The organism is Methylophilus sp. 13, from assembly GCF_015354335.1.
In the GTDB taxonomy this organism is placed as follows: Bacteria; Pseudomonadota; Gammaproteobacteria; order Burkholderiales; family Methylophilaceae; genus Methylophilus; species Methylophilus glucosoxydans.
Genome location: NZ_JADKYR010000003.1, coordinates 340,634 through 454,257, shown reverse-complemented (window position 1 = coordinate 454,257; position 113,624 = coordinate 340,634). Strand labels below are relative to the sequence as shown.

At 52.3% G+C, this 113,624-nt stretch carries 110 protein-coding genes and 3 riboswitches (2 of these 113 running past the window's edge); of the genes, 58 read left to right on the top strand and 52 right to left on the bottom strand.

Annotated elements, in window-relative coordinates:
* On the bottom strand, nt 1-532 hold the 5' portion of the coding sequence (locus tag INP77_RS10005) for an NAD(P)-dependent alcohol dehydrogenase (protein WP_194748874.1). The gene continues 476 nt to the left of window position 1, outside the view; only the first 532 of its 1,008 coding nucleotides appear in the window; its start codon is at nt 530-532; the stop codon falls past the left edge of the window.
* A 365-nt stretch (nt 533-897) separates the two neighbouring features.
* Here INP77_RS10005 and INP77_RS10000 point away from each other — a divergent pair, with 365 nt between their 5' ends.
* The 3 genes from INP77_RS10000 to INP77_RS09990 are packed head-to-tail and all read left to right on the top strand — an operon-like array spanning nt 898 to nt 4,516.
* Nucleotides 898-1,353, top strand: a complete 456-nt coding sequence (locus INP77_RS10000) for a (2Fe-2S)-binding protein (protein ID WP_194748873.1) — start codon at nt 898-900, stop codon at nt 1,351-1,353.
* An 11-nt stretch (nt 1,354-1,364) separates the two neighbouring features.
* Nucleotides 1,365-3,527, top strand: a complete 2,163-nt coding sequence (locus INP77_RS09995) for a xanthine dehydrogenase family protein molybdopterin-binding subunit (RefSeq protein WP_194748872.1) — start codon at nt 1,365-1,367, stop codon at nt 3,525-3,527.
* A gap of 5 nt (nt 3,528-3,532) precedes the next feature.
* Nucleotides 3,533-4,516 (top strand): XdhC family protein, encoded by a 984-nt coding sequence (locus INP77_RS09990; protein WP_194748871.1) that lies wholly within the window; start codon nt 3,533-3,535, stop codon nt 4,514-4,516.
* Here INP77_RS09990 and INP77_RS09985 read toward each other — a convergent pair whose 3' ends face one another.
* The gene (locus INP77_RS09985; protein ID WP_194748870.1) at nt 4,517-5,116 is read right to left on the bottom strand and encodes an NTP transferase domain-containing protein; all 600 of its coding nucleotides are present in this window, start codon (nt 5,114-5,116) and stop codon (nt 4,517-4,519) included.
* A 126-nt stretch (nt 5,117-5,242) separates the two neighbouring features.
* Here INP77_RS09985 and INP77_RS09980 point away from each other — a divergent pair, with 126 nt between their 5' ends.
* Entirely contained in the window at nt 5,243-6,163 is a 921-nt protein-coding gene (locus INP77_RS09980) for a PHB depolymerase family esterase (RefSeq protein WP_194748869.1), read from the top strand.
* Nucleotides 6,164-6,201: 38 nt separating this feature from the next.
* Here the strand turns inward: INP77_RS09980 and INP77_RS09975 are convergent, their stop codons facing one another.
* Complete coding sequence (locus tag INP77_RS09975) at nt 6,202-6,996, bottom strand: MipA/OmpV family protein (protein WP_194748868.1); 795 nt, start codon at nt 6,994-6,996, stop codon at nt 6,202-6,204.
* Between the two features lie 147 nt (nt 6,997-7,143).
* On the opposite strand from INP77_RS09975, the gene INP77_RS09970 reads away from it, so the two are divergent.
* Nucleotides 7,144-7,578 (top strand): DUF3429 domain-containing protein, encoded by a 435-nt coding sequence (locus tag INP77_RS09970; protein WP_194748867.1) that lies wholly within the window; start codon nt 7,144-7,146, stop codon nt 7,576-7,578.
* 29 nt (nt 7,579-7,607) lie between these two features.
* Here the strand turns inward: INP77_RS09970 and INP77_RS09965 are convergent, their stop codons facing one another.
* Nucleotides 7,608-8,624 (bottom strand): trypsin-like peptidase domain-containing protein, encoded by a 1,017-nt coding sequence (locus tag INP77_RS09965; protein ID WP_194748866.1) that lies wholly within the window; start codon nt 8,622-8,624, stop codon nt 7,608-7,610.
* 200 nt (nt 8,625-8,824) lie between these two features.
* Between INP77_RS09965 and INP77_RS09960 the strand changes: the two genes are divergently transcribed.
* Nucleotides 8,825-9,199: a hypothetical protein gene (locus INP77_RS09960; RefSeq protein ID WP_194748865.1), complete on the top strand. Its 375-nt coding sequence runs from the start codon at nt 8,825-8,827 to the stop codon at nt 9,197-9,199.
* Between the two features lie 199 nt (nt 9,200-9,398).
* A complete protein-coding gene (gene sbmA, locus INP77_RS09955) occupies nt 9,399-10,625 on the top strand; it encodes a peptide antibiotic transporter SbmA (RefSeq protein ID WP_194748864.1) in 1,227 nt (408 codons plus the stop codon).
* Between the two features lie 32 nt (nt 10,626-10,657).
* Here the strand turns inward: sbmA and INP77_RS09950 are convergent, their stop codons facing one another.
* Nucleotides 10,658-12,817 (bottom strand): bifunctional diguanylate cyclase/phosphodiesterase, encoded by a 2,160-nt coding sequence (locus tag INP77_RS09950; protein ID WP_228518846.1) that lies wholly within the window; start codon nt 12,815-12,817, stop codon nt 10,658-10,660.
* Nucleotides 12,817-15,399 carry a chemotaxis protein CheW gene (locus tag INP77_RS09945; RefSeq protein ID WP_194748863.1) on the bottom strand — a complete coding sequence of 861 codons (2,583 nt, stop codon included), beginning with the start codon at nt 15,397-15,399 and terminating at the stop codon, nt 12,817-12,819. The genes INP77_RS09950 and INP77_RS09945 overlap by 1 nt, the downstream gene beginning before the upstream one ends.
* 280 nt (nt 15,400-15,679) lie before the next feature.
* Here INP77_RS09945 and INP77_RS09940 point away from each other — a divergent pair, with 280 nt between their 5' ends.
* Nucleotides 15,680-16,150, top strand: coding sequence for a DUF2721 domain-containing protein (locus INP77_RS09940; protein WP_194748862.1), 471 nt, complete (start codon nt 15,680-15,682; stop codon nt 16,148-16,150).
* On the opposite strand, the gene INP77_RS09935 is transcribed toward INP77_RS09940, so the two are convergent.
* Entirely contained in the window at nt 16,147-17,256 is a 1,110-nt protein-coding gene (locus INP77_RS09935; protein WP_228518845.1) for an HPP family protein, read from the bottom strand. The genes INP77_RS09940 and INP77_RS09935 overlap by 4 nt on opposite strands.
* 247 nt (nt 17,257-17,503) lie before the next feature.
* On the opposite strand from INP77_RS09935, the gene INP77_RS09930 reads away from it, so the two are divergent.
* The 5 genes from INP77_RS09930 to INP77_RS09910 all read left to right on the top strand — a co-directional run bounded on the left by INP77_RS09930 (nt 17,504) and on the right by INP77_RS09910 (nt 21,960).
* Entirely contained in the window at nt 17,504-18,964 is a 1,461-nt protein-coding gene (locus INP77_RS09930; protein WP_194748860.1) for a DegQ family serine endoprotease, read from the top strand.
* Between the two features lie 126 nt (nt 18,965-19,090).
* Complete coding sequence (gene cobT, locus INP77_RS09925; protein ID WP_194748859.1) at nt 19,091-20,137, top strand: nicotinate-nucleotide--dimethylbenzimidazole phosphoribosyltransferase; 1,047 nt, start codon at nt 19,091-19,093, stop codon at nt 20,135-20,137.
* Complete coding sequence (locus tag INP77_RS09920) at nt 20,134-20,925, top strand: adenosylcobinamide-GDP ribazoletransferase (RefSeq protein ID WP_194748858.1); 792 nt, start codon at nt 20,134-20,136, stop codon at nt 20,923-20,925. Before cobT ends, INP77_RS09920 begins: the two co-directional genes overlap by 4 nt.
* Nucleotides 20,922-21,503 (top strand): alpha-ribazole phosphatase, encoded by a 582-nt coding sequence (cobC, locus tag INP77_RS09915; RefSeq protein ID WP_194748857.1) that lies wholly within the window; start codon nt 20,922-20,924, stop codon nt 21,501-21,503. The genes INP77_RS09920 and cobC overlap by 4 nt, the downstream gene beginning before the upstream one ends.
* A gap of 211 nt (nt 21,504-21,714) precedes the next feature.
* Nucleotides 21,715-21,960 carry a DUF2171 domain-containing protein gene (locus INP77_RS09910; RefSeq protein WP_194748856.1) on the top strand — a complete coding sequence of 82 codons (246 nt, stop codon included), beginning with the start codon at nt 21,715-21,717 and terminating at the stop codon, nt 21,958-21,960.
* 105 nt (nt 21,961-22,065) lie between these two features.
* On the opposite strand, the gene INP77_RS09905 is transcribed toward INP77_RS09910, so the two are convergent.
* Nucleotides 22,066-22,290, bottom strand: coding sequence for a glycine zipper 2TM domain-containing protein (locus tag INP77_RS09905; protein ID WP_194748855.1), 225 nt, complete (start codon nt 22,288-22,290; stop codon nt 22,066-22,068).
* 261 nt (nt 22,291-22,551) lie between these two features.
* Here INP77_RS09905 and INP77_RS09900 point away from each other — a divergent pair, with 261 nt between their 5' ends.
* The 3 genes from INP77_RS09900 to INP77_RS09890 all read left to right on the top strand — a co-directional run bounded on the left by INP77_RS09900 (nt 22,552) and on the right by INP77_RS09890 (nt 24,511).
* Nucleotides 22,552-22,950 carry a BON domain-containing protein gene (locus tag INP77_RS09900; protein ID WP_194748854.1) on the top strand — a complete coding sequence of 133 codons (399 nt, stop codon included), beginning with the start codon at nt 22,552-22,554 and terminating at the stop codon, nt 22,948-22,950.
* Between the two features lie 171 nt (nt 22,951-23,121).
* On the top strand, nt 23,122-23,280 hold the full coding sequence (locus INP77_RS09895; protein WP_194748853.1) for a DUF3309 family protein: 159 nt from the start codon (nt 23,122-23,124) through the stop codon (nt 23,278-23,280).
* 91 nt (nt 23,281-23,371) lie between these two features.
* Nucleotides 23,372-24,511, top strand: coding sequence for an OmpA family protein (locus INP77_RS09890; protein WP_194748852.1), 1,140 nt, complete (start codon nt 23,372-23,374; stop codon nt 24,509-24,511).
* Nucleotides 24,512-24,634: 123 nt separating this feature from the next.
* Here INP77_RS09890 and INP77_RS09885 read toward each other — a convergent pair whose 3' ends face one another.
* Nucleotides 24,635-26,044, bottom strand: coding sequence for a PLP-dependent aminotransferase family protein (locus INP77_RS09885; protein ID WP_228518844.1), 1,410 nt, complete (start codon nt 26,042-26,044; stop codon nt 24,635-24,637).
* Nucleotides 26,045-26,149: 105 nt separating this feature from the next.
* On the opposite strand from INP77_RS09885, the gene INP77_RS09880 reads away from it, so the two are divergent.
* Together INP77_RS09880 and INP77_RS09875 are read left to right on the top strand one after the other, a co-directional pair.
* Nucleotides 26,150-26,398, top strand: coding sequence for a hypothetical protein (locus INP77_RS09880; RefSeq protein WP_194748851.1), 249 nt, complete (start codon nt 26,150-26,152; stop codon nt 26,396-26,398).
* Nucleotides 26,385-27,026, top strand: coding sequence for an FMN-binding negative transcriptional regulator (locus INP77_RS09875; RefSeq protein WP_194748850.1), 642 nt, complete (start codon nt 26,385-26,387; stop codon nt 27,024-27,026). The genes INP77_RS09880 and INP77_RS09875 overlap by 14 nt, the downstream gene beginning before the upstream one ends.
* On the opposite strand, the gene cobD is transcribed toward INP77_RS09875, so the two are convergent.
* Together cobD and cbiB are read right to left on the bottom strand one after the other, a co-directional pair.
* On the bottom strand, nt 27,012-27,992 hold the full coding sequence (gene cobD / locus INP77_RS09870) for a threonine-phosphate decarboxylase CobD (RefSeq protein WP_194748849.1): 981 nt from the start codon (nt 27,990-27,992) through the stop codon (nt 27,012-27,014). The genes INP77_RS09875 and cobD overlap by 15 nt on opposite strands.
* Nucleotides 27,985-28,938 (bottom strand): adenosylcobinamide-phosphate synthase CbiB, encoded by a 954-nt coding sequence (cbiB, locus tag INP77_RS09865; RefSeq protein WP_194748848.1) that lies wholly within the window; start codon nt 28,936-28,938, stop codon nt 27,985-27,987. Before cbiB ends, cobD begins: the two co-directional genes overlap by 8 nt.
* Nucleotides 28,939-28,940: 2 nt before the next feature.
* On the opposite strand from cbiB, the gene INP77_RS09860 reads away from it, so the two are divergent.
* Entirely contained in the window at nt 28,941-30,392 is a 1,452-nt protein-coding gene (locus INP77_RS09860) for a cobyric acid synthase (protein WP_194748847.1), read from the top strand.
* Here INP77_RS09860 and INP77_RS09855 read toward each other — a convergent pair.
* From INP77_RS09855 to INP77_RS09810, 10 genes are all read right to left on the bottom strand, one after another.
* On the bottom strand, nt 30,389-30,607 hold the full coding sequence (locus INP77_RS09855) for an RNA-binding S4 domain-containing protein (RefSeq protein ID WP_194748846.1): 219 nt from the start codon (nt 30,605-30,607) through the stop codon (nt 30,389-30,391). The genes INP77_RS09860 and INP77_RS09855 overlap by 4 nt on opposite strands.
* 33 nt (nt 30,608-30,640) lie before the next feature.
* Nucleotides 30,641-31,456: a DUF4198 domain-containing protein gene (locus INP77_RS09850; protein WP_194748845.1), complete on the bottom strand. Its 816-nt coding sequence runs from the start codon at nt 31,454-31,456 to the stop codon at nt 30,641-30,643.
* 14 nt (nt 31,457-31,470) lie between these two features.
* Nucleotides 31,471-31,995, bottom strand: a complete 525-nt coding sequence (gene cobU, locus INP77_RS09845; protein WP_194748844.1) for a bifunctional adenosylcobinamide kinase/adenosylcobinamide-phosphate guanylyltransferase — start codon at nt 31,993-31,995, stop codon at nt 31,471-31,473.
* Entirely contained in the window at nt 31,992-32,795 is an 804-nt protein-coding gene (locus INP77_RS09840) for a cobalamin-binding protein (RefSeq protein WP_194748843.1), read from the bottom strand. The genes cobU and INP77_RS09840 overlap by 4 nt, the downstream gene beginning before the upstream one ends.
* Complete coding sequence (bluB, locus tag INP77_RS09835; protein WP_194748842.1) at nt 32,792-33,466, bottom strand: 5,6-dimethylbenzimidazole synthase; 675 nt, start codon at nt 33,464-33,466, stop codon at nt 32,792-32,794. Before bluB ends, INP77_RS09840 begins: the two co-directional genes overlap by 4 nt.
* A complete protein-coding gene (locus INP77_RS09830) occupies nt 33,463-34,764 on the bottom strand; it encodes a cobyrinate a,c-diamide synthase (RefSeq protein ID WP_194748841.1) in 1,302 nt (433 codons plus the stop codon). The genes bluB and INP77_RS09830 overlap by 4 nt, the downstream gene beginning before the upstream one ends.
* Nucleotides 34,764-35,369, bottom strand: a complete 606-nt coding sequence (cobO, locus tag INP77_RS09825) for a cob(I)yrinic acid a,c-diamide adenosyltransferase (RefSeq protein ID WP_194748840.1) — start codon at nt 35,367-35,369, stop codon at nt 34,764-34,766. The genes INP77_RS09830 and cobO overlap by 1 nt, the downstream gene beginning before the upstream one ends.
* 12 nt (nt 35,370-35,381) lie before the next feature.
* Nucleotides 35,382-35,951 carry a hypothetical protein gene (locus tag INP77_RS09820; protein WP_194748839.1) on the bottom strand — a complete coding sequence of 190 codons (570 nt, stop codon included), beginning with the start codon at nt 35,949-35,951 and terminating at the stop codon, nt 35,382-35,384.
* Between the two features lie 87 nt (nt 35,952-36,038).
* Nucleotides 36,039-37,943, bottom strand: coding sequence for a TonB-dependent receptor (locus tag INP77_RS09815; protein WP_228518843.1), 1,905 nt, complete (start codon nt 37,941-37,943; stop codon nt 36,039-36,041).
* A 57-nt stretch (nt 37,944-38,000) separates the two neighbouring features.
* Nucleotides 38,001-39,866, bottom strand: coding sequence for a TonB-dependent receptor (locus INP77_RS09810; RefSeq protein WP_194748838.1), 1,866 nt, complete (start codon nt 39,864-39,866; stop codon nt 38,001-38,003).
* A 137-nt stretch (nt 39,867-40,003) separates the two neighbouring features.
* A riboswitch (cobalamin riboswitch) is annotated at nt 40,004-40,216 on the bottom strand.
* Between the two features lie 90 nt (nt 40,217-40,306).
* Between INP77_RS09810 and INP77_RS09805 the strand changes: the two genes are divergently transcribed.
* Together INP77_RS09805 and INP77_RS09800 are read left to right on the top strand one after the other, a co-directional pair.
* Nucleotides 40,307-40,543, top strand: a complete 237-nt coding sequence (locus INP77_RS09805; RefSeq protein WP_194748837.1) for a hypothetical protein — start codon at nt 40,307-40,309, stop codon at nt 40,541-40,543.
* A gap of 2 nt (nt 40,544-40,545) precedes the next feature.
* Nucleotides 40,546-40,848 carry a cell division protein ZapA gene (locus tag INP77_RS09800; RefSeq protein WP_194748836.1) on the top strand — a complete coding sequence of 101 codons (303 nt, stop codon included), beginning with the start codon at nt 40,546-40,548 and terminating at the stop codon, nt 40,846-40,848.
* Between the two features lie 283 nt (nt 40,849-41,131).
* Here the strand turns inward: INP77_RS09800 and INP77_RS09795 are convergent, their stop codons facing one another.
* A complete protein-coding gene (locus tag INP77_RS09795) occupies nt 41,132-41,491 on the bottom strand; it encodes a DUF2237 family protein (protein WP_194748835.1) in 360 nt (119 codons plus the stop codon).
* 68 nt (nt 41,492-41,559) lie between these two features.
* Here INP77_RS09795 and INP77_RS09790 point away from each other — a divergent pair, with 68 nt between their 5' ends.
* From INP77_RS09790 to INP77_RS09770, 5 genes are all read left to right on the top strand, one after another.
* Nucleotides 41,560-42,024, top strand: coding sequence for an EVE domain-containing protein (locus tag INP77_RS09790; RefSeq protein WP_194748834.1), 465 nt, complete (start codon nt 41,560-41,562; stop codon nt 42,022-42,024).
* Nucleotides 42,025-42,058: 34 nt separating this feature from the next.
* Nucleotides 42,059-43,231, top strand: coding sequence for a diguanylate cyclase (locus tag INP77_RS09785; RefSeq protein WP_194748833.1), 1,173 nt, complete (start codon nt 42,059-42,061; stop codon nt 43,229-43,231).
* Nucleotides 43,232-43,289: 58 nt separating this feature from the next.
* Entirely contained in the window at nt 43,290-44,168 is an 879-nt protein-coding gene (locus tag INP77_RS09780; RefSeq protein WP_194748832.1) for an alpha/beta hydrolase, read from the top strand.
* Nucleotides 44,155-45,729, top strand: a complete 1,575-nt coding sequence (locus INP77_RS09775; protein ID WP_194748831.1) for an FAD-binding domain-containing protein — start codon at nt 44,155-44,157, stop codon at nt 45,727-45,729. Before INP77_RS09780 ends, INP77_RS09775 begins: the two co-directional genes overlap by 14 nt.
* A 367-nt stretch (nt 45,730-46,096) precedes the next feature.
* Nucleotides 46,097-47,104 carry a serine protease gene (locus INP77_RS09770; protein ID WP_228518842.1) on the top strand — a complete coding sequence of 336 codons (1,008 nt, stop codon included), beginning with the start codon at nt 46,097-46,099 and terminating at the stop codon, nt 47,102-47,104.
* Nucleotides 47,105-47,187: 83 nt separating this feature from the next.
* On the opposite strand, the gene INP77_RS09765 is transcribed toward INP77_RS09770, so the two are convergent.
* Nucleotides 47,188-47,337 carry a hypothetical protein gene (locus INP77_RS09765; protein ID WP_194749138.1) on the bottom strand — a complete coding sequence of 50 codons (150 nt, stop codon included), beginning with the start codon at nt 47,335-47,337 and terminating at the stop codon, nt 47,188-47,190.
* Nucleotides 47,338-47,563: 226 nt separating this feature from the next.
* A riboswitch (S-adenosyl-L-homocysteine riboswitch) is annotated at nt 47,564-47,646 on the top strand.
* Between the two features lie 93 nt (nt 47,647-47,739).
* On the opposite strand from INP77_RS09765, the gene ahcY reads away from it, so the two are divergent.
* The 3 genes from ahcY (at nt 47,740) to metF (ending at nt 50,489) form a co-directional block, all read left to right on the top strand.
* On the top strand, nt 47,740-49,149 hold the full coding sequence (ahcY, locus tag INP77_RS09760) for an adenosylhomocysteinase (protein WP_194748830.1): 1,410 nt from the start codon (nt 47,740-47,742) through the stop codon (nt 49,147-49,149).
* A 103-nt stretch (nt 49,150-49,252) separates the two neighbouring features.
* Nucleotides 49,253-49,603, top strand: coding sequence for a phage holin family protein (locus INP77_RS09755; RefSeq protein ID WP_194748829.1), 351 nt, complete (start codon nt 49,253-49,255; stop codon nt 49,601-49,603).
* A gap of 58 nt (nt 49,604-49,661) precedes the next feature.
* Nucleotides 49,662-50,489, top strand: a complete 828-nt coding sequence (gene metF / locus INP77_RS09750; RefSeq protein ID WP_194748828.1) for a methylenetetrahydrofolate reductase [NAD(P)H] — start codon at nt 49,662-49,664, stop codon at nt 50,487-50,489.
* A 72-nt stretch (nt 50,490-50,561) separates the two neighbouring features.
* Here the strand turns inward: metF and INP77_RS09745 are convergent, their stop codons facing one another.
* The 3 genes from INP77_RS09745 to INP77_RS09735 form a co-directional block, all read right to left on the bottom strand.
* Nucleotides 50,562-51,029, bottom strand: coding sequence for a DUF494 family protein (locus INP77_RS09745; protein WP_194748827.1), 468 nt, complete (start codon nt 51,027-51,029; stop codon nt 50,562-50,564).
* Between the two features lie 78 nt (nt 51,030-51,107).
* Nucleotides 51,108-52,220, bottom strand: coding sequence for a DNA-processing protein DprA (gene dprA / locus INP77_RS09740; RefSeq protein WP_194748826.1), 1,113 nt, complete (start codon nt 52,218-52,220; stop codon nt 51,108-51,110).
* 11 nt (nt 52,221-52,231) lie between these two features.
* On the bottom strand, nt 52,232-53,269 hold the full coding sequence (locus INP77_RS09735) for a LysM peptidoglycan-binding domain-containing protein (RefSeq protein ID WP_194748825.1): 1,038 nt from the start codon (nt 53,267-53,269) through the stop codon (nt 52,232-52,234).
* 166 nt (nt 53,270-53,435) lie between these two features.
* Here INP77_RS09735 and def point away from each other — a divergent pair, with 166 nt between their 5' ends.
* The 7 genes from def to INP77_RS09700 all read left to right on the top strand — a co-directional run bounded on the left by def (nt 53,436) and on the right by INP77_RS09700 (nt 61,241).
* Nucleotides 53,436-53,951: a peptide deformylase gene (gene def / locus INP77_RS09730; RefSeq protein ID WP_194748824.1), complete on the top strand. Its 516-nt coding sequence runs from the start codon at nt 53,436-53,438 to the stop codon at nt 53,949-53,951.
* Nucleotides 53,952-53,965: 14 nt separating this feature from the next.
* On the top strand, nt 53,966-54,886 hold the full coding sequence (gene fmt, locus INP77_RS09725; RefSeq protein WP_194748823.1) for a methionyl-tRNA formyltransferase: 921 nt from the start codon (nt 53,966-53,968) through the stop codon (nt 54,884-54,886).
* Nucleotides 54,887-54,970: 84 nt separating this feature from the next.
* The gene (htpX, locus tag INP77_RS09720) at nt 54,971-55,840 is read left to right on the top strand and encodes a zinc metalloprotease HtpX (RefSeq protein ID WP_194748822.1); all 870 of its coding nucleotides are present in this window, start codon (nt 54,971-54,973) and stop codon (nt 55,838-55,840) included.
* A 119-nt stretch (nt 55,841-55,959) separates the two neighbouring features.
* Nucleotides 55,960-57,249: a 16S rRNA (cytosine(967)-C(5))-methyltransferase RsmB gene (gene rsmB, locus INP77_RS09715; protein WP_194748821.1), complete on the top strand. Its 1,290-nt coding sequence runs from the start codon at nt 55,960-55,962 to the stop codon at nt 57,247-57,249.
* A complete protein-coding gene (locus INP77_RS09710) occupies nt 57,227-57,802 on the top strand; it encodes a DUF4390 domain-containing protein (RefSeq protein WP_194748820.1) in 576 nt (191 codons plus the stop codon). The genes rsmB and INP77_RS09710 overlap by 23 nt, the downstream gene beginning before the upstream one ends.
* Nucleotides 57,803-57,806: 4 nt before the next feature.
* The gene (locus INP77_RS09705) at nt 57,807-59,969 is read left to right on the top strand and encodes an ATP-binding protein (RefSeq protein ID WP_194748819.1); all 2,163 of its coding nucleotides are present in this window, start codon (nt 57,807-57,809) and stop codon (nt 59,967-59,969) included.
* A 9-nt stretch (nt 59,970-59,978) separates the two neighbouring features.
* The gene (locus tag INP77_RS09700; protein ID WP_194748818.1) at nt 59,979-61,241 is read left to right on the top strand and encodes a sigma-54 dependent transcriptional regulator; all 1,263 of its coding nucleotides are present in this window, start codon (nt 59,979-59,981) and stop codon (nt 61,239-61,241) included.
* A 39-nt stretch (nt 61,242-61,280) separates the two neighbouring features.
* Here the strand turns inward: INP77_RS09700 and INP77_RS09695 are convergent, their stop codons facing one another.
* Nucleotides 61,281-61,661: a DoxX family membrane protein gene (locus tag INP77_RS09695; RefSeq protein WP_194748817.1), complete on the bottom strand. Its 381-nt coding sequence runs from the start codon at nt 61,659-61,661 to the stop codon at nt 61,281-61,283.
* Nucleotides 61,662-61,912: 251 nt separating this feature from the next.
* Between INP77_RS09695 and INP77_RS09690 the strand changes: the two genes are divergently transcribed.
* Genes INP77_RS09690 through INP77_RS09675 form a run of 4 tightly spaced genes read left to right on the top strand, consistent with a single transcriptional unit; the run spans nt 61,913 to nt 64,527 of the window.
* The gene (locus INP77_RS09690; protein ID WP_194748816.1) at nt 61,913-62,104 is read left to right on the top strand and encodes a hypothetical protein; all 192 of its coding nucleotides are present in this window, start codon (nt 61,913-61,915) and stop codon (nt 62,102-62,104) included.
* 21 nt (nt 62,105-62,125) lie between these two features.
* Nucleotides 62,126-62,563 (top strand): PleD family two-component system response regulator, encoded by a 438-nt coding sequence (locus tag INP77_RS09685; RefSeq protein WP_194748815.1) that lies wholly within the window; start codon nt 62,126-62,128, stop codon nt 62,561-62,563.
* On the top strand, nt 62,553-63,344 hold the full coding sequence (locus INP77_RS09680; RefSeq protein WP_194748814.1) for an HD-GYP domain-containing protein: 792 nt from the start codon (nt 62,553-62,555) through the stop codon (nt 63,342-63,344). Before INP77_RS09685 ends, INP77_RS09680 begins: the two co-directional genes overlap by 11 nt.
* Before the next feature lie 37 nt (nt 63,345-63,381).
* Nucleotides 63,382-64,527 (top strand): PAS domain-containing sensor histidine kinase, encoded by a 1,146-nt coding sequence (locus INP77_RS09675; protein ID WP_194748813.1) that lies wholly within the window; start codon nt 63,382-63,384, stop codon nt 64,525-64,527.
* Here the strand turns inward: INP77_RS09675 and INP77_RS09670 are convergent.
* A complete protein-coding gene (locus tag INP77_RS09670; RefSeq protein WP_194748812.1) occupies nt 64,522-65,154 on the bottom strand; it encodes a response regulator in 633 nt (210 codons plus the stop codon). The two genes, INP77_RS09675 and INP77_RS09670, sit on opposite strands and share 6 nt — an antisense overlap.
* Nucleotides 65,155-65,308: 154 nt before the next feature.
* On the opposite strand from INP77_RS09670, the gene INP77_RS09665 reads away from it, so the two are divergent.
* The 3 genes from INP77_RS09665 (at nt 65,309) to INP77_RS09655 (ending at nt 66,813) form a co-directional block, all read left to right on the top strand.
* Nucleotides 65,309-65,737 (top strand): GNAT family N-acetyltransferase, encoded by a 429-nt coding sequence (locus INP77_RS09665; RefSeq protein ID WP_368667937.1) that lies wholly within the window; start codon nt 65,309-65,311, stop codon nt 65,735-65,737.
* Nucleotides 65,738-65,784: 47 nt separating this feature from the next.
* Complete coding sequence (fae, locus tag INP77_RS09660) at nt 65,785-66,327, top strand: formaldehyde-activating enzyme (RefSeq protein ID WP_194748811.1); 543 nt, start codon at nt 65,785-65,787, stop codon at nt 66,325-66,327.
* An 84-nt stretch (nt 66,328-66,411) separates the two neighbouring features.
* Complete coding sequence (locus tag INP77_RS09655) at nt 66,412-66,813, top strand: RDD family protein (protein ID WP_194748810.1); 402 nt, start codon at nt 66,412-66,414, stop codon at nt 66,811-66,813.
* Between the two features lie 18 nt (nt 66,814-66,831).
* Here INP77_RS09655 and lptG read toward each other — a convergent pair whose 3' ends face one another.
* Together lptG and lptF are read right to left on the bottom strand one after the other, a co-directional pair.
* Nucleotides 66,832-67,926, bottom strand: a complete 1,095-nt coding sequence (lptG, locus tag INP77_RS09650) for an LPS export ABC transporter permease LptG (protein ID WP_194748809.1) — start codon at nt 67,924-67,926, stop codon at nt 66,832-66,834.
* Nucleotides 67,923-69,032, bottom strand: a complete 1,110-nt coding sequence (gene lptF / locus INP77_RS09645) for an LPS export ABC transporter permease LptF (RefSeq protein WP_194748808.1) — start codon at nt 69,030-69,032, stop codon at nt 67,923-67,925. Before lptF ends, lptG begins: the two co-directional genes overlap by 4 nt.
* 88 nt (nt 69,033-69,120) lie before the next feature.
* On the opposite strand from lptF, the gene INP77_RS09640 reads away from it, so the two are divergent.
* Genes INP77_RS09640 through INP77_RS09630 form a run of 3 tightly spaced genes read left to right on the top strand, consistent with a single transcriptional unit; the run spans nt 69,121 to nt 72,002 of the window.
* Nucleotides 69,121-70,602, top strand: coding sequence for a leucyl aminopeptidase (locus INP77_RS09640; protein ID WP_194748807.1), 1,482 nt, complete (start codon nt 69,121-69,123; stop codon nt 70,600-70,602).
* Nucleotides 70,603-70,607: 5 nt separating this feature from the next.
* Complete coding sequence (locus tag INP77_RS09635; RefSeq protein ID WP_194748806.1) at nt 70,608-71,036, top strand: DNA polymerase III subunit chi; 429 nt, start codon at nt 70,608-70,610, stop codon at nt 71,034-71,036.
* Between the two features lie 12 nt (nt 71,037-71,048).
* Nucleotides 71,049-72,002: a hypothetical protein gene (locus tag INP77_RS09630; protein WP_194748805.1), complete on the top strand. Its 954-nt coding sequence runs from the start codon at nt 71,049-71,051 to the stop codon at nt 72,000-72,002.
* On the opposite strand, the gene xth is transcribed toward INP77_RS09630, so the two are convergent.
* Nucleotides 71,999-72,775: an exodeoxyribonuclease III gene (gene xth, locus INP77_RS09625; protein ID WP_194748804.1), complete on the bottom strand. Its 777-nt coding sequence runs from the start codon at nt 72,773-72,775 to the stop codon at nt 71,999-72,001. The genes INP77_RS09630 and xth overlap by 4 nt on opposite strands.
* 277 nt (nt 72,776-73,052) lie before the next feature.
* Here xth and INP77_RS09620 point away from each other — a divergent pair, with 277 nt between their 5' ends.
* Nucleotides 73,053-76,742: an EAL domain-containing protein gene (locus INP77_RS09620; protein WP_194748803.1), complete on the top strand. Its 3,690-nt coding sequence runs from the start codon at nt 73,053-73,055 to the stop codon at nt 76,740-76,742.
* A 164-nt stretch (nt 76,743-76,906) separates the two neighbouring features.
* Here INP77_RS09620 and INP77_RS09615 read toward each other — a convergent pair whose 3' ends face one another.
* Complete coding sequence (locus tag INP77_RS09615) at nt 76,907-77,791, bottom strand: TorF family putative porin (RefSeq protein WP_194748802.1); 885 nt, start codon at nt 77,789-77,791, stop codon at nt 76,907-76,909.
* 385 nt (nt 77,792-78,176) lie between these two features.
* Between INP77_RS09615 and INP77_RS09610 the strand changes: the two genes are divergently transcribed.
* Complete coding sequence (locus INP77_RS09610) at nt 78,177-79,163, top strand: helix-turn-helix domain-containing protein (RefSeq protein ID WP_194748801.1); 987 nt, start codon at nt 78,177-78,179, stop codon at nt 79,161-79,163.
* 15 nt (nt 79,164-79,178) lie between these two features.
* On the opposite strand, the gene eutC is transcribed toward INP77_RS09610, so the two are convergent.
* From eutC to dapF, 15 genes are all read right to left on the bottom strand, one after another.
* Nucleotides 79,179-79,979 carry an ethanolamine ammonia-lyase subunit EutC gene (gene eutC / locus INP77_RS09605; protein ID WP_194748800.1) on the bottom strand — a complete coding sequence of 267 codons (801 nt, stop codon included), beginning with the start codon at nt 79,977-79,979 and terminating at the stop codon, nt 79,179-79,181.
* Nucleotide 79,980: 1 nt separating this feature from the next.
* Nucleotides 79,981-81,378, bottom strand: a complete 1,398-nt coding sequence (locus INP77_RS09600; protein WP_194748799.1) for an ethanolamine ammonia-lyase subunit EutB — start codon at nt 81,376-81,378, stop codon at nt 79,981-79,983.
* A gap of 66 nt (nt 81,379-81,444) precedes the next feature.
* Nucleotides 81,445-82,791, bottom strand: a complete 1,347-nt coding sequence (gene eat / locus INP77_RS09595) for an ethanolamine permease (RefSeq protein WP_194748798.1) — start codon at nt 82,789-82,791, stop codon at nt 81,445-81,447.
* 274 nt (nt 82,792-83,065) lie between these two features.
* Entirely contained in the window at nt 83,066-83,383 is a 318-nt protein-coding gene (locus INP77_RS09590) for a multidrug efflux SMR transporter (RefSeq protein ID WP_194748797.1), read from the bottom strand.
* A gap of 169 nt (nt 83,384-83,552) precedes the next feature.
* Complete coding sequence (gene atzF, locus INP77_RS09585; RefSeq protein WP_194748796.1) at nt 83,553-85,355, bottom strand: allophanate hydrolase; 1,803 nt, start codon at nt 85,353-85,355, stop codon at nt 83,553-83,555.
* An 11-nt stretch (nt 85,356-85,366) separates the two neighbouring features.
* Entirely contained in the window at nt 85,367-88,966 is a 3,600-nt protein-coding gene (gene uca / locus INP77_RS09580; protein WP_194748795.1) for an urea carboxylase, read from the bottom strand.
* Between the two features lie 211 nt (nt 88,967-89,177).
* Nucleotides 89,178-89,813: an urea amidolyase associated protein UAAP2 gene (locus INP77_RS09575; protein WP_194748794.1), complete on the bottom strand. Its 636-nt coding sequence runs from the start codon at nt 89,811-89,813 to the stop codon at nt 89,178-89,180.
* Nucleotides 89,814-89,826: 13 nt separating this feature from the next.
* Nucleotides 89,827-90,555 carry an urea amidolyase associated protein UAAP1 gene (locus INP77_RS09570; protein ID WP_194748793.1) on the bottom strand — a complete coding sequence of 243 codons (729 nt, stop codon included), beginning with the start codon at nt 90,553-90,555 and terminating at the stop codon, nt 89,827-89,829.
* Between the two features lie 11 nt (nt 90,556-90,566).
* Complete coding sequence (locus INP77_RS09565) at nt 90,567-91,349, bottom strand: ABC transporter ATP-binding protein (RefSeq protein WP_194748792.1); 783 nt, start codon at nt 91,347-91,349, stop codon at nt 90,567-90,569.
* Nucleotides 91,346-92,161, bottom strand: a complete 816-nt coding sequence (locus INP77_RS09560) for an ABC transporter permease (protein ID WP_194748791.1) — start codon at nt 92,159-92,161, stop codon at nt 91,346-91,348. Before INP77_RS09560 ends, INP77_RS09565 begins: the two co-directional genes overlap by 4 nt.
* 11 nt (nt 92,162-92,172) lie before the next feature.
* Nucleotides 92,173-93,234, bottom strand: a complete 1,062-nt coding sequence (locus INP77_RS09555) for a putative urea ABC transporter substrate-binding protein (RefSeq protein ID WP_194748790.1) — start codon at nt 93,232-93,234, stop codon at nt 92,173-92,175.
* Nucleotides 93,235-93,291: 57 nt separating this feature from the next.
* Nucleotides 93,292-93,389: riboswitch (guanidine-I (ykkC/yxkD leader) on the bottom strand.
* Between the two features lie 403 nt (nt 93,390-93,792).
* Nucleotides 93,793-94,374 carry a superoxide dismutase gene (locus INP77_RS09550; protein ID WP_194748789.1) on the bottom strand — a complete coding sequence of 194 codons (582 nt, stop codon included), beginning with the start codon at nt 94,372-94,374 and terminating at the stop codon, nt 93,793-93,795.
* Nucleotides 94,375-94,558: 184 nt separating this feature from the next.
* Nucleotides 94,559-95,440 carry a tyrosine recombinase XerC gene (xerC, locus tag INP77_RS09545; protein ID WP_194748788.1) on the bottom strand — a complete coding sequence of 294 codons (882 nt, stop codon included), beginning with the start codon at nt 95,438-95,440 and terminating at the stop codon, nt 94,559-94,561.
* Between the two features lie 189 nt (nt 95,441-95,629).
* On the bottom strand, nt 95,630-96,283 hold the full coding sequence (locus tag INP77_RS09540; RefSeq protein WP_194748787.1) for a DUF484 family protein: 654 nt from the start codon (nt 96,281-96,283) through the stop codon (nt 95,630-95,632).
* A 33-nt stretch (nt 96,284-96,316) separates the two neighbouring features.
* Nucleotides 96,317-97,147, bottom strand: coding sequence for a diaminopimelate epimerase (gene dapF / locus INP77_RS09535; protein WP_194748786.1), 831 nt, complete (start codon nt 97,145-97,147; stop codon nt 96,317-96,319).
* A gap of 166 nt (nt 97,148-97,313) precedes the next feature.
* On the opposite strand from dapF, the gene metK reads away from it, so the two are divergent.
* Nucleotides 97,314-98,477, top strand: coding sequence for a methionine adenosyltransferase (gene metK, locus INP77_RS09530; RefSeq protein ID WP_194748785.1), 1,164 nt, complete (start codon nt 97,314-97,316; stop codon nt 98,475-98,477).
* A gap of 113 nt (nt 98,478-98,590) precedes the next feature.
* On the top strand, nt 98,591-99,844 hold the full coding sequence (locus INP77_RS09525) for an HD-GYP domain-containing protein (protein WP_194748784.1): 1,254 nt from the start codon (nt 98,591-98,593) through the stop codon (nt 99,842-99,844).
* Nucleotides 99,845-99,893: 49 nt separating this feature from the next.
* Here the strand turns inward: INP77_RS09525 and topA are convergent, their stop codons facing one another.
* The 4 genes from topA to INP77_RS09505 form a co-directional block, all read right to left on the bottom strand.
* Nucleotides 99,894-102,446: a type I DNA topoisomerase gene (gene topA, locus INP77_RS09520; protein WP_194748783.1), complete on the bottom strand. Its 2,553-nt coding sequence runs from the start codon at nt 102,444-102,446 to the stop codon at nt 99,894-99,896.
* 111 nt (nt 102,447-102,557) lie between these two features.
* On the bottom strand, nt 102,558-103,499 hold the full coding sequence (ttcA, locus tag INP77_RS09515; RefSeq protein ID WP_194748782.1) for a tRNA 2-thiocytidine(32) synthetase TtcA: 942 nt from the start codon (nt 103,497-103,499) through the stop codon (nt 102,558-102,560).
* A 68-nt stretch (nt 103,500-103,567) separates the two neighbouring features.
* On the bottom strand, nt 103,568-103,888 hold the full coding sequence (locus INP77_RS09510; RefSeq protein WP_194748781.1) for a hypothetical protein: 321 nt from the start codon (nt 103,886-103,888) through the stop codon (nt 103,568-103,570).
* 7 nt (nt 103,889-103,895) lie between these two features.
* The gene (locus tag INP77_RS09505) at nt 103,896-104,648 is read right to left on the bottom strand and encodes a pteridine reductase (protein ID WP_194748780.1); all 753 of its coding nucleotides are present in this window, start codon (nt 104,646-104,648) and stop codon (nt 103,896-103,898) included.
* A 40-nt stretch (nt 104,649-104,688) separates the two neighbouring features.
* On the opposite strand from INP77_RS09505, the gene INP77_RS09500 reads away from it, so the two are divergent.
* Together INP77_RS09500 and trmB are read left to right on the top strand one after the other, a co-directional pair.
* Nucleotides 104,689-105,858 (top strand): class I SAM-dependent methyltransferase, encoded by a 1,170-nt coding sequence (locus tag INP77_RS09500; RefSeq protein ID WP_194748779.1) that lies wholly within the window; start codon nt 104,689-104,691, stop codon nt 105,856-105,858.
* Between the two features lie 173 nt (nt 105,859-106,031).
* On the top strand, nt 106,032-106,742 hold the full coding sequence (gene trmB / locus INP77_RS09495; RefSeq protein WP_194748778.1) for a tRNA (guanosine(46)-N7)-methyltransferase TrmB: 711 nt from the start codon (nt 106,032-106,034) through the stop codon (nt 106,740-106,742).
* Nucleotides 106,743-106,778: 36 nt separating this feature from the next.
* Here trmB and yihA read toward each other — a convergent pair whose 3' ends face one another.
* The gene (yihA, locus tag INP77_RS09490; RefSeq protein ID WP_194748777.1) at nt 106,779-107,414 is read right to left on the bottom strand and encodes a ribosome biogenesis GTP-binding protein YihA/YsxC; all 636 of its coding nucleotides are present in this window, start codon (nt 107,412-107,414) and stop codon (nt 106,779-106,781) included.
* Nucleotides 107,415-107,524: 110 nt separating this feature from the next.
* Between yihA and INP77_RS09485 the strand changes: the two genes are divergently transcribed.
* From INP77_RS09485 to mlaE, 6 genes are all read left to right on the top strand, one after another.
* Nucleotides 107,525-108,151: a cytochrome c gene (locus INP77_RS09485; RefSeq protein ID WP_194748776.1), complete on the top strand. Its 627-nt coding sequence runs from the start codon at nt 107,525-107,527 to the stop codon at nt 108,149-108,151.
* Nucleotides 108,152-108,354: 203 nt separating this feature from the next.
* Nucleotides 108,355-110,274, top strand: coding sequence for a cytochrome c biogenesis protein ResB (locus INP77_RS09480; RefSeq protein ID WP_194748775.1), 1,920 nt, complete (start codon nt 108,355-108,357; stop codon nt 110,272-110,274).
* A 24-nt stretch (nt 110,275-110,298) separates the two neighbouring features.
* Entirely contained in the window at nt 110,299-111,441 is a 1,143-nt protein-coding gene (ccsB, locus tag INP77_RS09475) for a c-type cytochrome biogenesis protein CcsB (protein WP_194748774.1), read from the top strand.
* 204 nt (nt 111,442-111,645) lie between these two features.
* Complete coding sequence (locus tag INP77_RS09470) at nt 111,646-112,284, top strand: type II secretion system protein (RefSeq protein WP_194748773.1); 639 nt, start codon at nt 111,646-111,648, stop codon at nt 112,282-112,284.
* Between the two features lie 129 nt (nt 112,285-112,413).
* Nucleotides 112,414-113,217 carry an ABC transporter ATP-binding protein gene (locus INP77_RS09465; RefSeq protein ID WP_194748772.1) on the top strand — a complete coding sequence of 268 codons (804 nt, stop codon included), beginning with the start codon at nt 112,414-112,416 and terminating at the stop codon, nt 113,215-113,217.
* A protein-coding gene (mlaE, locus tag INP77_RS09460; protein WP_194748771.1) for a lipid asymmetry maintenance ABC transporter permease subunit MlaE crosses the window boundary here: on the top strand, nt 113,217-113,624 show its 5' portion. It continues 387 nt past the right edge of the window; the window shows 408 of its 795 coding nt (coding positions 1-408); the start codon lies at nt 113,217-113,219; the stop codon falls past the right edge of the window. The genes INP77_RS09465 and mlaE overlap by 1 nt, the downstream gene beginning before the upstream one ends.

Genomic DNA, 113,624 nt, shown 5'->3' with positions numbered 1-113,624 from the left:
ATTGCAAGGCAAAGAGGGAAACGCCGCCCGTGCCTTGCACCAGCACAGTATCGCCAGGGGTGAGCTGATCATCAGACATCAGAGCACGCCAGGCCGTCAGGGCGGCGGTAGTCAAGGTGGAGGATTCGATATGGCTCCAGCCTTTGGGGGCCAGCGTAAAAGATTCCGCGCTGGCGGTGACGATTTCACGCGCGTAGCCATCCACACCATCGCCTGGCACGGTGGCAAAGCCTTCAACCAGCGGTTCACCCGCTTGCCAGGTGGGGAAAAAAGTACTGACTACGGCATCGCCTACTTTGAATTCGGTGACGCCTGCGCCGACCGCGACTACTTCACCCGCGCCATCCGCCATCGGGATACGTGGCTCGGTTGGCCCCCACATGCCGCTGACCACGGCAAAATCATGGTAATTGAGCGAGTTGGCATGCAGCCTGACCGTGATTTGCCCGGCAGTTGGCGCAGGCGCTTCGCGTGTGCCGACGGTGACATTTTGGTAGCCGCCGCCCGGTTGCAGAATAATGGCTTTCGTCATGGCGTTCTCCTAATCAAGCGTGACATGGGGATTGTATTCATAGGGATGAGTGTTCACGGTAAGCGGTTGATTCTGCCCTGACTTGCAGACAAAGTAAATCGCCCGGCACCAGCAGGCGGACGGGAGTGAAGTCAATGTAAAGACTGTTTCAGGATCTCGTCCTGATTGGATCGACAGATGTAAAGCGGCTGCGCGACCAGCTAAATCACGGGCTGCACACTGTAGACTTAACACGATTAAATTTAAATTTATGCAGCTCCGGGACGCCCATACATACAATCATGTATGTTAGTATATTTTCACGATAGCCAACCTTAGATTGGTTTTGCGACTGCAGCATCAGATTTTAAAAAGGAACAAACACGATGAAACTCAATATCAATGGCAAAGAGACCGAGCTCAACGTGAGCGATGACATGCCTCTTTTATGGGCAATCCGCGATGTGGCTGGCATGACTGGCACCAAGTTTGGCTGTGGCATGGCGCAATGTGGGGCCTGTACTGTGCATCTGGATGGTCAGGCCATTCGCTCTTGTGTGACCCCGGTCAGTGCGGCCGCGGGTAAAAAAATCACCACCATAGAAGCCATGCATGACGACAAGGTGGGCCAGGCCGTACAAGCCGCCTGGCAACAGATTGATGTGGTGCAGTGTGGCTACTGCCAATCCGGCCAGATCATGTCTGCGACCTCACTGCTCAAGCAAAACCCCAAACCCAGCGACGCCGATATTGATGCGGCCATGAGTGGCAATATTTGCCGTTGCGGGACTTATCAACGTATCCGGGCAGCAATCCACGAAGCCGCTGCCAAACTGGCTTAAGGAGAGACCCCATGAATGATCTCATTAACCTCTCCCGCCGCAGTTTTATCAAAAGTACGGCTCTGGTCGCTGGCGGCCTTGTGGTGGCATTCAGTATTCCGCAAGCCAAACGCTTTATGGGTGTAGCCAATGCGGCAGAAGCGCTGCCACTGCCTGCGCCCAATGCCTTTTTGCGCATCGGCGCCGATGACAGTATTACCGTGATGTTGGCGCATAGCGAAATGGGGCAGGGCGTGTGGACCACCTTGCCCATGCTGATTGCAGATGAGCTGGATGCCGACTGGAGCAAGATCAAGGTCGAGCATGCGCCTGCGGCGCCTGCTTATGTGCATACCGCCTATGGTATCCAGATTACCGGCGGCTCTTCCACCACCTGGTCAGAGTTTGACCGCTATCGCCAGGCAGGCGCATTGACACGTGTTCTGTTGCTGGAGGCGGCGGCCAAGCAATGGAAGGTGCCAGTAGCTGGCTTGCGCACCGAAAATGGTTTTGTCATCAACGGTACGCAAAAGCTCAGTTATGGCAAGCTAGTGGAGACCGCCAGCCAATTGCCGACACCGACCAGCGTCACGCTTAAAAAACCGGAGCAGTGGAAATTGATCGGCAAGGCCACCAAGCGTCTGGACAGCGCAGAAAAAATCAATGGCACGGCCAAGTTTGGTCAGGATGTGCAGTTTGAAGGACTCAAAGTCGCCATGGTGGCACGTGCGCCTGTGTTTGGCACCACACTGAAAAGCCTGGATGATGCCGCTGCACGCAAAGTGCCGGGCGTGATCAAGGTGGTCAAAGTGCCCACGGGGGTTGCCGTGATTGCCGAGCATTACTGGGCCGCCAAGCAGGGGCGCGAGGCCCTCAAGCTGGAATGGGCGCTGGCCGGGCATGACAAACCGGATACCCCTGCCTTGCTCAAGCAATATCAGGCGCTGGCGCAAAAGCCAGGCTTGCAGGCTGCGAAAGCGGGCGATGTCGCCACGGCCAGCAAGCAGGCCAAGCAAACCATACATGCGGAATATGTGTTGCCTTATCTGGCGCATGCACCGATGGAACCTTTGAACTGTGCCGTCAAAATCTCTGATCAGGGCTGTGAAATCTGGACCGGGACGCAAATGCAAACCACGGACCAGGCGTCAGCTGCCAAGATTCTGGGCCTGAAACCAGAACAAGTGAAAATTCACACGCTGTTTTTAGGGGGCGGTTTTGGCCGTCGCGCCAACCCCCGTGCAGACTTTGTGTCTGAAGCGGTTGAAGTGGCCAAAGCGGCAGGCATGCCGGTGAAAACGGTTTGGAGCCGCGAAGACGATATCAAGGGGGGGTTCTACCGGCCGATGTTTGTTCACAAAGCCAGTATCGCGCTCGACAAACAGGGCAAACCGCTGGTCTGGCAGCAGACGCTGGTCGGACAGTCCATCATCAAAGGCACGCCCTTTGAAGGCGTCATGATCAAGGACGGCATTGATGCCACCTCGGTGGAAGGCGTGGCTGATTCGCCCTATGTGAAAGGCACTCCGCACCATGAGGTGCAGTTGCACTCGGTGCAAAGTGAGGTGCCGGTGTTGTGGTGGCGCTCGGTCGGGCATAGCCATTCCGCCTTTGTCATGGAAAGCCTGATTGATGAACTGGCGCATGCCAGCAAGCAAGACCCACTGGCCTATCGCCGCCAGTTGCTGAAAGACCATCCCCGTCATTTGGCGGCACTCAATCTGGCGGCCGATAAAGCGGGCTGGGGCAAACCGTTGCCTACAGGCGTGTTCCGTGGCATTGCCGTCCACGAGTCGTTTGGCAGCTATGTGGCGCAGGTGGCCGAAGTCTCCGTCAAAGACGGCGAGGCCAAAGTGCACCGCGTGGTGATGGCGATTGATTGCGGGCTGGCTGTGAATCCGGATGGTGTCAAAGCGCAGATGGAGTCTTGTGTCGCCTTTGCGCTGGGTGCCGCGCTCAGTAGCGAGGTGAGCTTCAAAGACGGCCAGGTGGAACAATCCAACTTCCACAACTACCAGGTGTTACGCATGAAAGATATGCCCAAAGTGGATGTGCATATTGTGCCCAGCACCGAAAAAATGGGTGGGGTGGGGGAGCCGGGCGTGCCGCCGCTGGCACCTGCCGTGACCAACGCCATTTTTGCTGCGACTGGTAAGCGTATCCGCCGGTTGCCGATTGGTGATCAGCTGGCTTAAGCCCTATGCAGTCCTCTGATTGGGAAGTGTTACAACGTGCCCGTGACTGGCTGGACCAGGGCTATGGCGCGCATCTGTTTACCGTGATCCAGACCTGGGGCTCGGCCCCCCGGTTGCCGGGCGCCATTCTGGTGGTGCGCGAAGATGGCCATCTGGTCGGCTCTGTCTCTGGCGGCTGTATCGAAGATGACCTGGCAGACAAAGCCCGTCACCAGCAATTGCCGCAGCGGGCTGCGATTCTCGACTATGGTGTAGACCAGGCGGAAGCACAGCGCTTTGGCATCCCTTGCGGCGGCCAGCTCAAGATTTTTGCCGAGCCGCTCACGCAAACGGCGCAATTAGCGCCTATGCTGGAGAGCTTGTCACAACGGCGGTTGCTTAAGCGCTCCGTCCATTTACACAGTGGTGAGGTGCGGCATCAATACGTGCTGCCTGAAGGACAGCCTTATCTGGAAAGTGACTGGTTTCACAGTTATTTTGGCCCGCAATGGCGCTTGCTGATTATTGGCGCCAACCAACTGGGCTCCGTGTTGGCGGCCATGGCACAAGCGCTGGATTTTCACGTCATGATCTGCGATCCGCGTGAGGAAATGCGTGCTGAATGGCATGTGGAAGGCGCAGACTGGTTGCCTGGCATGCCTGACGATGTGGTGTTGGAGATGGCGCCTGATCCACACACGGCGATTGTGGCCGTCACCCATGATCCCAAACTGGACGACATGGCGTTGCTTGCAGCGCTCAAGTCAGACGCGTTTTATATTGGCGCCTTGGGCTCCGTCAAAAATCAGGAAAAACGCAAACAGCGGTTGCGCAGTTTTGACCTCACCGAGCAGGAAGTGAACCGCCTGCATGGCCCGGTCGGTCTGCGTATCGGCAGCCGCACGCCGGCCGAAATTGCTGTGTCTATCCTGGCTGAGTTGATTCAGGAACGCGCGCACTTGCAGCAAACGGGCCTGGTCTCACGGGCGCACAGGCTGGCGATGGCCTGATCATTTCAAGTCGGCGGGGGTATCAATATCCCTGAAGATGCCCGGGTCCTCGCACGCAATGTGTATGCTCTGTGCCTGATGGGCGCGCACCACCTCCCGTGCGCCCTGGTCGCCTTCCACCCTAAGTAATTCAGGAATCAGCGCACGGCTGAAACCCACCGGATGACCGGCTTTGCCTGCCATGACCGGTTGTGCCAATGGATGCTGAGCCAAGGCATTCGCGACATGCTGTATGGTCTGCGGCTGGATAAAGGGCATGTCTGCCAAGGCGATCACCACGCCGGCGTACTGCGGAAAGGTCGTTAACACGGTGTTCAACCCCAGCTTGAGACTATCGGCCATGACCTGCTCCTGCTCGCCACATTCGACCACCATCAATCCCAAGGCCTTGAGGGCGGCACTCAACTCAGGCACATTGGCGCGTATCACGGCGACACTGTGAGGCAAGGCGGTGATCAGGCTCCGGGCGGCCATCACTGCCATGCATTCACCATTAGGCAAGGGCTGTAAGAGTTTGTTTTGCGCACCAAACCGGCGGGAGAAGCCAGCGGCTAACAGCAGGCCTACAGGGGATGCGTCAGAGGGAAGGGGCGTATGCATCTGGGCATGATCGTCTAAAAAATGCTTTTCTAACATAAGGCGGTGGGTTCAGCTACAGCGCTACGTCAACACCATCGTATACTTGAGCGTTCATGACAACATTCTGTTCTGGTTGAGGGGGTCCCCATGTCCTGGTTTCGGCGCTTGATGGTGTATTTGCTGTGCAGTGTAACCTGTTTGCCCGCCCTGTGCCTGGCAACTCTCGCCTCTGGCGATCATGCCTTTGGGGTCAATGTTGGTGGTGAGACGCGCGAGTATCTCGTGCATGTGCCCAAGCAGGTCGGCGCAGGCCAGGCCTTGCCCATGGTGCTGGTGCTGCATGGCGGGATGGGCAATATGCAGGTGCAGGCCACCGAACGGTTTTATCACCAGATTTCTGCGGCCGAAAAACACGGCTATATTGCCGTGTTTCCTAATGGCTACAGCCGGTTGCCGGGCGGCAAGTTCGCCACCTGGAATGCCGGTAACTGTTGTGGTCCCGCGCTCAAAAAACAAAGCGATGATGTGGGCGCGATCCGGGCCATGATTCAAGCCATGCAGCAAAAGACAGCCATTGATGCCAACCGCATTTTTGTCGATGGCATGTCCAATGGCGGCATGATGTCTTATCGGCTGGCCTGCGAGTTGTCAGACACCATCAGTGCGATCGCAGCTGTCGCCGGGACAGACAATACCAGGCAATGTCGGCCCAGCAAACCGGTGGCGATTTTGCATATTCACGCCAAAGACGATGACCATGTCCCATTCAATGGCGGTCCGGGCGAGAAATCCATGACAGATGTCAGTTTTAATTCGGTGCCTGCCACTATCCAGAAATGGGTAAAGCTCAACCAGGCCAATCCACAGGCGGAGCGTATCCTTGAAGTCAGCGGTGCCTATTGTGAGGTGCATCGTGGCGGGTTGGCGCCCGTGCAGCTTTGTGTCACCGACAGCGGCGGACATTCCTGGCCGGGGGGCAGCAAACCCCGTGGTGGGGAGGCTGGATCAACGGCGATTGACGCCAACGACGTGATCTGGGCCTTTTTCAATGCTAATGGCCGCCATTAAGCCTCCGTCGGCATGTACGCCGCAATGGGCGATTTATGTTAAAACGGGATGCTATAGCCGACGTAAGCCATGGGCTGTATGCGTGTTTCTGTGATCGGGCTGTCGTATTGTTCATCACTGAGTCGGGTGATGAATGCACCAAACAGCAGTGAGTGATTCGTCATCACAGGCATCATGCCATTGATGCCTGCCTGCCATTCAACGCCGGATCCCGCGCGGTAAAACGGCCGACTGGCGTTGACTTCATTGTTGCGCACCCCAAAGTAATAGTTGTTGAATTTCTGGCTGTTCCAGGTCGCCCCCACCAGGCCGTTCAGGCGCAAGTTTGGCGACCTTAACAGGCTCTTGATGTATTGCACCTGAAACTGCTGGCCGTTACTGTTGCCACTGGCATCCGTGGTCCATTGCGCATTCAATGTGCCATAGTCTGTTTGCCAGCGGAGCAGCGGCCCAACAAAAATCGAAAAGTCACGGTCATCCATGCCGCGCGTACGGTCGCCCTTACTGGCATCCCAGCCAAACTTGGCCTCGGCAGACAGGCCAAAGCGTAAGCGTTTATCCTCGCTATCCACTAACCAGGCGCCCGCTTGCAGGGCATTGATAAAAAAACGGTCGCCATAATTCGCGTTAATAATCGGCAACACCAGCGCGCGGTATTCATCCGAGCCAGAGGTCTTTGGCAGGACGCCAACGCCAATCCCATAAAGATTTTGTGCTCTGGGCACGGCAGTTTCTGTTTGCCGGTCTATGCGGGATTCGGCAGACGTAAGGGGACTGAAGAAGGTGATGGCCATACAAGTGCCAACCACGGGCAATGCGTGATGAAAGTTCATGGTGTGTATCCGTGTATTATTTTATGTTGATGGCATGAGCGCTTAACTGCTGATTTAGTTCCCGCATGCCATGCAGGCTTTTTCGTCTGCAGCCCCAAAACCAAAATGATTGACCATGGTCACATCGCTGCAAAGAGGAGAAAACACATGCGACCTATACATATTCAGCTGGCTAAAACATTGACCTTTATGGGCGCGCTGCCTTTTGCGGGCGCCGTGGTGGCGCAGATGCAGGGGATGGCGCACTATCATACCGGCTATCTGGCGCTGACCTATGGCGCCGTTATTATCTCATTTTTATGTGGGATACACTGGGGCTTGTTTTTGAACCATGCCCAAGACACCCGCCTGAATTTGCTGGTCACCAGCAATTTGCTGGCCCTACTTGCCTGGGCTACCCTGTTTTTTGTGGTGCCGGTCACCCAATATCTGGTGCAGATCGCCGCCTTTATCGTTTTATGGCTGATAGACCGCAAGCTGGTGGCTGAGGGGCTGATTGAACGCTGGTTTTACCAGTTGCGCACACAAATCACGCTGCTGGTGACAGTGTGTTTGTGCGCGATGCTGGTGTTGCAGTTTTAAAAGCCAGGCCAGCGTCAGATTAGACCAACTCAGGGACTGGCTTGCTTCAAGGCCTGGATTTGTTGCGTGACTTTTTCGCCTTGTTCCGGGTCTATCGCCTGAATCGCTGGCTGTATAGACTCAAGCGTCGCCAGATCTTTTTGCACAAAAGCGACTCTGGACAGCGCAAGCATGGCATCAACATCGCGCTGGTTAAGGTCATAGGCTTTTTTCAGGTCCTGCTCTGCCTGCACATAATGCTGCAAGCCTTCTTCCGCCAGCCCCAAAAAATACCAGGCATCGGCAGAAGCCGGTTCTTGGCCCGTCCATTGTCCGGCAATGATTTTCAAATCACGCCAGTCTGCATTTTGGTAGGGAATTACCACCTGCATGAAATAAGGCCGTTGTTCCAGCGGCAACGCCCAGAAAGGGACATCATTGGTTTTGAGTGACGTGGTTTCAGGCGCCGCCATCAGCTCCTTGATCCACTCGACCGGTAGGCTGTAATAAAACGCTGGTTGGCCCGGGCTTTTGAACGTGGTCAGGCCGATCAGGTTGTAGTGCTGGTCAAACAAGGCGCCGCCGCTAGAGCCCATGTAAAAAGAGGCGTTAGAGCGCACAATCAGGCTGCCATCAAACGGATAAATGCCCTTGATCGCGCCATAAGACAGCTGGGGCACCGGCGCACCGGCTGGAAAACTCATGCTAAAGACTTCTTCTTCATATTGCAGGCTTTGACTGTCTCGCATGGGGATGGGTTTGAACGGCAGCGGGTCAAACTTGAGCAGGCAGACATCGCGTTTCCAGTTGGCTTTAAGGCCTATCGGCTGATAACCATCTCTAAATTTGGCGATATTCACACCTTTGCTATTGGCAATCACATGACAGTTGGTCGCCACGTATTCGGGGCTGACCACTACACCAGAGCCCCTGCCGTTTGAGCCATCCGGCAAATCGGTGGTGACCATGACAATCGAGTGTCCGAGTTCCAGCGTATCAACAATACTGGGCTGAGCATTTAAAACATTGGTCAGCAAAAGCAAGCTGGTGAGCAAGATTGACTTCATAACCCCTCTATTCTTTATTCAGGTCTGTCGGATGTTTAAGTAACAAATTCCTAAGCGGTAAGACCTGTCAGGATCAAAAACGTTTTCGGTGCGGTGCGAGTAAGCATTTTCTGACAGGCAAATCAGCGGCAGCCTACGTCTAAGTGCGGCGCTTACCATTAAGATGGTGCCTGACTCAACCTTCAAATATTGAGCATAAAATGCATTCCCACAAATCGTATATGCTTCCCAAACTGATTTTCCTCAACATGTTGGCCTTGATGATGATTACCTTTGAACATGAAGCGCCTGCCGATAACCGTTATTTTCTTAAAGCTGTGAATGCAGGTGAAGGGGCTAAGCCTGAGCCTGAGCAGCGCGTGCAATTGGCTGAGGCTAGTGACGCCATGGCTGATGCCGCACAAGCCACGCCAGTTCAAGCCACACCCGGTAAGGTGGAGTCTGCAAGAAAAGCGCCGGTAAAACGGCGGCTGGTCAGCCACAAATCTTCACCCAAGGCTAAAGTCATGCTTCAACGCGCCAGCTATCAAAGCAACTCCCCTTTAGGTTGCTGCTTTAGAGGCAATTACAGTTAACACGACCGTTTTAAAATCGGCTATGTAAAAGATTTGAACATTTTGCCCGCACAATACTCAAGCTCCCACATGGGGGCTTTTTTGTTGCCGTACGTTATTTGATCTGCAAAACTTGATGCAATCTGATTGCATGACCTTGTTGCAGGCCAGGGCAAGAGCCAATACACTGAACACTTGTTAATAAGAATATCAATCGCCTATGTTCAAATCCTTTTTTCCCGACTCCCGCTGGTTCTGGCCGTCTGTCATTCTGTGGGCAATGGTCTGTTGCGGCATATGGTTCGAGTATTCTTCTGCCATTGGTACGGCATTGGGTTTATCCATGGTAGAGAAGGAGCCGGTGATCGGACTCGGGCATTTTGTGACTGACCCGTTCAAGCTGTTTTATCTGTATTACCTGGTGAGCGTCGCGATTTTTGCGCTGATGTGGTTCAAGCTTAAACCTAGCCGCTGGCAATGGTGGTCGATTGTCGGTAGCGCCTTTATTTTGTTCTCGACCTATTACTCTGTGCAGGTATCGGTAGCGCTCAATAACTGGCGCCGGCCTTTTTTTGATGCGGTGCAAGCGGCGCTTTCGCCAAACTCCAAGGTCACGACCGCGCAGTTGTATATCCTCATGTTACAGTTTGCCGAAATCGCGTTCGTGGCGATTTTTATTTATGTCCTGACTCGCTTTTTTGTCAGCCACTATATTTTCCGCTGGCGTACGGCGATGAACGATTTTTATACCCACCAGTGGCCGCAGGTGCGCAACATTGAAGGTGCATCGCAACGGGTACAGGAAGACACCATGCGCTTTGCGACCATCATGGAGGGCCTGGGCGTGTCTATGGTGGAGGCGGTGATGACCTTGTTTGCGTTTTTGCCGGTGTTGTGGAGCTTGTCTGCGTATGTAAGTGAGCTGCCCGTGTTTGGGGCGGTGCCTGCGCCGCTGTTCACGGCGGCAATTGCCTGGTCTGTGTTCGGTACCTTTTTGTTGGCTGCGGTCGGGATTAAGTTGCCAGGCCTGGAATTCAGAAACCAGCGGGTAGAAGCCGCGTATCGTAAAGAGCTGGTGTATGGCGAAGATGACCCGGCACGCGCGCAACCTGAGACGCTAAAAGTCTTGTTTCTGGATGTGCGTAAAAACTACTTCCGCTTGTATTTTCACTACATGTATTTCAATGTGGCGCGCAGCCTGTATTTGCAGGCGGATAATATCTTTGCCTACTTGATTCTGGTGCCTACCATTGCGGCGGGTAAAATCACGTTTGGTATTTTGCAGCAGATTCTGACGGCGTTCTCACAAGTGAGTAACTCGTTTCAATATCTGGTCAATTCCTGGACCACCATTGTCGAGCTGCTGTCGGTTTACAAACGGTTGACTGCATTTGAAGCCGCCATTAAACACGAAGCGCTGCCTGAAATCGAGCGCAGCAACGCTTAGTCGGTTGCAAGCTGGACATCACAGGTGACCGCCTAGCGGCTCACCTGCAAATGGTCAAATTTGGGCCGTTGCTCGCGCATGAACTGTGCCAGCGCTTCATCCGACAAGGGCTTGCTGTAGTAATAGCCCTGGCCGACATCGCAGCCGCTGTGCAATAAAAAGCGGTGCTGGTACTCGTTTTCTATGCCTTCTGCGGTCACTGATTTATGCAAGCTTTTACCGAGATTGATCAATGCCAGCAGGATATTGCCATTGGTCACGCTTTGTTCCAGGTCCTGCACAAACGCTTTGTCAATCTTGAGTTCGTCAATCGGATAGTTTTTCAGATAGGCCATATTGGAGTAGCCGATGCCGAAGTCATCAATGGCAATACAAACGCCCAGACGCTTGAGTTGCTCCAATGTCCGCGTAAACATGGCTTCATCCTTAAAGCGCGCATTCTCGGTCACTTCCAACGTAATCAAATGTGGCGGGACGCGTTCCTGCCTTAATACCCGTTGCACCGTCTCCACCAGGTTGCCGCGCAAAAACTGGATAGGCGAGACATTGACCGCAATCGGCACCAGATAGCCCCATTCGGTTTGCATGGCTTTGATTTTCTTGCAGGCAGTCTGCAAGACCCACTCACCAATGGCAAAAATATGGCCGGTTTCTTCGGCCACCGGAATAAACTGGTCAGGCGGGATCAGGCCGCGCTCCGGGTGCTGCCAGCGGATCAGGGCTTCCAGCGCGCTGATATTGCCGTGTTGCATATTGATTTGCGGCTGGTAATACAGCATGAGTTCTTGCCGTTGCAGGGCGTGTCCGAGGCCATATTCAATTTCGTTACGTTCGCCCAGTTGCTGTGCCAGGGAGCCACTAAACATTTGCACTTTATTTTTACCGGCATTTTTAGCGCTATACAGTGCAGAGTCGGCGCACGTCAGCAAGGTATCAATGTCTTGGGCATGGTCCGGGTAGATGCTGACGCCAACGCTACAAGTCATGTTAAACACATAGTCGCCAATGGCAATCGGTTGCGAAATGGCTTCCATGACCCGTGACAGCAAGGGTTGGGCATCTTCTGCCGAGCGCAGGCCGGGGTAGAGCATGACAAACTCATCGCCGCCAAACCGCACAATGGCATCCGTCGGGCGTGTACTCTGAATCAGCCGTTGCGCGACGTTCTCCAGCAGCTTGTCACCGGCACGGTGGCCCAGCGTGTCGTTAATGAGTTTGAAATGGTCGAGGTCAATAAAGGCAATCGCTATTTTGTAGTGAAACTTGTCGGCTTCTGCAATCAGGCTGGCCAGTTTGCCACTAAAAGCATGGCGGTTTAACAACCCGGTCAGGTTGTCTGTCACCGCCAGTTGGCGGATTTGCAACTCATAGTTTTTACGGTCGGTGATGTCTTCGACCGTGCCCTCGTAGTAAAGAATACTGCCTTGTGCATCATAGACGGCATGCGCGTTTTCCGAGATCCAGATGGTTTCGCCATTCAGCCGGTAGACTTGCGACTCAAAATTCTGCACACGCCCCTGCAGGCGGATGGCTTCGGTAAAGTCGTGACGGCGGCTGTCTTCTACATACAGTTGCGTGCTGATATTGTTGAGGTCGCTGATCAGCTCCGCCGGCGAGGCATAGCCATAGAGCTTGGCCAGCGCCAGGTTGGCATTCAGGTAGGTGCCAGATTCTGTGGTCTGGAACATGCCAAGCGTCGAGTTCTCGAACATGGAGCGGTATTTTTGCTCGGTGCTGTAGAGCGCCTGCTCAATGCGTTTGCGTTCCGTGATGTCCTGAATAATGCCTTCAAGGGCGACGGGTTTGCCCTCGGGATCAAAGACGCCGCTGCCGCGTTCGGCCACCCAGCTGATTTCGCCATCGGCACGCACAATGCGGTATTCAAGTGCAAACCGTTGTTTGCGACTGACCGCTTCATGAATGATTTTGCGCGCCTGTGCACGGTCTTCAGTGTGCGTGATCCGTTCGTAGGACTTGACCTTGTTCAGGATCAAGTCTTGCGGAGCATAGCCGGTCAGCGACTCACAGCCTTTGCTGACATAAATCATGGTCCACTGATCATCATACAGGCAGCGGTATATCATGCCATCCAGATTATCCAGTAGCGTATCCAACAGCCGTTGTTGCTGTGAGGTCATTAAGGCATCGACGATTTGTGTTTGCATCATGTCCCAGTTGATCTGGCCACGCATTACAGCATCGCCTGTTCAGTTTGCCTTTGCTGGCCGATAGTGACTTTTTCCCACAGGCTTTGGGCATTCATCAGGGTCAGCATGCTTTGCTGGGCGAGATTGGCAATGGCAATGCCGGGGTTGTTGCTAATCCCCTTGAAAAAAGTATTCATGGGCTGAATCTGGTTGGGGGCAAGGTAAGGAATCTCGCCCAGCGCCGAGACAAAGACCCCGAATTTGAGGGCGGCTGCCTTGTCTTCAATCACCACAATCTGCCGGTAATCGGTAAAGTAGTGCGCGTGACCCAGCATGCGCGCCAGGTCAATAATAGGGATGACCTGATCGCCATAGGGGTGCATGCCCGCAATAAAAGGCGCCGACTCTGGCAGCGTGCGTAACTGCACTTCGTCAATCGCTTCGCGGACAAAGCGGGCCTCTATCCCTAGCCAGCTGTTGCCGACATAAAAGGTTGCGTACTCCTGGCTGTCTTCAGCATTTTGCAGGAACAGGTTGGGGTTAAATTTGTTGTGGATGACCTGCGACTCTGCCGTGATGCGCTGGTTGATTTCGTTGACATTGCCAAGCGGGGTAAAGATCAAGGCAAAGACTTTATTCCGGTAGTCGTCTTCTGCCCCCTTGAATTCACGATAACCATACGCCGCGTGCACCCCTACCGCATAGTAGGTGTGATGGTAAATGGCAATATCAAACAGTCGCTGGCCTTCATTGAGATTGCTGATTTCCGGCATCAACGCAAAGTCATCGCCGGTGGCAAAGTCTGCATGCGTGCTGGAGATCACCTTGAGCTGTTCGTTGACAAACAGCGTAAAGCTGCCGCTGACCGGGGTATCGGTTTTGTCGCGTGGAATCACATCACGGAGCATGGCCTGGAATTGCGGCTTGCTGTCAAACACAATGCCTATGCCACCGACAATACTGTTGCCATCCAAATGCCGGATCGGCGCTGCGTAAATATAGGTTGCCTGATGGTTGTACAAGGGCGTCGGTTCAAACTGCGACACCACATAGTCCTGACTGGAAGTACAGCTGCGTGTGCGGCCTACCCATTCTTCGGTGAGCTGACTGTCGATCAACTCATTGTAACGTGGGTTGGACACTGCAATCACCGTGCCTTGCCGGTCAAAGACGATCAGGTTGTCATAAACAGTATACAAGCCATTGATGTAGCGCAGAATTGAGCTGATCTGGTTTTTATCCTGTGCTGAGAGCTGGGCATTACCCAGGCACTCTCTGAAGACGTGTGTGAGTGCCCACCAACGGACGTCATTCGCTCGCTCGTACAGGTTGCGGTCCATGATCTCTACCGCCAGCTGCGCATAAAAACTGGAGTTTTCGAGCATCACCGAGACCACGGTCTGATACAGCTCAGAGACCATGCCCTCAATAATTTGCTGGGTTTTATGTCCGGTATTGCTGATCTCCGAGAGCAGGCTTTTGGAGAAGTTCTTTTGCTGGGTGTTGACGTAGTTGCTCTGCCAGATATTGCCGTTCCACACCGACTGGTTCAGCTTGCTCTGAATGTTGGCCGCCTGTTTTGGAATATTCAGCAGGCTTTCAGAAAAAATCAGCGGGCTGCGCATCACCTTGCGCAAGATTTCCGCATCAATATTGCTGATCATGCCCTGCATGCTCTGGTTGAATGCATACTCAAGCGGAATCATGGCTTGTCCCAGCCAGCCTGGCCCTGAGTAGCCTTGATAATTCTCGGCCTGCTTGGTGACACACAGGTATTCACGGCCCGCAAATCGCGCCACAAACCAGTCCTTGTCCGTGTCTGCACAGAGGGTGATGCCAATGGGGATTTGGTGCGGATCGCTAGATGCAATCACGTGACGATGCTCATCCAGCAGGATGCCTATGGTCCAGTCCGAGCCAGAAATCAGGTTTTGAAAAATGGTTTGCAGTTCGTTCACAAACTTGAAGCACAAGCAGAGGACGCCTAAAGACCGCAGGCCATCACTGCTGCGCACTTCATGCGCATACATCAGGGATTGGTAAGGTTTGCCGTTGATTTCCGTTTCATAAAAATACTCGACATACGGCGCGCTGGATTGTGCTGCCAGCTTGAAAATTGCGTGTTGGTCTACCAGCGTCTGCTGAGAGGCATCCAGCTGATGCAGCAAGTTGCCCGCCATATCAAAAAGGGCAATATTTTCGTAGACGGTATATTTGTTTTGATATTCCTGAAAGCGGTGCGTGATACGCAATTGCTCATGCGCCGTGACTGCGCCTGCCGCATGTTTTTCAAGGTAGCCCCTGACATCATCGTCGGTGGCAAAAAAGCCGATATCCGCCGTGCGTTCAAACAGGTTGCGGATCAGCAGGTTAATGACCTCAAATGCCTTGGATGTCAGCTGTGCCGCCGTTTTGTGCAAGGTTTCTTCTGACAGGTGGCGTAACACGGCATTCGAGATTTTGTTGAATGCCGTGCGTGTTTCTTCCATTTCGGAGCCGGTGCCGGACAGTTGCGCCATCAGCGCAAGACTGTCCCAGGCATTTTGTAGCTGGTAGATGTGTGAACGGAAATCGTTGACCTTTTTAAAATGGCTGGCGAGCTCTTCAGTCAAAGGTTGTGGGTGCATATATTTCTAGTGTTCTTCCATGATTGCAATTAATTCCGCCTATTTATAGCAAGAATGGTTCCCATTTAGCGGGGTCGAATTGCAAAACAATGGCAAGAAAAATGCTTTTATTTAAATATTAAAACCTGAGGGACATGATTTCGCTGGTGATTGGTCAAATAAACGCTACCTGCTTTGCGCGCATGCCTTGTGTTGGTGCGCAGTTGGCTAAAATGGTGCACGCGTGTCTGGTGTTTTTCATGTCAAAATAGGCCTTCCTTTTTCCTGAGTTCGCCAGCGCATGATTAATACCATGATAGAAATCCACAGTGTGTCGGAAGCGATCCGTGATGCAGTGGCACCCGTGTTTTTGCTCACTGGCATCGGGTCGATTCTCGGCGTGTTAATTGGCCGCCTGGGCCGCTCAATTGACCGTGCCAGGTTTTTAACCGATACGCCGGAGGAGAAGCGTGAGCGGTTCAAGGATGAGCTCAAGATTATTGTCAGGCGCACCAAATGGCTACGCCGGGCGATTGGCCTGGCCACGTTTGCCGCCTTGTGTATTTGTGTCTCTATCGCCAGCATGTTTATTTCGGTGGAAACCGGCTTGCGCTTGCCGCATCTGGTGATGGTGTCGTTTATTATCTCGATGGCGTCACTGATATTGGGACTGCTGTGTTTCTTGCGCGAGATTGTGCTTGCCTCACGCGAAGTGATCGTGCCGTATCAGCAATTGGAAAAACCGGCGCGCAAGCAGGCGGGCAAGTCCTAGCGGTAAAGTGCGCGGATCACGTCGGTTTGTGTCAGCAGGCCGACCAGTTTGTTGGAGGCATCCACCACGGGCAACAGTTGCAAGTGATGGCTGGTCATGAGCGGAATGGTATGCATGAGATGCATCTGGGCCTGGATGGTGATAGCTGGCGTGGTCATGATTTGGCCGACAACTTCCGCTTTGTCGCTATGGGTGGTGGGTGACCAGCGGATCAGTCGCTGCAGGGCAGGCCCCACTTCGCGATAACTGCTCGCCTGGGCATGCCGCAAAAAGTCTGACAGGCTCAATATCCCTATCACCAGCTTTGCCTTGTTGACTACAGGCACCGCAGGTTCGGTCTGCGCCAGCATGGTGTGCCAGGCGGCTTCCAGAGGGTCGCCATATTCAAAGGTGGTCTCCACTGGCCGCATGATCTGTTCGCAGGTAATCGCCTCCAGTTTACGGTGGTAGGCAATCAATTCGGTTTGCTCAAGCAGGTGTTGTAATTGCGAGGGGTGAATGTCCAGCACTTCGTGAGACTGCCCCAGTGCCTGCTGCAAATCTTCAGGCGTGAATCCAAACTGGTAGCGCATATGCGTGGGCGTCGCTGCGGCATGGTCATGATCCGCCACCGGGTATCGATAGCCGGTCAGACGATGGTAAATCCAGGCTGTGAGTACCAGTAACAGGCTGTTTGCCAGCACCGGCCACCAGATAAAGCCAAAGCCGAGTTGCCAGATTGATTCGCCGCCCAGCACGGCAGTCAGGGCCACCGCGCCGCTAGGCGGATGCAGGCAACGAAAGGCAAACATCAGCGCAATCGCCGACAGCATGGCAAGCGCTGCGGCGGCGACCGGAAAATCTGGCAACCATTGTGCAAACAATACCCCGCTTAAGGCGGCCAGCGTATTGCCTGCCAGCAAGGCCCAGGGTTGTGCCAGCGGGCTGGATGGCAAACAAAACAAAATGACGGCGGAGGCCCCCATGGGCGCAATCAGGAACACAGCAGTATGCCAGTCTGCAGCTGGCGCTTCTGCGATGACCAGGCCGGCCATCCCGCCAGTGAGCAAAATCCCCAGGCCCGCGCCCAGCGCCGCCCGTGCGTAATCGCGCATCGACCCGGTCATGCGCCGCGGCCAATAAGGCTTTAAAAAACGGGCGAGGTTTGCCATTCCAATTCAAAAAAGCAAAGACCGCAGTGTAACACGGACCCTTTTTAGGGGTGATGTTGGTGTGACGATGAGCGGGAATTTCTCCCGATACAATTCGGTTACAAAAATTCGGAAACTTAGGCCCTGTTTTAAAGCTCATAAGCGCTGAATGGTCCTGCAAGAAAGGACACAACTTGATTGATGCAGAAGAAAGGAAACTGTGATGCAATCGTTCTTACAATCAAAATTGACGCATTGGGTGTCTGTGCCTTTGGCCGTGGCAGCACTGTTTGGTGCTGGCTACTGGATGAAAGGCTACACGCTGGTGAATCATGCGCAGGCGACTGCGCCGGTGTCGGCCAAAACCATGACCGCGCCAAGTGCTTATATCACGCTGCCTAACTTTGCCAGTATCGCGTCTACCCAGGGCGCTGCAGTGGTGAATATCAGCGTCAGTGGCACCGTGAAAACCGCCGGGATTCCGGGCATGGATCCTAGCGACCCCATGTTTGAGTTATTCCGCCGGTTTCAGCCCAATATGCCACAAACCGAAACGCCGATGAATGGCCTGGGTTCAGGCTTTATCGTCAAGTCTGATGGCGTGATCCTGACCAATGCCCACGTGGTGGATAAAGCCGATGTGGTGACCGTCAAACTGTCTGACAAGCGTGAGTTCCAAGCCAAGGTGGTCGGCGTGGACAAGCTGACCGATGTGGCGGTGCTGAAAATTGATGCCAAAGATTTGCCGACTGTCCGTATTGGCAGTACCAAAAGCAGCAATGTGGGGGACTGGGTCGTGGCAATAGGCTCGCCCTTCGGCTTTGACAACACGGTGACGGCAGGCATTATCTCGGCCAAATCCCGCGCCTTGCCAGACGAGGGCTATGTGCCTTTCCTGCAGACTGACGTGGCTATTAACCCCGGTAACTCTGGCGGGCCGCTCTTCAACCTGAATGGTGAGGTCATTGGCATTAACTCGCAAATTTACAGCCGTAGCGGTGGCTATCAGGGCCTGTCATTTGCGATCCCGATTGATGTGGCCATGGGCATTGAGCAGCAGTTGCTCGAAAAAGGTAAAGTCAGCCGTGGCCGTCTGGGCATTGGTGTGCAAGCCATTAACCAGGATTTAGCTTCTTCATTTGGCTTGCAGGCCCCCAATGGTGCCCTGGTCAGCAATGTCGAGAAAAATGGCCCTGCGGATAAAGCCGGCCTAGAACCTGGCGATGTGATCTTGAAGTTTAATGGTCAGAGCATAGACCGCTCCAGCGACTTGCCGCCCATGGTGGGCAGTATCAAGCCGGGCAGTACGGTCAGCGTTGAAGTCTGGCGCAACAAACAGCTCAAAAAACTGACTGTGCGTATTGATGAAATGCAAACCGCGCAGGTAGACCCTGCTGCCAGCATGGATAGCAAGCAAGCCAGATTAGGGGTGAGTGTGCGCCCGCTCACTTCGCAAGAGCTGGCACAGACGCAACTGAAGCAGGGCTTGCTGGTGGAAGAGGTGGGCAAAGGTCCTGCCGCCAATGCCGGCATCCAGCCAGGTGACGTCATTCTAGCCGTTAATGGCGATCAGGTGAAAAGCGTCAGCCAGTTGCAGGACAAGTTAACGCAAAACAGCAAGAATGTGGCCCTATTGGTCATGCGTGGGGACAGCAAACTCTATGTTCCCGTTAAAATAGGTTGATTCACGTGTTGCTTCCTTAGCCATTTGCCCCGCAGTTGCGGGGCTTTTTTATTCAGGCAGCGGTGTAGACGCCAAAGCGTTTAACAATTCTGCCAGACTGACCTTTTTGCCCGGTAAAATAACAATATGCAAACATTTCAAATCACCCCCATCGAAGACCAGACCCTGCAAGCCGCGCTGGCCCAGCAGATCAACCAAAAAACCAAACCCTTAGGCGCCCTTGGGCGGCTGGAAGCCCTGGCTATGCAACTGGGGCTGATCCAGCAAACCGTACATCCGGTGTTGCAACAGCCCACCATGCTGGTGTTTGCAGGTGATCATGGCATCGTCGCCGAAGGCGTCAGCCCTTATCCGCAAGCGGTGACGGCGCAAATGGTATTCAACTTTTTAAATGGCGGTGCCGCCATTAATGTGTTTGCGCGCCAGCATGGGTTTGAGCTGCATGTGGTGGATAGCGGCGTCAATGCCGTATTCGCCCCGCACCCCAAGTTGATTGATGCCAAGGTGGGCATGGGCACCGCCAGTTTTCTGCATCAGCCGGCGATGACGGCCGAGCAATGCGCACAGGCGATTTACCGCGGCTCGCAAATTGCCAGGGATGCCATTACCCAGGGCTGTAATGTGTTGGCACTGGGCGAGATGGGCATCGGCAATACCTCCAGCGCCAGTTGCCTCATGAGTGTGCTGTGTGGCTTACCCATGCATCAATGTGTGGGGCGTGGCACCGGTGTCAGCGACAAGGGGTTGCAGCACAAACTGGCGGTGCTCACTTCCGCCTTGCAAGCGCATCATGTGCCTGCCAGCGATCCTCTGCATGCATTGGCCGTTTTTGGCGGCTTTGAAGTCGCCATGATGGTTGGGGCATTGCTTGCCGCTGCCGAAGCCCGTGTCACCTTGCTCATTGATGGTTTTATTGCCACCTCGGCCTTACTGGTGGCCGCTAAGCTGTATCCGCAGGTGGTCGACTATTGCGTCTTTGCACATTGCTCTGACGAAAGTGGCCATGGCATCATGCTGGCGCACCTCAAGGCGCAGCCCTTGCTGCATTTGTCCTTGCGTCTGGGCGAAGGCACCGGCGCCGTACTGGCTTATCCCCTGTTGCAGTCTGCGGTTGCCTTTCTCACCGAAATGGCCAGCTTTGAGAGTGCTGGCGTCAGCGAGCAAGTGCAGTGAAATCGCAATGGCGTTCCTTTTTGCTGGCCGTGGGGTTCTTTACGCGTATCCCGGTGCCTGCACTGCCTGACTTTAAAGAAAGTGATCTGAATCAGGCGGCCCGCTATTTCCCGTTGGTCGGCCTGTTGGTGGGCTTACTGGCCGCCATGGTCTGGTGGCTGGCGCATGGGCTCTTCAACCCGGCATTGGCCGTGTTGTGCAGCATGGCTGCCACCATCCTTGCCACAGGCGCCTTTCATGAAGATGGCCTGGCCGACAGTGCGGACGGCTTGGGCGGAGGCATGACGCGCGAGCGCAAGCTGGAGATCATGCATGACTCTCGCCTTGGCAGCTACGGCGCCATTGCGCTGGTGGGCATCTTGCTGTTCAAGTTTGAGGCTTTGTCTGCGCTGGCGCCCGCTATCTTGCCGTTTGCCCTGATTGCCAGCCATGCCCTGAGCAGACTGGCGGCGGTGTATGTGATGGCGACGGCCAACTATGTGCGCACTGCGGGCAAGGCCAAACCGCTAGCCACTACGCTGACCCGGCAGGATATTGTATACGCCAGCGTCTTCGGCCTGCTGTGCTGGCTGGGCTTTGCCCTGATGCTGGGCATCAATCAGTCATTGATGGCTGCCGGACATTTTTTACTGATCACCAGCTTGCCTGTGCTCGTGGTCTGGCAGATGTGGCGGCAAACGATGTTACGACAGATTCAAGGGTATACCGGCGATACGCTGGGTGCGACACAGCAACTGACTGAAGTCGCTTTTTATTTGGGCCTGCTGGCCTGGGAGCGCTTGGCATGAAATTGACGTTGGTGAGACACACCAGTTTACAAATCGCTGAAGGCATCTGTTACGGACAAAGCGATGTCGATGTCTCGGCCAACTTTCATCACGAGTTGGCCAGCGTGCAGCAAAAGCTGCAAGCCGATGCTTTCCACGCCCTCTATACCAGCCCTTTGCAGCGCTGCCACAAACTCGCACTGGGTCTGGCCCACGGCCTGGGGCATGCCGGAGACATTCAGGCCGATGTGCGCCTCAAGGAGCTGCACTTTGGCGAATGGGAGATGCAGGCTTGGAACGATATTCCGCGTGAGCGATTTGATGTCTGGGCCAAAAACTATGCCGAACTTTCGCCGCCACAAGGCGAAACCTTTGCCCAGTTACAGGCGCGCGGTGTGGACTTTTTGCAAGAGATACAAGCCCGCCATGCCGGTGAACATGTGCTGGTGGTCACCCATGGCGGCATGATACGCGCGCTGATTGCGCATGTGCTGAATATGCAACTCAAAGGCTTGTTCCGGTTGCATATCGATTACGCCAGTTTGACCCGCATGGAATTTTTCGGGGACATTCCCAAAATTACGTTTGTGAATCGTTAGTATCAGGCTTGTATCACCTGCAGGCACGCTCTCCATGTGGGTCACCACGCATGCGTCTCTAAAAACCAGTCTGTTCTGCCATTGGCAGGAGGGGAATTCCGCTTCGTCGCTGTCTGACCAAGCGTGGGCTAGCGTACAGTCGGGGCTTAAAAAGGCTGCGACACTCTAAGGCCCTAAACGCAAACACTTGGTACAAGTGGAATGGAGAACAATGAATACAGTCAAAGCAAGTGACATCAAGCCGGATATGTCGGTGGTCTGTTCGCAAAACAATGAGTTTGCCAAGGTCGACCATATGGAAGGTGAGCAAACGATTAAATTAATGAAGGATAAAAGCGGCCAGCACCACTTTATCCCGCTGAGCTGGGTCGTTTCAACAGAAAACAATCAGATTCAGGTAGATCGCTCTGGTGAGCAAGCCATGAAGGATTGGAAAAGCTCGGCATCGGCCAACTAAAGTAGTGTAGCGCATCGTCTTGCATCTCTTGTTGGCATCCGCCGCGGGGGATGTTTTTTTGTGAGTGGCGACAGCGTCCGAGGACGCTGCGGCATAGCTAGCCGCTTATTTTTTGTCTTTGCCAATCTGGTTGCCAATGATGCCGCCAACGGCTGCCCCACCCACCGTACCCAGTGCACCTCCACCCGTCAGCACTGCACCCGCTACACCGCCCACGCCAGCGCCAATCGCTGTACTTTTATCTCGTGTGGTCATGCCACTGCATCCTGTCAGCAATATAAACAGTATGGCAGCCAGCAGCTTGTTGCTTTTGTGATTCATCGTATTCATGTTGAGACCTCTTGAGTCAGGGTTGAGTAAGCGTACACAAAGAGCTTATCTCCGCATCAACACCCGGTCTGTGCGCTAGCTGCAGATGCAGTGGCTGACCATGATTCCGGTGGCTGCCCGCTAAGCGCGCTAACGCACAGACCCCGGGTGCATTCATTCCAATAATGGCAGCAATCAACACGCAGCTTGTGTTTTCAGCATGGCCGGGCAGGCGTGATGCAATCGTCACCTGGCTGCAGTTAACAAATTGAGGAGCAGGGAATGAATCGTTTAGCAATCAGGCATATTTTTATCGCCGGGCTGTGTGGTCTCGCCGTGACCGCCTGCAATGACCCCAAGAACGCACAGGATGTGGGTAAGGAGATAGACCAGGCCGTCGAAAGTGCCGAGCAGCGTCTGGGCCAGGCCCAAGACCCACTGGAAAACAAGACGGATGCCGCAAAGGAAGCGCTCTCTGATACGGCTATTACCACGAAGGTTAAAGCTGCGTTTCTGGCCGAGTCCAGTATTGCCAGCATGGATATCGCGGTCAGTACCCTCAACGGGGTCGTTACTCTGAATGGGGTGGTCACTTCGCTGGCCAGCCGCGATAAGGCTGTGGAGATTGTGCAAGCGATGCCCGAGGTGAGCAAAGTCGATAATCAATTGAAGATACAGTAGTTTTTTAACAGAGACAAAACTCAGGCGCGGAGATGCGCCGGGTTCATATTGAAGATCACTCGAAACCATACAGCGGCAGAGTGCACGCTCACGCATGACCAGATTGATGCCTTGCGTGACAACATCACGCACCAATAAGCGCACTTGCTGACGCTGCCTACGGAGAAGACCATGACCATGATACAGATTTTGATCCTTGTTTTTATATTGATGCTGATTGGTGCCTTGCCGCGCTGGCCGCATAGCCAGAACTGGGGCTATCTGCCCAGCGGCGGACTGGGGCTGATACTGCTGGTGTTGCTCATCTTGCTGTTGACCGGACGGATTTAATTGACTGACAACATGTCGCTTGGCCAGGCTTGCACACTGGTTCATGCAACCCATTTTTACTTACTTAAGGCATCGTATGCATCCTGCTGTCATGAATGTTCCGCTTAAAAAAATCACTGTGGCCACCTTGTTGTCCCTGAATATCGGCATGGTACATGCCGGGCAGATGTATCAGGGCGACTGGTATGTGTTACCGGTTGCCAGCAGCCTGCGCACCGATGACCAGCTGGATGCCAAACAGCATGGCGGCGGCTTTTTTATCAAGCTGGGCAAGGAGCTCTCGCCTGACTGGGATGTGCAAGGCGGTTTTACTTACAATCGCGTGGCTGAAGATACCGGCATCGCCGGCGTCGGCGGGCATTACAAACAAATCACCCTGGGTGCTGACGTGTTATATCTGTTCAGCCGTCAGGCGCTACGGCCATTTCTACTGATAGGCGGTGGCGTCGCACGTAATAATGTGGATTACAGCAATCTGCCTGGGCTGCATCATGAAATGCGCACCTCCTGGATGGGCAATGCCGGTCTGGGCGCGCAATGGATCATCAGCGATCGCTTTGGCGTACAGGTGGATTGGCGACGGCAATGGTCAAAGTCTGATGCCCATGCACCGGGTACCAGCGTGGATACCTCAGGCACCATTGCTAACGATCTGTTCAATATCGGCGGCATGTGGCGTTTTGGCGCACCGTCACTGGCCATCCTAGCTGCAAACGACATGCCGCCACCCAATGCCCCGGTCACACGCCCCATGCCAACAGCCACACAAACTGAGCCCAGAACAACTGCGACTCTCCCGGTCGCCGCGCCGCCTCCCGATTGCAAAGCCCAGTTTGAAACAATTACGCTGTCGGCAGAAAAGCTGTTTGATTTTGATAAAGCCCAGATGCGTGAAGGCGCAAAACCATTGCTGGATGACGTGGTGAGCAAGTTAAACGCGCATCCTGAATTTGAGCTGGTGATGGTGACCGGCTACAGCGACCGCATCGGCAGGCAACAATACAATCAGCGGCTTTCTGAACAAAGAGCCAATCAGGTCAAAGACTATCTCGTGCAGGCCGGCGTAGCGTCCGGCCGACTGAAAAGTGTAGGCAAAGGCGAGGCCGATCCCAAAGTCAGCTGTCAGGGCATACATGGAGAGCCACTGATTCTGTGTTTGCAACCCAATCGGCGCGTGGTCATCGAAGATCAGGCACAGCACCAGTTGCCTGACCGGCCCGGGTGCTCTTAACGTCGACGCCTACTCTTGGGTCGCTTGTTAACCCTGAGCGACAGCAGCGTCACGTTGCCAGCATCGCCACCTGGATGTGTCAGGTGCGATTCCCAAGGTCGGTTTTGTAAACCCGTTAAGATGCTAGGCGGTGCTTAATAGCTCAAATACCTTGTCGCCCTCGCAATGCGCCACATTAAAGCGCAACCACGATGAAGGCTCCTGATACGGTCTGAACAAGTTGCCAGGGGCCAGCATGACGTTCTGTCTGGTCGCCCGACTGGCGATTTCGGCCGCCTGTCTGCCATGGCCCAGGCTTGCCCAGACGAACATGCCTCCGGCCGGTTCGGTGTAAAGCGTCAGCCTGCATTGCTCCAGCGCCTGAATGACTTGCCCTCTTTTGACCGCCAGTCGGTTGCGTACTTTCTCCATATGCTTGCGATACCTGCCTTCTACCAGGATCTGGTACATCACGCGCTGGTTGATTTCAGAGCTGGTCAGCCCTGTCAGGAGCTTGAGGTCTAGCAGCCTGCGCGCCAATTCTGCCTGGCAGGCGATAAAGCCCACACGCAGGCTGGCAGAAATGGTTTTGGAGTAACTACTGACATAGATGACGCGGTTGAGCTGGTCCAGGGCGGCGAGCCTGACCGCCGTTTGCGGGTGAAAGTCACCATAAATATCGTCTTCCACCAGATAAAAACCATATTTTTCTGCCAGCTGTAACAACTGGTGTGCCACCGCCAGGCTGGTGCTGGTGCCGGTCGGGTTATGCAGCACGGTGTTGGTGAAAAACAGCTTGGGCTTGTGTATGTGCAACAGCTGCTCCAGCTGTGCGATATCGGGACCATGGAGTCCGCGCGGCACGCCAACAATCTGGGCGCCCATGGATTTGAGCAGGCCAAATAAGGTGTAATAGCCGGGATCATCCACCAGCACCACATCGCCCGCTTTGATCATGAGTCTGGCGATCAGGTCTAGCCCATGCGAAGCGCCGTTGGTGATGAGCAGTTGCGAGGCCTCAGCGTGGATACCGATCTCGCCCAGGATTTTTTGGGCAAGCAACTGCCTGAGCGGTAAATAGCCGCTGACGTCGCCATAACTGGTTAAAAAACCGCCAGACTTTCTGGATAATTCATGCAGGCTTTTTTGAATGACTTTTTGATCCAGCCAATCCTTGGGTAGCCAGCCGCAGCCCGGCCGGATCGCCTCTGGCACATCCCTGAAAGTATTATGCAACAGCCACAATACATCATCTGCCCGCTCCAGATAAGACGTGTCCGTCACCGGCGTTTGCAAGGGGGTGACGGGCGCCACATAAAAGCCAGAACCGCGCCGCGACAGCAGGTAGCCCAGCGCGACCAGGCGATCGTAAGCATCGACCACGGTAAAGCGGCTGACCCCATGTTGCGCGGCAAAATCACGGATAGACGGCAGGCGCGCACCGGTGCGTAGCACCCGCTGTGCGATCTGTTGTTGGATCCCGCTGACAATTTGCTCAACCAGCGGTACGGGCTCAAGCGGGTTAATGGTGATTAACGGCTGTGTGATTGGCATGGTAGATGGGCCTGTACAGTTTTGTGGATTGATGCATAAAGTGTATATGTAGTGTACTGGCTTTGGCGATTACGATCACGCTGTCTTTCATGAAGGAGCGTCATCATGTCTTTGGTTCTGAGCAGTGTGCTGGTGCTGACACTACTGGCTGCATGTGTGATCCCTGCACATCCCTTTCACCAACAAGCGCTATCCGCCAGCCAGCCGCCGGTATGCCTGCAAAACCTGACTCGCCCTCTGGGGTGCGACCCTGGTAACCGAACGCGACAGGCGGCTGTGATGGTCAGGGGGCAGGTGTTGTGGCTGTCGCCTGTCACCAATCAGGCGCAGGATGAATCCAATGTATCTCCCTAAACATTTTTCTGCGCCGAGTGACGAAGCCCTGCTGTCATTGATCCATCGCTATCCTTTTGCGACATTGATTGCCTCGTTGCCGACCGGACTGGAGGTGAACCACGTGCCGCTGTCTTTGCAGGCCGGTCGCTTATGCGGGCATTTGGCGCGTGCCAATCCGCTTTGGCAACACTGGCAACAGAGTGCGTCAGCGCAAGCCGTGATGGCGGTTTTTCATGGTCCGCATGCGTATGTTTCGCCCTCCTGGTACCCCAGCAAAACGCAGCGCGGAAAAGGGGTGCCCACCTGGAATTACGTGGTAGTCCACGTGCAAGGTCAATTACGGTTGATTGAAGAGGCGGATTGGTTGCGCGAGCATTTGCGGGTGCTGACTGCGCAGCATGAGGCCGAGTTTGAACAGCCTTGGCAGCTTGAAGATGCACCGGCTGACGATATTGAGCGGATGATGCAGGCGACCGTGGGCATCTCGATAGAAATCACGCAACTGACTGGCAAATGGAAGGTGAGCCAGAATCAGCCGCTGGAGAATCAGCAGGGTGTATGGCAGGGTTTGCAGGCAAGTGAGGCGTTGCATGCCAGGGACCTGGCTGCCATTGTGCAGGCGGTGAATGGGTTAAACGGCCAGTGATCCCAGCGCCTGCGCCAACCGCGGCCAGTCGGCCTCAGCGGGCAATCCAAACCGCAGCGCTTGTGGCGCGGCAAAATAACGCGTCCACACACCATGTTGGGCCAAAGACTGGTGAAACTGGTGCGCGCAAGGATGTTGCACATATTGAAATAAATCCGTGCCGCCGTAAGCGGGCAGTCCATATTGCGTCAGCAGTTGCGCTAAGTTCGCCGATTGCACAGGCAACTGTGCACGCATCTGTTGCTGCCATGACCGATCCGCCAGGGCCAACTCGGCCAGGTATTGGCTGGGGCCGGCAAGGGTCCAGGGGCCAAGCAGAGCGGCCACTTGCGCCAGGGCCGTAGGCTCCCCCAGTAAAAAGCCGACCCTGAGCCCGGCCAGTCCAAAAAACTTGCCTAGTGAACGCAACACCCATAACCCTGCCTGACCGCTCTGGCTGGCGAGGCTGTGTTGTGGCGTGCTGTCCATAAACGCTTCATCCACCACCAGCCAGCCGCCCCGCCGCGCTAATGCGGCATGCCAGGCAAGCAGCGTCTCAGCGGCGTACTTCTGGCCGGTCGGGTTGTTGGGGTTGCAGACCAGTAACACCTCGCATTGTTGCAACAGGACGTCGTCTGGGGACTGTTCAAAAAAGTGCACTTGGTGGCCAGCTTGTTGCCAGGCATGTGCGTGTTCCTGATACATGGTGCGCGGCATGGCGACGTGGCAAGGCGCGCGCAAACGCGGCAACACTTGCAGGGCCGCTTGTGAGCCCGCACAGGCGAGCACATGCGGTGCGCCGTAATAGGCTTTTGCCATGGCGTGCAAACTGTCCGCCGCAGCAGGCAGCCGATGAAACAAGTCGGCAGGCAGTGCGGCGATCGGGTAATGTTGCGGGTTGATGCCGGTCGAGAGATCCAGCCAGTCGGCCAGTGGTCTGCCGTATTGCTGTGCCGCTTGCTGCAAATTGCCGCCGTGCTCAAGCATAGGCTAACCCTCCAATCAATAGCGCCACCATCAGCCAGCTCAGCATGCCATTGCGCACCAGTTGCAAGGCGCGTGGGATATCCTCTGCAGTAGGGGGCGTGTGGGTGCCCAGACGCGGGCGCTCATGCCATTCGCCATGATAGCGGGCGCGCCCGCCCAGCTGCACGTTGAGTGCGCCTGCGCCTGCAGACATGACCGGGCCTGCGTTCGGGCTATCCCATAACGGTGCCTGGGATCGCCAGGATTGCCAGGCAAAGCGGGTGTGTCCGAGCAATGCATAGGTGATGGCTGTGAGGCGGGCCGGAATGTAATTCAATACATCATCCATCCGGGCGGCGGCCCAGCCAAAATAAAAATAACGTGGTGTTTTATAGCCCCACATGGCGTCCAGCGTATTCACAAGGCGGTAAGCCAGCGCCCCAGGGCCGCCCGCGACAAAAAACCAGAACAGGGCGCCGAATACACTATCGTTGCCATTTTCCAACACGGATTCTATGGTTGCGCTGACCGGCTCTATCGCCTCCACATCGCGGCTGACCATATACGAGGTGGCAACCTGCGCATCCTGAAACAGGTTTGCTTGCAAGGCGTGATAAACGGCCATGCCATGCTGGTGCAGGCTGCGGTGGCCAATGGCAAAGTAAAGGAGATAGACATGCAGTGCAAGTGCCAGCCAGACGGATAGTTTCATGAGCAACACAATCGCAAGAATGGGTGGCAACACCAGCAGAAGCACACCAACAATACCACTGATATATTGTCTGCGTAACGGTTGCATGGATAAGGGATTCAACCGTTTTTCAAGGGAGGACGCTAACCAGCCAAAACCGACTAATGGGTGCCAGCGCCGAGGCTCTCCCAGCCAGGCATCCAGCAGCACCGCGCCACAGGCAAGCCCGGCGAGTGTGAGATAATCAGGGGATGGATAAGCAGGCAGTGAAAACATTAATGGTTCAAGGCACCACGTCGGATGCCGGTAAAAGTACGCTGGTGGCCGGATTGTGCCGCGTATTGTACCGCAGCGGGGTGGCGGTGGCGCCATTCAAGCCGCAAAACATGGCGCTCAATGCGGCGGTGACTGAAGACGGCGGCGAGATTGGCCGTGCGCAAGCGGTGCAGGCCATGGCCTGCGGATTGCCGCCACATACCGATATGAACCCGGTCTTGCTCAAGCCCAACTCGGATACTGGCTGCCAGGTGATCATTCATGGCCGGGTCGTGGGTAACCAGGAAGCGAGTACTTACCACGACTACAAAAAGACCGCCATGCAAGCCGTGCTGCAATCCTACCAGCGCTTGCAGCAGCAATATGGCTGCATCGTGGTAGAAGGGGCGGGCAGCCCGGCTGAAATCAATCTGCGCGCTAACGATATTGCCAATATGGGCTTTGCCGAAGCGGTGGATTGCCCGGTGATTCTGGTCGCCGATATTGATAAGGGGGGCGTATTCGCGCACCTGGTTGGCACGCTGGCGTTGTTATCTGAAAGCGAACAGGCCAGAGTGGTCGGGTTTGTGATTAATAAATTCCGCGGCGATCTTGCCTTGCTGCAACCGGGGCTGGATTGGCTGGAGCAACGCACTGGCAAACCTGTGATCGGCGTGTTGCCTTATATGCATGACTTGCATCTGGAAGCCGAAGATGCGGTAGCCACCACAAGCGCACGCAAATCAGACATACAGTTGACCATCGTCGTGCCCGTATTGCCGCATATCGCCAACCATACTGATTTTGATGCCTTGCGTTTGCACCCGCAGGTCGATCTCAGATTTGTGCGGTTGAGTGAAGAGATGCCGGCGGCTGATCTTATCATCCTGCCTGGTAGCAAAAATGTACGCGGTGACCTGGCGGCCTTGCGTGAACATGGCTGGGAGCCACGGATCGCGCGCCATTTGCGTTATGGTGGCAAAGTGCTGGGCATTTGCGGTGGCTTTCAGATGCTGGGCCAGCAATTGCATGATCCACTAGGGCTGGAGGGCGAGATAGGCAGTAGTGCCGGCTTGGGCTGGCTGGAAATGGAAACCACCCTTGAGGCGCACAAACAGCTCAAGCAGGTGTCAGGTCAGTTGGCGTTTGCCAATGCCCAATTGCAAGGCTATGAAATTCATATGGGCGTCAGTACCGGACGGGCATTAGCACGCCCGGTGCATCTGCTGAGTGGCCAGGCAGAGGGGGCGTTATCCGAAGATGGCCAGGTGGCAGGCAGTTATATCCATGGCCTGTTTGACCATCCGCAAGCTTGCGCTGCCTGGTTACAATGGGCTGGTTTGTCTGAGCAAGTAGCTTACGATTACACGCAATTGCGTGAGCAGAGCCTGGAAAAATTGGCAGACAGTGTGCAGCAGAACTTCAACTGGTCCGCGCTGGCGGCTTATCTGCCGCAAGACTTTAAGCCAGATTAAGCAGCCACGACCTGGATGGTCTGTTCAAACGCCTGCACCACTTGCCCGGCGCGGATTTTGGCGGTTTTTCGGCGTTCAATTTCGCCATCAACCTTGATCAATCCTTCCGCCACCATAGACTTACCCTGACCGCCACTGTCGGCTACCCCTTCGAGTTTGAGCAAGTCACAGAGTGCGATGTATTCGCCTCTCAGTTCAAAAGTCGTCGTTTGCATGCTGTTTCCCTTCAATGCCTGAAAGCAGTCATTTTAAGGCTTGTTTGCCGTCTCTGGCGGTAAATTCACTTCCAGCGTCAGCGAAGCATTCAGGCTTTCCCACAGGTTTTCATTGAGCTGGTGATGCACCGTCACAAACAGGAAATTCAACCCGGCTTTTTGTGGTTTGAAGGTAAACTCACCTTGCTGATTGGCATGGAGGTTGGACGGTCTGACGTTTTCAACATCGTAAAGGTCTTCCATGCGGCGCTTGCTAAAGTGCTCGTTATCGGTAACCACGATAATGCGTGCATTAGGCACCGGCTTGCCATGTTCGAGGACTTGCAAGCTGAGTTCACCCCCTAATTGCACACCATTGGGCGAGGCCAAGGGGATAATTTCCAGGCCTTTGTTTAAAGGCACAGGTTTGTATTTCTGTTGTCCTTTGAAAATATAAGTGTCGGCATAACTGTAATAGTTCATGGTGGTCGGCTTGCCGCTAACCCGTTTCATATCTGCCGCAAAATACAGTTTTTTATCCGGCGTCTCGACGGCTTTGTAAACCGGGCCGACACGCTGCCCGGTGCTGATGCGGTAAGTGCCTTCTTCTTTTAATTCGGGCTCCAGATACACCGCCGCCTTGGTTTTGGCGATCGGTTTGATGGCAGTCACTTCGCCGGCAGGGGACGTGATGGTGAAGTTAGGCGAGTCCATGGCGAAGTCGGCCTGGAATGGAAACTCGGTAAACGCAGATTCAATGGTTAGCCGATGATGCGTCACATTGAACTGGTTAGGTTTTAAAAAGGGCACATGCGCCTCGGCAGCCAAAGCGGTGACTAAAGCGAGCAGGGCGAGGGACAATCTTTTCATACAGGTCTTTCTTGTTATTTAAGCGTTAATGGCAAGCCTGCGGCAATAAAACTAACGTGGTTTGCAACCGCTGCCACGTGCTGGTTGAGGCGACCTTGTTCATCCTGAAACTGGCGGTTGATTTCACCCAAGGGCACAATGCCCATGCCGACCTCGTTGCTCACTAAAAATACGTGTGCTTGCAATTGCGGCAAGGCCGCCAGCAGCGCCTGTTTTTCTGCCTGCCAGTCCAAGCGTTCCGGTTTGTCGCAGTCCGGGCAGATGCATTGCGCCAGCCACAAGGTTAAACAATCGACAATCAGGCAGGTATCTGGTGCGTCGTTGTCTAGCAAGGTCTGCCCGAGGTTGAATGGCGCTTCGACCAATCCCCAGTAAGGCGGACGGCGGGTTTTGTGATGTTCCACGCGTTTGGCAAACTCGTCATCGTAGACTTGGGCCGTCGCGATATAGGTGACCGGGCATTCAAGTGCCGAGGCCAGCCGCTCGGCATAAGCGCTTTTGCCGCTGCGTGCCCCGCCTAAAATCAGGTGCGTAGTCATGCGTGCCCCCCTTGTTGTTGCCAGCGTTGAATAATGGTTTGCAATTGCACCAGGCCTTCGCTAAACAAAGCTGGCCCAGGTTGCAGAATATCGACCGACTTGATTTCGTACACATGCCCGTCGCGGATCGCAGGCATGGCTTGCCAGCCTGGGCGGGCTTTGACTTTTTCCGGCTGGAATTTCTTACCGCACCAGGAGCCGATGATGATATCCGGTTGTCTGGCCAGCACTTGTTCTGCCGTGACTGTGCGGTCACGTGCGCTATGAAAGGCGCTGAGTTCTGGGAAGCAATCTTCGCCTCCGGCGGCTTCAATCAATTCAGCCGCCCAGCGGATGCTGCACATCATGGGTTCATCCCACTCTTCAAAATAGACCTTGGGTTTGCGCGGCCAACTGGCTGTCTGCTGGCGTGCTGCCCCCAATTGTGCCTGGTAGCGTGCTACTAAATCTTCTGCTTTTTCGCTGGCCCCGACCAGATTACCGACGGTGAGTATCATCTGCAGTGTTTCATCCAGGCTGCGCTGGTTAAACACATGCACCTGGCAACCGGCTTTGATCAGTGAGGCCGCGATATCAGCCTGCAAGTTAGAGAAGCACAGCACCAGGTCAGGCTGCAGCGCCAGGATTTTTTCAATATTGGCGCTGGTAAAGGCACTGATCTTTGGCTTCTCTTTGCGGGCGATGGCCGGGCGCGTGGTAAAGCCGGAAATACCGACAATACGGTCCTGCTCACCCAGCAGGTACAGTACCTCCACCGTTTCGGTGGTCAGGCAGACGATGCGTTGTGGCCAGCGCTTCATGTTTGTGTGCTTTCGTGAGGTTGCCAGCCATTTTCCATCAGCATGTCAGCGAGCGGTTTTTCTGTCGTCCAGCCTTCTTCCACCAGCATGGGCGATTTGTAAAACGTATTCACATAGCCCAAGCATAAAATGGCGACTGGTTTGGCGCCCTCGGGCAGATTCAATAATTGCGCCAGTTGGTGCGGGTCAAACAGGCTGACCCAACCCAAGCCTATGCCTTCGGCACGCGCCGCCAGCCACAAGTTTTGAATCGCACAGCTGACCGAGGCCAGGTCCATTTCTGGCAATGTGCGGCGGCCAAAAATGTGTTTTTCACGCTGGTCGCACAAGGTGGCGACCAGCACCTCGCCACAGTCCAGAATGCCTTCCACTTTGAGGCGCATAAACTCGGCCATGCGCGCCGTGTCTTCAACTTCGCCGATGGCCTGGGCCGTGAGTTTGCGTTCTTCATCGACCAGCGTGTGGATGGCTTTTCGCAATGTGACATCGCTGATGCGGATAAACCGCCATGGCTGCATCAGGCCGACACTGGGCGCGTGATGGGCGGCTTGCAGTAATTTCTGCAATAACTCGGGGGCGATAGGCGTGGGCAAAAAATGCCGCATATCGCGTCGCTCGGTAATTACCTTGTATATCGCCGCTTTGTCGGCATCTGAATAGGCAAAGCTCATGGCATGAAAAATTGTGCGGCCAGTGCCGGGTTAGACGGAAAGTAAAAGTGCAAAAAGCTGGCAGTGATGGATTGATGGCGATAGACCGGCTCGCCAGCGCCATATTTACCTTTGCCTTGCGCAATGACCGGCAAGTCGGTGTCAAAGCGGGCATAGTGAAAAGTGTGCGCGCCTATCGTCGTCGCGTCATCGCCAGTTGCGCTGTTGTCAGCCGCTGAAAAGGTTGCATGCTGCGTGCCCAGGCCTTGCAATCTGGGCTGAAGCGCGGCGCTGCCGGGGAGCAGGCCGAAGGCGGGTTGTCCATTTAGTGTTTCACCGAGTGCCAGCATGCCGCCACATTCGGCCAATATGGGTTTGCCTGATTCGGCGGCTGCGCGTAAACCTTCACGCATGCTGTGGTTGTGTTGCAGTCGCTCCAGATGCAATTCCGGGTAGCCACCCGGCAGCCAGTAAGCATCCGCAGCCGGTAATTGCGTATCGTGCAAGGGTGAAAAAAATGCAATCTGTGCGCCTAGTGTCTGTAGCAGATCCAGATTGGCCTGATATGTGAAACAGAAGGCAGCATCTTTAGCCACGGCAATGGTTTTGCCTTGCAATAATGGTGTTATCGCCTGCTGTTCGGGTGCGGCAAACTGCACGCTCGGCGGCAATGGCATGTCTTGCCCCAGCAGTTGCGCAGCGGCTTCTATGCGCTGGTCTATGTCCGTGATTTCCTGAGCAAGATGCAAGCCCAGATGGCGCTCTGGCAAGCTCAGTTGCGTGTCATATTTCATGGCACCCAGCCAGGGGATGTCCGTGGGGAGTGCTTCTTTAATCATATTGGCATGACCCTCGCTGCCGACCTGGTTGGCAATCACTCCGGCGCGCTGCAGGGCGGGCCGAAAGCCATACAAACCATAGGCAACCGCGGCACAGGTCTGTGCCATGGCTTTGGCATTAAGCACCAGTGCGACAGGGATGCCAAAGCGCTCGGCAATATCGGCGCATGAAGGCTTGCCATCATATAGCCCCATCACCCCTTCGAGCAGAATCACGTCATTGTCTTGGGCGGCCTTGTGCAGCAGCCGTTGTGCATCGGCTTCACCACACATGCCAAGGTCCAGGTTATACACTGGCTTGCCAGTTGCCACTTGCAGAATCATGCCGTCGATAAAGTCCGGCCCGCATTTGAAAGCCTGCACGCGTAAGCCGCGGTTGCGGTACACGCGCGCCAATGCCGCGGTAGCCATGGTTTTGCCTTGCCCAGACGCCGGGGCCGCCATTAACATGGCTCGGCAGCTTGCCGCCGTTGCTTGCATTACAGATCTATCCCGGCCTGGGCCTTGATGCCTGCACGCCAGGCATGCTTGACATCCATCAGTTCAGACACCGTATCGGCAGCGTTTCTCAATGCCTCGGAAGCGCCGCGGCCAGTGATGACCACATGTTGCATGGGTGGGCGTTTGGCGATGGCATCCAACACCATTTGTTCATCGAGGTAGCCATATTTGAAGGTGTAGGTGAGCTCATCCAGCACCACCAGCTGAATGGCCGGGTCTTGCAGCATCCCGGCCACAATCTGCCAGCCACGCATGGCGGTTTCGGTGTCGCGTTGGCGGTCTTGTGTGTTCCAGGTAAAGCCTTCGCCCAGCACATGCCAGGTGACAGCAGGATGCTGGCGAAAAAAGGCTTCTTCGCCCGTATCTGAACGGCCTTTGATGAATTGGGCGACACCAACACGCATGCCGTGGCCCAGCGAGCGGGCCACCATGCCAAAGGCAGAAGAGCTTTTGCCTTTGCCGTTGCCTGTGAGGATGAGTAGCAGGCCCTTTTCTTGGTTGGCCTGCTCGATTTTTTCGTCAATGACCGCTTTTTTGCGGATCATGCGCGCCTTGTGGCGACTGTCGCGATCATTGGTTTCCATGGTGCGGAATACTTAAGCGTTTTCGCGCACGGAGCGCTTGGCCAGGCCAAATGCCACATGTGCAATCACTGCAACCACAACCCAAAATGCAATCGCTTCAATTTGTTTCGGGAAGTATTTGACCAGACGCGCGCCAAACTCAACCAGGGTCGGTTCGGCATAGCGGCCACCAAAGAAGTAAAACCCACCGCTGGAAAACAGCTCAGCAAGCACAGATCCCACCAATACCGCCCCTGTCAGCTTGAACAGGCTGCTTAATTGCCAGGTGGTGTTCGACGCAGTCCAACGGCCAGCCAGCCACATGCTGCCATAAGCCGGCAACAAAAAGCCATAAGCAGGGGTCACGCAGAAATTACTCACACCGCCCCAGGTGATGGCTGCCATATCCAGCGCAGCACACAATCCCAGCAAGGCCACAAACACCAGCGTTGAGCGCAGGTAATAACCCGCGATAAAAAACGCTGCATAAGAAGCGCTCGGTAAAAAATCAATCGAAGCAAAATGATGACCACGCGTGATAATGACCATCAAGGCAATGAGAAAGCCAATTGCCAGAGACTGAGTTGAAAGGTTACGTGGCATGCCAACGACTCCAAAATTAAGGTTAATTATAAGACGTGGATTTTAGCCCAATTCGCACGGGCTTGGGCAAAATCCACTTTTCCTGAGTTACTTCAGGTCGTAGTTAAGGCTGATAAAAACATTTGAGCCCATGGAGTTGTAATAAGGGTTGTTGGGTCTTGAAACGGTTTTAGTTGATGCAAGCGCATAGTCTTTGTCCAAGATATTATTTGCTCTAATTTGCAGTTTCCAGTGAGGGTTTATTTGATACCCCAAAGTTGTATTCAAGAGCGCATAGCCACTTAAGCGGAATTGGTTTGCGGCATCGTCGTAACGCATTGATGAAGCTGAAACTTCGCTGTCCCAGTTCCATGGTCCTGATTTGTACTGGAGGATAAAATTGCCATAACGCTGAGCGCGCCTCGCCAAAAGATTATCAGTGGCATCACTACGCGGTGACTGCACTGTCGCATTGGCTGTGACTAGCCATTGCTCAGCAATCGGTAGACTGCCTTCCAACGTGATACCTTGCACTTCTACCTTGCCGGCATTGATTGCACAACCATTGCTGAATCCAGCTGGGCAACCTGAGTTGAGGGTTTGAATAAAGTTGCGAATATGGTTATCAAACACTGTCAGCTTGGCTTGTAATGTTTGACCTTGGTATCGAGCGCTGGCCTCAATATTGTCTGCTTTTTCTGAGGGCAGGTTGGCATTGCCAAAGCTTGGATAATATAGTTGGTTAAAGGTTGGTGCTCTAAAGGATGAGCCATACTGGGCAGTTAAGCGCCATTCTGGGGATAAAGCATAACCATAACCGAGGCCGCCCGTTGTGTAATTGCCAAACTGACTGTTGTAATCTTTTCGCAGTGACAGTTGAGTGCTGTGTGCTTCAAAGCTACCCACGTAGCCTAAAACAAAGGCATTATTGTTGCGATTCCTCTTCAGCAAGTTGCTGCCATTCGATTGAGTTAATACATCTTGTTCCAGCCTGTCATAAGCGAAAGTAAAAGTCCCATGAGTGAGGCTATAGTCGTGTTGCCAGGATAGTTGGCGTTGTTCAGTTTCAATATTGCTATTGAGCGTTGCGCTACTGACGCTAAATGATCGGTCAAAACCAATGTTGTACTCTAATTTGCTGTTCCAGTGCTCAGTCATCGCGTTTTTGAGTGCAACACCATAGCCTTGTTGATGACGTTCCAGATAGTTGCCGCCCGCATAAGCATTATCGTATTCATTATGCCCTTTGCTTTCCAGGTAGTGTATTCCCAAGGAGTGGCCGGGTGCGAATGTCAGATTTGCGTATGTCGAACTGCTAAAGTTGTAATATCCATCTCTATCTTTATCAATCACAGAGGGGGGATGTTTCTTTGCAGAAATCCCACGCGTGTCGTAATTGCTGATTTGTGCACCGAGTTTTAGCGCTTTATAGGCAGTATCGAAGCCAGCATTCCCAGTATATGAGTCATAGCTACCGGCACCCGCACTGCCGTAAAGATGGGTTTTGTTGCCTTTGCCACGCTTCGTGAAAATCTGAACAACGCCGCCGATTGCATCTGAGCCATAAAGGCTAGAAGCAGGGCTACGTAGAATTTCAATCCGCTCGATGAGTGCCAAGGGAATATTTTCAAAGGCGGTAGTACCAGTCGTCCCGGAATTGATGCGCACGCCATCAACCAATACAATCAGTTGATTGTCATTGGTGCCACGTAATGAAATGTTACTACTTGTCCCCATGCCACCATTTGTGTAGGTTTGAACGCCAGGTTGCAGTCTCAGTAAATCTGCCAAAGCGCCGCCTTGTAGCCTGTTGATTTCTTCGCTGTCAATGACGGTAATATCGCCAGTGACTGTTTTGGTTGATTGTGGTGTTCTGCTGGAGGTAACTACGACTTCATCCAGGGAAGTCAGTGTGTTGTCTGCGGCAAACAAACTCGCCGAGAACATTAAACTTAGCCCTGCAACGAGCAAGTGATATTTTATTAATTGCATTAAGATGACTTTCGAACGCATATCCGTCCACGCTGCATGCCACAGGTAGGGGATATGCTTAACTATTAGATTTAATCGTTATTGGGGTTCGTAACGGAGGTTTACGAACAGGTTTGCCCCCGGGGTGTTATAGGCAAAACCATTGGTTGCAGGATTTCCATCGAGTGCTAAATGATAGTTTTTGTCAAAGATATTATTGGCACGTGCCTGCAGAGTCCAATCACGATGTACCTTGTACTGGGCCGTCATATTGAAGAGTGTGTAACCACCCATGCGCAACGTATTAGCATCATCCTCGTAGCGCGCTGAGGACATCACCATCTCCGTCCCAAATCGCCAATCTTGCACAGAGTAGCCAAGTTGCATTTGGCTATGTCGGTTAGCACGGCGACGTAAAAGCTTATCGGTTTCATCATCGCGCGGAGATTGAATATCAATACTGCCACTCAGATCCAGACTTTCCCAGCGCTTGCTCACAGCTAAAGTCACACCGCGGATGTCTGCTTTATTGATATTGGCCGCAACATTTGAAATGTTAGAAAAAATAATTAAATCTCTAACTTTATTTTCATAGACGGTGATGGACGCGTTAGAAGACTCATCGTTGTAACGTAGACTGGCCTCCACGTTATCTGATTTTTCTGGCTTCAAATTCGGATTGGCAAAGCCAGGGAAATACAAGTCATTAAACGTTGGCGCTTTAAATGCAGAACCATAACTACCCGTTATTCGCCATTGATTGTTCAGAGTGTATCCATAACCTAAACCACCCGTTACATTGTGCCCAAAGCTTGAGTTGTGATTGTCACGAACACTCAACTGCAGGCTATGCGAGTCAATGTTTGCCAGGTAGCTAGCCACATAACCCTCGTTTGTCCGCTTGTTTTTTTCAAAGTCGGTGGTTGAGTGAACTCTATCTACCAGTCTGTCGTACATCAATGTCAACATCCCTACTGGCAAGGTAATGTCGTTTTGCCAGTTGAATTGATCTTGTTTGGTCCTGAATAGACTCCGGCTCTGACTGGTGAATGGCCCAAGTGCTGCATAGTTAACCACTTCATCAACCCCTTGACTAATACGTAACGTCGAGTGCCAATGATCAAGAATTTGGTTTTTGCTAAACAATCCGACAGTTTGTTGCGTAAGGTTTGCATGGTCAGAAAAGGCTGGATCAAAAGCCAATGTTAAATTGGAGCTATTATCGAAACGCGTGCTACCTTTGCTGTGTAGCAAGTTTAATCCGACCTCATGCCCTTCGACAATTTGGTGCGAAAGGTTGCCAGAGAGCGCCAGATTTCGATAACCATCCTTGTCGCTAAGATTGGGATTATGCGTATCTAGGGCTGAAAATCCGTTTGTTTTGTTGCCCGAAACATTAAGTGCATAGGCCGTTGCCCCTTGTTTTCCACGTAAGCCAGCCTCTGCAAGCGTGGTATCGTAGGTGCCGTAGCCAAAGTTTGCATAAGGTTTGAAACCTTCTACCCCTTTTTTTGTGAAAATCTGAATCACGCCGCCAATCGCGTCCGCACCATATAGGCTGGACGCTGGGCCTCTCACAATTTCTATGCGATCAATCTGCTGGATGGGAATGTTCTCAATCGTGGTTTTGCCTGCAGTGGCGGATTGCACACGTACGCCATCAATCAAGATCAGTGTGTGTCCTGGATTTGTACCGCGCACAAAAATGCCAGAGTCTTTGCCCGCGCCACCTGTATTAGTGATTTCAATGCCTGGTTGGCGTTGCAGAAGTTCGAACAAAGTGCTTTGGCCGCCACGCTTGATCTCTTCTGAATTAATCACAGAAACATCAGCAATAACAGATTCTTGGTGTTGTGGTGTACGCGTTGCGGTGATGACAACCTCGTCTAGTGTTGCATTTTCTGCAGCATAGGCGAACTCACTTAAAGAAAGGCCAATCAAGCCTTTAAGTATGACTTTTTTCATTCTCTTATCCCTGTATCACATGCGACCCCGCATGTGGGTTGACTTTCAATACCGGGGAATCAACAGAAAATGAATAAAACGCATCGCTTGTTGGCAAGCCATGCATTCATTATGATCAGACACCGTCACCCCGCGGTATTGCAATTGGGTTGTGAGGCCGGTCTCCGGGCTGGCAAGTTTTGGTCTATCGCCTTCCCAAGTTTTTACTCAGTGGCGTGTGGATAGACCCGCACTTGCTTACCGTTGCGGGGGCAGCACAGGCATTGCGAACGAGGTTCGCGCACCTGTTTCCCAGTTTCACCCTTGTCTGCAAGAACGCAGACGCAGGCACCTGACAACTGTTAGTCATTCTAGTCTAAAGCAGTGACTTTGACCAGTTCCATGGTGTCTTGCGAGGGGCTTCAAATTCTTAATTTACTTTGAAAAAATGCGCTTAGCTATTGACCACACTCGTTTTTTTAAAAGATAATGGGCTGATGGATGCCGATTTGAAAAGTCTTGAAGAGCGTGTGACGAAGCTGATTGCTTTGTGCAGCCAGCTGCGTGACGAAAACGTGGAGTTACGTCAGGAGGTCACGCGTTTGCATCAGGAGTCACAATCTCTAAAGCTGAACATGACGCAAGCCAGTGTACAGCTGGAGCGGTTGTTGTCGGCATTGCCTGAGGAAGGTCGTTAGTCATGGCCAAGCAGCCGATTGATATCGAGATCATGGGTCGCGCGTTTAGCGTGACCTGTACCGACGAAGAGCGCGACAGTTTATTGCAGGCGGTGGGTTACCTTGATGGTAAAATGCGCGAAATTCGTGATGTGGGCAAGATGGTGAGTGTGGAGCGCATTGCGATCATGGCCGCGCTGAACATTACCCATGAGTTGTTGAATACGCGCAGCGGCGGGGTTGATGTGGGCGATGTGAAAAAGCGCATTTCTACCATGCAGCAGCAGATCGATGATGTTTTGTCCGGCCAGCACAAATTATTGTAATCCGCTTCATTTCACAAAATTTTAACCGTCATTAGTATTAAATGACGTATCATAAAAGTGGTGTGCTAAGGCGTTGCCTGAGTCCAAAATTCCTTGAACTAGTCTTTGTTATAGGTTTCGGCTCATCAGGTGCGGTGCGATCGCACTAAGTTGGGCGGTCTTTTAAGACGCCCTTGGCGTGCGAACCTAATGTACCTTAGGCTGTTACCACCTGAACTTTTTTGGTTCAGGATTAGCGGCTCAGGTAACCCCTTAGCACATCTCCTCTCGCACCTTTGTCTTGTTATCTTAAGGCATGGTATTTCAAGTCCGCCAGGCTAATGATTTCCAGGCAGTTTTCGTGGCAAGACTCCAGAATCACTGGCGGCGCGTAACCGGCTTCACTGGCTTCCAGCCATCTTCTCGCACACAGGCACCACCGATCACCAGCCTTGAGCCCGGGAAATGCATAGTCTGGTCTGGGGTTGGACAAGTCATTGCCTTGCGCTTGCGAAAACGCCAGAAACTCATCTGTCATTTCTGCGCAGACGGTATGTTTACCTAAATCTTCCGGGTGGTGACTGCAACAACCATCACGCATAAAGCCTGTGACTGGTTGCATACTGCAAGGGATCAGAAGGGTGCCTAAAACGTTTTTTGTCATGATTTTCAACTGTGCTCTAACTTGGTTTATGATACTGGCATTTAGATGTGTAAAGAAGGTTTTCAGGCATGGCGCGTTACTGGTTAATGAAATCCGAACCCTCGGATGTCTCCATTGATGATTTGGCGGGATTCCCCAATCAAACTGTAGACTGGTATGGGATACGCAATTATCAGGCGCGCAACTTCATGCGTGACCAGATGAAGGTGGGCGATGGCGTGTTGTTTTATCACTCCAATTGTGCTGAGCCTGGCATCGTCGGCATTTGCGAGGTCAGCACCTTGGCCTATCCCGACCGTTTTCAGTTTGTGCAAGGGCACAAGTATTTTGATCCCAAGTCTACACCGGAAAGTCCACGCTGGGTGAACGTAGATGTCAAGCTCGTGCGCAAAACGCGATTGCTGAGTTTGAAAGAGATGCGGGAAACGCCTGCCCTGGCCACCATGCGTGTCTTGCAAAAAGGGAACCGCTTGTCGATTACCCCGGTCGATCCCAAAGAGTGGGCGTTTATCACGGCCCTGCTCAGCACTTAACCTTTTCTTTGGCGACTTTGGTGGCGTACATGATATGAGTATCAGGCGTAGAAAAGCAGTCTTGTATATCCTTGTCGCCGGTTTTATGATCGTTCTGATCGGTGTGCTGCTGTTCCTCTGGATTTATTTTTCCAGTATGCGGGAGATGCACCAGACTACACGCAATTTCTATGAGCAGTCTTTTACGGTTTCCAACGCTGCGCAGGCGCTGGAGTCTCAGCTGCATCAGATCCGAAGCGATTTGCTCTATGCCACGCTGATTCAGGCGGACAGCGTGCATTTGATCAATACCGTGGCTGCGATTAAGGGGCATGAGGCCGCTGCCCAACAAAAAATCGCCAGCATAGAACGTAATTATTCGGGAGATCGCGCGCCATTACCGCTGCTCAAACAGAATATTCAAGCGCTGGACGAAATGACAGCCTCGGTAATCAAGCAATTGGCTGAGGGACAGTATACCGAAGCAAGCACCCTGATTGAGACGGCCTGGAATGCGCGCTTTGCCAAGGTGGCAAAGCTCAACGAAGCCATACTCGCGCATGCGGACTTGCGCGCCAACGAGTATGTGGCCGAGAGTGAAAAGCGCATGGAGCGGCACACCCATCAAGGCATCACTTACGCAGCGCTGCTGGTGACCCTGTTTTTGCTGGTAGGCCTCTTTGTTGGGGGCCGCATATACCATTTGCATCTTGAAGCAGACAAATTTGCCTTTACTGACTTTTTAACCGGGATCGCCAACCGGCGGCACTTCATTCATGAGTTGGAGTCAGAAATCAGGCGCTATCAGCGTTATGGCTCCTCGTTTTCATTCGCCATGGTGGACATCGATTTTTTTAAAAAGATTAATGACCAATATGGACATCATGCTGGCGACCTGGTTTTGCAGAACTTCTGCCTGCGCTGCGTGAGTGCCTTGCGTACCAGCGACATGGTTGGGCGTCTGGGGGGCGAAGAGTTTGGTATTCTGATGCCGATGACGGATCTGCATGAAGCGGCACATGTGATTGAGCGCTTGCGCTCGGAAATTGATCACAGTGTGATGAGTGAGCAAGGAGAGCAAATTCACTACACGGCCTCTTTTGGGCTGGTGTCTACCGCGCAATTGGGGACGCAGGATGGCTTGACGCAGCTGATGAAAATGGCAGATTTTGCTTTGTACACGGCCAAGCAGCAGGGCCGTAACCGCGTCTATATTGCCAACCATTAACGATAGCGATCATTATTGCGACGGGAATTTTCTATCTTGGGCATGGTCATCAATGCCTATGAATCTGCAAAATCCTCAATTGACGCGGCGTAGCTGGTTGACTGGCTTGGCCGGTCTGCTGCTTTCGGCCTGTCGGCCAGTCACTTTGTTAAACGCGGTGATTCCTGATAAAGGTATGCGCATCCATCGCGATATCGCTTTTGGGCCGCACAGCAGGCAGCGCCTGGATATTTATCAGCCACGTGACCATGCTGCAACACCACGCCCTGTGGTGTTGTTTTTTTATGGCGGTAGCTGGGAGTCTGGCAGCAAGCAAGATTACCTGTTTGTGGCAGAGGCGTTGACGTCGCAAGGCATGCTGGTTGTGATTGCCGATTACAGGCTCTATCCCGAACTTAAGTTTCCGCAATTGATGCAAGACCCCGCTCTGGCATTGCAATGGGTCAAGCAACACGTGGCCGAGTATCAAGGCGATGCATCACGTGTCTTCTTGATGGGGCATTCTGCGGGCGCACATCTGGCCGTTATGCTGACCTTGAATGCTGCCTATCTGGCGGCTGTCGGATTATCACCCGCCGCGATTAAAGGCACCATAGGCCTGGCCGGACCTTATGACTTTTTGCCGCTCACCTCGGATACGTTGCGCGCGATTTTTGCACCTGCTGAGCAGGAGTGGCAATCACAGCCTATCCATTTTGTCAGCGGCCATCATCCGCCTTTACTGCTGCTGGCCGGCCTCAAAGACCAAACCGTTTGGCCCAGAAACTCGATCAATCTGGCGCGTGCGCTTGAGGCGCAAGGCAGCGAGGTCAAGTTGCTGACTTATGCCAACTACAACCATGTGGATATGGTCGCCAAGCTGGCCAGACCCCTGCGCGGCAACAGTCCATTGCTGCAAGATATTTGCGACTGGATTGGCCAGCATGCCTCTGCGTGATGTGCATGTGGTCTGGTTTAAGCGCGATTTACGTGTCGCGGATCATGCCGCGCTGTCTGCCGCCTGTGAGGCTGGGCCGGTTTTGCCGCTCTTTATCTGGGCTCCACAAGTGTGGTCGGCAGAGGATGCCAGCCTCAGTCAGGCCATGTTCGTGCGCGAGTGTTTGCAGGACCTTGCACATGCCTTGCAACAGCTGGGATTGCATTTGCATGTCTATCACCACGACCCCTTGAAGCTGTTACAGAGGCTGCATGCAAAATTCGGGATCGCCGGACTGTATAGCCACGAAGAAACCGGCAATCATCACACCTATACCATCGACCGGCAGGTACAAGCGTGGTGCAGGATGCAAGGAATCGTCTGGCAGGAATGGCCGCAGAATGGGGTGGTGAGACGCCTGTCAGACCGGCAACAGTGGCAAGCGCAGTGGGCGTTACGCATGCAGGCCCCTGTCATTGCGGTGCCTGCATGCGGACTTGCTGTTCGGTTACCGGATCATGGCTTGGAGCGGTTGCCAGCAGTGGCTGGCCACGCGCAAGCGGAACGTCAGGTTGGCGGTATAGGGGTGGCTGAGGCGGTGATGGCGGATTTTTTGACGCGCCGCGTACATGGTTATCAGCGGGGGATTTCCAGCCCGCTCAGTGCTGTCCAGGCCTGTAGCCGCCTGTCACCTTATCTGGCATGGGGCGCTGTGAGCCTGCGTACCGTGGTACAGGCTACCCGGGCCCGTGCGCAGCAGACTGAAAACGTGCAACAGCGCCTTCAGCTGCACAGTTTTGAAAGCCGCTTGCACTGGCATTGCCATTTTATGCAAAAGCTTGAAAGCGAACCGCGGATTGAACGCCAAAGTTTTTACCGGGGCTTCGAGGCACTACAGTCCCGGTTACCCGATGCTGGGGTCGCCTTACGTTTACAAGCCTGGCAGGCTGCCCAGACTGGCTGGCCACTGGTAGATGCCTGCATGCAGATGCTCAATCAAAGCGGGTGGCTGAATTTTCGCATGCGCGCCATGCTAATGAGTACCGCCAGCTATTTGTTGCAACTGCCCTGGCGGCCAAGCGGGTTGCATCTGGCCAGAGCTTTTGTTGATTACGAGCCTGGGATTCATTGGCCGCAAGTGCAAATGCAGTCTGGCACGACCGGCATCAATACATTGCGCATTTACCATCCGGTTAAACAAGCCTTGACTCAGGACCCTCGGGGGGTGTTTGTCCGCCAGTGGCTGCCTGTTTTGCGACAGGTGCCAGACAGCTGGATTTTTGAACCCTGGCGCATGCCTCCAGGTTTACAGCGGCGGTATGGCTGCCTGATTGGCCGCGACTATCCTGCGCCCATGGTTGATATTGGCGAGGCCATCCAGACAGCCAAGCAGGATTGGTTTGCAATCAGGCAGACCATGCCAGCGCATGCTGTCGCAGATATTTTGCAGCGGCATGCTTCGCGCAAATCGCGCCATTTTCCCAAGGTAGACCGTGGCAGTCTCCGCAAAAAATCAAATCGGAGTACGGCTTCCGTGAGTGCACAAAGCCCGGCAGCATCCCAGCTTTCACTGCAGTTTTAGCCTTTCACCCGTTGCTGGTGTTTGCAAAACCGATAAGGTGTGCGACTCGGTAGTGCATGCACTGATTTTGCGCACTGATTTTGTGCGTATGCTGAGCGGTCTGTTGCGGCACTTCTGGCCGCTCGCTAAAGCAGTCGACTGAGAGACTACAGTGATACGACAGTTATTTTTACGTATCTCATTGATTTTTATAGTTAAATATAAAATCCCTCCTTTCTTTCTCATGGTCTCCCCATAGTCTGGCGGTAAGTGAGCCCGCATTCTCCAGCTTGGAATACGTTTTGCTATAAACAGTTTAAGAAGCTTTCCAAAACGTATTACAGGTAGTGCATTCCTTGTTGCCTACCTTCGCAGATTGGAGCAAGACATGGCAAAATGGTTGATCGGATGTTTGTTAGGTTGCCTGGCAATCCCATTGATGGCAGAGCCTTCTGCCGAGCTCATGCAGGCGTTGAACAGCCGCGTGCTACGTGTGCAGGTCGGCCTGAAAAATGGGCAATACGGGCTGGGTTCAGGCGTCGTGGTGGCTGAAAATCAGGTTGTGACCAACTGCCATGTGGTTGCCAATGCTACCAGTATCAGCGTGGTCAGTGGCGGGGCGGCTTACCATGCCGTGGGTGTCAAACCGGACTGGAAGCATGATGTTTGCATGCTGCAAATGGATGACCTGCCGATTAGCCCAGTCACCATGAAGTCCAGCCGCGATCTCAAATACGAACAAGCAGTGTTTAATATCGGCTATCCGAGTTTCGTCGCCGCGCCTGTAAGTAGCCAAGGGGTGGTCAAGGGGCTGTTTGCCATGGATGACTCCGTGATTGTGCGGGCAACCAGCAGTTTCAGACAAGGCGCCAGTGGTGGTGGTCTGTTTGATGAGACGGGCGCATTGGTCGGCCTGATTACGCTCAAGAGCCCTGGTAAAGATGCCTACTACTATTACATGTCGATTGATTGGGTTCAGGCTTTGATCGCGCAGCCAGCGGGCCCGATTGTGGTCAAAAGCGAGCTGCCTTTCTGGGGCAAACCGGCAGCTGAATGGCCTTATTTCATGAAAGTGGTGTTTCCTTACCTGCACAAGGACTGGGATGGCCTGAAAGCGATTGCCCAGCAATGGACGACTCAGGAACCTCATAATACAGAAGCTTGGTTTTATCTGGCTGCAGCTGAATATGAAACCAAGGATCTCACCATGGCTGAGCAACACTTGCACCGTGTCGTCAGCATGAACGATCAGCATAGTCAGGCTTTTTATTACCTGGGACTGATTGCGGAGTCCAACGGTAAACATATCGAAGCCTTGGCCAATGTGGATACACTGACACAGTTGGATGCCGAAAAGGCTGAAGAGCTCAAAGTGGCGATGAAAACCTTGCCTTGATGCGAGGCTGACGGTGTTGTGTCAGCCCCAATAAAAAAGCGCCTTAACTGGCGCTTTTTTCTTTTGATGTCGGGACGGTTTGCTTAGGCGACGGCCAGATCCAGCTCTTCGACATGATAGTAATGTTCATCATCCCACAGGGTGAAGTCTTGTGCGGTATACATGGCTTCCTGAAAATGATGAAAGGTTGCGATGCAATGATTTTCTTCATCCATTACTTGATACATGGTCATAGTAATCACCTTTCTATACTAAATGAGGATATTTGAGAACGTGATGTCATCATGGCACAGGCGGGTGAAACTGATTTGACAGAGTAGCAGCATGTAATTCGGTCAATTTAATGAATCGGTAAAGAGGGTATTTCTAGGCAGCTATTTGAGCAGGTTTTCAGTGGTTGTTCTTTGATTGCTCAGGATTTGTTTTTTGTAAAATCCTTGGGTTCGCGTATAATTCGCAACTTCTGAGGAACGCTGCGAGAGTCACTCGACTCCCAGGCTCAGAGCATTTGCTGTAAAGCATCTCAACGGCGTTCACTTTTCACTGTGCGAGCACGGAAAAAAGGTGAACAACGTTGCCACCGGTTCTTATCGAACTTTTCCTGCTCAGTTTTCATTTTTTTAAGGATTTGAAACATGAATACTGTAGCTGATATCAAAGATTATGTAGTCGCAGACATGGGCCTGGCCGCCTGGGGTCGCAAGGAAATTGCGATTGCCGAGACTGAAATGCCTGGCCTGATGGCAATCCGCGAAGAGTACGCAGCGCAACAGCCACTGAAAGGCGCGCGCATTACTGGCTCTCTGCATATGACTATCCAGACCGCTGTCCTGATTGAAACCCTGAAGGATTTGGGTGCTGAAGTGCGCTGGGCTTCTTGCAATATTTTCTCAACCCAGGACCATGCAGCCGCTGCGATTGCCGCGACGGGCACTGCCGTGTTTGCCGTGAAAGGCGAAACGCTGGAAGAGTATTGGGATTACACCCACCGTATTTTTGAGTGGACGGATGGTGGTTACTCCAACATGATTTTGGATGATGGTGGCGATGCGACCCTGTTGCTGCATTTGGGTAGCCGTGCCGAAAAAGATTTGTCTGTGGTGGCGAACCCCACTTCAGAAGAAGAAATCTGTTTGTTTAACGCCATCAAGGCCAAGCTGAAAACAGACCCTACCTGGTACTCCGTGCGTTTGGCTGCGATTAAAGGCGTGACCGAAGAAACCACCACGGGCGTGCACCGTTTGTATCAAATGCATAAAGAAGGCAAGCTGGCTTTCCCTGCGATTAATGTGAATGACTCTGTGACCAAGTCCAAGTTTGATAACTTGTATGGTTGCCGTGAGTCTCTGGTGGATGGCATCAAGCGTGCGACCGATGTCATGATCGCAGGCAAGATTGCCGTTGTTGCCGGTTACGGTGACGTGGGTAAAGGGTCTGCACAAGCGTTGCGTGCTTTGTCAGCCCAGGTTTGGGTGACCGAGATTGACCCGATTTGTGCCCTGCAAGCCGCGATGGAAGGCTACCGCGTCGTGACCATGGATTATGCCGCTGAACATGCGGACATTTTTGTCACAGCGACGGGTAACTACCACGTTATCACGCATGAGCACATGGCCAAAATGAAGGATCAGGCGATTGTGTGTAACATTGGTCACTTCGACAATGAAATCGATGTTGCCAGCATCGAAAAATACCAGTGGGAAGAGATCAAGCCACAAGTTGATCACGTGATTTTCCCGGACGGCAAGCGCATCATCTTGCTGGCCAAGGGCCGTCTAGTCAATTTGGGCTGCGGCACAGGTCATCCAAGCTATGTGATGAGCTCCAGCTTTGCCAACCAGACCATTGCGCAGATTGAATTGTTTACCCAGACCGACAAGTATCCAGTTGGCGTTTACACCTTGCCTAAACATCTGGATGAAAAAGTGGCGATCTTGCAGTTGAAGAAACTCAATGCGCAATTGACCACCTTGACCGATGCACAAGCAGCCTACATTGGCGTGAGCAAAACCGGCCCATTCAAGCCTGAGCATTATCGCTATTAATCACGCGCTTTTCAGCGTGCGCTAAACCATGCCACCCCTGCGCCAGATGTTCTGGCGCAGATTTGGTGTACACTTTGCCTCATCTTTCATCCAAGGAGGCGGCATGTTTAAACTACTGGTTGTTTGGGTACTCAATGCATTGGCACTGATGGCCGTGGCTTATCTGGTCCCAGGCATTCAAGTGGCCAATTTCAGCGCTGCGCTGGTGGCTGCTGTCGTGATTGGTCTGGCCAATATGCTGGTGAAGCCGATTCTGGTGCTTTTGACCTTGCCGATTACCTTGCTGACGTTGGGACTGTTTCTGTTAGTCATCAATGGTCTGCTCTTCTGGTTTGTCGGCCACCTGTTGCAAGGCTTTGTCGTCAATAGTGTGATGACTGGCGTCATAGGCGCCCTGGTGTATAGCGTGATTGCCTGGATCCTGAGTGCGATTGTGTTCAACGAAAAAGACTGACCCCTGACCATCCCCGCATCTGCCTGAAATCACGCGTTTAGAAATAAAAGAGAAAACAGTGAATCAAAAAATCGCTTACAGTTTTGAGTTTTTTCCGCCCAAAACGGCGGAAGGCATGGCGAACCTGCGTCAAGTACGCAAAGAGCTGGCCGTATTCTCTCCCGAGTTTTTTTCCGTCACGTTTGGTGCGGGGGGCTCAACCCGCGACCGTACCATGGACAGTGTGCTCGAAATCCAGGCTGAAGGCCATGGTGCAGCCCCACATATCTCCTGTATTTCTTCCAGCAAAGAAGAAATCCGCGAATTGCTGCAAGCCTATCAGGCGAAAGGCATCAATAGACTGGTGACCTTGCGTGGCGATATTCCCTCAGGCGAAGTGAGTGCGGGGGATTTTAAATATGCCAATGAGTTGGTGAGTTTTATCCGCGCCGAGACCGGCGACTGGTTTCACCTGGAGGTGGCGGCTTACCCCGAGTTTCACCCGGAAGCCGGCTCGGCACAAAAAGACCTTGAAAACTTCAAGCGTAAAATCGATGCTGGCGCAGATTCGGCCATTACACAGTATTTTTACAATGTGGATGCCTATTTCCGTTTTGTAGAAGCGGCGCAGAAGCTGGGTGTCACTGCACCGATTATTCCTGGCATCATGCCGATTTATAACTATACGCAACTGGCGCGCTTCTCCAGTGTCTGTGGTGCCGAGATTCCACGCTGGCTGCGTATGCGGCTGGAAGCCTATGGCGATGATATGGCTTCATTGCGCGCTTTTGGCGCGGAGGTGGTCACTGATATCTGTACCAAACTGATTGAGGCAGGCGTAGATAAAATGCACTTCTACACCCTGAACCAGGCGGGCATTATTGGCCAGATTATCAGGCAACTGTAGTCGTAAAAATACTGGTAAACAAAAAAGCGCGGACTGAATCAGCCGCGCTTTTTTTTGTGTCGCTCTGTTGGGTTATTGCAATGACAAACCTTGCGGGTTAAACAAGGCATCTTCAACAAACAGGTAATCCTGCTTGCGCGTTTCGTCCCACAGCACCATCATGGTGATCCAGCGGATATCTTCCATGCTCAAGGTTTCTTGCGGCAAGACCATGGCACGATCAATAATCAGGTCGCGCTCATAAGCCGTGATGATGTCGCTTCTTTGTAGCAAGCCCAGAAAGTTCAGACTGTCGTCACTGATCTTGTTGCGTTCCATCTCGCAATAGACGCGAGTCGCAAACGGGTCGTGCTGGTATTGCGGCTGTTGCACCGAGCGACGCAGGTCTTTCACCCAGCCCACGGCATGTAAAATATCCTGGTGGTTAAACCCGGCCTGGGAGAGCTCATAGGCCATGATGGTTTCGTCTGTTTCTTTCAGCTCAAACGCATCATGCTTATCCCAATAATTTTGATAGATAAATATCAGTACTTCCAACATGTCTAAATTCTCCTCAAACACGCTGCTCCGCTATTAGTAGTGAATAGCAGCGATACTGGGGTGGGTCTGAACCGAGCTTTAAACCAATCGCTGGAATTGGCCGTTGGCGAGATGGCTGACCACACCTTCTAATTCAAGTAGTGTTAGCATGGTGGAAACTTGTTCGGGCGTCAACCCGGCGCGGGCCGCAATGAGCTCTGCAAAGATGGGGTCAAACCCCATGCAAGCCAGGACAGGACTGGCTTCGGCGGGTAGATTAGTCCAATCGGGTAGTGACCCATTCGGGCTAATCGAAAGTGCGGGGTTGGGCAGGCGGACATGCTTCAATTCGCTGACAATGTCCTCGGTGGACTCGACAAGCTTTGCCCCTTGTTTGATCAGCGCATGGCACCCTTTGGACACCGGCGAATGAATGGAGCCGGGAATGGCGAAGACTTCACGGCCCTGTTCGATCGCTAGGCGTGCAGTGATGAGTGAGCCGCTATCAATATTGGCCTCTACCACCAGGCATCCTTCAGACAGGCCACTGATAATACGGTTGCGTCTGGGAAAATTGTGTGTCAAAGATGGCGTCCCTAGTGGATACTCGGAGAGCAACAAGCCATACTGCACAATCTGATGGGCCAGGGCTTTATGCCGTGCCGGATAGACAATATCCAGCCCCGTGCCGACCACGGCAATCGTGGCACCATCTGCTTTGAGCGCGCCTCTGTGTGCGGCGCCGTCTATGCCTAATGCCAGCCCGCTGACCACGGCAAATCCGGCCCGGCACAAGCTTTCGGCAAACTGTTCGGCAGTTGACTCGCCTTGCGGTGTGGCGTGGCGGCTACCGACAATGGCCAGGCCAGGCCGCTTGAGCATTTGCAGGTTGCCTTTGGCATAGAGCACGGGCGGCGGCTGGTCTATGCTGAGCAGGCGTTGCGGATAGTAGGCATCCGCCAGTGTGATCAGGTGGTTATCTGGTTGTGAGAGCCAGTCTAGTGTCTTGGCAATATGCGGGTCTTCTGGCGCTTTTTGTATCCCTTCGGCGACGTCTTTGCTGACCAGTTCGCACAAGCTGCTGTAGGAGGCGGCCAGAATCGCCTGCGGGGTTTTAAAGTGCAGCAACAGCTGGCAATAGGTGACACTGCCCAGCCCTTCGACCAGGCTTAAGGCAATCCAGGCTGCGCTCTCTTCAGGATCTGTGACCATCAGTGCGGAGATCAGGGGGTACGCACCACGTCTTCCACATGGATAGGTTGCGAGGCCTGCATGACGAGCGCGTATGACAGTTTGGGAAAGGTTTTGAAGACCATCACCAAGCCGACAGGCTCATCCGGCAACTGGATCATGACCGGATGTTTAGGGTCTGCGGATTCGGGGTCTACCATGCTGGCGCCTTTGCGCAGCACCGAAAGCACGTGACCGCGCTCCAGGCCTTGCGCTTCGCCGCGATTGAGCACCACCACACGGCCATAGCCAGTCTCGTTGATGCCTTCGCTCACGCGTGCAATCTGGCCTTCAATCTGGCCTTCGGGCGCATGTGGCAGATAAGGCGGGCTAAGGGAGTCTTCCATCGCAATCAGTTTGTCTTTAACCGCAATTTCCTCTTTGGCCTGGGTTACGGTCAAGGTGGCAGGCTGGCCTGAGCGCAGCAGTTTGGCCTCCCCCAGATAATGCGCTTCTGTGCCCAGCAGCTCACCATTTTCAGGGTTTTTGATCGCCTCCCCCTCGCGGTAGATTGCCCAGGCGTTGCGTGGAGCGTCTGGCAGGCCCTGCACATAAATGCGTGTGCCAGGACTCAGAATCTCACGTTCTTCCTGCGCCGCCACAATTCTGGGCGCTGACTTGAGCGCTTCTGGCGCAATCAGCATGGGCTTGGTCAAAAAGGGCTGGATGATATTGGGTTGTATGGCGGGGATGGCATCGCCTTTGATTGGCGTGACGATCATGCCAGGCTCCAGGGTGACAGATTCGCGCACCAGTTTGAGTACGGGTTGCCCGCTGCTGGTGTCGAGCACGATGATATCCCCCGGATAAATCCAGTGCGGATTTTTAATGCTAGACCGGTTTAATTGCCAAATCTGTGGCCATTGCCATGGATTTTTCAGAAACTTGGCAGAAATATCCCACAAGGTATCGCCTTTGACGACGACATGCCGGTCGGGGTGCTGCGGCCGCAACGGAATTTCTTCTGCCTGTAACAATAAGCTGCTACAAGCCAGCGCAAGCGAGGTTATAATTTGAACAATTTTCGTCATGTGGCGTCTCTGTTTTATGCGACACAAATGGATGGGCTGTACCTGCGCACAGCCACTGCGCAATATCAACCAATCTAGCATGGCTTTAAAGTTCTGATCAAGGTGAAAAAGCAGGCGTTTTGCCCTGTTTTTGCACAAACTATTTGAATGGAAAGATTTGTAGAGCATGGCACTACTTCCAATTTTGCAATATCCGGATCCACGCCTGCATACGGTGGCCAAACCGGTGCAAGTATTTGATGAGGCATTACAGCAACTGGTCAGCGATATGGCTGAGACCATGTATGATGCGCCAGGAATAGGCTTGGCTGCTACGCAGGTCGACCAGCACATCCAGTTGATCGTGATTGACTTGAGCAAGGAAAAAGACGATTTGCTGGTGCTGATCAATCCTAAAATCATTGCCCAGTCAGGTAGCCAGGATTATGAAGAGGGTTGCCTGTCAGTGCCCGGCATCTATGAAAGTGTCACGCGCGCTGAATTTATTACCGTCGAAGCGAAAGATGTGCATGGCAACACTTTCAGATTGGATGCGGATGGATTGCTGAGCGTCTGTATCCAGCATGAAATGGATCATTTGCTGGGTAAGGTGTTTGTGGAGTATCTCTCCACGCTCAAACGTAACCGTATCCGGACCAGAATGGTCAAGCACGCGCGCGAAATCGAGCGCAACAGTTATTAAGTCAGGAAGGTTGCATGCGTATTATTTATGCCGGGACCCCGGAGTTTGCAGTACCGGCTTTGCAAGGACTCATAGACGCGGGCCATGACATTGTCATGGTGTTGACGCAACCAGACCGCCCCGCGGGCCGTGGCATGCAGTTAAAAGCGAGTCCGGTCAAACAGCTCGCCTTGCAACACGGCTTACGTGTTTTTCAGCCAGAAAGCCTTAAGCCCGCCGAGGTGCAGTCCGAGATTGCAGCGGTCAACGCCGAGGTGCTGATCGTTGCGGCCTATGGCCTAATTATTCCGACCGCGGTGCTGAACATCCCGACGCGAGGCTGTTACAACATCCATGGCTCCTTGCTGCCACGCTGGCGCGGGGCTGCGCCCATCCACCGGGCCATTCTGGCCGGGGACGCCGAGACGGGCGTCACCATCATGGAGGTGGTGCCCAAGCTGGATGCCGGCAATATGATCAGTAAATGGTCGGTGGCGATTACTGCGGCAGATACCACGCAGACCTTGCATGATGCGATCAGTCGTGAAGGCGCGCGCTTGATGGTCGAGGCGATGCAGACCTTGCAAGATAGCGGTTGCCTGGCCTCTGAAGTACAGGACGAGGCGCTGGTGACCTATGCGCACAAGCTCGAAAAAGCCGAGTCAGCCATTGACTGGACGCAATCTGCCCAGCAACTTTCACGTCAGGTTCGTGCATTTAATCCCTTTCCGGTCGCTACAGCCAAATTTAATGATCAAGTCTGCAAACTGTGGTTTGCTCAAGCCGTGGCGGGTCAAGGCGAGCCAGGCACTGTGTTGCAGACTCATCCGCTGCAGGTGGCCTGTGGCGACGGCGCATTAGAACTGCATGAGTTGCAGATGCCGGGTGGCAAGCGCCAAACGGCACAACAGTTTGTGCAAGGCCAGCATGTGCAAGTCGGCGACCGCTTTTTCTAGTCAATCTGGTGCAGGCATTGAAAAATGCCTGTCATCCCCGCATATTAAAGTCGATATTACTCACCGAATTGTGAAGGAGTCACTATGTTAGGTAACTGGACCAAAACCTTTGTGTTGATGGCCGCGATTACTGCCCTGTTTGTTGCGGTGGGCGGCGCGCTGGGTGGCCAGGGCGGCATGTTGCTGGCGCTGTTGCTGGCAGGCGGCATGAACTTTTATGCCTACTGGTTTAGCGACCAGGCGGTGCTGAAAATGTATGGCGCAGTTGAGATCAATGCTGAAAATAATTTTGGTAATGGGCAGTTCCGCAACTATTACAACATGGTCAAAGAGCTGGCCGAGCGGGCCCAATTACCCATGCCGCGTGTGTTCGTGATCAATGAAAGCCAGCCGAATGCGTTTGCTACCGGCCGCAACCCCGAGAACGCTGCCGTGGCAGCTACTACCGGCATCATGCAGATTTTGAGTGAGCGCGAATTGCGCGGTGTGATGGCACATGAGCTGGCGCACGTGAAACACCGCGATACCTTGATCTCTACTATTTCCGCCACCGTGGCCGGGGCCATTTCATCGATTGCGCAATTTGGCCTGATGTTTGGCGGGCATCGGGAGGGCGAAGACCGACCCAATCCCATTATTGGTATTTTGATTATGATTCTGGCACCGTTGGCCGCTTCGCTGATCCAGATGGCGATTTCACGGTCGCGCGAATATGAAGCAGATCGCATGGGGGCTGAGATCAGTCGCGACCCGAAAGCCTTGGCGGCCGCGCTGGAGAAAATCCACAATTATGCGCACCAGATTCCCAATATGACTGCCGAGCAACACCCGGAAACCGGGCAGATGATGATTATCAACCCCTTATCAGGCGCAGACCTGGCGGGGTTGTTCAGCACCCACCCGCAGACCGAAGAGCGGATCCGCCGGTTATTGGCGCTGGCTAACCAGTATTAAACGCGATTTCATCAGACAGTAAAGGCTTTCGCAAGAAAGCCTTTTTTATTGCGTGAGTTTTTGTCTGTGTATTTTGGGCGCATCAAGTAGAATAGTCTTTTTTTCACCAGAGTCTTCTTTTGCAAGTTGCCCAGCTCATAGCCGCATCTGCGGTGGCCGAAGTGTTGGCCGGACATAACCTGACTGTTTCCATGCCTAAGGCATTGCGCAGGGTCAAGTCGGCGACGCCGCAACAGCAGGCGGCTGCACAGGATTACAGCTACCTCACCTTGCGCTTGTATGCCGAAGCCGCGGCTTATTTGCAGGCGCTGACGGCCAAGCCAGTAACGGATGCACGTGTACACGCGCTGTTGCTGGTTGCCCTGTCGCAGCTGTTGCATGGGGCCGAAGATGATTTTACGGTGGTCAATCAGGCTGTGGAAGCCGCGGGCAAAACCGGGCTGCGCTGGGCAAAAGGGCTGGTCAATGCGGTATTGCGTAATTTTTTGCGCCAACGGACAACCTTGCAGGCGCAAGTGAGTCAGTCGGAAGCGGTGCAGTTTAACTATCCGCAATGGTGGATTGATACCCTCAAACAACAATATCCTCAGCATTGGCAGTCGATTCTGACCATAGGCAACAGCCACCCACCCATGACGTTGCGCATTAATCTGCGCAAAACGGATGTCGCCAGCTACATGCAGGCGCTGGATGACGCGGGGATTGCGGCGCAAGCGTTGGGCGGTACGGCGATTCAGTTGCAGCAGCCGTTGCCGGTGCACAAACTGCCGCATTTTGATCAAGGCTGGCTCAGTGTGCAGGATGCCGGCGCACAGTGGGCGGTTCCTTTGCTAGATGTGCAAGCAGGCATGCGCGTGCTGGATGCCTGTAGCGCGCCGGGCGGTAAAACTTGTCACTTGCTTGAAGCCAGTGATATTGACTTGCTTGCCCTGGATGTGGAGGCAGAGCGCCTGCGCCGTGTCCACGACAACCTGCAGCGTCTGGGCTTGCAAGCCAAGGTCAGGACAGGCGATGCGGCAAAAGCCGACTGGTTTGATGGTCAGTTATTTGACCGCATTCTGGCTGATGTGCCCTGTAGTGCCTCAGGCATCGTGCGCAGGCATGTCGATATGAAATGGTTGCGTCGGCCACAGGATTTGACGGTATTTGCCCAGATGCAACAGCAAATATTATTGAATTTGTGGCATATGCTGGCAAAAGGCGGTAAATTGCTGTACGTCACCTGTTCGATTTTTCAACAAGAAAATGAAATGCAGATTCAACAGTTTTTAACCATGCATGCAGATGCGGTCAGGTTGCCAGTGCAGTTTGATGCCTCGGGCCTCCCTTGCCAGCAGTCAATTGGCGGGCAATTGCTGCCCACTGCCGCGCATGACGGATTGTTTTATGCGCTTTTACAAAAACATTAAATATTATTCGGCGCTTTTTTTTCTGCTGACCATGACAGCATTGGCACTGGCTGCCAATAACAATCATGCCCATGTCAAAAGTGCCGAGCTGGTATTGCGTGAAGATACCTGGGCGCTGGATGCGGATCTGGACATCCATTTTGGCCGCGCGCTTGAGGAAGCTTTGAGTAAGGGCATCGCCCTGACATTTTTGTATGAATGCCAGATCATCAAACCCATGAAGTACTGGTTTGATGATGAGGTGGTGACCGAGCGTCGCGCCGTCACGCTCAACTATCACGCGCTGACCAAGCAATATCTGCTTAATTATCCGCAACAGCAAAAAGGATTCGACAGCCTGGCTGAAGCCAGGCGTGAGTTGGGCCTGATCCGCGACTGGCGCTTGACGCCGCATGCCACACTAGAAAAAAATCAGCCCTATCAGGCGGCGCTCAAAATGCATCTGGATACCAGCAAGCTGCCTAAAGCCTTGCAGCTGGATGCCCTGGGCGAAAGTGACTGGGAGCTGGTCACGCCGACGTTTAGCTGGTGGGTAAAGGACACCCAGCGTTAGCCCTATGCGGTATGTCCTGATTTTGTCCATTCTACTGGCGGCAGCCCTGCTGTACCTGCTGTCTCTCGCCAGTGCCAACACCGCCATCAGTGGGGATTATTACCTGATCCTGCTGTATATCAATGCTGGCCTCGCCGTGTTGTTGCTGGGGGTGATTGCCTATCAGTTACGCCATCTTTACCAGACCACCAAAGCCAAACAGGTAGGCAGCAAGCTGAATTTCAGATTGCTGGTGTCTTTTGCCCTGATGGCGTTGATTCCAGGCATGATCGTCTATCTGGTTTCCGTGAACTTCCTGTCACGCTCGATTGAGTCTTGGTTTAACGTTAAGGTCGAATCCGCACTGGATGGGGGGCTGAATCTGGGGCAACGGGCGCTGGATATCATGCTGGAGGACGTCAAGGAAAAGGCGCAAAGCATGGCGGTCTCGCTATCACTGCAAACGGCCCGCTCACATTATGGACAACTGAACGATCTGCGTGAAAAGGCTGGCGTTCAGGACGCGGCATTACTGACCCCGCAAGGTGCGATTCTGGCTGTCAGCAGCTCTGATCCCAGCAGCTTTTTACCTGAGCTGCCTTCTGTGCCACAGTTACGCCAGGCACGTAGCCGTATCTACGGCAAAATCGAGCCTATCCCCGGCAAAGGCCTGTACATGCGCGTGCTGATCCCGGTGGAAACCTTGGGGATCACGGGCGAGATGCGGATTCTGCAATTGATGCAACCGGTGCCCAAGGCGCTTTCGAATACTGCCGAATCGGTGCAGGAGGTCTACCGCGAGTACCAGACCTTGTCGTACAGCCGGCAGTCACTCAAAGACATTTTCATGCTGACGCTGACCATGATTTTGCTGCTGTCCATGCTGGGCGCATTGACCATCGCATTTGCACTGAGTCGGCGCATGGCGCAACCCTTGACGGTGCTGGCAGAAGGGACGCGGCTGATTGCCAGTGGCGATTATTCGCAGCAGCTGCCCTCATTTGGCAAGGATGAGCTTAGTGTGCTGGTGAAGTCGTTCAACAGCATGACGCGCCAGTTGCAGGAAGCGAAAAATGCCTCCGAACAGAGCCGTCAGCATGTGGAGTCTGCACGTGCCTACCTGGAAGCTATTTTGTCGCACCTGAGCTCAGGCGTGATGACCATTAATGAACAGGCGGAGCTGCGTGTTTACAATCTGGCTGCCACCAATATTTTGGGGATTTCGCTGGTGGGCTTTAAAAACAAAGTCTTTACCGACATTGCGGCCGAAAATGATTACCTCACGCCTTTTACAGCGTTGGTGATGCAACACTATGAAGATACGTTGCAATTTGACCATCATGAGCGGCATTTAAGCAGCCAGATCGAAATTGAAGGGGTGCATGGCAAGCAGATGCTGATGTTGCGGGTGACGCGGTTGCCGGAAGGGGCGGGGCACGGCCTGGTAGTGGTGTTTGATGATGTGACCGCCATGGCGCAAGCCCAGCGCGATGCCGCCTGGGCCGAGGTAGCCAGACGGCTGGCGCACGAAATCAAAAATCCGCTGACACCGATACAGCTGTCTGCCGAGCGCTTGCAGCTGAAGCTGCGCGACAAACTGGAAGAAAAGGATGCGGAGATGCTGTTTAAGTCTACCGATACCATCGTCAACCAGGTGCAGGCGATGAAGAATATGGTCAACGAATTTAGTGAGTATGCCAGAACGCCTGCCGCCCAACTGGTAAGGCTGGATTTGAATGCCTTGATCCGCGATGTGAGCCGCCTTTACAACGCCTCTGTGGTCAAGCTGGTGCTGTCCCTGCATGAGCAGCTGCCCGAGATTTATGCCGATGCCACCATGATGCGCCAAATCCTGCATAACCTGCTGCAAAATGCCCAGGATGCATTGGTGCAAACTGAACAACCGCAAATTGTGATCTTGACCGATTATGATGGCGAGCGTATAAAATTGTCAGTGACGGATAACGGCAGTGGTTTTCCCACCGAGGTGATGGCGAGGGTGTTTGAACCTTACGTCACAACCAAGTCACACGGTACCGGGTTGGGATTGGCTATTGTCAAAAAAATGATAGAAGAGCAGCGTGGACAGATACGCATCGATAATCTGCCACAAGGGGGCGCCAGCGTCACCATCAGCTTGCCGGTCGATAAACAACAACAACGTCGGCGCGTTGAGCGCATCGTGTAAGGAAGTACCATGGCTTCACGTAATATTTTGGTCGTCGATGACGAAATCGGCATCAGGGAGTTATTAAGCGATATCTTGCGGGATGAGGGGCACGTCGTGCGCCTGGCAGAAAATGCACAAATTGCCAGGGACGAGCGGCTCAAGCAGCGACCGGATCTGGTGTTGCTTGACATCTGGATGCCTGATTGCGATGGCATCAGCCTGCTTAAAGAATGGGCCAATGCCGGCTTGCTGACCATGCCGGTGATCATGATGTCTGGGCATGGCACCATAGATACCGCGGTCGAGGCCACTCGCCTCGGGGCGTTCGACTTCCTCGAAAAACCGATTGCCTTGCAAAAGCTGCTCAAAACCGTAGGCGCAGCGATCAAACATACCGAGCATCTGGCGCATACCGAAATTAACCTGTCCAGCTTTGGCAAAAGTGCCGTCATTCAGGAGCTCAAGCAGCGCCTGGAGCAGCTGGCGCGCCATAAAAACACCTTGTTCCTGATTGGTAAAAAAGGCGGCAGTGTGCCATTGTGCGCCAAGTTTTTGCGTCCGCAGAATACGCCGTGGGTGGCCTTGACCGAGTATGAGAAGCTGGTCACCGCACCGATGGAAATTCTCGAGCAGGCCCGTGAAGGCGTGGTGTTTGTCGATGAAGTCACCAGACTGGGCAAGACCGAACAAAAAGGCCTGCACCTGCTCATCAATAAATCCGAAAAATACGGGGTACGCGTGATTTGCGCCAGTGAGCATGGCTTGCCGCAACTGATTGAAAAAGCCATGCTTGAGCAGGCCTTGCTGCAAACGCTGGCTGGGTCAGCGGTGAAGGTGCCTTGCCTGGATGAGCACAAAGAGGATATTCCCGATCTGGTCAATGCGATGGCGACCCTGATGGTTGAAGCCAGCAAGATTGACTACAAGGCGTTTGATGTGGCGGCGCTGAATGCGCTGCGCAATGCTGACTGGCCAGGTGATTTGGACGAGCTGGAGTCCGTCGTGCAGAACCTGCTCATGACCAGTTTGGGTGAAAGCATTACCCAGACCGATGTGCAGCGTGTTCTGGCCAATTTTCAAGGGCAGCGCGGCGAGTCGTCTGAGCAGCATATGCCGCTTAATCTGGACCAGCCCTTGCGTGAAGCGCGCGATGACTTCGAGCGTTTTTACTTCCAGTACCATATGCGGCTGGTCAAAAATAATATGAGCCGGTTGTCAGAAATTTCGGGGCTGGAGCGGACACACCTCTATCGCAAGCTCAAACAGCTGGGGATCAAAATCAAGGGATAAAAAAAGCCGGGCTAACCCGGCTTTTTACGACTGAATCGTTTATTTGTTGCGGTTATCCAGACTGCAAGCAGTTTGCGGATAAATACTCAATAACCACATGCCACCAGCGATGCCCAGGTAGGCAAAAAACGCGTCCAGCGAAGCCTGGCCAAGCACCAGTGCCATAAATACCGCCAACACGCCCAAAACGCGTGCAGATAGTTGGGTTTTGTACCCCACGATCAGCAACAGACCAAACACAAACTGAATGAAAATCAGCAATGGTGCAAACACGGCTGGCAGGCCAAATTGCCCTAACATCATTTGGTATTGCAGATAACCATCAGGCGTATTTAAAATAGCCATCAGCTTCAAAATCACCACCCCAAAAAACACCAGCCCCAGTAAAATCCTGGCCGCTGCGGTTTGAAAACGACACATAACTTTTCCTCAAGTCCTGTTTTAATAAAGGACGTATGATGCCTGTGGGGTCAGATAATTGCAATATTTGACCACCGCCTTGGCCATTTCGCTCCCTTCATGCGCATGCCCCGTCCTTGCTTGAGCAAAATTTCCACATTTATGCCTTATCTGTAGTGAAATTTTCCCTTGCGTTGTATAAAATTACTCCTTAAATTGATAATCTATTAATTTAATATTATTATTAAATAAAATATTAAATTTGATTAATTATGAATATCGAAGATGACTCAATTGAAAAGCTGCGTGCATTGAAAGACCAGTTGTCGAGAGAAATTAACCAAAATTTCAATGACACGCGTTTTAATTTGATTGTGGCTGTTTCTGATGCAGCATTAAATCTGCTGTTTGAGGAAATGCAATCTGCCTTGCGCCCAATCCCGCATGGCAGAGACTCCTTGTGATTTGAGAAAGAAGCGCCTTTGATGTCCGATAAACAGAACGAATGGTGGAAGCTGACGCAATTTATTGATTCAACTGCGCAAAGAAAGAGAATACTGGTTGTGGATGATCAGCTCCATACGCGATTGCTATTGAAAACATTATTTTCTGAAGAGGATTATCAAGTCGAGTGTGCAGAGAATGCGGTGTCGGCCCTTTATCTGGCCGAACATCATCTGCCGCATCTGATTATTATCGATTTGATTTTAATGGATCGTGTCGATGGGTTAATGTTGTGTAAACAACTTCGAGCCTTACCTGCTTTAAATGATTCTTTGATTTATGTCTTGAGTGGCATGACCGATACGCAAACAAAGTTTGATGTTTTGCTGGCCGGGGCTAATGATTTTATTGAAAAACCTTTTAGTCCCATAGATTTATTGGAACGGGTTTCCAGAGTAAGGAGTACATATGGCAAGTAAACTGCAACTTGGCACAGCATTTATTCACGAGATGGTTGAGGCTTCCAGTTCTAACTTGGTTGAGCAACTGCTTAAATTGGCGCAGGATTTTTCGGTGCTAAAGGGTGAAAAAGAGGCTAATCACGATGCGCTGGTCAGTGCGCATCACACCACCTTATGTAAGTTGGCACGGGTGGCAGCCAGTAAAGATGATGACACCGGCGTGCATATTACGCGCGTCGGTTACCTCTCAGAGTATCTCTGCCATTTATTAAACAAGCCTCAGGACTTTTGTTTCATGGTGAGGTTGGCCGCGCCCATGCATGACATCGGCAAAGTCGGGGTGCCTGATGACATTTTGAAAAAACGAGGAGCGCTCACGGTGGATGAGCGGCTGATCATGAATCAGCACGCGGAAATCGGTGAAAAGATACTCATGGACGAGCTCCCCTTGTTTAAATTGGCTGCGCTGATTTCGTTAACACATCACGAGAAATACGACGGCACAGGCTATCCGCGAGGGTTGGCAAAAGAAGCAATCCCTCTGGTGGGGCGCATTGTGGCACTGGTCGATTTTTTTGATGCACTGACCATGGATAGATGTTATCGAAAAGCGTTTAGCTATGAGGAGACCTATCAGCAGATAGAGAAACTTGCGGGTACACATTTTGACCCCGCGTTAACGGAAGTTTTTTTAAAGCACTATAAGCAATTTGAGCGATTGAAAAAGCACATTGATCAGAAGGCGATTTCTTACGAGCAAATGCTTAAATACTCTGCTTTGAGTTTTTTTGATAAATAGTTGTCAGGTAGAAACGTTGAATATGGCGGGGCAAATCTTGGAAAACATTTCATATGAGCATCGTGTCAAAGACGCGCGCGCGCCTTATTGGCAGGCCGCCATGCGGCCTGATGAGGACTTACGCTCTGCCTTAGAATATTCACCAGATGGCATCATCGTGATTTGCCATGATGATACGGTGAAATTCGTCAATGAAAGTTTTACCTTGCTCACCGGGATCAAAAAAGAACAGATACTTTCTCAAGATCAGCAAGTATTGAATGATATTTTGACCCGGCTCAGTAGTCGGGTGATTGAGAAAGGGCGGGTGGGGCTACTCTACAAGTTACGCCAGGATAACTTCAATAATCCGCATAAGTTTTATCGGCGTAAAACTGATCGAGTGAATCAACTATTCACCGAGACCCCGGAGTTTCGCGTGCTGCAAAAAATCGTCCGTCATCCATCAGATGGCGCCGTGAAAGAGATTATTTATTACCGAGACATTACGCATGATTATCATTCGAATGTTACGAAGTCTGAGCACCTGCTGGCAGCAGCGCATGAGCTAAGAAATCTGATTGGTAATATTTTAGGTTTCTCTGAAATACTAAAAACGAAACTATGCGCCCAGGATGAGAATGCATTTCTAGTGGAGGCCATTCACTCCCAATCCGGTTTTCTGAATCAAGTCCTCAAAGACTTATTGAGCCTCAATCAATTTGAGATCAATGCCGGGAGTGAGGTGGAGTTACAAAAGGTTGAGCTGAATACGGAAGTGAGAAAAATGACAGACTATTACTTCCCGCCCGCCAATAGACCACCTATCGAGTTTATCCCGGCCACACGCAGGATAGAGGTGGTCATGGATGTCAATAAATTCAAACAAGCGCTGTATAACTTGATCAGTAATGCTTACAAGTACTCGAGTGGGCGTGTGATTGTCAAAGTGAATGCGCCTAGCGCTGAACATGAGGTTGCAATTACCGTCATTGATTACGGGATTGGTATCACTTGCGAACAGCAAAAGCATCTATTTAAAAAATACTGGCGTGCCAAGGCTGATCAAGCCATTGAAGGCAGTGGCTTGGGCTTGGTGTTGGTGAAGGAAATTGTAGAGCTTTTTAATGGCCGCGTAGAAATAAGCAGCGAGAAGGATAAAGGGACCGCCGCGACGATTTTCTTGCCTAGGCAGCTGTCATAGCCTGTTGAAACCTGTTTTGATTTTGTTGCTGATCTGGGCAACAAAATAGCCATGTAAAAACTCAAAATTGATCGGTTTGTGCAGTACGGTAATCCCTGAGTCTGGTATTTTGCCTTCTATTTGGGCCGGAGTGAGTCCAGTCGCCACAATGATATTAATGCTCTGGAGCGAGTAGTCATCTTTGAGGATGGACAGTAATTGAAAACCGTCTATCCCCTGCATTTTTAAGTCGGTGATCAGGATGTCAGGCACAGATTTCACGAGCTGAATAAGCCCTTCTATGCCTGAGTTTACAATTTCCAGCTCGATATCCAGTTGCCACTCAGCGATTTTCAATGCATATAACCTGGCAAGCTCCTGATTATCTTCAACAATCAGGACTGAAAGTTTGGCGGCTGAGGCGAGATCCGTTTTGTTGATGGAGGAGGCGTAGTTAATGATCGAACTTTTCAAGATTCTGCGGTGCCCCCCCTTGGTTTTCCAAGCCTCCAGCAAACCATTCTCAACCAGTTTCTGAACGGTGGCAACAGACAGGTCAAGCAGTTTTGACGCATCCTTGGTACTCAGTACCTCCTGGTCCTGAGGAATGCGATTATTTTGCGCTCTAAATACTTTGACACTATCCAATTTATTTACCCTGTTGATTTTAATGATAATTTATCAAATTTTAGATTAAAATATTAATTTTATGAAACAATAAATTCTACTTTAAATATTTTTAATAGTTAAAAGGCTAGAAATAGCTATTTTTTTAATTTAGATCGGTCAGATCTTGAATATTGTGACTCATTTTCGTATCGAGCAATTTTACCTTCCAGATGATCGCTGGCCCAAGTGCCAAGCCATTCGCAAGACTGTGTTTATTGAAGAGCAGCGTGTGCCAGAGGCTCTGGAGTGGGATGCTGAAGATGGGGGCGCAATGCATTTACTAGGCATTAAACATGGTACCCCGATTGCGTGTGCGCGTGTTTTATATAACGGGTATATCGGGCGTATGGCCGTCTTGCCCGAGTGGCGACGGCAGGGTGTTGGCCTTTGCATGTTGCAGTCTGCGATAGAGGGGTGTCGAGCGTTATCTGTGCCCTGCGTACGGCTTTCTGCTCAAGTGCATGCGATCGATTTTTACAGGCGTGCTGGATTCAAAGTCACCAGCGAGCCGTATCTGGATGCCAATATCCTGCATGTCGATATGCAGCTTGAACTGATATAATCACGGTTTGAATTTTCTCCAACATCCAGACATACAAAGGAATTCTCATGTCAAAAATCGTATTTAAAGCGGGTGAAGCTACCGTGTTTTCCGAAGGCAAGGACGTGACTGCCGCGATGCCAGAAATCGTGATCGGTGCCGTGGACGGCCCAGTGGGTACGGCTTTCGCGAACATGATGGCGCAAACCAAAGGCCACACAGCCATGTTTGCCGTGCGTGACATCAACCAGATGGTGCGCCCAGCGACCATGATGGTGCCAAAAGTCACCTTGAAAGACTCCTTGAATATCGAATTGTTCGGTGGTGTGGTGCAAGCCGGTGTGGCTGATGGCATTACCGATGCAGTGATCGAAGGCATTATTCCTAAAGAGCTGGTCAATGAGCTGTGCATTATTGCCTTGCTGTGGATTGATCCGGGCTGTGCCAAAGAAGCCAATCTGGACAAAGCCGATCTGTACAAAAACAACTACGAAGCGATCAAGCTGGCCTTGAAACGCGCGTTGAACGACGAGCCTAGCATTGATGAGCTGATTGCTAACCGTCACAAAATCAAGCACTGCATGTGGGAAGATAGCTGGGATCAGAAATAAGTCAGGATCCCCCGTTTATCCTGTGTGAGATAGGCCCCGCATGTGCGGGGTTTTTGTTATCCGGCGAAAGTGGGCAGACGCGCAATGAAATATTTAATTAAACGATATCTGGCCGTGATTTATGAAGCCTTGTTGATGCTGGCCTTGGCCTTGGCACTGACCGCCGCTTATGTGCTGGTGGTGGGGGATGCCAGTCATGGCTGGCGGCGTTTAGGTTTGCAGATGCTGTTGTGGCTGTCGATAGGCGCTTACTTTGTGCGCTGTTGGGTGGTGACCGGCCAAACGCTGGCCAGCCAGACCTGGAAGCTGAAAGTGGTAGATGCCGAGGGCCGTTTGCTGGACTGGCGCCTGGCTTTGCTGCGCTATGGGGTGGCAACACTGTTGTTGCTCCCGGCGGGGCTGACATTGTGGTGGGCAGTACTGGATCGCGAGCAGCAGTTTTTGCATGACCGGCTGCTTGGCACGCGGATAATCAGCATCACATAAGCACGAGTCAGGCGGGTTTTAACGCCGCTCTACGTAGTAAAGCATGCCCAGGCCGACCAGCAAAAACAGTAGCGTCGGGCTGATGGCACTCACCAGCGGTGGCCAGTCATTGAGCACACCCAAATGCACGAACACGCGGTTCATGATCTGGTAGACCACGCCCAGAAAAATACCGGCAAAGATTTTGGCGCTGATGCCACCGGCACGCTGTTGCAAAAAGCCAAACGGTAAGGCCAGTACCACCATCACCAAACAGGCCAGTGGATAGACCAGCTTAGCCCACAGTGCGACCTGATAGCGGGTACTGCGTTGTCCATTTTGATGTAAGTATTGAATGAAGCTATACAGGTTCCAGGCCGACATTTTTTCTGGCAATACCAGCAGCACATTCAACAGTTCTGGCCGGATCAGTGACTCCCAGCGCGTCTGCTTGAAAAACTGTGAGGTGATCGAGTTATCCTGAATCTGTTTGCTGTGATTGATATTGGTCTGGGTGACGTTAGACAGTACCCAGTGGTCATCCTGAAAGTAGCCTTTCTCGGCATGGCTGATGTGCTTTAACTTGAACTGGGGATCAAAATCATAAATGCGGATATCGACCAGGCTGGTGTCTGGCATGACCGAGCTGACATTGACAAAACTGCTGCCGTCTTTAATCCAGAGTCCGGATTGAAAGTCCTGCGCGACGACGGAATCAGTGGCTTGAATACGGATGCGCTGCGCCAGTTTTTCACTGATGGGTGCAATGATCTCGCCAATCAGAAAGGTCACCAATGCAAATACTAGGCCGATTTTAAGCAGAATCATGGCAATGGATTGCAACGAAATGCCGCTGGTGCGCATGACAATCAGCTCCGAGTTCCCGGCCATCGCGCCCAATGTGTAGACGATGCCCAGCAATACGGCGACTGGTGCCACCTCGTATATATGGCCAGGGATACTCAGGGCGACATAGGTGAGCATGCTGTTGATGCCATAGTGACCTCGTCCCAGGCTGTCCAGCTCCTGTAGCAGGTCAAAGAACGAAAACATGGCAAGCAGGCCCAACAGCACCAGCATGATGCTGAAGCTGATCTCTTGCCAGAAATAACGGTTTAAACGGGTCAGGGTCATGGCTTAGCGATTTTGGGGGTGCGTTTGAGCCAGCCCGGCATCAACGGTTTCAGATGTTTGCGTCGGTGGTAAAGATACCAGCCGAGCAGGATAAAGCTTAGGTGCACGGGCCACAATCCCACCAGTACCGAAATTTTGCCTTGCGTAATCCAGGCCTGAAAAATGCTGAGCAGGTTGTTGTAGATGATAAAGATCAGGATCGCAAACATGATGTTGAGCGAGCGGCCTGCACGTGGATCGACAAAACTGAGCGGGATGGCAAGCAGGACCATGACGATGGTTGAGATCGGAATCGCCATACGCCAGTGCAGCTCGGCATGGTCTGCGGCGCTGGCATCGCTCAGCAGCGATTGCGTGGACTTAATCTGCGCGGTGGTGGTGGCGGGCGCAGTCTCTTTGGCTTCGACCCGGATATCATAGCGCTCAAACTCGGTGGTCATGACCTCCAGACTGTTGGGCGTGGTTTCATAGCGCCGGCCATGTTCCAGCCGTAAAAAATTATCACCGTTGCTGGCTTTGTAGCGGCTGCCACGATTCGCAGTAATAATGCCAATTTTGCCGTTTTGTTTGGATTGGACGAACACGTTTTTGACTTCGTAGCCAAGCTTGTCAAAGCTCTCAATAAAGTAAATGCGATCGCCCGCGCTCGACTCCTTAAAGGTCCCGGGGCTGATTGATGACAGTTCATCCCGTTTTTTGAGCTGCTCGCGGTAGCTGTCAGCCTTGCCACTGGCCCAAGGCATAATTATCAGGCTGAACAGACTGATGATGAGCACAATCGGCGCCAGAAACCGCATGATAGGCAAGACCCATTGTCTTAAACTCAGCCCTGCGGACATCCAGATCACCATTTCCGAGTCGCGGTGCCAGCGTGTCAGCGTCAATAGCACGGCCAGAAAAACGGCGAGCGACATCATCATGGGCATGAATTGCACCAGGCTAAAGGTCAGGATGGTGCCAATGGCATCGTTAGGTAAAATGCCTCTGGAGACCTGGCGTACGATATTGCCAGCGCGCTGGGCGACAACGATGCCGAGGATAATCAGGAAGATGGCAGAGGCAGAAGACATGAGCTCTGCAGACAATGCACGTTTGAAAATTTTCAATTTAAATGCACCGCTTTGAAATCAGCATAAAACACTAGATAATACAACCATCACTTAAGCTAGTTGCATGGAACCAAAAAGGATAAAGATGGAATTTAGCATAAAAAGCACTTCCCCGGAAAAATTGCGTACAGATTGCTTGCTGGTGGGCATTTTTGAAGGCCGTAAACTCAGCGATTTAGCCAAGCTGCTGGATGGCGCCACTGAGAAAGCCATCTCGGCGGCCGTCAAGTCTGGCGATATGGAAGGTAAGGCTGGTACTACTCTGATGTTGCGCCAGTTGGCAGGCGTCGCGGCGCCCAGAGTGCTGCTGGTCGGCTTGGGTAAAGCCGATGAGCTGAATCTCAAAGGATTGCGTGCCAGTTTCCGCGCCGCGATTAAAGCGTTGCCAGCAGGCGTAGACCATCTCGCCACCGACTTTGCCGCGCTTGCGTTGAAAAAAGTCAGTGTGCAGCAAAAAACGGCAGCCTTGGCCGAGGTGGCGCTCGATGCCACTTACAAAGTGAATGCGGTCAAAGAGAAATCGGTGGAGCCGCATCCGCTGCAATCCGTCAGCGTGTTGCTTGAAAAATCCGCACAAGCCGAGGCTGAGCTGGGGCTGAAACAAGGGCAGAGCGTTGGCCAGGGCGTGGCGTTGGCCAAAGATCTGGGCAATTTGCCACCAAATATCTGTACGCCCAGCTATTTGGGCAAGCAGGCTGAAAAGTTAGCCAAGGAATATGGCTTCAAGGTCGAAGTGCTGGATCAGGCTGCGATTGAAAAACTCAATATGGGCTCATTTTTAGGCGTGACCCGTGGCAGCGAAGAGCCGCCGCGCTTTATTGTCATGCAGCATTTGCACGGTAAAAAATCGCAAAAACCGGTGGTGCTGGTGGGTAAAGGCATTACGTTTGATACTGGCGGCATTTCACTCAAGCCAGGGGCTGAGATGGATGAGATGAAGTATGACATGTGCGGCGCGGCATCCGTGTTTGGCGTGTTCAAGGCCTTGGGTGAGTTGAAGCTGCCACTCAACGTGGTTGGCTTGATCCCGACCTGTGAGAATATGCCAAGCGGCCGCGCGACCAAACCTGGCGATATTTTGACCAGTATGTCTGGCCAAACAATAGAAGTATTGAATACCGACGCCGAAGGCCGTTTGATTCTGTGTGATGCCTTGACCTATGCCGAGCGCTTTGAGCCTGCCGCGGTGATTGATATTGCAACCTTGACCGGTGCCTGCGTGATTGCACTTGGCCATCATGTCAGTGGCTTGTTTGCCAATAATGACCAGCTGGCCAAAGCGTTGCTGGAGGCGGGGGAGCAAGCCGGTGACCGTGCCTGGCAAATGCCCTTGTGGGATGACTATCAAGCGCAACTGGACAGTAATTTTGCCGACATGGCCAATATTGGCGGACGCGCCGCGGGCAGTATTACAGCCGCCTGCTTCCTGTCGCGCTATACCAAAAAGTATGACTGGGCACATCTGGATATCGCAGGGACTGCCTGGAAATCTGGCAAGGAAAAAGGCGGCACTGGCCGACCAGTGCCTTTGCTCATGAGTTATCTGTTGGCGCAAGCCGCACAATAAAAGGCATGACCAAAATTCGTTTTTATACGGATGTGCCGGATACGCCTGCATTGATGCAACACTTAATATCGCAGGCGTTTTCCAGGCAGCGCAGTGTCACCGTCTATTTGTCAGATCGTCAGCAGGCTGAGCAGTTGAGTACTCAGCTTTGGCAGCAGCCGGTTGAAGGCTTTTTACCGCATGTGCTCGCCGATGCCGACCATGCAGCGCTGACGCCTGTGCAGATTGCCTGGGCACCTGAGCAGATCCGGCAGGATGATTTATTGTTTAACTGCCAAACAGCATTGCCCAAGTTTTTTAGCCGTTTTCGTCATGTGTTCGAAATCATTGGGCAAGACGAAACTGAAAAAGCGGCTGGTCGCCAGCGCTGGGCGTTTTACCGTGATCGGGGCTATGAGATTCAGCATATCAAGTCCATGCAGTCACAAGCATAACGGGGAGGGTGTGTGGAAACTTCAGAAATTCCGGTGTTAACCAAAGTTGTTCAAAAATCTGCGTCGCCAGTGGCCGAGGTGGTGATGCCAGACATGAACGAACTGGTGGCACAGCTCAAACAGGCTTTATTGCCAGAGATCACGCAACTCATCACGACGCAGTTGGCCGAGCAGTCCAGTGAGTCGCTCGCGCAGCACCAGCAAGGGCTGACCCAGTATGCCAACGCGTTGCAACAGACCGTGTTGTCACAGGCACAAACCCAAATCGGCGAAAGCATACAGTCGATTGAGCAAGCTTTTCGTGAAGCGATGGGCAATGTCAGCAAGCAACAGGTGGACGGTTTGGAGGCGCGCCTGAGCGCGCTGACAGAGGGGCAGCTCGCGCAGATGCAACAACGTGAACAAGCGTTTACCGAGGCGCTGGAAAGTCAGTCCGAGCAACAGTTGCAGGTGGTCGAAGATAAGCTGGTCCAGCTGAATGCGTCGCAGCAGGCCACATTTGCCGCTACCGAACAAACACTGCTTGAGCGGTTGGAGGCCAATAGCCAGCAATGGCTGGATGAACGGCTCGCCAGTTTGTTGGCGCAACAACAAACCGAACTCGAAAGCAGAGTATTGGCATTGCGTAGCCAACTGGAAGCAGCGTTGGAGACGCATTTGCAGCAATTACAGGAACAAGCCAAGTCTCGCTTGTCCGCCAGCCATGAGCTGGCTGCGGCGACTCTGGCTGCAGACTATAAACAATCGTTGCAGCAAGTGTTTAACGAACTGTCTGCACAACAACTGGAGGCCTTCAAGCAGGGCATGCAGGACGACTTGTCGGTCAATGCTGCCAGCATGCAAGAAAAAGTCGCTGCCTTGGTGGCGATGCAACTGCAGGCGATGGAAGAAGACATGAACAAACGGCTTAAGTCACGCATTCTGGAGGTGTTGCAGGGTATCAAGTTTGTGATGCCAACGGTTTAAGGGCTTGCGTTGGCCAGGGTCAGCACCACGGGCGTATGGTCGCTGGGGCGTTCGAGCTTGCGTGGTGTTTTATCTATCACACAGCTTTCGCAGTGTGGTTTGAGGACGTTGCTGACGAGAATGTGATCAATCCGCATGCCCATATTGCGGCGGAAGGCGGCCATGCGGTAATCCCACCAGCTAAACTCGCCTGCCTGATCATTAAACAACCTGAAGCTATCATGCAAGCCTAAGGCCAGCAATTGCTGAAAGGCGGCCCGCTCAGCCGGGCTTACCAGCACCTGGCCCAGCCAGGCCTGCGGGTCGTGGCAGTCACGGTCGTCTGGTGCAATATTGTAATCGCCAAGAACTACCAGTTTTTCATGTTGACTCAGTTCTGCTTGAAGCCAGCTTTGCAGTCCATTAAGCCATGCCAGCTTGTAATGGTATTTGTCTGAGTCTACTGCCTGGCCATTGACGACATAGGCGCAAATCACCCGAATGCCTTGTATGGTGGCCGCAATAATGCGTTTTTGCGTGTCAGCATAGTCTGGCAAGTCCAGGTGAACAGCCTCTATTGCATGCGGGCTTAGAATCGCCACGCCATTATAGGTTTTCTGGCCGTTATGCACGGCATTGTAGCCAGCCTCTTTGAGCGCCGCATACGGAAACTTGCTATCTTCCTGTTTGGTTTCCTGCAAGCACAGTACATCCGGTTGATTCGCACTGAGCCAGTCCAGCACATGCGGCAAACGCACGGTCAGCGAGTTAACATTCCAAGTAGCGAGTTTCAACCATCTTCCCCTTAAATTCAGTGCAACAAGCCGTGCTGGCGTTGATTTGCCGCTATTTTACACGAGCAACAGAGATCACAGGCAATGCCTGCATGTCGGTCTAAACCGGCTTGTTATCTCACACCCAGAGCATTGATGAGATCAATTCTCCGGATACCTCATGGATTCTGTGTTTATTTCTGCAATCTGTTTGCATATCACTGCCGTATAAATACAGTTGGGCCTGACAGAACACCTCGCATCCAGTCAGGATATCTTTCATGTTGTCTGGATCCGCATGACACGCCGATGGATTGTTTTAGTCTGCACCTCGCTGCTGGCCATAGTTTGGTCAGTATTCGCCTATGCGGCACCCCCGACTGAGCCTATCCGCTTACAACTCAAATGGCATCACCAGTTTCAATTCGCCGGTTATTACGCTGCCTTGCAACAGGGTTACTACCGTGATGAAGGCTTGGCGGTCGAGATTATCGAGGGTAACCAGTCCATCGATCCCTTAAAGCAGGTCTTGTCTGATCAAGCAGATTACGCCATCGGCGATTCCGAAATTCTGATTTCACGCTTGTCTGGCCAGCCGCTAATCGCTCTGGCCGCCATTTTTCAGCACTCCCCGTATGTGTTACTGAGTTTGCAAAACAGCGGAATCAAGCGGCCTCAAGATCTGATCGGCAAACGCATTATGCTTTCGGGTGAACATGGCCGTCTGCAATTTCAAGCCATGCTATTCAAGCAGCATCTGGATATTCACCAAATGACGCTTCTGCCTTATCGCTCAAATCTGGATGATTTGATTGAGGGGCGCGTGGACGCCATGATGGCCTATGCGATGGATGAGCCCATGCAATTACAGCAAAGAGGCCATGCACCCGCTATTCTTAGCAACCAGGCCTATGGCGCAGATTTTTATGGCGATGTACTGTTCACGACTGAACAGGAGCTGTTGCAACATCCCGCACGGGTTGAGGCTTTTTTGCGCGCCACCAAAAAAGGCTGGAAATACGCGTTCAATCATCAAGAGGCCATGGCCAATGCGATAGCCAGCATGCCTGGCGTTGCGCAACGCGATATCAATCAACAGTCTCTGTTGCAGGAGGCGCGTTTAATGGCGCCTTATGTGTTGTCTGAGGTGGTGCCCTGGGGACATATGAATGAAGAGCGCTGGCAGTCGATTGCCCAGACCTATGCCGCGCTGGGACTGGTTCCTGCCAATGCGCAACTACAAGGCTTTATCTACCACCATGATGTTTCTATAGAACGCCCCTATGTGAACTGGCTGATACGCGGGGTGTTTACACTCGTGCTGGTGGTGGCTGTCACCGTGTTGTGGAACCTGCAAATGCGCAGGCAGGTCTCTGAGCGAACGCGGGCCTTGCAAGAGGAAATAGATCAGCGGCGCCAGACTGAGTATTTGCTCAAAGTGGCGGGCAATGTGGCAAAAATCGGTGGCTGGGTCATCGACCTGCCTACAAAGCGCATGCGCTGGTCTGACGAAGTGGCGGCCTTACATGAATTGCCACCTGGATACTCTCCCAGCCTTGAGGAAGGCATGAGTCTTTTTGTGCCAGCCTATCGGGCGATCATGTCCAGCGCGCTTGAGAAATGCATGTCGGAGGGAACCCCTTATGATCTGGAGCTGGAAAAGGTCACCGTGCATGGCCGCCGGTTCTGGGTGCGCGCAATGGGGCAGGCGTTGCGCGACGAGCACGGCCGGATTGTTCAGGTGCAAGGCTCGTTACAGGATATTACGGTACAAAAACAACTTGAAGCGATCAAGCAGGGACAAGACAAAATACAGGCGATGCTACTGGCGGATATCCCGTTACCTGAGATTTTGCATGCGGCCGTGCAGCTCATCGAGGCGCATTTTTCCGAGGTCTATTGTGTGATTTTACAAATGGATCAGGATGGGCGGCATCTGCATCATGCCGCCTCGCACCGCTTGCCAGCCAGCTACGTACAAGCGATGAGTCAGCTGCCTGTTGCAGGTTATGGCATGCTCAGTTTGACCCAGAACCGGGTGATAGCCGAAGACATCAGCACGCATCCGCTATGGGCCGACTATGCAGACCTTGCGCTGAAACATGGCTTGCGTGCCTGCTGGAGCTTGCCCATCTTCTCACGCAGCCAACGGGTGCTTGGCATGCTGGCGATGTATCGTCAGTCACGCCACCTGCCAGAGACAGCCGAGCTGGACATGGTCGAGAGTTATGCCCATATTCTGGGGTTGGCGATTGAGCGCGAGCAGGCCGATGAACAATTGAAGCTGTTACAAAGCGGAGTGTCACGGCTGAATGATATGGTGATGATCACTGAGGCGCCGGTACACACCCCGTTACAGCAAAAAATTGTCTTTTTAAATCATGCGTTTACACGTATCACCGGCTTGGCCGTGGACCAGTACAATCATCTTTCGCCGTTTGAGCTGTTTAAAAACAGTACGCCTGCCAACGATTTGCAACGCATTAAGGAAGCCTGGCAGCAGCAATTACCGATTAAAACGGAAGTGGTGACTGTCGATCATCAAGGTAACGGCATTTCATTGGAAATGGATGCCTTGCCGCTGCATGACAAGCGTGGCCGTGTGACGCATTGGGTGGCTGTACTCAGAGACATCAGCGAACGCAAGCGCACCGATGCGCAAATTCGCCAATTGGCCTACTACGACACCATGACCGGCCTCCCCAACCGGCTGTTGCTGCAAGACAGGCTGGCGGCCCATATCCATAAATCCCAACTTAAAAAAACCGGTGGTGCCTTGATGTTTATCGATATTGATAACTTCAAAACACTCAACGATACGCATGGGCATGCGGTAGGCGATGCCTTGCTGATTGAGGTCGCCAAACGCATTAAACACTCTGTGCGGCGGCAGGATACGGTTAGCCGCCTGGGCGGCGACGAGTTTGTGGTCGTGCTCGATAGTTTGGCATCCGCGACGGACCAAGCGGAAAAGCAGGCGCGCAAAATTTGTGAAAAAATCGTAGGCGCCTTTAAAAAGCCGTTCAAACTCAATCACTACCAGCATTACACGACCCCCAGCATTGGCGTCGTCTTGTTTGATCCTGACATGAGTCAGACCGATGAGCTGCTCAGACGCGCCGATATGGCCATGTATAAAGCCAAAGAGGCCGGCAGAAATGGCTACCGGTTTTTTGATGCGCAGATGGAAATCGAGCTCCGTCAGCGCGTGGCGCTGGAGGCGGAGTTGCATGAGGCCATAGAAAAACAGGAGTTTGTCTTGCATTTGCAGCCACAATATAACAGACAGCACCAGATGGTCGGTGCAGAAGCACTGTTGCGCTGGCAACATCCTGAACGTGGCCTGATCATGCCCGGTGAGTTTATTGCCCTCGCCGAGTCTAGCGGACAAATTGTCGCCCTGGGACGCTGGGTCTTACAGCAGGCCTGTGCCTTATTGCAGCAGTGGGCATTTCATCCGCAACTCAGTCAAATGGTGCTGGCCGTGAATGTCAGCCCCAAGCAGTACCTGCAATCAGCATTTGTCACGGAGGTGCAGCTGTTGCTGACCGAGGCCAACATTGCCCCGGGTCGACTGCAACTTGAGTTGACGGAAAGCATGTTGATCGACAATGTGGAAGATATCATCGCCAAAATGACCGCGCTCAAAGCGGCGGGTGTCAGTTTTTCGCTGGATGATTTTGGCACGGGCTATTCTTCACTGTCCTATCTCAAGCGCTTCCCGTTTGATCAGCTCAAGATCGACCAGTCGTTTGTACGCGACATGTTACAGGGGCAGGATCACCAAAGTATCGTCAATGCCATTATTTCACTAGGGATCAGCCTGCAACTCGACGTATTGGCCGAAGGGGTGGAGACCGAAGCGCAGCTCGACCTTCTCACTCGTTTGGGATGTAATACGTTCCAGGGCTATTACTTCTCCGTTCCGCAGCGTACGCAGGATTTTGAACGTTTGGTCGCAACCGGACAGTCTGTCATGACAGGCTGATGCTTAGCAGGGCCAGCATCTAACGCACCTTACATAAAAAAACTCCCGGTCAACCGGGAGTATGAGAGAGGACTGCGTGTGGTCGCTAACGGCCTGGAGTGGCGCTCCAGGCCGCGCCAGTCGCATCAGACTGACGCGCGACCACGGATCAAACGCGGTGTTGATCAGAAGGTAGAACTCAGCGTGATTATCCAGCGATTATCTGTCAGGTCTTTGGATCGGCTTCCGCCATTAAAACTGGAGCCACCGTAACCTTGGGGACTCCAGTAGCCAGTGTCATTCGCCCCCACATAGTACACGCCAAGGTTCAGCCCAGTCGTATTCGCTACTGCCAGCGTTTTACTCAATCCAATTTTGTAGTCAGTGTTGTCTGGATTCCCTTTACCAGCAGAGTAGTCACCATAAGAGAGTGGTGTTACCTTGGCCGCTACATCAAGCATACCAACGTGTCCCACCAGAATCAGGTCATAAAACGGCAGCGGATAGTTGGCATTTAACTCGATGTAAGTGGAGCCACGGCTATCACTGTCAAAACCGGTACTCTTATTGGCGCCAAACCAGTCCGTGAGCGTGACAGAGGCTTTTGCACTAATCCAGTCATAACTGAGGGCAACATTTGCTTCATAAGTGTCAAAGCGCTGGCTACCCACTCTGGTAACCCCATCGCTGCGTTTACAGTTACATTTGTTCCAATTGCCGCCGGGATAGAGGTAGCCAATCAGCCCAGCTGACCAGGCGAGCTTTTCAACTGCAGCGAAACTGCCATTGTAGCCCGTGTAAATATCAATCTCGGTGGTGCTGTCGACATAGGTTTGTGGCGTGATACTAGACCCCCAAACGCCTGCATAAAAGCCGCTCTCATGGGCAAGATCCATCCCGGCCTGAACGGCAGGCTTGTGCCATGACTGAGAGATGCCGCGGGAGTAGTAGTCCGACACAAAGGCCACATTTCTGGACAATGTCCAGGCAGATTTTTCTTCTGCCTGGCTAAGCGTGGAGACGAAACTTGCGGAGACGAGTGCAAGAGCAAAAAGGATAGATTTACGCATAAATAGGGTCCCTGTTAATGAATAATGTGAGCTCATTCTGCGGATTGCAGTCCCCTGCGGCTATCCCAAATCGGCAAAGATGCAGATAAAAATGGTGATGGGAGGTTTGAGGATTAGGTGAGCAGCCTGATGCGCAGACAGTGCTTTTTGCGCCCATGCAATGCACTAAAAATAGGCGCAGCATGCCTAATTGCACCTGGATTGATAACTTTGTGATGAGGGTAACCAATGCTACGAAATAAAAGCGCGCAGGAAATGCTTTGTAAACCTGCATGGCAAGCTGAATGCTGGGCGGTGTGCTAAAACAGGAGAGTTGGAATGTTATTTGCTAACACAGCACTACAGTTAGCTCACACAATAATAAAGCAGACTCAGGGATACCATAATGTTAGAACACTGCGCGCGCACTGCGGCATTATTGACGCTGCCACAGTCAAACTATTTGCATAGGGAAAGTCAGGATTTTGATGAGCAGTCTCAGTTCCTGCAAGGCTGGCATCAAGATTACTCACAGCTCTCGGCCGGGCACTTTAATGGCTTTTTGACCCATGTGCACTTGCCTGAGGTGTCATTATTCCTTGAGTTTACTAATCAGCAACTCCATCAACAAGGCTATCTGGATGAGGAAAAAGTCTCCATCGGGGTGCCGATGAATAGCATTCAAAAGGGCATGTTTTGTGGCAGCCTCTGCGAACAGCAGGCGGTGCATATTTTTTCTGGCAGAAACGGTTTTGAGTTTGTCTCGCCCGCAAACCTCACCATCGGCCTGATTGTGATTTCGAGAAAATTTCTGATGCAGTACTTGTCAGATGACGATCAGGAGCGACTGGACCAGCAGTGCAAGAGTGCCAAGATTTTATATTTGAGCCAAACAAAGTATCAGAACCTGGTCCGATTTGTGCGTTCTGTTTTCACGACGCTCAAGGCCCTGCCTGGCTTTATTCAATACCCTACGCTGGTGCAAGAAACACAAATGATGGCTTTGCAAATGGTGGCCGATACATTGCTCTGTGACGATTCGGCGCCGAGGACCGTTTATTATCAGCATCAATCCTGGCAAGTGGTCACCAAAACCCGAAAAATCGTGCGTGAACGCCAGGATGATCCTATCACCGTCGTCGAGTTGTGCGAGTCTTTGGCCATGAGCCACCGCACCTTGCAATATCATTTTCAAAGAACCCTGGAGAAAAGTCCGATCGTCTACCTGCGCACCGAGCGGCTCAATGGTGTCCGCCAAATGCTGAGGCACGCCAATTCTGTGACGGAGGCAGCCACGTCATGGGGGTTCTGGCATTTTGGACATTTTTCGCAGGAATATAAAAAGATGTTTGGTGAAGCGCCCTCTACAACCTTCAAGCGCTTTCATGAGTAATGCAGTGATTTAGCTTTATTGGCTCGAAGGCGCGTCTTGAATCATAACGACATCGCTTTCATCTTTGAGCGCAACGCCTGACAATTTTAAACGGTTGGCTTCTTTTGCCAGCCATAACAATTTTTTTGCGGCGGCGGCATAACCCAGGCCATCTGGCCTGACATTGGAAATACAGTTTCTGTCCGCATCACTGCGGCCACGCCGTGGCTGATGCGTCAAATAAATCCCCAGACTATCCGGCGAGCTGAGTCCAGGCCGCTCACCAATCAGCATGGCTACCATGTTTGCGCCTAGCATTTCGCCCACTTCATCGGCCAGTGCAACCCTGGCCTGGGAGGCAATCACCACCGGCCCCAGATGCCATTCCGCAGGGGCTTGCGCATGAATTTCTTGCAATAACGGCAGCGCGTGATTTTTGATTGCCAGTGAAGACAAGCCATCCGCCACCACCAGTAATAAATCAATCGCTTGTTTTGGTTTGGCAGCTTTGAGGTGTAGCCCGCTGTCCTCACTCAGTTGACGGCCCCAATCGGGTCTTAATAAATAAGAAGCCCGGTCTGGTGCCTTGCTATGAACCTGATGGACATCGACTGACAATGTCGCTTGAATTTGCGCCATCAAAGCCTGGGTATCCAGGCCAAGATGAACCGCATCCCTGGCCAATGCATGGCTCAAGCTGAAATCCAGGACTTCTTGCGTAGGCAGGCTGCTACCTACCCTGCCGAGGGCAATCCGCGCTTGCGTAAAGCTTTTAAGCTGTGACCAGGGATCTTCGCTGACGATGCCTGTGCTAGGGGCTGCAGGAGGCTGATGCATATTAAGGGACACTCATTAATTGCTTGGGTTTATTTTGTAACAAGGCATGGCTATTGTCTACCGGGCGGATCATGCCGGTGTGATCCATCAGGTTCATGCGTTGTAGCCACTGCTCAAACTCCGGTGCTGGCTTCAGGTTGAGTGTTTTACGCAAATAGAGCGCATCGTGAAAGGAAGTGGTCTGATAATTAAGCATGATGTCATCCGCCCCTGGAATGCCCATGATGAAGGTAATGCCTGCCACAGACAGCAAGGTCATCAAGGTGTCCATGTCGTCTTGATCTGCCTCGGCATGGTTGGTGTAGCAGACATCACACCCCAGCGGCAGGCCCAGCAACTTACCGCAGAAATGGTCTTCCAGGCCGGCACGGATAATTTGTTTGCCATCGTATAGGTATTCAGGCCCGATAAAGCCCACCACCGTATTGGTGAGTAAGGGCGAAAAGTGGCGGGCAACCGCATAGGCACGTGCCTCGCAGGTTTGCTGGTCCATGCCAAAATTGGCGTTGGCCGAGAGTGCCGAGCCTTGGCCTGTTTCAAAATACATAACGTTCTGGCCTACCGTGCCGCGTTGCAGTGACAAGGCTGCAGAATACGCTTCATCCAGAATCGAAAGATTAATACCAAACGTTTTATTGGCTTGTTCGGTGCCGGCAATCGACTGAAACACCAAATCAATCGGCGCACCTTTTTCGATGAGTTGAATCTGGTTGGTGACATGGGTCAGGATGCACGACTGGGTGGGAATCTCATATTGGTTAATGACTTCATCAACCAGGTAATATAAGTTCATCAAGCCAGGAATGCTATCGGTGGCCGGGTTGATGCCGATCACCGCATCCCCCGAGCCATACAATAATCCGTCTAGCAGAGAAGCGGCAATACCGCGGGCATCGTCGGTCGGGTGGTTGGGCTGCAAGCGCACAGACAAACGACCTGGCAGGCCGATGGTATTTCGAAATGCGGTCGTCACTTGGCATTTTTTGGCAACCAGGATCAAGTCCTGGTTGCGCATCAGCTTGCTGACCGCTGCCGCCATTTCCGGCGTGATGCCTTTGGCAACCCGCGTCAGCGTGGCGGTATCCGTGGTATCCAGCAACAGCCAGTCTCGAAAATCGCCTACGGTTAAATGGCTGATCTCACTAAATGCCTGCGCATCATGCGTATCAATGATCAAGCGCGTCACTTCGTCTTGTTCATAAGGCAGCAGCAACTCCTCTAAAAAGCGTTTGAGCGGCACACTGGCAAGGCACATCCTGGCGGCCATGCGCTCAACATAAGTCTCTGCAGCCACGCCTGCGAGAAAGTCGCCAGAGCGCGGCGGTGAGGCTTTTGCCATCACTTCTTTCAAGTCTTTAAACTGATACTGATGTACTCCGACGCTGTAACTGTAAGCCATCTTTTTCTCACTCTCCAAGGAATCAACAGGGGACTCCTTTACGTACCTTGCATGGATTGTCCGCGTTTAACGGTCAGTCGCGGTGTCGCGTTGCCCTTTTGTCAGGCTGAAATAAATATAGCCCACTGCCATCAGCACGGCAAACACCAGCGCCAATGCCTGATTGTAGTAGACCATGGTCAGCAAACTGATCACGGCAAGGCTCAAGGCAATGGCCGGAAACAGCGGATAACCCATGGTTCGGAACGGGCGTTCAAGCTTAGGCTCATTTTTTCTCAGCGCAAAAAAGCTCAGCATCGAAACGATATACATGACGATGGCCCCGAATACCGCCATCGTGATCAAGTTTGCCGTGAGCGTCATGCCATTAAACTGTAAGTCATCACTCAAAATAGCTGCCAGGCCGACCACGGCCCCAGCGATCAACGCGCGATGTGGGGTTCTAAAGCGCGCATGCGTGGCTTCAAAGTATTTGGGCATAAATCCGGCGCGTGCCAGGGCAAAAATCTGCCGTGAGCAACCAAGCAAAATTCCGTGAAAAGAGGCAATCAATCCTAGCAAGCCAATCCAAACCAGCATATGTAACCAGCCACTGTTCTCACCCACCACCACTTTCATTGCCTGTGGAATAGGATCATTGACATTGGCCAGGGTTCTCCAGTCGCCCACGCCACCTGCATATAACATCACGCCTATGGCCAGAAACACCAGCGTCAGAATCCCGGCAATATAAGCTTTGGGGATCGTTCTTCTCGGATCTTTGGCCTCTTCTGCAGCCATGGCCACGCCTTCAATGGCGAGAAAAAACCAAATGGCAAATGGAATCGCCGCCACCATGCCTGGAATCGCTGCGCTGCTAAAAACGTCATTACCTGCCCAGCCATGTGCGACAAAGTTTGTCATCGAGAAACCGGGGGCAACCACGCCCATAAACACCAATAACTCAATAATCGCGAGCAAGGTGACCAGCAGTTCAAAGGTGGCAGCGATATGCACCCCAACAATATTCAAACTGACAAATACAATATAAGCACCCACGGCAAAAAGCTTGGGGTCTATGCCCGGATATTGCACATTCAGATAGGCGCCAATCGCCATCGCAATGGCCGGCGGTGCGAATAAAAACTCAATCAAGGTGGCATAACCGGCAACATACGCCATCTTAGGACCAAAAGCCCGTCTGGCGTAAGCAAACGGCCCACCGGCATGTGGAATAGAAGTAGTGAGTTCGGTAAAACTGAAAATAAAGGTGGTGTACATCAGCGCGATAAAGAGCGTGGTCACCAAAAAACCCAAGGTTCCCGCTTTATCCCAGCCGTAACTCCAGCCAAAATATTCGCCAGAAATCACCAGCCCGACGGCCAGTCCCCATAAATGCCAACCATTCAGCGTTGGCTTTAACGATACGCTCATGACAGCTTCCCCTAGCAATTAAAAATCATGGTCGTATCATGCGAGTTTCGTGTGAATTCAACTATCCCATTTTCGCAATGATGGGTTGCGCGCTTTAGATTGCCTAAGGTTGGGCTTGAATCGTATAAGCTTGGGCAATGGCAACGAAGTAAGCTACATCAGCAAAGTCTGCTTGATCACAGACGTGCTGTTAAAAGAATAAATACGTCGTCTCACGCAAGGTGAGCGTTAAGTGAGCGACCCTTTAGAGCGAGTGCTGTTGCCATTTCATGGTTTATGATCCGCCAACTTTCATGAGTATCAGCCCAGAAATGATTAAGGTTGCCGCAAGTAATCGCAACATTGTGATGGGTTCAGAGAGCACCGTGATGCCAACGATAAATGCACCAACGCCACCAATCCCCGTCCAAACAGTGTAAGCGGTGCCCATGGGGATCGTGCGCATCGCTGAAGATAGCAACCAAAAGCTTCCTATCACTGTAAGCAGCGTCATGAGTGACGGTAGCAGTTTTGAAAAACCATCAGACTCTTTGATCGCGTAAGCGAAGATGATTTCCAGAATGCCAGCGGCGAAAAGTTGTAACCAAGCCATAAATTGTCCTAAAGTGAAGCCAAGCTGTCCTGTGAAAACGCAATGGCTGGATGGCTTCCCCACTGCGCTAAATATAGTCATCTTTTTGTGCAACATCCCTATTAAAAGCAAAAAAGATTTTTGAATGAATCAGGGAAACGTCAACGGTTCGCTGACAGACCCAGCAAAGCTATTGGTGTTGCAAGTAATCTCGCCATCCAGAAAACTGAGAGATTTGATCTGCAGTTTCCAGTGCGTAATCCTCACAAATAAATCCGGTGACCCATGAGCCATCTATCAGTTCAACCTTGCCCAGTCCTAATGGCGCCGGAATATCATTTAGAAAGGCGCCTAGCTCTTGGGTGGGGATTTCCCAGATTTCCACCTCAAATGACCGGCCACCGGTTGCAACTCTTCTTAACCCTGGTCGTTTGGGCGGTGAGCCCGCCAAGGCATAAAACTGGTAAGCAGAGGAGGTCTGTGTTTTTTTGAGCAATTGCCCGCCTTTATCTTTTAATTGCCAATTCAAGGGCAAACCGTCTAAATGTGCGCCACACACCAGCAGCTGTGAGCGATCATTTTTTGCCAAGGTGGTAGGGGGCGCGGCCGTGAATTCGAATTGACCAATCAGCGGTAGTTTTGAGGTGCGCTGAAAACTGTCCGCAATACTTAAAAGATATTGGTCACAGAATGCCCGCCCAAACAAAGTCACCCCTGAAGGCAGGCCATTCCGCATGAATCCAGCCGGAACCGCTACCGCCGCATAGTCGAGCAGATTCATGAAGTTGGTGTAAGTCCCCAAATCAGAGTTACGTTTCACAGGCTCTGCCGCTAGCTCGGCCAAGGTGACCGGGCGCGGATAGGCCGGCGTGATCATGAAATCCAGGTTGGCAAGAATGGCATCCGTCTTGACTTTTAGGGCTTGTAATTTGTATTGTGCTCTAAACGCTTGCACCGCTGTGGCAGTTGGTGCTTTTTGTAGCACATCTCTGATGACGGGCAGTACCGCTTCTGGATTGTTCTCAATCAACTCGCCAACGACGCTGTATCTCTCAGCGACCCATGGGCCTTCGTAAAGAAGCTTCGCAGCCTCCAGAAAGGCACTGAAGTCTATTTCAATGGCGATGCCCCCCATGGTCTCAAGGGTGGAGACTGAACGCTCAAAGAGGGCCTGACTTTCAGCGCAACCTAGAAACTCTAATTGTTTAGGGACGCCAAACTTAAATCCGCTGGCGGGGATGCCAAACGATCTGCCCGTGTTCCAGCCAACATTGGCTCGGCTGTATTCGTCTTCTGGATCCTTGCGCGCAGTGAGTGCGAGCAGCTTGCTTGCTTCCAATGCGGTCGCGGTAAAAAAGGTCGTGCAATCCAGCGTGCGGCAAGCTGGTACAACACCAGCTGTTGAAATTAAGCCTTTGGTGGCTTTCAATCCAATCAGGTTGTTGAGCGCTGCCGGAACACGCCCGCTGCCTGCGGTATCCGTCCCGAGTGCAAACGATGCCAGTCCCAATGCCACTGCCAGCGCGGAGCCTGCACTGGAGCCGCCACTGGGATATTCAGCAAGGACGCTATTGCGGCAGAGTCCATAGGGGGAGCGGGTGCCGTTCAGGCCAGTCGCGAACTGATCAAGATTCGTTTTACCGATGGGGATCGCGCCTAGTGCGATCAACTGCGCAACAATGGTGGCATTTTTTGCCGGGATGTAACTAAACGCATGACATGCCGCCGTGGTCGGGACACCGGCCAGGTCGATGTTATCCTTGACCGCAAATGGGACGCCATACAGCGGTAAACTTTCAGGCCCGGTGGCCTCTAGATTTGCCAGATAAGGCGCTAATTCCTCTTCGGTCAGAATGTGGATGAAGAGCTTGTATTCTGGATTTAACTGGAAGGCTCTTTCGCGCAATGCTTGAATGAGTTCACGGGGGGAGAACGCATGCTTGGCATACGCATTTTTAAGGGCATCCAATTGCAGGTTATATGGGTGTTTCATTTCAATGTCCTTTAAGCTTCGTTAATCACAACCACACACTGCCCGGCTTTGACTGGTGAGCCCGGGGAGACGCGTATCTCTGCCACGACACCATCGACAGGTGCTTGGATTTCAATTTCCATTTTCATGGATTCAAGAATGACTAAAGACTCACCAGCGGTCACCTGTTGCCCAATCTGCACAGCGACTTGCCATAAATTGCCGGCAATATGGCTTTCCACGCCGACTTGCCCCTCAGTTAAGGTGGATTCTTCAGTGTCACTGGCTAAATTTTCATCTATTTCAAAATGGGCCTGGCCAGTGTCAATCCAGCGCTGACGCTCTGCATCGAATGCGGTTTGTTGATGGGTCCTGAAGGCTTGAATTGATGCCGCCTCTGTTGCCAAGAAGGACTGATATTGCGAAAGGTTAAGGCTGGTCTCTTCAATCTTTAATGGATAGCGACCGAGTGGAAAATCGCGCCGAATGACAAGTAATTCTTCGGCCGACACGGGGTAAAAACGAATCTGGTCAAAGAAATTCAGTAACCATGGCTTTCCTTCAAACGCAGCTACCTTTTTATAGCGACTCCACATTTGCAGGGTGCGGCCCACAAACTGGTAACCCCCTGGACCCTCCATACCGTAAACACAGATGTAAGCGCCGCCAATGCCGACGGAATTCTCGGCCGTCCAGGTTCTGGCCGGGTTGTATTTGGTAGTGACTAATCTGTGCCGTGGATCCAAGGGGGTGGCGACTGGCGCCCCAAGGTAAACATCCCCCAGGCCCATGACCAGGTAACTGGCGTCAAAAACGATTTCCTGCACTTTTTGAATGTCCGGCAATTCATTGATGCGACGGATAAACTCCAGGTTGCTCGGGCACCAAGGCGCATCTTTACGCACGGTGGTCATATATTTTTCGATCGCCAATTGGCACGCCGGATCGTCCCAGGACAATGGCAAATGCACTACCCTGGATGGCACGGTAATATCTTGCGTTGAACTGAGTTTGCCCCAAATTTCCTGGATCAACGCCAATAATGTTTTTAATGGCAGCTGTTCCGGCTGGTAATGCACTTGCAAGGAGCGTATGCCAGGGGTGAGGTCAATAATGCCGGCAGGGTTGCTTTGTTCGATGGCTTGCATCAAAGCATGCGCTTTGAATCGCAAAACAAGGTCTAGCTCAGGCGCGCCGATCTCAATCAACAAGTGCGTATCGCCAGATAGTCTTGCGACGAGCTTGGCATCCTTTTCCCCAATTTCCAGCACGATAGGGGTCTGCAGTTCTGCCGCCTGCCAAGATGCAGTGATTGGACTCAGGCCTGCGATTTGTTGCTGTTGTTCTTTAAAAGCCTGTCTGGCGGTGGCGATGGTCACCGGGATAAAGCGAACTTTGTCACCTGCCTTGAGTTGTCCCAAGTGCCATAAATCTGCTTCAATCATCGTCACCGGGCAGACAAAGCCGCCCAGGCTGGGCCCATCAGGCCCGAGAATCACCGGCATGTCACCGGTGAAATCAACCGCACCAATCGCATAGGGGTTGTCGTGAATATTGGATGGGTGTAAACCCGCTTCACCGCCACTCTCTCTGACCCACTCAGGTTTCGGTCCAATCAGGCGAACACCGGTTCTGCTGGAGTTGAAATGCACTTCCCAATCTGTGTTTAAAAACTGATCGATGTAGCGCTGGGTGAAATATTCCGGGGCGCCATGCGGCCCATAAATGACTCGGATCTGTCTGGTCTCAGCAAGGGGAGGGTAGAGGTCTGGCGGTAGCGCGATGCCCGCAGCAGCATCCTCTAATGCTGGCAGGTGGATGACATCCCCGGCCCTTAAAGCGCGCCCCGCATGCCCGCCGAATTGGCCCAGCGTAAACGTACTTTTACTGCCCAAATATTCAGGAATCTCCAGGCCGCCCCTGAAAAGCAAATAGCTGCGGGCGCCTGTTTCGGCAATTTTGCCTAAGGTTAACGTTGACCCTCGCTTGATGTGGAGAGAAACATGTTGTGGCGCCTGCTCGCCATCCACTTTTACCGGGATGTTTGCACCCGTGATAGCGACAACGGCATCCGTATTGAAGCGCAAGGTGGGACCACTCATGGTGATTTCCAATCCGGCGGCACGTTCTTCGTTCCCCAGCAAACGATTCCCCAAACGGAAAGCCAGGCTATCCATTGGGCCTGAGGGCGGAACACCGACGGCCCAATATCCCTGGCGACCAGGATAATCCTGAATGGTGGTTTGCGTGCCTGGAACAAGGACTTCAAATGTGTGAGATTGATAGGCTAAACCCTCAAGACAGCGCGTCCAGGGATGGCCTTCTGAAAATGGCTGGTCGGATAATATTTGTCTGAGGTAGTCACGGTTGGTCTCTACGCCGTATAGCACGGTCTCTGCGAGCGCGTCATCCAGACGCTTTCTGGCCTCCTCCCTGGTGGTTGACCAGCTAATCACTTTTGCAATCATGGGGTCAAAATAGGGCGGCACTTCGCAGCCTGCCTCAACCCATGTGTCTACACGCAATGCTTTTCCATCCGCATGTGGAAACGCAACATTGGTCAACAAACCAGGGCTGGGTTGAAAGTCTTTTCCAGGATCTTCCGCATACAGGCGGGCTTGTATTGCGTGGCCATGGGGTTGCAGTGTTTGGCGAATGTCTGACAAAGGCGGTAAGTCGCCAGCCGCCAATTCAATCATCCAACGCACCAGGTCAACACCCCATACTTGCTCGGTAACACCATGCTCTACCTGTAAGCGGGTATTCACTTCGAGGAAATAAAATTGCTCGGCAAGGCTGTCATACACAAATTCTACGGTGCCCGCACTGCGGTAATTAACCGCTTTTGCTAATTTAATCGCCGCTTCACATAGCGCCTGCGCCATGCCGTCCGGCAAGTTGGGCGCCGGGGTTTCTTCTAATACTTTTTGGTTTCTGCGCTGCACAGAGCAATCACGCACCCCCAAGGCAATGACCTCACCTTTGCCATCCCCAAACACCTGAACCTCTAAGTGTCTGGCGCGTTCAATGTATTTTTCAATAAACACGCCAGAGTCACTAAAGTTGTTCTGTCCCAAGCGCCTTACGGCTTCAAACGCTTCGGCAAGGTCGCGTTCGTTCCAGCACACGCGCATACCTATGCCACCCCCCCCCGCGGTACTTTTCAGCATGACCGGGTAACCTACCTGCTTGGCTGCAGCGGTCGCCTCGTGCACGCTCTCCAACAACTCAGTGCCCTCCAGCATGGGCACCTGATGGGCTTTTGCAATGGCCCTTGCCGTGTGCTTAAGCCCGAAAACGCGTAATTGTTCCGGGGTTGGGCCAATAAAGGCGATGCCTGCTTGTTCGCAGGCTTCTGCGAACGCTGCATTCTCAGATAAAAAACCATACCCAGGATGAATGGCAGTCGCGCCGGTGGTTTTTGCGATTTCAAGTATCCGCGCTACATTGAGATACGTATTTGCAGCGGGGCCTTCACCTAAGCTAATCGCTTCGTCGGCCTGCTGAATATGTAAACTGGCAATGTCCGATTCTGAATAAACCGCCACCCCTTTCACGTTCAGGGCTTTTAGGGTGCGGAGGATGCGGCAAGCAATCGCCCCTCGATTTGCAATCAGTAGTTTATTGAACATACAAATGATCTTCTGAGGGCGGGTCGTCCCGCATATACGAAACCGCGCTGAGGTCGTCCACAGCGGGATCCACTGGCTAGGTGAGTATTTGGATAGCCGTTAAGTGACTGACTAAATCATGTTTATTTAGAGAAGTCTGCTCTTGCTGTCATGCCTTGATACAAGGCATCAAGCACTTTTCGAAAGACGCGTATCATCTTCTTTTTGAATGTTAGTTCCATACAAACACCTCCGCTTGGGTTGGGTTCCATCCATTACATGGGTTGTTCAGTTGTGGGCAATTCGAGATCAACACAATTAAATCCTGGTGCGCTTTTAATTCCACATATTTGCCTGGCGCTGAAATGCCATCTGCAAAGGTCAAGCCGCCCTCCGGAGTGACCGGAACGTTCATGAAGAAGTTAATGTTTGCGCCAATATCCCGCTTGTTCAATCTGCCATCATGCAAACAGGCGCACATGAAATTGTCTCTGCAACTATGCATGTAGCGCTTGTCGAGTGAATAACGTACGGTATTACTTTCCTGAGCGCATGCGCCTCCCAGGGTGTCGTGGCGACCGCAGGTATCTGCCACAATCGTGGCTAATGGATTGCCCAGATTTGAGTACAGCGTTGTACCGGTCGTCAGGTAAACCTTGTTCTGATTACGCATGGTCCGTTGCGCGTCATAACGCTCTCTTGGATTGCTCGCGCTATAAAAAAGGGTATCCACGGCCTGGTTACCTTCACTGTCTAACAGCCTGAATGTCTGTCCTGCTTTGACTTCAAACAAATAAGGTTCGCCTGCCGGAATGACATGGTGAAAAAAGGCTTTTTCAGCAGCTAATGGGCTTGAGATGATGTTCATATTGATTCTTTCCTCACAGGTAGAAGCGTTCAGTGTTATGGAAAGCACGACCGTTTTCTGGCCGTGACTGTCGACACACTTCACTGATACTTTCGCTCTCTGCGTTGCGCCATGACAGTTGCACGGGGCGGGGGTGATACTCAGGATTGGGATCCAATGGATGTTGAATGGCGGTCAGAATCACCAAGGTGTCCATTGGTGCATACAACTCCACGTAATCACCTGCACAAGAATGGTTGGGCTCAAAGAACAGGGATCCCTCGTCATCCACGGTCACTTTGCTAAAAAAGTTGACGACCATGAGCAAGTCTTGAAGATCAAGGTTCCATTTACCCATCTCAACCAACAGATTATCCGTGCCATTACGATAGAAATTATTTCTGAGTTCCTGATAGCGGCCAACGCCATATTTCGCTAGGACTTCTTGAGCGTTTAACACCCCGCCCAAACTGTCATGCCAACCGCATGTATCCTCTGTGATGGCGGCGAGTACTCTCCCCATGTCCGAGTAAAAGCAATGTCCTTTTGTGAGCTTGGCCGTGTGTTGCGCTTTTAAGGTGTCTGGTAAGTTCAGCCGCTCGCTGTGTTGATGTGCATTCAACATCATGAGGCTGACATTGGCGTGACCTTCGACGTCGGTCATGCGCAAAACCTGGTCTTTTTTCAGGATGAAGGAGGTGTGACCTCCGCCTGGAACAAGCTCTTCGTAGAGGATGCTAGATGTATTTGTATCGTTGTTCATCGGTAAACCTTTTAATTCGTTTGATTAAGCACATGGGTGGGCAAGGTCGCCACCTGCGCTTGTTGCTGGCGTCTGTCCTGATTGAGCTTGATGTCGTAGGTGATACGCGCACCGTAGGCTTTGGGTGCATGTGGATCGACTCTGACCTTATCAAATACCATCAATCGGGTGCCCAAATGAAAGCCCTCGGACAAGTCATGGGTGACCATGAAGACCGTCAATTTTGTCTCTTTGCATAGCTCTAACATGAGTGCATGCATATCTTTGCGAATACCAGGATCCAGCGCGCCAAAGGGTTCATCCAGCAACAGGATACGTGGTTGAGCGATCAAAGCCTGCGCGATGGCGAGGCGTTGCTGCATGCCGCCCGATAGCGCAGACGGGTATTGATGCAAATGGTGATCCAGCCCGACACGGCTGAGAATTTGCGTAGCCTTGCGTCTTGCTTCTTTCTTTTTAGCGCCCCACAGGCGCCCCCAAAAAGGCGATGCGGAAAACTCCATGCCTATGACCACATTCTCCAGAACCGTCAGGTGCGGGAACACCGAGTACTTTTGGAATACCACCCCGCGGGAGGGGTCTGGCTCTGCCGGGAGTTTTTGCCCATCCAAAAGAATCTCACCTTTGGTCGGGGTCTCCTGGCCCAGCAGCATGCGCAGGAGTGTGGATTTTCCGCAGCCTGAAGCGCCTACCAGCGTGCAAAACTCGCCTTCTTCAACCTTCAGATTCAGACCCTCTAAAACGACATGGTCTCCGTAGCTTCGCCACACATTCTTAAACTCTATAAAACTCATGCGTCCGCTCCTTCCGCCCAAGGAAAGCAGACTTGATGCAGTTTTTTGAGTGCATAATCTGTCAGCCAAGCCAGCAAGGTGATCCACAAAACATACGGCAAGATCACATCCATCGCGAGATATCTACGCACGAGAAAGATGCGATATCCCAGGCCTTCTGTCGAGGAGATGGCTTCCGCAGAAATCAGAAATAACCAGGCTGAGCCCATCAGTAAGCGCAGGGAAGTCATCAATCTTGCCAGTAATTGCGGTAGTACCACCCGTATCATTAACGTCCATGAGTTAGCGCCTAATGTCTGCGCTTTAATGATGATTTCCTTGGGCAGTTCTCGTGCCCGTTGTTCCAGGTCACGTGCCAGCATGGGCGTGAGTCCGATCACAATCAGCATGATCTTAGAGAGCTCATCCAGGCCAAACACGATAAACAGGATGGGAAGAATCGCCAGCGGCGGCACCATGGAGATGATCGCGACCAAAGGGGAAAGGGATGCCCGTAACAACGGGATCGATCCTAATAAAATACCGAGCGTTAACCCAAGCGATGCAACCATGGCTAAGCTGATCCCTAGTCGCTTCAAACTGGACAAGGTGTCATCCAGCATCAGAAAGGTCCCAGTGGACGGGTCTTCTGTAAAGGCCATCAGCTTCAGGGCTTCCCACATTTGAGAAACACTAGGAAGGAGCTTGTCCTCTGGATTTTCAACCAGGCGAAGATGTGAGTTCACCAAATACACAACAATGATCAAGATCATTGGGATTGCGGCAAGCATCCATCTCGTCCCCCTGCTGGGGTATTGATTAATTAATCTCATGATTGACCTGTTTAGAGCTTGCCATCAACCGCCATTTGCAGATACGTGTCAGTGAATCTGAGTTTGATATTTTTGCTATTACCGGTGACGACGCCGTTGGGATATTCAATGCCAATGGCGGTTGCGGATTTTGCTGCAGGCCCCAGCAAACCATTCTCGAAAGAAAAACTAGAGACCTTTTGCATCACCGTTGGCAGTTTCGCGTCCCTGACAAAGGCCAGTGAGGCAGCAGGTTCATAAAACAGGGCGGTGGTGGAAATTTGCTGCATGTATGAATCCAGGGTTGTGCCAGAGTGCTTTGCCATGTATTGCAACGCCTCTTTATCTTTTGCTTTCATGAGTGCCATCACTTCAAACCATGCGCCCGTTAAAGCTTTCCCTAGCGAGGGTTTTTTTCGTAAAGTGTCTGTATTGACGACCATCAAGTCGATGATTTCGCCAGGAATTTGGCTGGAGGTGAATGCTTTTGAGGTATTTGGCAGCGCGGCTAACTCAGAGAGTTGAGGGTTCCAGGTTGCCATGGCTTTCACAGACGGCGTGCTAAAAGCGGCGACAACATCTGCATCTGAGACATTGACTAACTTCAAGTCCTTCTGGGTGAGTCCGGCCTGTTCCAGAGCTCTCGCCAGTAAGTAATGCGATACAGAATATTGAACCAAGTGTACGCTTTGCCCCTTGAGGTCCTTGATCTGTTTATTCGCACCCTTAATGACAATACCGTCGTTACCATTTGAATAGTCGCCGACAATTAATGCGGTGGAGTCAACGCCACCCGCCGCTGGCACAACCAATGCATCCAGATTGGCCATACTGCAACCATCAAATTGCCCTGCGGTATATTGATTAATGGACTCAGCATAATCGTTCAACTGAGTAACTTTAATCGTGATACCGTATTTCTTTGCCCATTTGGCGACGATGCCTTTTGCTTGCGCATAATCCCATGGCATCCATCCAGCATAAATGGTCCAGCAAATATTGAATTGTTTTTTTGAGTCAGCAGCGAATGCAGTGGTATTGAATAGAGAAAAGCAAAGCAGCGTCAGTGCGATTGTAAAGCGTCGAACTAGCATAGGAGAACTCCAAGTAAATTATTCGGCAAGGGAGCAGCTAACATTCAAAATGTTGCTATCTCCCGGGCTTTTATCCCGCCGTGTAACCTCTTGGAGGTCGTCAGCTCTCGGACCAGCACTCACTCACGTAAGCCGGAACCCTAGCCAACCATTAGGTAATGCAGCGTTCATACCTGCTGCCCCACATGACTAAACTAGCAACTAATATGCCAGTCAGTAAATCCTTGTTTTAAATGGAATTCCTATAAAAGTGATCAATATTTATGCACTTTGATAGTGCGTTAAGTCCAAGTTTGGGCGTGATTAAAATCGTGCAATACGATAAAAATGCAATCATTCACTTGTAAATGACAGAGAAAATACTTTCAGAGAAAGTCAGCCTCACCTCACAAAGGCATGATTACCAAGCGTCTCTATTCAAACTGATCAACCAGGAAAAAATAAAGCCCCAGAAGGTCCGGGGCTTTAGCGCAGGTGTTTGGTATCACCAAACAACGCTTTTAATATACAGGTTAATGTTTGCGACTTTTAGTTTATTGTCGCCAACGACTCTGCGAATTAAGCAAAGTTTTTTGCTGCAAATTCCCAGTTCACCAGATGATTAAGGAATGTTTCCACGAATTTAGGACGGGCATTGCGGTGGTCGATGTAGTAGGCGTGTTCCCAAACGTCGATGGTCAACAATGCAGTGTCGCCTGTGGTCAATGGGGTGCCCGCGGCGCCCATGTTGACGATGTCTACAGAACCGTCGGCTTTTTTCACCAACCAGGTCCAGCCTGAACCAAAGTTGCCGACTGCTGAAGCTTGGAAAGCTTTTTTGAACTCTTCATAAGAGCCCCATTTGGCATTGATGGCTGCAGCCAATGCACCTGTTGGCTCACCACCACCGTTTGGAGACAGGCAGTTCCAGAAGAAGGTATGGTTCCAGATTTGTGCAGAGTTGTTGTAGATGCCAGCAGAAGATTTTTTCACAATCTCTTCCAGGCTGGCATTTTCAAACTCGGTGCCTTTGATCAGGTTGTTGAGGTTGGTGACGTAGGCTTGGTGGTGTTTGCCATAGTGATAGTCAAAAGTTTCTTCAGACATGTGTGGGGCTAATGCATTTTTTGCAAAAGGCAATGCTGGTAAGACGTGTTCCATGGAATTTCCTTTTTTAGGTTTGATTGAAATAACTGCCTGTCATGACTAAACGCAGGCGATGTGACTTTAGAGTCACGAGACTGGTAGAAAGTTTACCAATTTAGTAGGGTTATTTTGCCACAATTTATGCACTTGCAAAACCATGTGAGGACTAGGGTAAAGGCTAGGCCATTGATTCAGCCATTTATTTTTTTTTGGCACGCGGGTGTGCAGCGTCATACACTTTGCTCAAATGCTGAAAATCCAGATGTGTATACACCTGGGTGGTGCTGATATTGGCGTGCCCAAGCATTTCTTGTACGGCACGTAAGTCACCGCTACTTTGGAGTACGTGACTGGCAAAGCTGTGACGCAGCATATGAGGATGCACCTGGTTATGCAGGCCCTGCTTGATGGCCCAGTCACTGATGCGCTTTTGGATGCTGCGACCATTGAGGCGGCGACCTTGCTGGCTAATGAAGACCGCGGGTTGCTGTGGCTGTTTGAGCAGCCACAGTGGTCGCTGGGCCAACCAGGCCTTCAGTGCAGCAACGGCTTTGCTACCCAGCGGGACCATCCGTGTTTTATTGCCTTTGCCGGTGACGGTGACCATGCCTTCATTTAAATCCAGCCGGTCCAGGTTGAGGCCGACCAGTTCGCTCAGTCGCAAGCCTGAGGAGTAGAACAGTTCCAGCATGGCGCGGTCGCGCACAATGATGGCGGTATCGCCCTCCAGTTCGACCAGTTTGATGGTTTGCTCGATGGATAACGCGTGTGGCAGCGTTTTGGCGGCTTTGGGTGCGCGCAAGCCGATGACCGGATTGGAGGGGAATTGGTGATGCAGGACCAGATAACGGAAGAAGCCGCGCCAGCTGGAGAGCATGCGCGCGATGCTGCGGCCACTCAGGCCTTGGCTATGCAGGGTGGCGATGCTTCGACGGATGTGTTGCGGGGTGATCGATTGCAGCGTGTGCCCGTGTTGCGCGAGCAGTTGTTCTAGGTCACGCTGGTAGTTGTTGCGGGTGTGTTCACTGAGACCACGCTCGAAATGCAGAAAATCGAGGTAGTCATCTAGCAATTCATGCATGCGAGTATCCGCAGTACTTTAAATATGAGTCAGCGGTAGCCAGTGCCCGCCGCAGTTGGAGTGACCATGCTTGTTCATGCGGACTCTGGGTCACAGCCAACGCGGCAATCTGGCTGCGTTGCCATGGTTGATTTACGCTGACAATTGCCGCAAGAAGATCCCTCTTGGCGGAAACCTCAGCGGGGGCTTTCATACGATATAGCGTGCCAGCGAGGCGCTGACCAGTTCACCGATTCGGTTAAGGAACAACGTGCCCATGCCCGCATAAAAGCGGCTGCGTTGCTCGCTGGGGATGGCCATCAGACCAAACGTCACTTCCTGGTAGCGCATCGGAATCACGGCCAGCGAAGCCGGGGTTTCACTAAACCAGCCAGCAATATCCATGGTCGGCAGCGTGCCACAGTAAGGTTGGCTCAAGTCTTTGGCCCAGTTTTTGAGCGAGTCTTCTGCCGCAATAAACAGGCTGTCTGGCGCATGGGCGTCATTGGCCCATAGTTTGAGTTGTGTATTTGGCAACTGAAACTGGCTGGACAAAAACTCGACCAGATGCGCATGCAAGGCCGGCACGTCTTTGGCATACAGCAAGCCTAAAGTCAGCTCGTGCACCTTGTTGGCGGTGGTTTCGTTTTCTTCAGCAGTCAGGATCAGCTCGGTGAATCTGGATTCCAGTACACGAATTTTGTCGCGCTGGGCGATTTGCTGGCGTTCAGCCAGTGAAATAGTGCCTTTGCCATGTGGACTGGGCAGGAACAGCTCTGCCAGTAGGTGGGCATGACGCTCAAAGAAGTCAGGGTGTGCTTTGAGGTAATGCTTGATGTCGTTTTCGTTAATGCTTTCTTCCATGATACTGCTGTTCTTTATCTTAAGTTCTTTGTTTTAAATTTCAATTTCGCCGTCAAATACAATCTCTGCCGGCCCGGTCATCAAGACGGGCGACTCTCCGCCTGCCCATTGGATAGTGAGGATGCCGCCACGGGTATGGACTTTGATCGGGCTTTGTAGTGTACCCAGTTGGATGCCACTGACGGCTGCCGCGCAGGCGCCAGTGCCGCAAGCCAGCGTTTCACCACTGCCGCGTTCATAGACACGCAAATTGATCTCATGCTCGTTCAGGACCTGCATAAAACCAGCATTCACGCGTTGCGGAAATTGAGGATGCGATTCTATTTGCGGACCAAGGCTGGCGACTTCAGCCGTATGCACATTGTCTACCAGCATGACTGCATGCGGGTTGCCCATGGATACTGCGCTGACTGTGATGGTTTCGCTCGCCAATGGCAATTCATAAGTGGTTGCTTGTTGCTCAGCCTCAAAAGGGATCTGCGCGGGTGTAAAACGAGGCGCGCCCATATTCACGGTGACTTGTCCGTCTTCTTGTAATTTGAGCGTAATCACGCCACTGGCGGTTTCGACCTTGATTTCGTGTTTGTCTGTGAGCCCTTTATCCACGACAAATCGCACAAAACACCTGGCCCCATTGCCGCATTGCTCAACTTCGCCACCATCTGCATTAAAAATGCGGTAACGAAAGTCCACGTCAGGCGTGGTCGTCGACTCGACCATCAATAACTGGTCGCAACCCACGCCAAAATAGCGGTTGGCGATGTGCTGGATTTGGGCATGGGAGAGGTTGACGGGTGCGCGAGTCGCATCGATGACGACAAAGTCATTGCCGGCGCCCTGCATTTTGGTGAATCTTAATTTCATAGCTCAAGATAATACCTTATCACGCCGTTGAAGGCATCCATGGTCCGCATATTTATTCCTTGTTGCCGTTAAACTCGGGTAGAATCTTCGTTCCCAATTTTGCGGTCGGCTTTAGCCTTTAGTCGATCGCTTTTATCAACTCTTTATACTTTTCAAGGCGTCAAACATGAGTGAATATCTTTTTACTTCGGAATCCGTTTCCGAAGGTCATCCTGACAAACTGGCCGATCAAGTTTCTGACAGCATTCTCGATGCCATTCTCGCCCAAGATCCGACAGCACGTGTGGCGGCGGAAACCCTGGCAAATACTGGTTTGATTGTGTTGGCTGGTGAGATTACAACCACAGCCAATGTGGATTACATCAAAGTGGCCCGGGATGCAGTCAAGCGTATCGGCTACGACAATACCGATTACGGCATTGACTACAAAGGTTGTGCGGTACTGGTGGCTTATGACAAACAGTCCCCGGACATTGCGCAAGGCGTCGATAACGCCAATGATGATCCGCTGGATCAGGGCGCGGGTGATCAGGGACTCATGTTTGGCTATGCCGTGAACGAAACGCCACAACTGATGCCTTTGCCCATCTGGTTGAGCCACCGAGTCATGGAGCGTCAATCGCAGCTGCGTAAAGATGGCCGTTTGCCTTGGCTGCGTCCAGATGCCAAATCACAAGTCACAATCCAGTATGTCGATGGCAAACCGCATAAAATTGACACCGTGCTGGTGTCTACCCAACATGCCCCTGAGATGACTTTAGAAGCCATTCGTGAAGCTGTCATTGAAGAAATTATCAAACCGACCTTGCCCGCAGAATTGATCAAAGGCGAGATTAAATACCTAGTCAATCCGACAGGTCGTTTTGTCATTGGCGGCCCGCAAGGTGATTGCGGTCTGACCGGCCGCAAAATTATTGTGGATACCTATGGCGGTGCTGCACCCCATGGTGGTGGCGCATTCTCTGGCAAAGACCCTTCCAAAGTTGACCGTTCAGCCGCTTATGCGGGTCGTTATGTCGCCAAAAATATTGTGGCGGCAGGCTTGGCGGACAAGTGTCTGGTGCAGGTGAGCTATGCGATTGGCGTGGCGCAACCGACCTCTATCATGGTCGAGACCTATGGTACCGGCAAGGTGTCTGATGAACGTCTGACACAATTGGTACGCGAGCATTTTGACTTGCGTCCCAAAGGCATTGTCAAAATGTTGGACCTGTTGCGACCTATTTACAGCAAAACAGCAGCATATGGTCACTTTGGCCGCGATGAACCTGAGTTCAGCTGGGAAAATACCGACAAGGCGGCAGCACTGCGCGCGGCGGCAGGATTGTAAACAACATTCACGTAAAAGTAATTTTCAAGAGGGCATTTGCCCTCTTTTTTTATGGCTATTTGACCTGAATCAATTGTAAAATTGTTAGCAGTTGTATGGGGGTTGTAAACGGGATGCTTAAAACAATTAAAGTGAAGGACGTGCGCCTAGGCATGTACATTCATGAGCTCAAGGGGCCGTGGATGGATCATCCATTTTGGCGCAGCAAGTTTGTGCTCAAGGACCCGGAAGACTTGCAGAAGCTTCTTGCCAGCCGCATCCAAGAAGTGGTGATTGATGTCAGCCAAGGCCTGGATATTGCTAAGGTCAGAAAAACTTTGTCTGAACCCCCTCCGCAGCCAGCCTTGTCCGATAAGGAGCTGGTCATGCTTGAGCTGGATGGTCCGGCACCTTCCCCACCGCCCGCCTCACCTGATCCGAATAGACACACCCCGACCACGATTGAGGCTGAGCGAGAGCAAGCGGTTAAGATCATTGCTTCTTCGCGCAAAGCCATTAACTCAATGTTTCAGGATTTGCGCCTGGGTAAAGCAATAGAGGCAGAAGCAGTGATGCCCATCGTGGAAGAAATTTCTGCCTCTGTTACGCGTAATTCACATGCGCTGATTAGTCTGGTACGGCTAAAAACGGTAGATGATTACACGTATATGCACTCGGTGGCGGTATGCGCACTGATGGCGGCCCTGGCAAAAGAGCTCAAGCTTTCTGATGCAGAGATCCGTAAAGCCGGATTGGCCGGATTAATGCATGATATGGGCAAAGCTGCGATTCCGCTGGATATTTTGAATAAACCTGGCGCACTCTCTGATCAGGAGTTTGATATCGTCCGCCAGCATCCGCAGTTGGGCTACGATATGTTGCTTAAAGCGAATGTTGCCGATGAAGTCACGCTCGATGTTTGTTTGCATCATCATGAGAAAGTGGACGGAAGCGGCTATCCCAAGCGACTGTCTGGAGACCGCATTAGTATTTTTGCAAAGATGGGCGCTATTTGTGACGTGTATGATGCCGTTACGTCGACCCGTTCATATAAACCGGCTTGGGAGCCAGGTATGGCACTCAAACGTATGGCCAGTTGGGCCGGGCATTTTGATCCGGTCATCTTTAAGGCTTTCGTCAAGAGCTTGGGTATTTATCCTGTGGGGACTGTGGTAATTTTGAAGTCTGGCCGTTTGGCTGTCGTGGTCAGGCAATCGCCTGACAGTTTACTCAAGCCGGTCGTGAAGGTGTTTTTCTCCACAAAATCCAAAACGCGTATTCCCGTGGTTGAATTAGATTTATCCAAGGGAATGGATGAGATTGTAGGCAATGAGTCCGCTGCAGCTTGGGGCGTAGACAACATTGATCATTTATGGACGAATCATTAGTCCTCGCCATCGCTGCAACAATAAATAAAGGGAGCTTAGCTCCCTTTATTTATTCTGCTTCGGTTTTTTTTGTGCGTTTGCTTGTGGTTGTCTTGGTTGTTGTCTTTTTGGCAGGCGCTTTTTTAGCTGTCGTTTTTTTACCAGTTTTAGTGCCACCGTCTTTCGCTGCCTTTTCGGCCAATAACTCTAGCGCTTGCTCAACGGTTAACTCTTCCGGCGTCACACTCTTTGGCAGTGTGGCGCGGATCCCGCTATGTTGTACATAGGGACCATAACGCCCTGAGAATACCTCAATACGCCCCTCGCCTGAAGGGTGCGCCCCCAAATCAGCCAGCGGTGCCGGGCCCCCGGCAGCCGCCAACAGTGCGACTGCGCCTTCCAGCGTAATGCTGAACACGCTTTCAGTTTTTGGGATGGACTTGAACTTGCCGTCGTGATTGACGTAGGGGCCAAAGCGGCCAATATTGGCGACGATTTTTTTACCGGTTTCCGGGTGTGCGCCCAGGTCCCGAGGCAGGCTGAGCAGCATGTGCGCCGTATCAATATTGATCTGGCTGAGGGGGATCTCTTTGGGGATGCTGACGCGTTTTGGTTTTTTCTTTTCGCCTTCCACGGGCTGACCTACCTGCAAATAGGGGCCATAAGGGCCGTTCATCAGGTAAATGTCTTTTTGGGTTTCCGTGTCCTGACCGATGACGACCGGTTCGGCGGCGGCATTGGTTTCACCATCCAGGCTGCGTTTGTAATCACATTTGGGGGTGGCGTTGTAGCCGGTACAACCGATAAAGCTACCATAGCGGCTCAGTTGTTTCTGCAACTGGCGGCCACATTTGGGACATTGTTCATCGATGAGCTCATTGCCCGGACGTTCGACATCGGCCTTGACCTGAATCTGCTGGTTAAACCCTTGCCAGAATTTGTCCATGACGGGCACCCAGTCTAAATTCCCCTCCGCAATTTCATCGAGCTCGTTTTCGAGTTTGGCGGTAAAGTCATAATCCACATACTGGGTAAAGTGCTCGGTCAAAAACTTGTTGACGACACGACCTACGTCCGTAGGGGTAAAGCGTTTCTTATCCAGTAGAACATACTCGCGGTCTTGCAAGGTGGAGATAATGCTCGCATACGTCGAGGGGCGGCCAATACCGTATTCTTCCAGTGCTTTGACCAGGCTGGCCTCAGAGTAACGCGGCGGCGGCTCGGTAAAATGTTGCTCGCCATAAATACGCTCAACGTTCAGCACTTCGCCTGTTTCCAGGTGCGGTAGTTTGGCCTCGGCATCTTCGTCGTCTTTGTCGTCGTCCTTGCCTTCCATATAGACGGCAATAAAGCCAGGGAAGACCAGCGTTTGCCCACTGGCCCGGAACAGGTTAGCCTCGGAGCCGACGGCCAGATCAACGCTGACCGCGTCATATTTTGCCTGTGTCATCTGACAAGCCAGCGTGCGCTTCCAGATCATTTCATACAGTTTGAACTGCTCGTCATTGAGATATTGACGCACACTGGCTGGCGTCCGTGTAATGTCGGTAGGGCGGATCGCCTCATGCGCCTCTTGAGCATTCTTCGCTTTGGTTTTGTACATGATGGGCGCTTTAGGCAGGTAGTCTGCGTCAAAATGCTTTTTCACGTAGTCGCGGATTTGCATGACGGCTTCGGTGGCCAAACTGAACGAGTCGGTACGCATGTAGGTAATCAAGCCGACGGTGCCGCTACCCACGTCTACCCCTTCATACAGTTGTTGTGCAACACGCATGGCGCGGCTGGTGGTAAAGCCCAGCTTGCGCACCGCCTCTTGTTGCAAGGTTGACGTGGTGAATGGGGCTGCCGGACTCCGGCTGCGTTGTTTTTTCTCAACGCGGGTGACCGTTGTTTTGCCGGCAGACGCCAGCAGTAGTTTGCCGACGATATCGGCTTGCTGGTCATGATTGATGACGGTGAACTGTTCGACTTTTACCCCATTGAGCTGCACCAGCTTGGCTTCAAAACCATGCGCATGCTTGAGCGCACCCATATGGATGCTCCAGTATTCCTGACTGCTAAAGGCTTCGATTTCGAGCTCGCGTTCAACAATCAGGCGCAAGGCCGGGCTCTGCACGCGGCCAGCCGAGAGGCCGCGGCGGATCTTTTTCCATAGTAGGGGCGATAAATTAAAGCCAACCAGATAGTCCAGCGCGCGGCGCGCCTGCTGCGCATTGACCAGGTCCATCGAAATGTCGCGCGGATGATCAATCGCATACTTGACGGCGGTTTGCGTGATTTCGTTAAACTCAACGCGTTTGAGCAATTTGTTCTTGATCAGCTTTTTCTCGGCCAGAATCTCGGCAATATGCCAGGAGATGGCCTCGCCTTCGCGATCCGGGTCGGTTGCCAGATAAATGCTGTCTGCATTTTTGACTGCTTTGGCAATCGCATCTACATGCTTGCTGTTGCGGTCGATAATGCCGTACTTCATGGCAAACTGCTGAGTTGGATCGACGGCGCCATTTTTCGGAATCAGGTCTCGTACATGCCCGTAAGAGGCCAAGACTTCAAAGTCGCCGCCCAAATACTTTTTTAGGGTTTTGGCTTTGGAAGGGGATTCTACAATCAGTAGTTTGGACATTGCGTAGTCTGTTTAAGCGTTGGCTAGATAATAGCAAGCGTTGCAACGGCTAGACAACCTTCCATACAAGAAAGTGCCGTTTTATACACCTGTCATCCTCAAATAGTTGTTTTATTCTTCAGTGGACACCGCAACTGGAAACGGTTTGCGTGCAAAGGCAATATGTTTTTCGTCTTGCGTGGCAATGGTCAGTGCCATGTCGTTGCTCGAAAATTTCTCATGGTCAAACATGGGATCTTCATCCTCCTCTTTGGCCTGGCTCAAATGCTTGAAGTCATACAAGTCAAAATCTGCCAAGTGTGAGGGCTCTACATTACCAATGGCACGGAAAATATTATTGATGCGACCGGGTTGTTCACGCTCCCAGTTGTTAAGCATGTCTTTCACTTTTTGCCGCTGCAAGTTTTCCTGGCTGCCGCACAAATCACACGGAATAATCGGAAACTGCATGCCGCGTGCATAAGCGGCAATGTCTTTTTCGGCACAATAGGCCAGCGGGCGGATCACCATGAATTCGCCACGGTTGGTCGCCAGCTTGGGCGGCATCGCCTTCATCTTGGCCCCGTAAAACATGTTTAAGAACAAGGTTTGCACAATATCATCGCGATGGTGTCCCAGCGCAATCTTGTTAGCACCCAATTGCTGTGCCGTGGTGTAAATAATGCCACGACGCAGGCGTGAACACAGGCTGCAAGTGGTTTTACCCTCAGGGATTTTTTCCTTGACGATGGAATAGGTGTCGGCCTCGACGATGCGATATTCCACACCCAGTTTTTCTAAGTAGGCAGGCAGAATGTCGGCTGGAAAGCCCGGCTGCTTCTGGTCCAGATTCATCGCAATCAGTTTGAAGTTGATCGGCGCGCGTTCTTGCAGCGCCAGCAGAATCATGAGCATGGCATGGCTGTCTTTGCCGCCGCTCATGCACACCAGCACGGTATCGCCTTCCTCAATCATGTTGTAGTCACCAATGGCTTTACCGGTGGCACTAATCAACTGGTTGCGCAGCTTTAAAAAATTCTGGCTGACATCGTCAGGGTAATGTTTGATCTTCATAGGCGCGCATTATAGCGGAAAGCCGGGCGTAAAAATGGTAAGTGTTTGATTATTTGAGGTGATTTTGTTTATTCCAGCGTAACATCTGCATCGCATCGCGTATCTGCAGCAATCCAGCGTCTGAATAATCGGCTGGCCGCCCGGTTGAGCCCGGTCGGTAGCCAGCTTAAAAATTGCGCCGGCGCACTGACCATGCCGCAAAAATAACGTTTTTCAACTTCACTCCAGATCAGGGCGCGGCACGGGGTTTGATGCGGCCAGAGCAGGGTCAGACTCACCGGGCAGGGCTCGGCCGCACAACAGACACCACAGCCATTGCAGGCTGCACCCAATTGGGGTTTGGGGGGTGCAGCAGCATGGATAGTGATGGTCTGCTCTTTAATCCGCATCGCTGAGTTACATACTTAAATGGCGGCCGCCATCCACGGCCAGCACATGGCCGGTGATAAACGGCGCGTCATACACCAGAAACTTGACCGCCTTGGCAATATCTTCCGGTTCGCCTGTGCGCTTAAGCAGGGTCTGGTTGACGACCTGTTGCCGGTAGATTTCATCAAACTCCTGATGGTCTTCTGGCCACAATACTGGCCCAGGTGCGACCGCATTGACGCGTACATTGGGCGCCAACTCCTGCGCCAGCGATTTGGTCAGGTTGACCAGACCGGCTTTGGCGGCACTGTAAACGATGTAATGCTTTTTCGGGCGCTCTATGTGCATGTCCGTGATGTTGACGATGCATCCCCGGCTGGCGAACAGGGCATCGGCGGCGGCCTGGCTTAAAAATAAGGGCGCTTTAAGGTTGCTGCCGGTGAGTTCGTCCCATTGTGCTTCGCTAATGCCACCGAGGGGTGTCGCATAATAGCTGGAAGCGTTGTTGATCAGTGCATCGAGTCGGCCGAATTGTTGCAAGGTGGCTTGGATCAGTTTGGGTAAATCTGCCGTTTGCAGTAGGTTGGCCTGCATGATCGCTACACTGTCGGCACGCGTCTGGTTGAGCTCTGCTTGCAGTGTTTCGGCTTCTCGCTGACTGGTGTGGTAGTGCAACATCACATTGGCCCCTTGCTGGTGCAAGGCGCGGGTGATGGCGGCGCCTACCCGTTTGGCACCGCCAGTAATCAATACCACTTTATTGTTAGGGCTGAATTTCACGTTGTACTCTTTTCTAAACGGCTCACATTATAATGATTGAATGACTGTTCAACCCACTTCTTCCCGCTTGCCTGTGCCGGATGCGCTGATGCAGGCGCACAGCGACGCCCTGCACCAACAGATCAAAGCGCATATTGAGCAACAAGGCGGCTGGATTTCCTTTGCGGATTACATGCAGCAAGCCTTGTATACGCCACACCTCGGATATTACAGCGGCGGCGGCAATAAGTTCGGTATAGGCGGCGATTTTGTGACCGCCCCGCAGATTTCGCCACTTTTTGCGCGCGCCATCGCCAACCAGCTTGCTCCAGTGTTGTTAGAAACCGGGGGGGCTATTTTGGAGCTCGGTGCAGGCACCGGCAGATTGGCGCAAGGCTTGCTGCGGGCGCTGCATACCCAGCACCAGCTGCACCCACACTACTACATCCTTGAGGTAAGTGCCAACTTACGGATGCGCCAGCAAGAAAGCTTGCAGGCAGGCTTGCCAGCCGAACTTTATGCACGGGTGCAATGGCTGGATCGTTTGCCTGAGCAATTCACGGGCGTGGTGATTGGCAATGAAGTGCTGGATGCAATCCCGGTACAGCTGGTGGAGTGGCATGGCGGCCGCTGGCTGGAGCGCGGGGTTGGCTATGAACATGGTTTTGTATGGCAAACGCGCCCTTTGCAAAATGAAGCAGACGTCGCACACATCGACGCCGCTCAGTTGCCAGAAGGGTATCTCACCGAAATCAATCCTGCAGCACAAGGATTGATCGCCAGTCTCGCCGCGATGTTGCAGCAAGGATTGATCTTGCTGCCTGATTACGGCTTCAGTGCCCGCGAGTACTATCACCCGCAGCGCAACCAGGGCACACTGATGTGTCATTATCAGCACTATGCGCATGATGATCCCTTGCGGTATCCCGGCTTGCAAGACATCACCGCCCACGTCGATTTTACCGCCATGGCCGAAACGGCATTGGCACATGGACTCGATTGCGCGGGATACACCAATCAAGCCCAGTTTTTGATCAATTGCGGCATTCTGCAATTGCTACAGCAGATCAATCCCGAAGACAGTGCCCATTATTTGCCGCAGGTGGCTGCGGTGCAAAAGCTGTTGTCACCGGCGGAGATGGGTGAATTATTCAAGGTATTGGCTTTGAGTAAAGGGATCTCGTTGCCATTGCTGGGCTTTTTGCAAGGGGATAAGCGGCATCAGCTTTAAGTTTAGGCCGGTCGATGGCGGCCGTGTCTGCTTGAATCAGCCATGGTTGCGCTTGAGTGAATGCAACCTTGATTGACACATTGTTGTACTCGCGAGTGGTTGCAATGAAGCTGAAAGCGCAGACCGTAAAAATCACAAAATCAAAAGCATGCCTCTCAAGTATAATGCGCCCCATGAGTGAATTAGACCAAACCCTCCCGATTGACGAAGCGCCTTATCAACGCCGTATCCGCAGTTTTGTGCTGCGTCAGGGCCGCTTGACCAAGGGCCAGGAGCGCGCATTACAAACGGCCTGGCCGCAATTCGGGATCGAGTATGCAGCGCAGCCGCTCGATCTGAATCAGGCATTCGCGCGTAGCGAGAGCAAAAAAATCCTTGAGATCGGCTTTGGCATGGGGGATGCGACGGCAAAGATTGCACAAACCTTGCCTGACTATGACTTTCTGGCAGTCGAGGTACATACTCCAGGCGTGGGGAGTCTGCTCAAGTTGATGCAGGAGGGGGATATCCAGAATATCCGTATTATTCAGCATGATGCGGTTGAGGTGTTACAGCAGATGTTGGCAGACGGTTCGCTGGATGGCGTACACATTTTCTTTCCCGATCCCTGGCACAAAAAACGTCATCACAAACGTCGATTGATCCAGGCTGAGTTTGTAAAACTGTTGTGCTCAAAATTGAAAGCGGGCGCTTACATTCATGTGGCGACTGACTGGCAGGAGTATGCCGAGTGGGTACTTGAGGTATTGCGCGCAGAGCCACAGTTGCAGAATACTGCGGCAGATTATGCCGAGAAACCGGCCTACCGTCCGCTCACCAAGTTTGAAAACCGGGGTCTCAAGTTGGGACACGGGGTGTGGGATTTGGTGTTTAGGCGCGTTTAAGGTCCACTAAAAAGGCAGACTGTGCGTCTGCCTTTTTTATTCGCTGGCTGGCGCCACCGCTTCCGTTTGGGTGTCACCACCGAAGAACCATTCGCCCAGCACTTTTTCTGCTTCATCAACCCCTTGCTTTTTCAGGCTGGAAAAGAGTTGCACGGAGATGGCATTTCCCCAGTTGGCTTGGAGCTCTTTGCGGACTTTACCTAAGGTGATGGTAGATTCGCTTCGCGACAATTTGTCGCTTTTAGTCAGCAGTACGTGCACCGGTTTGCCGCTGGGACAGAACCAGTCCAGCATTTGCCGGTCTAGTGGTGTGAGTGGGTGACGGCTATCCATGACCAGTACCAGGCCGGCCAGGCTGCTGCGTTCGCTCAGGTAGCGGGACAGCACGTTTTGCCAATGCATGCGCATGGCTTCAGGCACCTTGGCGTAACCGTAGCCAGGCAGGTCAACCAGGTGCTTGTCATCGCCCAGGGTGAAAAAGTTAATCAGCTGTGTGCGGCCTGGTTGCTTGCTCACAAACGCGAGCCGGTTGTGGTTGGCCAAAGTGTTCAGCGCGCTCGATTTTCCGGCGTTAGACCGGCCGGCAAATGCTACTTCAATGCCACTGGCTGGGGGCAAGTCCCGCAGGTGGTGTGCAGAGAGGTGAAAGCTGGCATTTTGGAAAACAGGCATGATGGCGTTGAGCTGACTCAAGATTTGTGGACTATTCAGGCTTGCATGCTATCACGAACAGGCTTTGTTTGATAAAATGCTGCAGAATAAAAACGTTGGGGCATTCAGATATGTTAAAGAGTTTTAAAGCGGGATTGTTTTTATTGCTGGCAACTGGCTTGCAGCCTGTTTTTGCTGAGGAAGCGGCCCCTGCGGCGGCGCCAGCGGTCAATGGCCCTGAGAAAATCGTGCAGAACGTCTGTGCGGCTTGTCATGGCGCAGATGGTAACAGTGTGATTACGACCAACCCCAAGTTGGCGGGTCAGCATCCTGAGTATCTGGTCAAGCAGTTGACTAACTTTAAGGAAGGCACGCGTGCCAACGCAGTGATGTCCGGCATGGCCGGTGCCTTAAGCCAGGAAGACATGGAAGGCCTGGCAAAATACTTTTCTTCCCAAAGCATCAAGCTGAACAAGGCGAAAAGCAATGGTAAAGGCTCACTGGGCGAGAAGATCTATCGCGGCGGGATTGCTGCAACGCAAGTGCCTGCCTGTGCAGCTTGCCATGGCGCGACGGGTGCCGGATTGCCCAAGCAGTTTCCGCGCTTGGCCGGGCAGCATGCAGATTACACCTTGCAGCAACTGCGTACTTTCCGCACTGGTGAGCGCGCCAATGCACCAATGATGATGACCATCGCCGGTAAAATGAGCGATGCCGAGATGCAGGCTGTTGCAGACTATATCCAAGGCTTGCGTTAATTTTTGACTGCTCGAAAAAGGTGGCTTTGGCCACCTTTTTTACTGTAGCCGTATGCAACCTTTGCAGTTTTGTGTCGTCCACAACAGCGGGCCTTGCGTTAAGACCGTGACTGACCAGCAACCAAACTTATCCATCTTTTGACGAGAACGATTTGAAATCTCCAGCTTCATTTTCCCGGCGTGTTTATGAGTTACTGAGTTCCATGCGTTTTGCCGTGAGCTTGTTAACGCTGTTGGGCGTTGCGTCGATTATTGGTACCGTACTCAAGCAGAATGAGCCCTATACCAATTACATCGTCAAGTTCGGTCAATTCTGGTTTGAATTGTTCGAATTGCTGGGGTTGCTGGATGTCTATCATGCGGCGTGGTTTTTGGTGATTTTACTGTTTTTGGTGATTTCAACTACCTTGTGCGTGCTGCGGAATACACCGCTCATGCTCAAGGAATGGAAAACCTATAAAGAGCATGCCACTGAAAAATCCTTACGTTTATTTGAGCATCAGGCCAGCCTGACGACGGCTTCGGCAGCAACCGCCTTACAGTCACAGTTGTCCGCCTGGTTGACGGCAGAGCGTTACACTTTTAAGGCCACGCCACAAATTAATGGCGATGTGCTGATTGCGGCCAAATTGGGGACGCATCAGCGCTTGGGCTATATCTTTACGCATGCCGCGATTGTGGTGATTTGTTTTGGTGGCCTGCTCGATGGCAATTTGCCGTTCAAGATTCAGGAATTGCTGGGTTACAAAAAGGTTGAGACGCGCGATATTCCTTCACGCCAGGTGCCGCCTGAGAGTCGGCTGGGGGTGGGCAACCTTTCATTCCGCGCCAATATGACCTTGCCGGAAGGCGAACGGGATAACGTGTCTTTCTTACGGGTGCGTGATGGCTATCTGGTCCAAGAATTACCTTTTACGGTCATGCTCAAGGACTTTCGTATCGAGCATTACCCGACCGGGATGCCGAAATCGTTTGAAAGCGATATCCTCATCACTGATTCAGACCTGAAGCAACCGATTGAGGCGACGGTCAGAGTGAATCATCCTTTTATTTACAAAGGGATTGCGATTTACCAATCTGACTTTCAGGATGGTGGCTCACAGCTCAAATTCAAACTCTGGGATTTGGCCGCTAACCAGCAGGATGGCTTTGATGTGGATGGCGTGATCTTGCAAAAAGGCTCGCTCGGTGACGGCGCGCAAAAGCTGACCGTCGAATTCAATGAGTTTCGCCAGTTTAATATCCTGAATTTGTCGGCGGATGGTAAAGGTAAGCCGCACAATGTGGGTCCAAACACCACGTTCAAATTGCGCAATGCCAGTGGCCAGGCACGTGAGTATGTCAATTACATGCAGCCTCTGATGCTGGATGGCCGCGCTTATTTCGTCTCTGGCATGCGTGAGACCGTGCAGGAGGACTTCAAGTACTTGCGCATTCCCGCAGATGACGACATGGAAATCACCGGTTTTATGCGATTGCGCCAAACCTTGCGCGATGACAAGTCGATTCAGGCGATCGCGCAGCAGGTGGCCGCGCAAATGCCAGGTAATAACCCCACATTACGAGCGCAGTTTGAGCAAAGCTTGCAGCAATTGCTAATGACCTTCAAGCGTGGCGGCTACAGTGAGTTATCACGCATTATTGAAAGCGCTGTGCCCAAAGACCAACGCGAGCAAGCGGCACAAACTTATCTCAAATTGTTGAACCGTGCAGCGATGCAGGCGTATCAAATGAGCCGTGCACAACGTCACTTGCAGCCTATCGCAGAGGATCAGACCAGCGCCATCTTTATACAGGATAGCCTGAATGCCATGAATGACTTATTCTTTTATGGCACGCCGTATTATTTTCAGCTCAAGAATTACACGCTGAAACAAGCCAGTGGTTTCCAACTGACGCGCTCGCCTGGGCAGAATTGGGTATATCTGGGTTCGGTGATGTTGGTACTGGGTATTTTTGCCATGTTCTATATTAAGGAACGTCGCTTGTGGTTATTGATCAAACCTGCACAGCACGAAGTCCTGGTGGCCATGTCGTCTAACCGTAAAAATATGGACTTGGATCAGGATTTTGCGCGTGCGCGCCAGCAACTTTCAACGCTGTTGCAAGCACCTTCAGCATAATGCGTTATTGAATCGGGGAATAAGATGAATACGTCAACGTTATCCAAGCCAGTATCTTTCTGGCAGTCGTTAAGCAAGTTTGATTGGGTCTATGCCATTCTGTTGCTGGCGGGTGCGGTGTTTTCGTATCAGCGCTATGCAGGCTTCATGGATATTTACGAGGTCAGCTTTCTGTTTGGGGCAGTTGCGGTGTTTAGTTATTTGGGCTGGCGCTGGTCAGCCATTGCCCGCCTGGTCTTGGGTGTGGCTGTGCTGAGCCTGATAGGCGTCTACGTTTATCAGGGCGACTTGAGTCAGGGTGGTCAACGCTTCTTGCTCAAGTTTCTGTTGGCCAGCCAGTCTGCCATCATGTGGATGAATGTGCTGTTTGTACTGGCCATGCTGACCTATTGGCTGGCCATGTTCCAAAAATCAGAGTTCACCGCCAAAGTGGCCTCGGCCCTGACGTGGACGGCGACCTTGTTTGGGTTTGTCGGCCTGATGGTACGCTGGTATGAGTCCTACCTGATTGCACCCGATATCGGCCATATTCCGATCAGCAATTTATACGAAGTGTTTATCCTGTTTTGCCTGATCACGGCTTTGTTGTATTTGCACTATGAGCAATTGTTTAAAACACGCCAATTGGGTGGTTTTGTGCTGGTGGTGATCAATGCCGCGGTGGGCTTTATTCTCTGGTATACCTTTGATCGTCATGCCAACGAGATTCAGCCGTTGGTGCCTGCCTTGCAAAGTTACTGGATGAAGATTCATGTACCCGCCAACTTTATAGGCTATGGTGCCTTCTCGCTGGCGGCGATGGTCGCCGGGGCTTACCTGCTGGCAAAGCGGGGCATTCTGGCGAGTCGCTTGCCCGCGCCGCATGTGCTGGATGATTTGATGTATAAAGCGATTGCGGTCGGTTTTGCATTTTTCACGATTGCAACGATTTTAGGGGCAATGTGGGCCGCAGAGGCTTGGGGGGGCTACTGGTCATGGGACCCTAAAGAAACCTGGGCGCTGATTGTCTGGCTAAATTATGCGGCCTGGCTACATTTGCGTCTCATGAAGGGCTTACGCGGCAGCATGTTGGCCTGGTGGGCGCTGGTCGGGTTGCTGGTGACAACGTTTGCATTTTTGGGCGTGAATATGTTCTTAAGCGGGCTGCATTCTTACGGTACGCTTTAATTTTAAGTAGTCATTTCAACGGGCAGATGTGTAAACATCTGCCCGTTTTCTTTGCTCTTTTTGCCAGATTCCTGGTGTTTTATTTGTTAAATATATTTAATTAATGTTAAAGTAATTGCTGTGCCGGGCTATTCATAGCGTCGGTGCAGATGCGTCTTGGGTCATGCTTTTAACAACAGGTTTAAGCTATCAGGAGGATTTAACATGAAAACACAACAAGGGTTTACTTTGATTGAATTGGCGATTGTGCTTGTGATCGCCGGGTTGCTATTGGCCGGGGTGATGCGCGGGCAAGAATTGATTGCCAACGCCAAGGTGAAAAGTCTCGCCAGTGACTTTAGAAATATCCCCACTTATTTTTATGGCTATCAAGACCGTTTTCGCGTCTTGCCCGGGGATGATCATGCGGCAGATATCCATGTCAACGGCACCAATGCGACTACGAACGGGCAAACACAAAATGGCTTGATTCAAGGTGCTTGGAATTCAAGCACGGATACGGATGAATCATTTTTAATCTGGCAACACTTGCGATTGGCGGGCTTGGCTACCGGATCAACCGACCCCACCAGTACGCAATATGTGCCGCGCAATAGTGAAGGCGGGCAGTTGGGTGTCAGCAACGTGACCGCTTTAACAGCGGTCACCGCAGGCGCGTTTAGCAGTGCGCACGCCATGTGTTCCGATGCGATTTTAGGGCGTTATGCGGCGCAATTGGATACCATGCTGGATGACGGTGTGGGCAATACTGGCGCCATGCGTGTTGTCCTAAATGGCACACCTAGTGCCGGTGTTGCCGCCCCGCTACCCGGCACGGCCTACTTAGTGTGCATGAGTTTTTAGTGTAGAATACAACAGATTGCTGATACAAAAAGCCTGGTTTTTCAGGCTTTTTGTATTATGAGGTTTACATACATCTTTTCAATTTGAATCTGTTTTAGAATAAGAGCCGATTTACAACTCCCACTTCCTATGGCGAACGCAATTGTAGAAATTCAAGACCTGTCTTTCGGCTACAAAGGCCGATTGTTGCATAAAGGCATCAACATGACGTTTCCCAAAGGTAAGGTGGTTGCCATCATGGGCGGCAGTGGCAGCGGTAAAACCACCTTGTTGCGCTTGATCGGTGGGCAGTTAAAGCCGACCAAGGGGCAAGTCAAAGTGGTTGGTGAGGTCGTTCATGAGCAAGATCGTGAAGGCATCTATCGACTGCGCCGGAAAATGGGCATGTTGTTTCAACATGGTGCCTTGTTCACCGATTTATCCGTGTATGAAAATGTTGCGTTTCCGATGCGCGAGCATACCAGCTTGCCCGAAAGCATGATTCGTGACCTGGTGCTGATGAAGTTGAATGCGGTTGGTTTGCGGGGTGCGCATGCCCTGATGCCTACAGAGCTGTCAGGCGGTATGGCCAGACGCGTTGCACTGGCGCGCGCGATTGCCCTGGATCCCAGCATTATCATGTATGACGAGCCATTTGCCGGACTGGATCCGATTTCCATGGCCGTTATTTGCGACCTCATTCGCAGCCTGAATGACGTGCTGGGGGCAACCTCTATCATTGTCACGCATGATGTTGAAGAGACGTTCCAGTTTGCAGACTACGTCTATTTCGTCGCCGACGGCATTGTCGCTGCTGAGGGCACGCCCGATGAGCTGCGTCAGTCCGAGTTGCCGTTTATCCATCAATTTGTGCATGGTGAAAAAGACGGTCCGGTTCCTTTTCATTATGCGGCGCCTGAATATCATGCCAGTTTGTTAAGAGGGGCGCGTTAATGATTGTGCATAAAATCAAGCGGCTGCTGACCAAGCTGGGGGCGGGCTTTATCAATAAAATCTGGCGTCTGGGAGCGGGTGGTCGCCTGTTGTGGTTAACGCTGATTTCCTCCGGCGAGAGTTTTCGCCGCTTTCGGCTCACGATCCGCGAAGTTTATTTTACTGGCGTCCTCTCGCTGATCATTATTCTGGTCTCCGCATTTTTCGTCGGCATGGTGCTGGCCTTACAGGGCTATAACACGTTGCAAAAATACGGCTCGTCGGAAGCGATTGGCGTATTGGTTTCGTTGGCCCTGGTGCGCGAGTTGGGGCCGGTGGTTACGGCCTTGTTATTTGCCGGACGTGCCGGTACCGCCATTACTGCTGAAATCGGGTTGATGAAGGCGACAGAGCAGCTTTCTGCCATG

What these genes read in the sequence shown, in the direction of transcription:
- INP77_RS10000 (WP_194748873.1), top strand. Translation starts at nt 898, where the DNA reads ATGAAACTCAATATCAATGGCAAAGAGACCGAGCTCAACGTGAGCGAT.
- INP77_RS09995 (WP_194748872.1), top strand. Translation starts at nt 1,365, where the DNA reads ATGAATGATCTCATTAACCTCTCCCGCCGCAGTTTTATCAAAAGTACG.
- INP77_RS09990 (WP_194748871.1), top strand. Translation starts at nt 3,533, where the DNA reads ATGCAGTCCTCTGATTGGGAAGTGTTACAACGTGCCCGTGACTGGCTG.
- INP77_RS09985 (WP_194748870.1), bottom strand. Translation starts at nt 5,116, where the DNA reads ATGCATACGCCCCTTCCCTCTGACGCATCCCCTGTAGGCCTGCTGTTA.
- INP77_RS09980 (WP_194748869.1), top strand. Translation starts at nt 5,243, where the DNA reads ATGTCCTGGTTTCGGCGCTTGATGGTGTATTTGCTGTGCAGTGTAACC.
- INP77_RS09975 (WP_194748868.1), bottom strand. Translation starts at nt 6,996, where the DNA reads ATGAACTTTCATCACGCATTGCCCGTGGTTGGCACTTGTATGGCCATC.
- INP77_RS09970 (WP_194748867.1), top strand. Translation starts at nt 7,144, where the DNA reads ATGCGACCTATACATATTCAGCTGGCTAAAACATTGACCTTTATGGGC.
- INP77_RS09965 (WP_194748866.1), bottom strand. Translation starts at nt 8,624, where the DNA reads ATGAAGTCAATCTTGCTCACCAGCTTGCTTTTGCTGACCAATGTTTTA.
- INP77_RS09960 (WP_194748865.1), top strand. Translation starts at nt 8,825, where the DNA reads ATGCATTCCCACAAATCGTATATGCTTCCCAAACTGATTTTCCTCAAC.
- sbmA (WP_194748864.1), top strand. Translation starts at nt 9,399, where the DNA reads ATGTTCAAATCCTTTTTTCCCGACTCCCGCTGGTTCTGGCCGTCTGTC.
- INP77_RS09950 (WP_228518846.1), bottom strand. Translation starts at nt 12,817, where the DNA reads ATGCGTGGCCAGATCAACTGGGACATGATGCAAACACAAATCGTCGAT.
- INP77_RS09945 (WP_194748863.1), bottom strand. Translation starts at nt 15,399, where the DNA reads ATGCACCCACAACCTTTGACTGAAGAGCTCGCCAGCCATTTTAAAAAG.
- INP77_RS09940 (WP_194748862.1), top strand. Translation starts at nt 15,680, where the DNA reads ATGATTAATACCATGATAGAAATCCACAGTGTGTCGGAAGCGATCCGT.
- INP77_RS09935 (WP_228518845.1), bottom strand. Translation starts at nt 17,256, where the DNA reads ATGACCGGGTCGATGCGCGATTACGCACGGGCGGCGCTGGGCGCGGGC.
- INP77_RS09930 (WP_194748860.1), top strand. Translation starts at nt 17,504, where the DNA reads ATGCAATCGTTCTTACAATCAAAATTGACGCATTGGGTGTCTGTGCCT.
- cobT (WP_194748859.1), top strand. Translation starts at nt 19,091, where the DNA reads ATGCAAACATTTCAAATCACCCCCATCGAAGACCAGACCCTGCAAGCC.
- cobC (WP_194748857.1), top strand. Translation starts at nt 20,922, where the DNA reads ATGAAATTGACGTTGGTGAGACACACCAGTTTACAAATCGCTGAAGGC.
- INP77_RS09910 (WP_194748856.1), top strand. Translation starts at nt 21,715, where the DNA reads ATGAATACAGTCAAAGCAAGTGACATCAAGCCGGATATGTCGGTGGTC.
- INP77_RS09905 (WP_194748855.1), bottom strand. Translation starts at nt 22,290, where the DNA reads ATGAATACGATGAATCACAAAAGCAACAAGCTGCTGGCTGCCATACTG.
- INP77_RS09900 (WP_194748854.1), top strand. Translation starts at nt 22,552, where the DNA reads ATGAATCGTTTAGCAATCAGGCATATTTTTATCGCCGGGCTGTGTGGT.
- INP77_RS09895 (WP_194748853.1), top strand. Translation starts at nt 23,122, where the DNA reads ATGACCATGATACAGATTTTGATCCTTGTTTTTATATTGATGCTGATT.
- INP77_RS09890 (WP_194748852.1), top strand. Translation starts at nt 23,372, where the DNA reads ATGAATGTTCCGCTTAAAAAAATCACTGTGGCCACCTTGTTGTCCCTG.
- INP77_RS09885 (WP_228518844.1), bottom strand. Translation starts at nt 26,044, where the DNA reads ATGCCAATCACACAGCCGTTAATCACCATTAACCCGCTTGAGCCCGTA.
- INP77_RS09880 (WP_194748851.1), top strand. Translation starts at nt 26,150, where the DNA reads ATGTCTTTGGTTCTGAGCAGTGTGCTGGTGCTGACACTACTGGCTGCA.
- INP77_RS09875 (WP_194748850.1), top strand. Translation starts at nt 26,385, where the DNA reads ATGTATCTCCCTAAACATTTTTCTGCGCCGAGTGACGAAGCCCTGCTG.
- cobD (WP_194748849.1), bottom strand. Translation starts at nt 27,992, where the DNA reads ATGCTTGAGCACGGCGGCAATTTGCAGCAAGCGGCACAGCAATACGGC.
- cbiB (WP_194748848.1), bottom strand. Translation starts at nt 28,938, where the DNA reads ATGTTTTCACTGCCTGCTTATCCATCCCCTGATTATCTCACACTCGCC.
- INP77_RS09860 (WP_194748847.1), top strand. Translation starts at nt 28,941, where the DNA reads ATGGTTCAAGGCACCACGTCGGATGCCGGTAAAAGTACGCTGGTGGCC.
- INP77_RS09855 (WP_194748846.1), bottom strand. Translation starts at nt 30,607, where the DNA reads ATGCAAACGACGACTTTTGAACTGAGAGGCGAATACATCGCACTCTGT.
- INP77_RS09850 (WP_194748845.1), bottom strand. Translation starts at nt 31,456, where the DNA reads ATGAAAAGATTGTCCCTCGCCCTGCTCGCTTTAGTCACCGCTTTGGCT.
- cobU (WP_194748844.1), bottom strand. Translation starts at nt 31,995, where the DNA reads ATGACTACGCACCTGATTTTAGGCGGGGCACGCAGCGGCAAAAGCGCT.
- INP77_RS09840 (WP_194748843.1), bottom strand. Translation starts at nt 32,795, where the DNA reads ATGAAGCGCTGGCCACAACGCATCGTCTGCCTGACCACCGAAACGGTG.
- bluB (WP_194748842.1), bottom strand. Translation starts at nt 33,466, where the DNA reads ATGAGCTTTGCCTATTCAGATGCCGACAAAGCGGCGATATACAAGGTA.
- INP77_RS09830 (WP_194748841.1), bottom strand. Translation starts at nt 34,764, where the DNA reads ATGCAAGCAACGGCGGCAAGCTGCCGAGCCATGTTAATGGCGGCCCCG.
- cobO (WP_194748840.1), bottom strand. Translation starts at nt 35,369, where the DNA reads ATGGAAACCAATGATCGCGACAGTCGCCACAAGGCGCGCATGATCCGC.
- INP77_RS09820 (WP_194748839.1), bottom strand. Translation starts at nt 35,951, where the DNA reads ATGCCACGTAACCTTTCAACTCAGTCTCTGGCAATTGGCTTTCTCATT.
- INP77_RS09815 (WP_228518843.1), bottom strand. Translation starts at nt 37,943, where the DNA reads ATGCGTTCGAAAGTCATCTTAATGCAATTAATAAAATATCACTTGCTC.
- INP77_RS09810 (WP_194748838.1), bottom strand. Translation starts at nt 39,866, where the DNA reads ATGAAAAAAGTCATACTTAAAGGCTTGATTGGCCTTTCTTTAAGTGAG.
- INP77_RS09800 (WP_194748836.1), top strand. Translation starts at nt 40,546, where the DNA reads ATGGCCAAGCAGCCGATTGATATCGAGATCATGGGTCGCGCGTTTAGC.
- INP77_RS09795 (WP_194748835.1), bottom strand. Translation starts at nt 41,491, where the DNA reads ATGACAAAAAACGTTTTAGGCACCCTTCTGATCCCTTGCAGTATGCAA.
- INP77_RS09790 (WP_194748834.1), top strand. Translation starts at nt 41,560, where the DNA reads ATGGCGCGTTACTGGTTAATGAAATCCGAACCCTCGGATGTCTCCATT.
- INP77_RS09785 (WP_194748833.1), top strand. Translation starts at nt 42,059, where the DNA reads ATGAGTATCAGGCGTAGAAAAGCAGTCTTGTATATCCTTGTCGCCGGT.
- INP77_RS09780 (WP_194748832.1), top strand. Translation starts at nt 43,290, where the DNA reads ATGAATCTGCAAAATCCTCAATTGACGCGGCGTAGCTGGTTGACTGGC.
- INP77_RS09775 (WP_194748831.1), top strand. Translation starts at nt 44,155, where the DNA reads ATGCCTCTGCGTGATGTGCATGTGGTCTGGTTTAAGCGCGATTTACGT.
- INP77_RS09770 (WP_228518842.1), top strand. Translation starts at nt 46,097, where the DNA reads ATGGCAAAATGGTTGATCGGATGTTTGTTAGGTTGCCTGGCAATCCCA.
- INP77_RS09765 (WP_194749138.1), bottom strand. Translation starts at nt 47,337, where the DNA reads ATGACCATGTATCAAGTAATGGATGAAGAAAATCATTGCATCGCAACC.
- ahcY (WP_194748830.1), top strand. Translation starts at nt 47,740, where the DNA reads ATGAATACTGTAGCTGATATCAAAGATTATGTAGTCGCAGACATGGGC.
- INP77_RS09755 (WP_194748829.1), top strand. Translation starts at nt 49,253, where the DNA reads ATGTTTAAACTACTGGTTGTTTGGGTACTCAATGCATTGGCACTGATG.
- INP77_RS09745 (WP_194748827.1), bottom strand. Translation starts at nt 51,029, where the DNA reads ATGTTGGAAGTACTGATATTTATCTATCAAAATTATTGGGATAAGCAT.
- dprA (WP_194748826.1), bottom strand. Translation starts at nt 52,220, where the DNA reads ATGGTCACAGATCCTGAAGAGAGCGCAGCCTGGATTGCCTTAAGCCTG.
- INP77_RS09735 (WP_194748825.1), bottom strand. Translation starts at nt 53,269, where the DNA reads ATGACGAAAATTGTTCAAATTATAACCTCGCTTGCGCTGGCTTGTAGC.
- def (WP_194748824.1), top strand. Translation starts at nt 53,436, where the DNA reads ATGGCACTACTTCCAATTTTGCAATATCCGGATCCACGCCTGCATACG.
- fmt (WP_194748823.1), top strand. Translation starts at nt 53,966, where the DNA reads ATGCGTATTATTTATGCCGGGACCCCGGAGTTTGCAGTACCGGCTTTG.
- htpX (WP_194748822.1), top strand. Translation starts at nt 54,971, where the DNA reads ATGTTAGGTAACTGGACCAAAACCTTTGTGTTGATGGCCGCGATTACT.
- INP77_RS09710 (WP_194748820.1), top strand. Translation starts at nt 57,227, where the DNA reads ATGCGCTTTTACAAAAACATTAAATATTATTCGGCGCTTTTTTTTCTG.
- INP77_RS09705 (WP_194748819.1), top strand. Translation starts at nt 57,807, where the DNA reads ATGCGGTATGTCCTGATTTTGTCCATTCTACTGGCGGCAGCCCTGCTG.
- INP77_RS09700 (WP_194748818.1), top strand. Translation starts at nt 59,979, where the DNA reads ATGGCTTCACGTAATATTTTGGTCGTCGATGACGAAATCGGCATCAGG.
- INP77_RS09695 (WP_194748817.1), bottom strand. Translation starts at nt 61,661, where the DNA reads ATGTGTCGTTTTCAAACCGCAGCGGCCAGGATTTTACTGGGGCTGGTG.
- INP77_RS09690 (WP_194748816.1), top strand. Translation starts at nt 61,913, where the DNA reads ATGAATATCGAAGATGACTCAATTGAAAAGCTGCGTGCATTGAAAGAC.
- INP77_RS09685 (WP_194748815.1), top strand. Translation starts at nt 62,126, where the DNA reads ATGTCCGATAAACAGAACGAATGGTGGAAGCTGACGCAATTTATTGAT.
- INP77_RS09680 (WP_194748814.1), top strand. Translation starts at nt 62,553, where the DNA reads ATGGCAAGTAAACTGCAACTTGGCACAGCATTTATTCACGAGATGGTT.
- fae (WP_194748811.1), top strand. Translation starts at nt 65,785, where the DNA reads ATGTCAAAAATCGTATTTAAAGCGGGTGAAGCTACCGTGTTTTCCGAA.
- INP77_RS09655 (WP_194748810.1), top strand. Translation starts at nt 66,412, where the DNA reads ATGAAATATTTAATTAAACGATATCTGGCCGTGATTTATGAAGCCTTG.
- lptG (WP_194748809.1), bottom strand. Translation starts at nt 67,926, where the DNA reads ATGACCCTGACCCGTTTAAACCGTTATTTCTGGCAAGAGATCAGCTTC.
- INP77_RS09640 (WP_194748807.1), top strand. Translation starts at nt 69,121, where the DNA reads ATGGAATTTAGCATAAAAAGCACTTCCCCGGAAAAATTGCGTACAGAT.
- INP77_RS09635 (WP_194748806.1), top strand. Translation starts at nt 70,608, where the DNA reads ATGACCAAAATTCGTTTTTATACGGATGTGCCGGATACGCCTGCATTG.
- INP77_RS09620 (WP_194748803.1), top strand. Translation starts at nt 73,053, where the DNA reads ATGACACGCCGATGGATTGTTTTAGTCTGCACCTCGCTGCTGGCCATA.
- INP77_RS09615 (WP_194748802.1), bottom strand. Translation starts at nt 77,791, where the DNA reads ATGCGTAAATCTATCCTTTTTGCTCTTGCACTCGTCTCCGCAAGTTTC.
- INP77_RS09610 (WP_194748801.1), top strand. Translation starts at nt 78,177, where the DNA reads ATGTTAGAACACTGCGCGCGCACTGCGGCATTATTGACGCTGCCACAG.
- eutC (WP_194748800.1), bottom strand. Translation starts at nt 79,979, where the DNA reads ATGCATCAGCCTCCTGCAGCCCCTAGCACAGGCATCGTCAGCGAAGAT.
- INP77_RS09600 (WP_194748799.1), bottom strand. Translation starts at nt 81,378, where the DNA reads ATGGCTTACAGTTACAGCGTCGGAGTACATCAGTATCAGTTTAAAGAC.
- eat (WP_194748798.1), bottom strand. Translation starts at nt 82,791, where the DNA reads ATGAGCGTATCGTTAAAGCCAACGCTGAATGGTTGGCATTTATGGGGA.
- INP77_RS09590 (WP_194748797.1), bottom strand. Translation starts at nt 83,383, where the DNA reads ATGGCTTGGTTACAACTTTTCGCCGCTGGCATTCTGGAAATCATCTTC.
- atzF (WP_194748796.1), bottom strand. Translation starts at nt 85,355, where the DNA reads ATGAAACACCCATATAACCTGCAATTGGATGCCCTTAAAAATGCGTAT.
- uca (WP_194748795.1), bottom strand. Translation starts at nt 88,966, where the DNA reads ATGTTCAATAAACTACTGATTGCAAATCGAGGGGCGATTGCTTGCCGC.
- INP77_RS09575 (WP_194748794.1), bottom strand. Translation starts at nt 89,813, where the DNA reads ATGAACATCATCTCAAGCCCATTAGCTGCTGAAAAAGCCTTTTTTCAC.
- INP77_RS09570 (WP_194748793.1), bottom strand. Translation starts at nt 90,555, where the DNA reads ATGAACAACGATACAAATACATCTAGCATCCTCTACGAAGAGCTTGTT.
- INP77_RS09565 (WP_194748792.1), bottom strand. Translation starts at nt 91,349, where the DNA reads ATGAGTTTTATAGAGTTTAAGAATGTGTGGCGAAGCTACGGAGACCAT.
- INP77_RS09560 (WP_194748791.1), bottom strand. Translation starts at nt 92,161, where the DNA reads ATGAGATTAATTAATCAATACCCCAGCAGGGGGACGAGATGGATGCTT.
- INP77_RS09555 (WP_194748790.1), bottom strand. Translation starts at nt 93,234, where the DNA reads ATGCTAGTTCGACGCTTTACAATCGCACTGACGCTGCTTTGCTTTTCT.
- INP77_RS09550 (WP_194748789.1), bottom strand. Translation starts at nt 94,374, where the DNA reads ATGGAACACGTCTTACCAGCATTGCCTTTTGCAAAAAATGCATTAGCC.
- xerC (WP_194748788.1), bottom strand. Translation starts at nt 95,440, where the DNA reads ATGCATGAATTGCTAGATGACTACCTCGATTTTCTGCATTTCGAGCGT.
- INP77_RS09540 (WP_194748787.1), bottom strand. Translation starts at nt 96,283, where the DNA reads ATGGAAGAAAGCATTAACGAAAACGACATCAAGCATTACCTCAAAGCA.
- dapF (WP_194748786.1), bottom strand. Translation starts at nt 97,147, where the DNA reads ATGAAATTAAGATTCACCAAAATGCAGGGCGCCGGCAATGACTTTGTC.
- metK (WP_194748785.1), top strand. Translation starts at nt 97,314, where the DNA reads ATGAGTGAATATCTTTTTACTTCGGAATCCGTTTCCGAAGGTCATCCT.
- INP77_RS09525 (WP_194748784.1), top strand. Translation starts at nt 98,591, where the DNA reads ATGCTTAAAACAATTAAAGTGAAGGACGTGCGCCTAGGCATGTACATT.
- topA (WP_194748783.1), bottom strand. Translation starts at nt 102,446, where the DNA reads ATGTCCAAACTACTGATTGTAGAATCCCCTTCCAAAGCCAAAACCCTA.
- ttcA (WP_194748782.1), bottom strand. Translation starts at nt 103,499, where the DNA reads ATGAAGATCAAACATTACCCTGACGATGTCAGCCAGAATTTTTTAAAG.
- INP77_RS09510 (WP_194748781.1), bottom strand. Translation starts at nt 103,888, where the DNA reads ATGCGGATTAAAGAGCAGACCATCACTATCCATGCTGCTGCACCCCCC.
- INP77_RS09500 (WP_194748779.1), top strand. Translation starts at nt 104,689, where the DNA reads ATGACTGTTCAACCCACTTCTTCCCGCTTGCCTGTGCCGGATGCGCTG.
- trmB (WP_194748778.1), top strand. Translation starts at nt 106,032, where the DNA reads ATGAGTGAATTAGACCAAACCCTCCCGATTGACGAAGCGCCTTATCAA.
- yihA (WP_194748777.1), bottom strand. Translation starts at nt 107,414, where the DNA reads ATGCCTGTTTTCCAAAATGCCAGCTTTCACCTCTCTGCACACCACCTG.
- INP77_RS09485 (WP_194748776.1), top strand. Translation starts at nt 107,525, where the DNA reads ATGTTAAAGAGTTTTAAAGCGGGATTGTTTTTATTGCTGGCAACTGGC.
- INP77_RS09480 (WP_194748775.1), top strand. Translation starts at nt 108,355, where the DNA reads ATGCGTTTTGCCGTGAGCTTGTTAACGCTGTTGGGCGTTGCGTCGATT.
- ccsB (WP_194748774.1), top strand. Translation starts at nt 110,299, where the DNA reads ATGAATACGTCAACGTTATCCAAGCCAGTATCTTTCTGGCAGTCGTTA.
- INP77_RS09470 (WP_194748773.1), top strand. Translation starts at nt 111,646, where the DNA reads ATGAAAACACAACAAGGGTTTACTTTGATTGAATTGGCGATTGTGCTT.
- INP77_RS09465 (WP_194748772.1), top strand. Translation starts at nt 112,414, where the DNA reads ATGGCGAACGCAATTGTAGAAATTCAAGACCTGTCTTTCGGCTACAAA.